Source organism: Microcoleus sp. Pol17C6, assembly GCF_036701145.1.
In the GTDB taxonomy this organism is placed as follows: domain Bacteria; phylum Cyanobacteriota; class Cyanobacteriia; order Cyanobacteriales; family Microcoleaceae; genus Microcoleus.
This window is the reverse complement of record NZ_JAUBQH010000028.1, coordinates 1-84,841: the sequence shown is the minus strand read 5'-3', so window position 1 is coordinate 84,841 and position 84,841 is coordinate 1. Positions and strand designations below refer to the sequence as shown.

Annotated in this window: 76 protein-coding genes and 2 pseudogenes; 42 read left to right on the top strand and 36 right to left on the bottom strand. The window is 45.6% G+C overall.

Translation table 11 applies throughout. The features are described from left to right. The first annotated feature begins 214 nt into the window (after positions 1–214). On the top strand, positions 215–1,240 hold the full coding sequence (locus QUA25_RS15835; RefSeq protein ID WP_333039414.1) for a hypothetical protein: 1,026 nt from the start codon (positions 215–217) through the stop codon (positions 1,238–1,240). Next, a complete protein-coding gene (locus QUA25_RS29505) occupies positions 1,218–1,583 on the top strand; it encodes a DUF4189 domain-containing protein (protein ID WP_445242220.1) in 366 nt (121 codons plus the stop codon). Before QUA25_RS15835 ends, QUA25_RS29505 begins: the two co-directional genes overlap by 23 nt. 131 nt (positions 1,584–1,714) lie before the next feature. Here QUA25_RS29505 and QUA25_RS15830 read toward each other — a convergent pair whose 3' ends face one another. Then, complete coding sequence (locus QUA25_RS15830; RefSeq protein ID WP_333039413.1) at positions 1,715–2,005, bottom strand: hypothetical protein; 291 nt, start codon at positions 2,003–2,005, stop codon at positions 1,715–1,717. A gap of 301 nt (positions 2,006–2,306) precedes the next feature. On the opposite strand from QUA25_RS15830, the gene QUA25_RS15825 reads away from it, so the two are divergent. Together QUA25_RS15825 and QUA25_RS15820 are read left to right on the top strand one after the other, a co-directional pair. After that, a complete protein-coding gene (locus tag QUA25_RS15825) occupies positions 2,307–3,197 on the top strand; it encodes an ABC transporter permease (protein ID WP_333039411.1) in 891 nt (296 codons plus the stop codon). Between the two features lie 356 nt (positions 3,198–3,553). Continuing rightward, positions 3,554–3,934 carry a hypothetical protein gene (locus QUA25_RS15820; protein ID WP_333039409.1) on the top strand — a complete coding sequence of 127 codons (381 nt, stop codon included), beginning with the start codon at positions 3,554–3,556 and terminating at the stop codon, positions 3,932–3,934. Between the two features lie 117 nt (positions 3,935–4,051). Here QUA25_RS15820 and QUA25_RS15815 read toward each other — a convergent pair whose 3' ends face one another. Together QUA25_RS15815 and QUA25_RS15810 are read right to left on the bottom strand one after the other, a co-directional pair. Beyond that, positions 4,052–5,410, bottom strand: a complete 1,359-nt coding sequence (locus tag QUA25_RS15815) for an FAD-binding oxidoreductase (protein ID WP_333039406.1) — start codon at positions 5,408–5,410, stop codon at positions 4,052–4,054. Between the two features lie 124 nt (positions 5,411–5,534). Then, positions 5,535–6,284, bottom strand: coding sequence for a class I SAM-dependent methyltransferase (locus QUA25_RS15810; protein ID WP_333039404.1), 750 nt, complete (start codon positions 6,282–6,284; stop codon positions 5,535–5,537). Between the two features lie 250 nt (positions 6,285–6,534). Here QUA25_RS15810 and QUA25_RS15805 point away from each other — a divergent pair. The 7 genes and pseudogenes from QUA25_RS15805 to QUA25_RS15775 form a co-directional block, all read left to right on the top strand. Beyond that, positions 6,535–7,203 (top strand): annotated as a pseudogene (locus QUA25_RS15805) (Tll0287-like domain-containing protein); the annotation flags it as partial. A gap of 135 nt (positions 7,204–7,338) precedes the next feature. Next, positions 7,339–8,058, top strand: a pseudogene (locus QUA25_RS15800) (adenylate/guanylate cyclase domain-containing protein); the annotation flags it as partial. Between the two features lie 251 nt (positions 8,059–8,309). Further along, positions 8,310–9,722, top strand: coding sequence for an adenylate/guanylate cyclase domain-containing protein (locus QUA25_RS15795; protein WP_333039402.1), 1,413 nt, complete (start codon positions 8,310–8,312; stop codon positions 9,720–9,722). A 215-nt stretch (positions 9,723–9,937) separates the two neighbouring features. Next, positions 9,938–11,242: an adenosylmethionine--8-amino-7-oxononanoate transaminase gene (gene bioA, locus QUA25_RS15790; protein WP_333039400.1), complete on the top strand. Its 1,305-nt coding sequence runs from the start codon at positions 9,938–9,940 to the stop codon at positions 11,240–11,242. Positions 11,243–11,259: 17 nt separating this feature from the next. Continuing rightward, positions 11,260–12,303, top strand: coding sequence for a biotin synthase BioB (gene bioB / locus QUA25_RS15785; protein WP_333039399.1), 1,044 nt, complete (start codon positions 11,260–11,262; stop codon positions 12,301–12,303). 333 nt (positions 12,304–12,636) lie between these two features. Next, on the top strand, positions 12,637–13,248 hold the full coding sequence (locus QUA25_RS15780; RefSeq protein WP_333039397.1) for a class I SAM-dependent methyltransferase: 612 nt from the start codon (positions 12,637–12,639) through the stop codon (positions 13,246–13,248). A gap of 174 nt (positions 13,249–13,422) precedes the next feature. Continuing rightward, positions 13,423–14,097: an SDR family oxidoreductase gene (locus QUA25_RS15775; protein ID WP_333039394.1), complete on the top strand. Its 675-nt coding sequence runs from the start codon at positions 13,423–13,425 to the stop codon at positions 14,095–14,097. A gap of 154 nt (positions 14,098–14,251) precedes the next feature. Here the strand turns inward: QUA25_RS15775 and QUA25_RS15770 are convergent, their stop codons facing one another. After that, on the bottom strand, positions 14,252–14,731 hold the full coding sequence (locus QUA25_RS15770) for a hypothetical protein (protein ID WP_333039392.1): 480 nt from the start codon (positions 14,729–14,731) through the stop codon (positions 14,252–14,254). A gap of 82 nt (positions 14,732–14,813) precedes the next feature. Between QUA25_RS15770 and petN the strand changes: the two genes are divergently transcribed. The 4 genes from petN to QUA25_RS15750 all read left to right on the top strand — a co-directional run bounded on the left by petN (position 14,814) and on the right by QUA25_RS15750 (position 16,108). Further along, entirely contained in the window at positions 14,814–14,903 is a 90-nt protein-coding gene (gene petN / locus QUA25_RS15765) for a cytochrome b6-f complex subunit PetN (RefSeq protein ID WP_071883976.1), read from the top strand. 92 nt (positions 14,904–14,995) lie between these two features. Further along, entirely contained in the window at positions 14,996–15,595 is a 600-nt protein-coding gene (locus QUA25_RS15760; protein WP_333039390.1) for a DJ-1/PfpI family protein, read from the top strand. After that, entirely contained in the window at positions 15,592–15,834 is a 243-nt protein-coding gene (locus QUA25_RS15755; RefSeq protein WP_333039387.1) for a DUF167 domain-containing protein, read from the top strand. The genes QUA25_RS15760 and QUA25_RS15755 overlap by 4 nt, the downstream gene beginning before the upstream one ends. A gap of 85 nt (positions 15,835–15,919) precedes the next feature. After that, positions 15,920–16,108, top strand: coding sequence for a CsbD family protein (locus tag QUA25_RS15750; RefSeq protein ID WP_333025464.1), 189 nt, complete (start codon positions 15,920–15,922; stop codon positions 16,106–16,108). Positions 16,109–16,461: 353 nt separating this feature from the next. On the opposite strand, the gene QUA25_RS15745 is transcribed toward QUA25_RS15750, so the two are convergent. From QUA25_RS15745 to QUA25_RS15730, 4 genes are all read right to left on the bottom strand, one after another. Beyond that, a complete protein-coding gene (locus QUA25_RS15745) occupies positions 16,462–16,608 on the bottom strand; it encodes a DUF4926 domain-containing protein (RefSeq protein WP_333039385.1) in 147 nt (48 codons plus the stop codon). A 605-nt stretch (positions 16,609–17,213) separates the two neighbouring features. Next, positions 17,214–19,199, bottom strand: a complete 1,986-nt coding sequence (locus QUA25_RS15740) for a calcium-binding protein (RefSeq protein ID WP_333039384.1) — start codon at positions 19,197–19,199, stop codon at positions 17,214–17,216. A 6-nt stretch (positions 19,200–19,205) separates the two neighbouring features. Continuing rightward, positions 19,206–19,382: a hypothetical protein gene (locus QUA25_RS15735; RefSeq protein WP_333039382.1), complete on the bottom strand. Its 177-nt coding sequence runs from the start codon at positions 19,380–19,382 to the stop codon at positions 19,206–19,208. 280 nt (positions 19,383–19,662) lie between these two features. Beyond that, complete coding sequence (locus QUA25_RS15730; protein ID WP_333039380.1) at positions 19,663–20,796, bottom strand: cob(I)yrinic acid a,c-diamide adenosyltransferase; 1,134 nt, start codon at positions 20,794–20,796, stop codon at positions 19,663–19,665. A gap of 227 nt (positions 20,797–21,023) precedes the next feature. On the opposite strand from QUA25_RS15730, the gene fraC reads away from it, so the two are divergent. From fraC to QUA25_RS15705, 5 genes are all read left to right on the top strand, one after another. Next, the gene (fraC, locus tag QUA25_RS15725) at positions 21,024–21,542 is read left to right on the top strand and encodes a filament integrity protein FraC (RefSeq protein ID WP_333039379.1); all 519 of its coding nucleotides are present in this window, start codon (positions 21,024–21,026) and stop codon (positions 21,540–21,542) included. A gap of 5 nt (positions 21,543–21,547) precedes the next feature. Continuing rightward, the gene (locus QUA25_RS15720; RefSeq protein WP_333039378.1) at positions 21,548–22,546 is read left to right on the top strand and encodes a DUF5357 family protein; all 999 of its coding nucleotides are present in this window, start codon (positions 21,548–21,550) and stop codon (positions 22,544–22,546) included. 254 nt (positions 22,547–22,800) lie between these two features. Next, positions 22,801–23,574: an ABC transporter permease gene (locus QUA25_RS15715; RefSeq protein ID WP_333039375.1), complete on the top strand. Its 774-nt coding sequence runs from the start codon at positions 22,801–22,803 to the stop codon at positions 23,572–23,574. A gap of 357 nt (positions 23,575–23,931) precedes the next feature. Then, positions 23,932–24,759, top strand: a complete 828-nt coding sequence (gene larE / locus QUA25_RS15710) for an ATP-dependent sacrificial sulfur transferase LarE (RefSeq protein WP_333039373.1) — start codon at positions 23,932–23,934, stop codon at positions 24,757–24,759. 369 nt (positions 24,760–25,128) lie between these two features. Next, positions 25,129–26,490, top strand: coding sequence for an IS4 family transposase (locus tag QUA25_RS15705; RefSeq protein WP_333039372.1), 1,362 nt, complete (start codon positions 25,129–25,131; stop codon positions 26,488–26,490). 299 nt (positions 26,491–26,789) lie between these two features. Here QUA25_RS15705 and QUA25_RS15700 read toward each other — a convergent pair whose 3' ends face one another. After that, positions 26,790–28,676, bottom strand: a complete 1,887-nt coding sequence (locus tag QUA25_RS15700) for a polysaccharide biosynthesis/export family protein (RefSeq protein ID WP_333039370.1) — start codon at positions 28,674–28,676, stop codon at positions 26,790–26,792. Between the two features lie 333 nt (positions 28,677–29,009). Here QUA25_RS15700 and QUA25_RS15695 point away from each other — a divergent pair, with 333 nt between their 5' ends. Further along, the gene (locus QUA25_RS15695) at positions 29,010–29,705 is read left to right on the top strand and encodes a class I SAM-dependent methyltransferase (protein ID WP_333039369.1); all 696 of its coding nucleotides are present in this window, start codon (positions 29,010–29,012) and stop codon (positions 29,703–29,705) included. A 13-nt stretch (positions 29,706–29,718) separates the two neighbouring features. Here the strand turns inward: QUA25_RS15695 and QUA25_RS15690 are convergent, their stop codons facing one another. The 3 genes from QUA25_RS15690 to QUA25_RS15680 form a co-directional block, all read right to left on the bottom strand. Further along, positions 29,719–30,075, bottom strand: coding sequence for a DUF4864 domain-containing protein (locus QUA25_RS15690; protein ID WP_333039367.1), 357 nt, complete (start codon positions 30,073–30,075; stop codon positions 29,719–29,721). Between the two features lie 46 nt (positions 30,076–30,121). Next, a complete protein-coding gene (locus QUA25_RS15685) occupies positions 30,122–30,490 on the bottom strand; it encodes a hypothetical protein (protein ID WP_333039366.1) in 369 nt (122 codons plus the stop codon). Positions 30,491–30,638: 148 nt separating this feature from the next. Next, positions 30,639–30,749 (bottom strand): BrnT family toxin, encoded by a 111-nt coding sequence (locus QUA25_RS15680; RefSeq protein WP_333039365.1) that lies wholly within the window; start codon positions 30,747–30,749, stop codon positions 30,639–30,641. Between the two features lie 66 nt (positions 30,750–30,815). Between QUA25_RS15680 and QUA25_RS15675 the strand changes: the two genes are divergently transcribed. Both QUA25_RS15675 and QUA25_RS15670 read left to right on the top strand, forming a co-directional pair. Beyond that, entirely contained in the window at positions 30,816–31,454 is a 639-nt protein-coding gene (locus QUA25_RS15675) for a histidine phosphatase family protein (protein ID WP_333039362.1), read from the top strand. A gap of 144 nt (positions 31,455–31,598) precedes the next feature. Next, positions 31,599–32,366 carry a YebC/PmpR family DNA-binding transcriptional regulator gene (locus tag QUA25_RS15670; protein ID WP_333039360.1) on the top strand — a complete coding sequence of 256 codons (768 nt, stop codon included), beginning with the start codon at positions 31,599–31,601 and terminating at the stop codon, positions 32,364–32,366. A 9-nt stretch (positions 32,367–32,375) separates the two neighbouring features. On the opposite strand, the gene QUA25_RS15665 is transcribed toward QUA25_RS15670, so the two are convergent. From QUA25_RS15665 to QUA25_RS15630, 8 genes are all read right to left on the bottom strand, one after another. Next, on the bottom strand, positions 32,376–32,978 hold the full coding sequence (locus QUA25_RS15665) for a Uma2 family endonuclease (protein WP_333039359.1): 603 nt from the start codon (positions 32,976–32,978) through the stop codon (positions 32,376–32,378). Positions 32,979–33,098: 120 nt separating this feature from the next. Beyond that, a complete protein-coding gene (locus QUA25_RS15660) occupies positions 33,099–34,973 on the bottom strand; it encodes an adenylate/guanylate cyclase domain-containing protein (protein ID WP_333039357.1) in 1,875 nt (624 codons plus the stop codon). A gap of 159 nt (positions 34,974–35,132) precedes the next feature. Continuing rightward, the gene (locus QUA25_RS15655) at positions 35,133–38,441 is read right to left on the bottom strand and encodes a PAS domain S-box protein (RefSeq protein ID WP_333039355.1); all 3,309 of its coding nucleotides are present in this window, start codon (positions 38,439–38,441) and stop codon (positions 35,133–35,135) included. A 377-nt stretch (positions 38,442–38,818) separates the two neighbouring features. After that, positions 38,819–41,938 (bottom strand): AAA family ATPase, encoded by a 3,120-nt coding sequence (locus tag QUA25_RS15650; RefSeq protein WP_333039353.1) that lies wholly within the window; start codon positions 41,936–41,938, stop codon positions 38,819–38,821. A gap of 64 nt (positions 41,939–42,002) precedes the next feature. Then, the gene (locus QUA25_RS15645) at positions 42,003–42,344 is read right to left on the bottom strand and encodes a type II toxin-antitoxin system PemK/MazF family toxin (RefSeq protein ID WP_190657517.1); all 342 of its coding nucleotides are present in this window, start codon (positions 42,342–42,344) and stop codon (positions 42,003–42,005) included. Beyond that, entirely contained in the window at positions 42,337–42,612 is a 276-nt protein-coding gene (locus tag QUA25_RS15640) for a hypothetical protein (protein WP_333039350.1), read from the bottom strand. Before QUA25_RS15640 ends, QUA25_RS15645 begins: the two co-directional genes overlap by 8 nt. 232 nt (positions 42,613–42,844) lie before the next feature. After that, positions 42,845–43,954 carry a hypothetical protein gene (locus QUA25_RS15635; RefSeq protein ID WP_333039348.1) on the bottom strand — a complete coding sequence of 370 codons (1,110 nt, stop codon included), beginning with the start codon at positions 43,952–43,954 and terminating at the stop codon, positions 42,845–42,847. A 213-nt stretch (positions 43,955–44,167) separates the two neighbouring features. Continuing rightward, on the bottom strand, positions 44,168–44,464 hold the full coding sequence (locus QUA25_RS15630; protein ID WP_333039345.1) for a hypothetical protein: 297 nt from the start codon (positions 44,462–44,464) through the stop codon (positions 44,168–44,170). Positions 44,465–44,612: 148 nt separating this feature from the next. On the opposite strand from QUA25_RS15630, the gene QUA25_RS15625 reads away from it, so the two are divergent. Continuing rightward, positions 44,613–45,152: a cyclic nucleotide-binding domain-containing protein gene (locus tag QUA25_RS15625; RefSeq protein ID WP_333039344.1), complete on the top strand. Its 540-nt coding sequence runs from the start codon at positions 44,613–44,615 to the stop codon at positions 45,150–45,152. 81 nt (positions 45,153–45,233) lie between these two features. Here the strand turns inward: QUA25_RS15625 and QUA25_RS15620 are convergent, their stop codons facing one another. Together QUA25_RS15620 and QUA25_RS15615 are read right to left on the bottom strand one after the other, a co-directional pair. Further along, positions 45,234–45,647 (bottom strand): hypothetical protein, encoded by a 414-nt coding sequence (locus tag QUA25_RS15620; protein WP_333039342.1) that lies wholly within the window; start codon positions 45,645–45,647, stop codon positions 45,234–45,236. A gap of 101 nt (positions 45,648–45,748) precedes the next feature. Further along, the gene (locus QUA25_RS15615) at positions 45,749–46,609 is read right to left on the bottom strand and encodes an FAD-binding domain-containing protein (protein WP_333039338.1); all 861 of its coding nucleotides are present in this window, start codon (positions 46,607–46,609) and stop codon (positions 45,749–45,751) included. 193 nt (positions 46,610–46,802) lie between these two features. On the opposite strand from QUA25_RS15615, the gene ribD reads away from it, so the two are divergent. Next, entirely contained in the window at positions 46,803–47,978 is a 1,176-nt protein-coding gene (gene ribD, locus QUA25_RS15610; protein WP_333039336.1) for a bifunctional diaminohydroxyphosphoribosylaminopyrimidine deaminase/5-amino-6-(5-phosphoribosylamino)uracil reductase RibD, read from the top strand. Between the two features lie 52 nt (positions 47,979–48,030). Continuing rightward, a complete protein-coding gene (locus QUA25_RS15605) occupies positions 48,031–48,642 on the top strand; it encodes a hypothetical protein (RefSeq protein WP_333039333.1) in 612 nt (203 codons plus the stop codon). 183 nt (positions 48,643–48,825) lie between these two features. On the opposite strand, the gene QUA25_RS15600 is transcribed toward QUA25_RS15605, so the two are convergent. Beyond that, positions 48,826–49,740: a PPC domain-containing protein gene (locus QUA25_RS15600; RefSeq protein ID WP_333039331.1), complete on the bottom strand. Its 915-nt coding sequence runs from the start codon at positions 49,738–49,740 to the stop codon at positions 48,826–48,828. 93 nt (positions 49,741–49,833) lie between these two features. On the opposite strand from QUA25_RS15600, the gene QUA25_RS15595 reads away from it, so the two are divergent. After that, entirely contained in the window at positions 49,834–51,537 is a 1,704-nt protein-coding gene (locus QUA25_RS15595; protein WP_333039330.1) for an NAD(P)/FAD-dependent oxidoreductase, read from the top strand. 615 nt (positions 51,538–52,152) lie between these two features. Further along, a complete protein-coding gene (locus QUA25_RS15590) occupies positions 52,153–53,862 on the top strand; it encodes an ABC transporter ATP-binding protein/permease (RefSeq protein WP_333039328.1) in 1,710 nt (569 codons plus the stop codon). 456 nt (positions 53,863–54,318) lie between these two features. Here QUA25_RS15590 and QUA25_RS15585 read toward each other — a convergent pair whose 3' ends face one another. Continuing rightward, positions 54,319–54,507 (bottom strand): tyrosine-type recombinase/integrase, encoded by a 189-nt coding sequence (locus tag QUA25_RS15585; protein WP_333039421.1) that lies wholly within the window; start codon positions 54,505–54,507, stop codon positions 54,319–54,321. A gap of 234 nt (positions 54,508–54,741) precedes the next feature. Here QUA25_RS15585 and QUA25_RS15580 point away from each other — a divergent pair, with 234 nt between their 5' ends. The 3 genes from QUA25_RS15580 to QUA25_RS15570 all read left to right on the top strand — a co-directional run bounded on the left by QUA25_RS15580 (position 54,742) and on the right by QUA25_RS15570 (position 58,089). Further along, positions 54,742–55,182, top strand: coding sequence for an FxLYD domain-containing protein (locus tag QUA25_RS15580; protein WP_333039324.1), 441 nt, complete (start codon positions 54,742–54,744; stop codon positions 55,180–55,182). Positions 55,183–55,488: 306 nt separating this feature from the next. Next, complete coding sequence (locus QUA25_RS15575; protein ID WP_333039322.1) at positions 55,489–57,216, top strand: ABC transporter ATP-binding protein; 1,728 nt, start codon at positions 55,489–55,491, stop codon at positions 57,214–57,216. Positions 57,217–57,471: 255 nt separating this feature from the next. Continuing rightward, entirely contained in the window at positions 57,472–58,089 is a 618-nt protein-coding gene (locus QUA25_RS15570; RefSeq protein WP_333039319.1) for a Uma2 family endonuclease, read from the top strand. A gap of 102 nt (positions 58,090–58,191) precedes the next feature. On the opposite strand, the gene QUA25_RS15565 is transcribed toward QUA25_RS15570, so the two are convergent. Beyond that, entirely contained in the window at positions 58,192–58,401 is a 210-nt protein-coding gene (locus QUA25_RS15565) for a hypothetical protein (RefSeq protein WP_333039316.1), read from the bottom strand. Positions 58,402–58,420: 19 nt separating this feature from the next. Further along, positions 58,421–62,881, bottom strand: coding sequence for a WD40 domain-containing protein (locus QUA25_RS15560; protein ID WP_333039314.1), 4,461 nt, complete (start codon positions 62,879–62,881; stop codon positions 58,421–58,423). Between the two features lie 454 nt (positions 62,882–63,335). On the opposite strand from QUA25_RS15560, the gene QUA25_RS15555 reads away from it, so the two are divergent. Further along, a complete protein-coding gene (locus tag QUA25_RS15555) occupies positions 63,336–63,692 on the top strand; it encodes a hypothetical protein (protein WP_006631047.1) in 357 nt (118 codons plus the stop codon). 43 nt (positions 63,693–63,735) lie between these two features. Here QUA25_RS15555 and QUA25_RS15550 read toward each other — a convergent pair whose 3' ends face one another. From QUA25_RS15550 to QUA25_RS15540, 3 genes are all read right to left on the bottom strand, one after another. Next, positions 63,736–64,713 (bottom strand): YegS/Rv2252/BmrU family lipid kinase, encoded by a 978-nt coding sequence (locus QUA25_RS15550; RefSeq protein ID WP_333039313.1) that lies wholly within the window; start codon positions 64,711–64,713, stop codon positions 63,736–63,738. 180 nt (positions 64,714–64,893) lie between these two features. After that, on the bottom strand, positions 64,894–65,622 hold the full coding sequence (locus QUA25_RS15545) for a DUF3891 family protein (RefSeq protein ID WP_333039311.1): 729 nt from the start codon (positions 65,620–65,622) through the stop codon (positions 64,894–64,896). Between the two features lie 145 nt (positions 65,623–65,767). Beyond that, positions 65,768–67,369 carry a metallophosphoesterase gene (locus QUA25_RS15540; protein WP_333039310.1) on the bottom strand — a complete coding sequence of 534 codons (1,602 nt, stop codon included), beginning with the start codon at positions 67,367–67,369 and terminating at the stop codon, positions 65,768–65,770. A gap of 624 nt (positions 67,370–67,993) precedes the next feature. Here QUA25_RS15540 and tnpB point away from each other — a divergent pair. Continuing rightward, on the top strand, positions 67,994–69,205 hold the full coding sequence (gene tnpB / locus QUA25_RS15535) for an IS200/IS605 family element RNA-guided endonuclease TnpB (RefSeq protein WP_333039308.1): 1,212 nt from the start codon (positions 67,994–67,996) through the stop codon (positions 69,203–69,205). A gap of 1 nt (position 69,206) precedes the next feature. Here tnpB and QUA25_RS15530 read toward each other — a convergent pair whose 3' ends face one another. Then, on the bottom strand, positions 69,207–70,262 hold the full coding sequence (locus tag QUA25_RS15530; protein WP_333039307.1) for an alpha/beta fold hydrolase: 1,056 nt from the start codon (positions 70,260–70,262) through the stop codon (positions 69,207–69,209). Positions 70,263–70,651: 389 nt separating this feature from the next. Here QUA25_RS15530 and QUA25_RS15525 point away from each other — a divergent pair, with 389 nt between their 5' ends. Then, positions 70,652–71,824, top strand: a complete 1,173-nt coding sequence (locus QUA25_RS15525) for a DNA cytosine methyltransferase (protein ID WP_333039305.1) — start codon at positions 70,652–70,654, stop codon at positions 71,822–71,824. Here the strand turns inward: QUA25_RS15525 and QUA25_RS15520 are convergent. Continuing rightward, a complete protein-coding gene (locus QUA25_RS15520; RefSeq protein WP_333039303.1) occupies positions 71,821–72,660 on the bottom strand; it encodes a PIN domain-containing protein in 840 nt (279 codons plus the stop codon). The genes QUA25_RS15525 and QUA25_RS15520 overlap by 4 nt on opposite strands. A 1-nt stretch (position 72,661) precedes the next feature. After that, entirely contained in the window at positions 72,662–73,132 is a 471-nt protein-coding gene (locus QUA25_RS15515; RefSeq protein WP_333039301.1) for a helix-turn-helix domain-containing protein, read from the bottom strand. A gap of 371 nt (positions 73,133–73,503) precedes the next feature. On the opposite strand from QUA25_RS15515, the gene purB reads away from it, so the two are divergent. Both purB and QUA25_RS15505 read left to right on the top strand, forming a co-directional pair. After that, on the top strand, positions 73,504–74,799 hold the full coding sequence (purB, locus tag QUA25_RS15510) for an adenylosuccinate lyase (protein WP_333039418.1): 1,296 nt from the start codon (positions 73,504–73,506) through the stop codon (positions 74,797–74,799). A 296-nt stretch (positions 74,800–75,095) separates the two neighbouring features. Continuing rightward, on the top strand, positions 75,096–75,821 hold the full coding sequence (locus tag QUA25_RS15505; RefSeq protein ID WP_333039299.1) for a M15 family metallopeptidase: 726 nt from the start codon (positions 75,096–75,098) through the stop codon (positions 75,819–75,821). Between the two features lie 73 nt (positions 75,822–75,894). Here QUA25_RS15505 and QUA25_RS15500 read toward each other — a convergent pair whose 3' ends face one another. Next, positions 75,895–76,737: an SH3 domain-containing protein gene (locus QUA25_RS15500; protein WP_333039297.1), complete on the bottom strand. Its 843-nt coding sequence runs from the start codon at positions 76,735–76,737 to the stop codon at positions 75,895–75,897. Positions 76,738–76,982: 245 nt separating this feature from the next. On the opposite strand from QUA25_RS15500, the gene QUA25_RS15495 reads away from it, so the two are divergent. The 5 genes from QUA25_RS15495 (at position 76,983) to QUA25_RS15475 (ending at position 82,669) form a co-directional block, all read left to right on the top strand. Beyond that, a complete protein-coding gene (locus QUA25_RS15495; protein ID WP_333039296.1) occupies positions 76,983–78,350 on the top strand; it encodes an NACHT domain-containing protein in 1,368 nt (455 codons plus the stop codon). A gap of 152 nt (positions 78,351–78,502) precedes the next feature. After that, positions 78,503–79,486 carry an alpha-ketoacid dehydrogenase subunit beta gene (locus QUA25_RS15490; RefSeq protein ID WP_006631063.1) on the top strand — a complete coding sequence of 328 codons (984 nt, stop codon included), beginning with the start codon at positions 78,503–78,505 and terminating at the stop codon, positions 79,484–79,486. Between the two features lie 184 nt (positions 79,487–79,670). Continuing rightward, positions 79,671–81,068, top strand: a complete 1,398-nt coding sequence (secD, locus tag QUA25_RS15485; RefSeq protein WP_333039294.1) for a protein translocase subunit SecD — start codon at positions 79,671–79,673, stop codon at positions 81,066–81,068. A 142-nt stretch (positions 81,069–81,210) separates the two neighbouring features. Then, the gene (gene secF, locus QUA25_RS15480; protein ID WP_333039293.1) at positions 81,211–82,179 is read left to right on the top strand and encodes a protein translocase subunit SecF; all 969 of its coding nucleotides are present in this window, start codon (positions 81,211–81,213) and stop codon (positions 82,177–82,179) included. Positions 82,180–82,288: 109 nt separating this feature from the next. After that, the gene (locus QUA25_RS15475) at positions 82,289–82,669 is read left to right on the top strand and encodes a hypothetical protein (RefSeq protein ID WP_333039291.1); all 381 of its coding nucleotides are present in this window, start codon (positions 82,289–82,291) and stop codon (positions 82,667–82,669) included. Positions 82,670–82,955: 286 nt separating this feature from the next. Here the strand turns inward: QUA25_RS15475 and QUA25_RS29500 are convergent, their stop codons facing one another. The 3 genes from QUA25_RS29500 to QUA25_RS29495 form a co-directional block, all read right to left on the bottom strand. Next, entirely contained in the window at positions 82,956–83,300 is a 345-nt protein-coding gene (locus QUA25_RS29500) for an ISAs1 family transposase (protein WP_445304870.1), read from the bottom strand. An 85-nt stretch (positions 83,301–83,385) separates the two neighbouring features. Then, the gene (locus tag QUA25_RS15470) at positions 83,386–83,592 is read right to left on the bottom strand and encodes an ISAs1 family transposase (RefSeq protein WP_333039416.1); all 207 of its coding nucleotides are present in this window, start codon (positions 83,590–83,592) and stop codon (positions 83,386–83,388) included. A 108-nt stretch (positions 83,593–83,700) separates the two neighbouring features. After that, a complete protein-coding gene (locus QUA25_RS29495) occupies positions 83,701–83,844 on the bottom strand; it encodes a hypothetical protein (protein WP_445242223.1) in 144 nt (47 codons plus the stop codon). A gap of 601 nt (positions 83,845–84,445) precedes the next feature. On the opposite strand from QUA25_RS29495, the gene QUA25_RS15465 reads away from it, so the two are divergent. After that, positions 84,446–84,574, top strand: coding sequence for a hypothetical protein (locus tag QUA25_RS15465; protein ID WP_333039289.1), 129 nt, complete (start codon positions 84,446–84,448; stop codon positions 84,572–84,574). Positions 84,575–84,841: the final 267 nt, after the last annotated feature.

The following is an 84,841-nucleotide window of genomic DNA, read 5'->3' as shown; positions in this document are numbered from 1 at the left end:
TTAATTAATCCGAAACATCTCAAAAACTGGTTTACTAATTGCTGCTACTGTACCTCATAACATCCGGAAGTGCTGTAGCATCAAGCTCCAGATCTAAAGTCTTTGCCCAGCAAGGAGTTCAGTGACCTGAATCCTTACTGGTAAACTACAGTATCCTGTAACGCACAATGACTATGGTGGGCCTAAAAATAAGGAGCAAAATGTTGTTGGAGAATTGCTAATTTTACCAGCAGAAATTGGCGTTTGGGATGGCAGTATCATAAAAACTATTTCAGGAGGCAATCAGATTGAACAAGCTTTAATATCTAAAGATGGTCGATGGAAACATGGTCGTTATGATGTTATTTTGTCTGGAGGTAGTTTTTCAAATAGAAGAAGTGAATCTCAAAAAGTAGGCGCATTTGATATTAATCTTTCCTTGTTGGCAATGGATATTTTTGCTGTGGCTGCTGGTTCCACTGGGAAAAAACCAATTGATGTAGCTCTTCTACTTAGTTCTGTTTCATTAGATTGCCAAAATGAATTAGCCTTGAATGCTAAAAACCCTATTTCTGCTTTTACTACTTTGAATTATTGCCTATCTAAAGCAGATAATTTAACTAAAATAGCGCAAGCAGTTGGTAAAGAAGATGAAGAAATAATTACCGAGGTTTTAAGCAAATTATTTCAATTTCAAGGTAAGGCTTGGGAACAATTCACCAAAAAAGTAGGTAAAGGAGGAGCCAGGGTTATCAATGTATTTGATAAAGGTGCTGCTATCAGTCGAATTGGAATATTCGGAAAATATTTAGATCATGAAAACTTGACTCAAAGATTTTATAGTGGTCAGTTTAATGTTATCGATCCTGCGAATGCAATTCAAGAAAAAATAGCATTATCTATTGATACAAATAGTGTGTTCTCTGGCAGATGGGTAGGATACCGCTCAGGCGATCAATTCGATAAAGCTTTTACTCTTCGCTTCACTAATTTTGATAAAATATCTGGAGAAATTATTGGTGAAATAACTGATCCTGATAGAAAAATGTATTTTCAAGGGAAAGTATTGGGAACACAACTGAATTTTACAATTACCAAATCAGATACTGGCATTGTGTGGGGAGATATGTTTCCAGATTACCTTAAGGGTACATTTTTCAGCCTTAGCCAAACGGCTACTCCAGGAGTGATGAAAGGAAGATTTAAACGTGATAATTCACTAAAATCCATAGAAGGAGATGTATATTTACGGTTGCCTTAATTCTCGTACAAAAATAAACTCAACTGAAAAATGGGGAGCAATCGCGTCTGCTTCTAGTCAAGAATTAGGGTGGTGTTGGGACTCTCTTACTCGTGAAGAAAGCGAGATAAGAGCCTTAGAGAATTGTCAAAAGCGTTTTGGCTCTTGTAGGAGTCTAGTGTCTTTCAATAATTGTGCAGCTTATGCAGTTGGTGAGCCTTTTGCAACTGCTAATTCAGCCGGATATTGGGCTACTAGCAATTCTCTTGAGACCACAAAAAACGGAGCTTTACAAGGATGTCAAACACAGGGAATTTGCAAAATTCTGACAGCTTTCTGCTCAGATGGTCGAGGTACTAATTAGAATAAATTTAATTTCAAAAAATAGCTCTCCAATTTCCCCTAGTATGCCATCAAAAATCATATAGTGTCACGATCACCCTGGCGATTTTTTTCATATTTTTAGTCAATTAAATCTCCTGCTTCTAATTCTTGTTATTCTCTATCTTCCTGGTAATGTTGCAACATTACCTCAGCTTGTTTTGCTAGAATATTTCGCCTCTCTTCTAGTGGCAATTGCATAAATTCTCTGCGACTGGGATAGTCGGCGAGTGTTGGTATTTCTCCAGCTATATCAATATCTAATGGCTGTGTTTTTCCTTCGGAAATTTCCTGTTGGGCGTGTTTTGCAGCCACAATCAGCGATTGTTGTGTGTTCTCACAATATAAATTCCACTGCTCTTCATCCCTTAAGTCTTCAAGATATTCTCGCAAATGTTCAACCACTTTGTCTTGAAGAGTTTATGGCAAAGATTCCATGATTTTGCCAAAAGTAGCGATCGCACTTGATGACATCAATTTATCCTCAAATATTGTTAAGAGTTCCGAAACTAAATTAATATGTAGCGTTTACCCATTTTACTACAATTTTCTCCTTTCATTCCAGCTACTCGATGAACAGCAATAGCAGCAGCTACCCCGCCCTCTCAACTCCAAATAGCCTATAATCAAAGCATCCTGCCAAAATCGCTTTCAACATATTTCCTGTAAACATAATCACAACAGTCAAAATCAACAACAAGCAATTATGAGCGGTACTGTTACATCCCCCAACAACCTCAACCAGCAGCGGCCACTCTCCACGGCATCCGCTGACACTTCCAGTTCCCTGCTGGCCGACTTCATCCAAGAAACACTCGCCTTAACCAAGCGCCTGTTTATTCAATTGCAGCGCCGCCCCTCGACGCTAGTTGCAGGCATTATTCAGCCGCTGATGTGGTTGGTTTTGTTCGGAGCTCTGTTTGAAAATGCTCCCGCAGGCTTGTTCGGCGAAAGCCAGAATTACGGGCAATTTCTCGGCGCTGGTGTAATCGTTTTTACTGCCTTTGCAGGGGCGCTGAATGCCGGTTTGCCGATTATGTTCGATCGCGAGTTCGGATTTCTCAACCGCTTGTTAGTCGCGCCGTTGGCTTCGAGATTTTCGATCGTCCTGGCTTCGGCTATTTTTATCGTCACCCTCAGCTTTATCCAAACCGGCACAATCGTTACAGCGGGAGCGTTTTTGGGCGCCGGATTCCCCGGAATTGCCGGACTGGGGGCGATCGCCCTAATTGTCCTGCTGTTAGTTTTGGGCGTCACCGGCTTGAGTCTGGGTTTAGCCTTCGCTCTTCCCGGCCACGTAGAATTAATTGCGGTAATTTTTGTTACTAACTTGCCGCTGTTATTTGCCAGCACAGCCCTCGCGCCACTGTCATTTATGCCAGAGTGGCTGCAAGTTGTGGTGACTCTCAATCCTCTGAGTTACGCGATCGAACCCATCCGCTATTTGTACCTGCACAGCGATTGGTCGCTAGCAAGTGTCGTGATGCACGCTCCTTGGGGTAATGTCACTTTTGGAGGAGCGCTGTTAGTATTGCTAGCCTTTGATGCGGTAGCGCTGCTGAGCATTCAACCGCTGCTGAGACGCAGGTTTGCGTGAGGAAGGGCGATCGTTTCACCTGCACCGTCAATTCTAGGACATGGCAATGCCCTGGATCGTGTCAACTTAACTTCAAACCTACTCAGAGACTGCTGTTTGGCGATTAGGCCCAGATCCCCCCTAACCCCCCTTAAAAAGGGGGGGACAAGAAGTGGTCAAAGTCCCCCTTCTTAAGGGGGATTTAGGGGGATCAGGTCTCCGATCAAAGCGAGATTTTTCAATGCTTCCAGGCTGGTTGTGGAAACGAGGAAGAGCAATGCCGTGCCCTTAGCCCCAGCGAAGTAATATAATATTTATTCGCAAGTCAGAATATTGTTTAGATAGAATTGTTTTTTTGAAAGTTCAACAAATAAATTATGAACACCAAAACTTCCAAATCGGGCAAATTAATGATGGGGATTGCTGCAAGCGCGATCGCATCCTGTGCTCTGTTATCGCCTCAAGCAAGCTTCGCTCAAGCCAGCGGTTTAAATAATGCCCAACCGCTGCAAGACTTTCAAACTCAAGACAATACCGACCCATTTTCCGGCCGCAGCAGCGGCAGCGGAATATTTGATTTAATTCACAGATCCAACTTGGGAGGCGGCCGCAGCATGGAAGAATTTAATAGCGAACAGCGCCAAAATTTGAACGATGCGGCCGCAGAATATCGGAACAAACAGCGCCTACTACTGGAAAAGCAAGCAGTACCTTCAGAAGGGGCGGCACCAGCAGAAATTACCGCCCCCGTCCCTTAAATTTACAACTGCTGTTTGCTCATTTCTCAGTCCGCGTGAGCGAAGCCAGCGCTTAGGCGGACTTCGTTTGTCTAGCAGCGATTTCAAGATCCGAATCTTATCTAAAAAGTATCGCCCTTAATCCCGTTCCAACCACGCGCGCATTTTACCCGGATTAAGCAAACCGTAAGGATCGACCAACTCTTTAAACTGCAACTGTTCCACATTAATACTTTTCATCCCTCCATCTTCCAATATATAAGTGTGAGGATTAGCAATCAGTGCGCCTTGCTCTTCGTGATAGCGAATAATTTCATTGAGCCGTGATTCCGTAGTGTAGCGAACTATTTGCAAAGCCGCCGCGATCGCCCTGCCATTCATCCGCAAAAACTCCAAGTGCATCATCACCTCATCCCCATAATAATTGTACAGTTCCTCAATCAATTTCAAACCTTTATCTGGGGGAAAAAGCGTCTGCAAATAAGTCAGAGACTGATCAGCGCTGCGAGCGTGCAGAGTTGTATGATTCCAAGTAAATTCAGCAATTGCTGCACCTTTGCTCGCTGCTTGCGCGTTTTTTTGATAGCAAATTGTGCCGCCATATTCGCGCACCAAATCTTGCAGCGGTTCCAGACAAGATTCAGCTACCATTAACAAAGCGCAGTGCTTACCTTCAGGAATCGCATCGCGGAAAGCACCAAAATAAGCCGGAATCGGCCAAGCACAAACACAAATTAGTTTTTTGATAATTCCGTCAGCATCGCCCAAAGCTTGACCGAAGTTAGCCGATGTCATAAAATCGTCAAAAGCGACGATGATTTCCGCCCAAGCATAAGCAGGGGCGAGGGGAATTTCTAACTCAGTAATAATCCCATTTGTGCCGTAAGCGTGATTGACTTTTTGCACTTCATCGCCGCGCAATTCGATGACGCGGGGCTCGTCTTCCATTGTAACTACTCGAACGGCATGAAGATTTCCCCGATCGCGCAATTGCCCGTAAGTTATCGAACCAATTCCCCCGCTACCGCCGCCGATAAATCCCCCAATCGTTGCGGTGCGATAGGTTGAGGGAACCATCCGCAATTCCCAACCAGTTTCTCGCGCTTGTTTGTCGAAAACCGACATTTTCACCCCCGGTTCTACGCAAGCTAAACCCGGTTTTATCCAGCGGATACTGTGCATTTTGGTGGTATCTAAAATGACGCCGCCCTTGAGGGGAATGCACTGCCCGTAATTGCCCGTTCCTGCACCTCTTACAGTTAGCGGAATTTTGGATTTGACGCAGGCTGCAGCAATCCGCAAAACTTCGGCTTCGCTGGCGGGACGAACTACTAAATCTCCTGTTTTATCACTTAAGAGAGGTTGCAAAACTGGACTGAAGTGATAATAGTCTTGAGACAGCTTGACAACTTGCGCGCGATCGCTAATTATTTCAATTCCCGATAGTTCCGAAGAAAAAGCATCCCAGTCAATACTTGGAATCGCATTTGCAGTCATTTTGTTTACTCCATACTCGCAGTATTATATATTTTCTCAAACATAACTTAGTAACATAAAATACTAACAGCAATGTTTCTGTAGCACCCTACATATAGAAGTTCTGCCTCTAGGACTACTTTTTTCAATTAACAAATCCCCCAAACACCGCCATACCGTAGTATTTCCAAGGCACTGCAACAGTGTCAAATCCCGATGATGCCAGCATTTCCAACTGTGCCGAAAGTGTAGCTAGGCGATCGGAATTAGAATAACCGTAAGAGACACTCGTCCCCACATTTGCGCGAATTTGTGCTAAGGTTTCCCCCTGATTTAGCGCCCAATCTTCTCGCGCCGCTTGATAAATATCTTTCATTGCTGCTGATTCTGCTAAAAGAGGATCGGCATTCCAAAAACAGCCACCAGCATTTAAACTTTCGCGAATGCGTTGAAACAATTTCAACTTCATCTCATCCTCAAGATGATGAATTGCCAGAGATGAAATGCAAGCATTGAATTTATCGCCCAAGCCAGAGAAATTTGGATTGTTTGCCCATTCTCCAAAATCCATTTCTATGCCAGTCCACCGGGCTGCGTATCCTGCCGACTCTATTTTGGCGCGGGCAAAATCAAGCATTCGCGGCGAGTAATCGACAGCAACTATTTCCGCAGATGGGTAGCGTTTGAGAACTTTTACAGTGAGTTCCCCGGTACCGCAGCCGAGTTCTAAAATGCGGTGGTTTGTGTTAGCAATGCAGCCTGCTAATACATCCAGCATTTCGTCATACTTAGGTAAAAGTCGCCGAATGCCGGTATCAAAATCAGCAGTATTGACGAAAACTTCTCCCGGAAAAATTTCGTTGTTAGTAGGTGAGACAGTAGAGTCAGAATTCACGATCGCCAACCATAGACTACAATTGCTATCCTAACCGAAATAGAACAAAAAATGCGTGAACTAGGGACACGGTAGTGCCGTGTCCTTACTCGATCATCTGTACTTCACTCAACAGAAAACCACTATCAAGTTATGCGTATTCTTACGGATAAGCGAAACACTCGCGGTAAACCATAATTAACCCTCGGTTGCACTCAAAGAGTCTTGCTTTACCCCGGAGGCCAGCAAAACACTCTGAACAAGCAGTGTTATGTTAGTAGTGCATAAATTCCAATCAAGATTAAACCTCTCGCTTGAGGATACCATGCGCCAGTTGATTTCTAGAATTCGGGCTGCCATCAGCCAATTAATTTACAAGCGAATTCTGCTTGCGGTAACAATTTTATTTTGTGTAGGTGTAGGAGTAGCGATGGCAAATATGTCTCGTCTTTCCTCAACCCTAATTGAATCGCAAGCCCTCCAAAATGCCACCCTCTATGCCCAAGCTGTTAAAGAAGCCCGCACCCTTTATAGTACGGATGTTGTCAATCCTCTCAACACTGCTAAAGCGATTAACTTTACCCACGACTACAACCCGACAAAAGTAGCAATTCCCGTACCGGCCACCTTCTTAATAGAACTGGGCAACCAGATTACCAACAAAAATCCCGAAGTATTACTTCGAGTCTACAGCGAGTACCCGTTTCCCTGGCGGCGAAAAGAAGGCGGAGTCCGAGACAACTTTGAACGGCAAGCTATTACCTATTTGACCAAAAATCCGAAAGAAAAATTTTTCAGAAGTGAAAATTTTCGCGGGAAGCCAGCGTTTCGATATGCCGAGGCCGATATTCTAACTCCTAGCTGCGTTAACTGTCACAATACTCACCGTGACAGTCCTAAAAATGATTGGAAAGTGGGAGATGTACGGGGGATATTAGAAATTATTCAACCTCTCGATACCATCACTAAAACTACTCAAAGTGAACTTAGGGGCCTGTTTTTACTGTTAGCAGGACTTTCAATTTTAGGCATCACAGGATTGACTTTATCGATCAGCAGGTTGCGCCAAAATGCTAAACAATTAGAACAGCGCGTCAGGGAACGCACGGCACAATTGCAAGAAACTAATGTAGAATTGCTGAAAGAACAGGAAAAGAGCGATCGCCTGCTGCTCAATATTTTACCCGAATCCATTGCTGCCAAGCTCAAAGACGGTCAAAGCAGTATTGCTGACGGCTTCGCAGAAGTCACGATTTTGTTTGCAGATATCGTGGGCTTTACGGTGCTTTCATCACAAATATCTCCCGAAGAATTGCTCAAGTTTCTCAACGAAATTTTTTCAGCCTTCGATGGTTTAACGGAAAAGTACGGCTTGGAAAAAATCAAAACAATTGGAGATGCTTACATGGTAGTGGGAGGTTTGCCCAATCCCAGCAGCAACCACGCGGAAAGCATTGCGGAAATGGCTTTAGATATGCAGGAGGAATTAGCAAAATTTAATGCCAAACATCATACAGGAATTAACATTCGCATCGGCATCAATACCGGGCCTGCAATTGCGGGGGTTATTGGCACTAAAAAATTTATTTACGACCTCTGGGGCGATGCCGTCAATACAGCAGCCCGCATGGAATCCCACGGGATTGCCGGCGCGATTCAAGTCACACAATCAACTTACGATATCTTGCAAAATAAGTATCTGTTTGAAGACAGAGGAATTATCCACATCAAAGGTAAGGGCGATATGAATACTTATCTGCTTGCAGGCAGGCTAGTCAGCGCAGTTTCGGTTTAATTTGTTTATTATATTATTAAGGGGTATGCTACTTAGTCCGAAGTCATCAGTCATTCGTTGTTAGTCGTCAGCCAAGAACTAACAGTTAATAACTGCTGGCTGTTGACTACTGACAATTACAGGAATTACACAGGAGATTTGAGAACCCGGTTTCTGCGCGGTTGCTTCGTTGACAAACCAAAAATTTATTACGAGAAACCGGGTTTATTTTTCTATGTCCTACATTAGCCATTTGCAAAATAGTAAGTTTTATGTTATTGCGGATTTTATCATTTTTGAAATTTTTCAAATCTCGCTTGTCTAGGCAAATAGCTTTGTGGGTATTTGCTAGCATTCTTGTCATAGAGGGAATTATTTTAGTTCCCTCTTATTTTCGGCGAGAAAATGAACTTTTAAGTCAATTGGAACAGGTATCTCGCGCGACTGTTGATTCCCTAGAGTTTGTGCTTCAACAAGATATTTCCGATCGCACTTTTTTGCAAGAAGAAGTAAAAAATATTACTAAAGATTCTCAAGTAGTGTTAGGACTATCTATTTACCAAGCTAACGGTGAGCTAATATATACACTTGGCGAACCGCCAGAAATCAGTTTAAAGCAACTAAAAAAAGCTCGTATAGTTCACAGTCACAAGTTTGATGGCAAGCGCTACGATATTGCTTGGACGGAGCGACATTTTGGAGGCGATTACATCTTAATTGTTCGCCACGATGCTTCCACCGTTCAACCGGAACTCTACGCATTTATCGGGCGGATTGCCGTTCTAGTCATCATTATATCAGCCTTTGTCACTTCTGTTACTATGTTTTTTTTAGGGGTGACAGTAATTTCACCTCTTTTGAGATTGCGCGATGACTTGATCGCTGCCGGAGATGCTTTGAGCAAAGATCGAGAACAACCTGATTTCTACTCTCTGTCTGTCAAACGGGATGACGAGTTAGGAGAACTCATGGTCGCATTTAATCAAATGTTTCACCGAGTTTACAAGGAAATTGCACAGCGGAAACAAGCTGAGGAAGTATTGCGCGCCGAACAAGAAAAGTCGGAACGTTTATTACTAAATATATTACCGGTAATGATTGCAGATCGCCTAAAACAAGGTCAGATAAATATTGCGGACGGATTTGCCGAGGTTACGGTTTTGTTTGCTGATATTGTGGGCTTTACCGAAATATCTTCGCGCACGTCTCCTGAAGAATTAGTAGAATTACTTAACAAAATATTTTCATCTTTCGATAGGTTGAGCGAACAATATGGCTTAGAAAAAATTAAGACGATAGGCGACAATTATATGGTAGCAGGCGGTTTGCCGCTTCCCTGTAAAAATCACGCCGAATCTATTGCCGAAATGGCGCTGGAAATGCAGCAAGAAATTATGAAATTCCGCGACGAATGCGGTAAACCTCTCAATATCCGCATTGGCATTAATACTGGGCCTGTTGTAGCAGGTGTCATCGGCACTAAAAAGTTTATTTACGATTTGTGGGGAGATGCTGTGAATACAGCAAGCCGCATGGAATCTCAGGGGCTTCCGGGTAAAATTCAAGTTAGCAAATCAACTTATGAGTTGCTGTGCGACAAGTATTTGTTGGAAAAGCGCGGTAAAATTAATGTTAAAGGCAAAGGATCTATGACGACTTATTTGCTCAAAGGCAGAAAATTGTAACTGACAATTTTAACCATCGCCCGCGAATACGTGGTATGGGGGCTGACGTTTCCAAGCAGCCCCCATCGACACCAAACTAGATTTTTTTTGAACGAACCGCGAAGACGCTAAGGGCACGAAGGAAGAGGAGAAGAAAGAATCAAAAATAAAAAGTTTATAAGTGATTTAAACTTGCTATATTAAAATACAAGTTAATATTAGTTTGATTGGTAAAAATGACTGCGAATCAGGAACATAATTATTCAAATTCACCGATTTGGCAGCCCTTCACCCAAATGAAAACTGCTGGCCCGCCGGTGAAGGTAATTCGCGGCAAAGGATCGGTGCTGGAATTAGCAGACGGACGGCAAATTCTCGACTGCATTTCTAGTTGGTGGGTGACTGTTCACGGGCACAGTCATCCGGTTCTCGCTGAGGCTCTTTACGAGCAAGCTCAAAAGTTAGAACACGTAATCTTTGCGGGGTTTACTCACGAACCTGCCGAGAAACTTGCGAGTCAATTGCTAACTCATACTCCTGCTTCTTTAACGCGGATTTTCTTTTCTGATAACGGATCGACTGCTGTTGAAGTTGCTCTGAAAATGGCTTTTCAATATTGGCATAATCTCGGAGAAACTAACCGTACTAGCTTTATTAGTTTTGAGGGAGGTTATCACGGCGATACTGTGGGCGCGATGTCTGCTGGCAGAAGTTCGCTGTGGTGGGAATCTTTTGCACCTTTAATGTTTGCTGGGGATGTTGTTCCTTTTCCTGCGACTTTTGACGGCGATGAGGAGGTGGAAAGCAAGGAGGCGGCGAGTTTAGAGAAATTGGAGTTTTTGTTAAAGCAGGGCGGCTATGCGGGTATTTTTATCGAACCTTTGGTGCAAGGTGCTGGGGGAATGCGAATGTGCCGCCCTGAGTTTTTACAGGATCTCGCACAACTTGCTCGCCAGTTTAATGTATTGTTGATTTACGATGAAGTAATGACGGGTTTTGGCCGCACAGGCGAACTGTTTGCCTCTGTTAAATCTGCAACTTCACCGGATATCCTGTGTTTGTCTAAAGGATTGTCTGGCGGCTGTTTGCCACTTGCTGTCACAATGGCATCGGAGGATATTTATCAAGCTTTCTGGCGAGATGAACCGGACAAAGCTTTTTTTCACAGTCATTCTTACACCGGAAATCCCTTAGCTTGTGCGGTGAGTGTAGCATCCTTGGAGCTTTTGGAGCAAAACCCAAATGTGTATCAAGGGATGGAAAAACTGCACCGCCAATACCTGAATCAATGGCTGAGAAATCATCCTAAACTCGAACGGATTCGGACTTGCGGCACCATCGCAGCAATGGATGTGAAAACCGAAAGCGTTTCCGGTTATTTTAATGACATCGGTTCTGTTTTGAAAGCCAGATTTCTCGAAGCGGGGTTTTTGCTCCGCCCCTTGGGAAATACGCTTTACTTGATGCCTCCCTACTGCATTTCTCCTGATGAATTAGAATCGATTTATCGGGTAATTCGTCAGGTTTTGGATACTCTGTAAACCCTTTAATTTTAGTAATGAATTTACCCAATTGGAACGATTTGGCTGACGACGCGCTGGCGGGCAAATGTATCTCTCGCGAGCAATCTTTAGCCGTATTGCGCGCGCCGGATGAGGTTTTGCTGGAACAACTAAACGCAGCATATCGGGTGCGCCGCCACTACTGGGGAAACCGAGTCAGGCTGCACTATTTGTTAAACGCTCAAAGCGGCCTTTGTCCTGAAGATTGCCATTATTGTTCTCAGTCAAAAATTTCGACTGCAGAAATTGAGAAATATCCGCTTTTAGCTAAGGAGAAAATTCTGGATGCCGCCCAACGCGCCGCCGATTTAAAAGCTGGTACGTTTTGTTTGGTGATTTCGGGCCGCCAACCCAGCGCATCTACTTTCGATCGCGTTTTGGATGCTGTCGAGACTGTGAAGGCAAATCATAACCTGAAAATCTGCGCTTGTTTGGGATTGTTGAGCGAGGAACAAACTCACCGTTTGGCAAAAGCTGGAGTCGATCGCGTAAATCACAATCTCAATACTTCCGAATCATATCACTCGGACATTTGCACGACTCACACTTTTGGCGATCGGGTTGAAACCGTCGAACACGTAAAAGCAGCGGGAATCACAACTTGTTCCGGCGGAATTTTGGGGATGGGCGAATCGGATGATGATGCGATCGATTTAGCGCTTTCGCTTCGCAAGTTGGGCGTTACCAGCGTGCCGGTCAACTTTTTCATTCCGATTCCCGGCACGCCATTTGCAGATGTGAACAGGTTAACTCCCCGCCAATGTTTGCGAATTCTCTGTTTGTTTCGATTTTTGCTTCCCAGTCAAGAAATTCGGATTGCTGGGGGACGGGAGGTGCATTTGCGATCGTTGCAACCTCTCGGACTCTACCCCGCTAATTCTATCTTTGTGGGCGATTATCTGACAACTCCCGGACAAGCTGCACACCAAGATTGGGACATGATTCGAGATGCGGGATTTGCGATCGAATCCCCCGAAGGTTCTCTCTTAGAAGTTGATTCAGCAGTTACCAAATCCGAACAAAAAACCCTGGTTGTTTAACTCTTATAGCAGTTTTCAATCGGATCAAATAGAGTAGGACACGGCAGTGCCCAAAGCGTGTCAACTTAACGTCAAACTTAGTACCATCCTGCTGTTTGACTATTAGGGTTCGATCCCCCCTAGCCCCCCTTAAGAAGGGGGGGACAAGAGTTTGATCAAAGTCCCCCTTCTTAAGGGGGATTTAGGGGGATCTAGACTAGGGTAAAACCGATATTTATCAAGGGTTTTAGCCTTAAGTAGACACCAATGGGCTTTTGGAGTGTCCCTACGGTTTACCTTCTAAAATCTCAAATCTCAAATCTCAAATCTCAAATAATACAAGAGGGGGAAATTGTGGACAAACGCGAAGAAATTACGATCGCAGAATACCAGCTAACTGCCGAATCTTTCCGAGAAGGAACTTGGCATCACGACGTATCCCAAAATCGCGAGGCACTGACCGCTGCTATGCCCCGCAATCCCGGTAAAATTCTCGATATAGGATGCGGGCCAGGACGAGATTTAGTAGCGTTCAAGAGCCAAGGACACACAGTTGTCGGCTTAGATGCAACTCCAGCTTTTGTAGAAATAGCTAAGAAGTTATCGGGATGCGAAGTTTGGCAGCAATCTTTTCTGAATCTCGACTTGCCAAAGACAGAATTTGACGGTATTTTTGCCAATGCTTCCCTGATTCACGTTCCCAGCGACGAGATGGTGAAAGTGCTGCAAGAGTTGCACAAAGCCTTAGTTGTTAACGGTGCAATTGTCATGTCAATGTGCCGGGGAAATTGGGAGGGATACGACGAGAGACCAACGGGAAAACGCTATACTGCCGGATGGGAATATCATACTTTAGCGCCTTGTTTAGAACAAGCGGGATTTGCAATTGTCAATCACTACTATCGCCCCCCCGGCTTACCCCGCGAAGCTCAATCTTGGGTAGTAATAGTGGGCAGAAAAATCTAGCGTAAATTGGAAATTGGGAATAGGTAATTACGAATCATTCCTCTCTCTTCCTCTGCGCCCTCTGCGCCCTCTGCGGTTAAATAAAAAAACTCATTCACCAATTGACCGAAGATAGTAGTATAATTATCCACAGTCAAATAAACCACTTTCTGCACCAATTAAATCCTACTTAATATGACAGAGAAATCCCACATTTTTTTAGCGGGTGCTAGTCGAGGAGTCGGCTTAGAAATCGCGAAATGTCTGATAGCACAAAATATGCAAGTAACTGCACTTTTGCGATCGCCCGCAACCAGCATCGAATTAGAAGCAATGGGCATCAAAGTCGTCACTGGCGATGCTTTGGATGCTGCCGCTATGGAAGCGGCGATGGCTGGCGGTGAGCCAATTCATGCCGTAATAAGCACAATTGGCGGCTTGCCAAAAGATGGAGAAAGATCCGATTACTTGGGCAACAAAAACTTAATTGATGCGGCTGTCAAAGCAGGTGTGCAAAAATTTATTTTAGTTTCATCCATCGGTAGCGGTAACAGTGCCGCTGCTTTGCAACCGCAAGTTTTGGAAACTTTGGGCCCGGTCTTAATTGAGAAAGAAAAAGCCGAAAATCATTTGATAGAAAGCGGGATGATTTATACAGTGATTCGTCCGGGCGGACTAAAATCGGAACCTGCCACAGGCAACGGCATTTTAACAGAAGATTGTCGAGTTGCTGGAACTATTCACCGGGCGGATGTAGCGCAGCTAGTTTGTCAGTGTTTAGTTTCTGATGCTGCTAACAATAAAGTTTTGTCGGCGGTAGACAGGCAAATGCTTTACGGCAATCCAGAATTTGAGGTATTAAATTTTTAGGGGCGGGTTTAGCGCAAAATAAGCTGTTTCGCATCTAAATTTTATTTTTTGGGCGGGCTAGAAGCCCACCCCACAATAAAATTCAATTCTTGTGGAAGAGGCATCTTGCCTCTTCCAAAAAAAGGTGCCTGATGTGAGTAAAACCCGATCGCACTCAAGAATCGAAAGGCTTAATCCACGATCGCCCGATCGCCCAATCCAATACCAAACCCGCGATCGCAAACAATATCACACTCTCAACACCGCGAACCGCAAACGGCAATAAATCCTGTAGGGCGGGCATCTTCCCGGGTTCAAAAAACAATCCAGCATCCAATTGTCCAAAAGCCCGCACCAACCCAAAAGCAAACACCGCACCAGATTTAAGCTGCGGGTTAACATCTAGGCGAATCGCATAGCGGTAAGTCACGCCGAACAAAAAACCGCCCAAAAGTGCGATCGCCCCTCTGAAGGCAAAATTTAGGTCAATTTCCCTTACCTGCAAACTCGCCAGAGAATCCCACCTATCCGCGAGAATTAAGCTATTACCAAGGGCGATCGCCCCAAAACCCAGCAAACAAGACAAAGCAGCAACACTCCCTGCCTTCAAAGATTCTACCCGTTCAGCCGCACTAAAATTTGAAGAGTCCTTCACAGCGCCCTCATTTCAAAAATGGCTCAAATTGACTTATCATAAGGTTTGGAGTCACTTTGTACAGTTTGTTCAATAAATAGCTATGGATATTTTGTCACTCGGTTGGGTTTCGGTGCTAGTTCTGTTCTCCTTCTCAATTTCAATGGTCATTTGGGGACGCAACGGTTTCTAGATTCCACAATAGCTTGCGGGGCAAGCTTTTTAACTGCCCCGCATTTTTTTGAAATCCTATTTAACACAATCAAAATAACAGGAGTTGGAAACATGACAGCAAAAAAAATCTTAATGTTAGTCGGCGACTTTGTAGAAGACTACGAAGTAATGGTTCCCTTCCAAGCACTGCAAATGGTAGGTCACACTGTCCACGCCATCTGCCCGGACAAAGCTGCAGGCCAAACAATTCGCACCGCAATTCACGACTTTGAAGGCGATCAAACCTACAGCGAAAAACCCGGTCACAACTTCACTTTAAACGCGACTTTTGACGAAATCAACCCGACAGACTACGACGCTTTGATTATCCCCGGAGGACGCGCCCCAGAATACATCCGTCTCAACGAACAAGTGCTGCAAATTACCCGCTACTTTGCCAACAGCAAAAAGCCGATCGCATCTATTTGTCACGGCTTACAGGTTCTAACTGCAGCAGGCGTACTCGAAGGCAAACGCTGCACCGCATACCCCGCTTGCAGCCCCGACGTACTCCGGGCTGGCGGCAAATATACAGAAGTTCCAGTTACCGAAGCCGTAGTCGATGGCAATTTAGTCACCGCCCCCGCGTGGCCAGCACATCCTAACTGGCTGGCTGAATTCCTGAAAGTTTTGGGAACGAAGATCGAACATTTAGAGAAAGTCGAAGTATGACTATTTTCACAGTCAAAGTTAAACCGAATTCCAAACAGCAAAGCATCGTAGCACAACCAGACGGCAGCCTCACAATACATCTCAAGTCACCGCCTGTGGATGGTAAAGCCAATCAAGAATTAATCATGCTGTTGGCGAAAAAGTTTAAAGTGCCGAAATCTGCCATCGGCGTTAAATCCGGTTTTTCTTCGAGAAATAAACTTGTGGAAATTCCCATCGAACCTTTAATAGAGAAATAAAGGTAATAACAAATCTATCTAAAGAGGGATATAGACTCAAATTTAAAAGTATATATTAATAGTTGTAGAGTTAGAATAAAAAATTATGAGCATTGAAAATAGAGTCGAAGCAACAGCGAAGAATATTGAAGGCAAAATCCAAGAAGCTGCTAGCGAAGTTACCGGCAATCAGAAAGATAAATTAGAAGGTCAAGCCAAGCAGGATGAAGCATCAGCTATTCACCTGAAAGAAGACCTGAAAGATAAAGCAAAAGAGATTGTAGACCGAGCTTAGTAACAGTATTCCCTACAAGTTTCCTGCCTACTAAATCCCGCCAACGATATGTTGGCGGGATTTTTTATAATGCTCATAAATTATTTGTACCAATATCTTGGGGTGGGTTTATCAACATTATATCATTTCCCGTTACATCGGAATGATGTTAACTGTTGACGCCGTGAACAGTCAACAGTCACCAGTGAACTCGAATTTACTATTCGGATGCTAACGGATTTGATATTATTGGTGCGTGGTAAAATTCATGGGCGAACCGCACCTACAGATTCTAGTAATTCATAATGCAAAAGCATTAATTTTGTGGCTGGAATTGTTTCCCTTGCATAAGTTCTGCCCTCTCGATGAGAAAATTATACCTCAAAAGCACTGCCATCAAATTCCATCACGACTGTTCCTACTTGTCCTTTATATAATTTAATGATTTGTTTTGTTTCAAAATGGGTTGCTTCTAAATCTTCCGTTAAAGCAACAATATCTAGGTCTTTAATTGTTTTCATTATTTTCACCTCACTTTTTGACTTGGCGGGGCGCGGGTTTATCAAGATTAGTCCTGGAGGCAGAAACCGGGTTTTTACCGAAATATTGCACCCCTGCCTTTAAGTAGCAGTGAAAAACCCGGTTTCTTTGGTTCTGATGCGTCAGTTCTAAAGATTATTGGCGCGTGGCAAAATTCGCCCGTGAACCCGCCCCATGCCTCATTAGATTGGCGATTTTCGATAAAAATTACTAATCATATCAAATCTGTTAGCATCGGAATTATTCCTATCTCTATTCTCGACCTCTGCGTGAATCAGCGTCAATTCCTTGTCATCTGCGTTAATACATTCTCTTTTTTTTACCGCAGATACAGGCAGATAAACACAGATTAACGCAGATGAATTAGATCGATTCCGGTTGCAGCCTCCGTAATTGGTGACTGTTGACTGGATTTTACAATTCCGATGCTACCGGAATTGATATCAATCTAAAATCTAAAATTGCCCCATGCTCATGCCAATAAAAAAGCCAGGGATGGATATCCCCAGCTCGAAACATAGCACAATTAGTTTTGAGAGTTGGTAGGGCGATGTTTCAGAATCGACCCCACCCACTTTTACCCAAATTAAATTAGGGTAATGTCAGCAGCCGTAATGCCCGGTCTGCTATTCAGAATTGCCAGCGTAACTACTCCGTCAGCAGTACCAACACCGTTAGAGTCATATCCTAGTCGTCCAGTTGAATTTTCATAAAAGACGAACGGATCTGATGCACCCGCCCCGGCTGGACCAAACTTGCTCTCGTACACCCCACTCTCAAGCGCCAAGAACGCCTGCGAAGAAAGTCGATTCGTATTTTGCACTCCCCTCAAGTTGGGGAAGCCGTTGGAGCCATTGATTTGGAAGATAAACTTGTCTTGGCCGATCGTAAAATCGCCGATTTGGTCTGGGTTAGTACCCACGGCGCCCTCGCCGAAGTTGTTGTAGTAGAAGTTGTCATTACCCGATCCGCCAATCAGGGTGTCAGCACCAGGCCCGCCGCCGAGAGAGTCGTTACCGTCGCCGCCGATCAAATAGTCGCTACCAAAGCCGCCCAGCAGCGTGTCGTTTCCGGCACCGGCATTTAAGGTATCGTCCCCGGCTCCTCCGGCGGCCTCGGTAGCATTGGATGAGTCGCCGAACAGGATGTCATCGCCGTTACCAGTAGTGACCACATCAGTGCCGTTGCCACCAATAATGAAGTTGCTGCCTAAGGTATCGGTAACCAAGTTGGCGGCTGTGCCGCTAAAGGTGACGCCGCTAGCGTAGGAGATGAAGTCGTTACCCGCAAAGTTGCCGATCACGCGATCGCGCTGGCTGCCAAAGATGATTGTGTCACTTCCCTCGCCACCGTTCATGAGGTTGGTGACGGTGAAGGTGCTGCCAGTAGTAGGATTGGTGTAGCCAATTAACAGATCGTTGCCCAGCGCGCCTTCGAGAGTAATCAAAGCAGTACCAGTTTGACCAACAAAAAAGGCCTTGCTAGCATCGATAGTATCGTTGCCATCTCCACCTGCTGCGTTAGTAAAGGTACCGCTCAGGCTGTCGTTGCCTTCACCGCCGATCATTGTATCCGTCACAAAAGCTGCAACGATCGTGTCATTGCCTACTCCGCCGTCGAGCAAGTTGCGACCCGCGAAGCCTGGGAATGAACTGGAGGCGCCTACGCTCGAAATTACATTCGGCACCGACGCGGACACGATGAAGTCGTCGCCTGCACCTCCCAACGCAGTATCCGAAGTGGCAAAAACGTTGAGCGTGTCGTTGCCGTCGCCGCCCTCAAAGAAGTTTCTGCCGCCGCCAAACTCGCCGATCGCCCCGGTGAGAGAATCGTTGCCGCCACCACCAATCAAGGTGGTTCTCTCAATTCCGATCGTGATGACGGAGGAAGTAAATGGGCTGCTTTGCGTACTGTTGGTAATCACTAAGATGTCGTCGTCAAGATCGCCCGACAGGTAGCTGTTGCTGGCCACACCTCTTAGGGTGTCGTTGCCTCTACCGCCAAAGAGAGTGTCTCTTACATTGATACCTACAACCAAGTCGTCGCCCAAATCACCCCGCAAGTAGTTGCTGCCTTCATTGCCCGCGAAGCCAATACCCAAGCCACCCTGTAAAGAAAGGTTGTTGCCACCGCCTGCAATGAAGAAGCCGATCGCGTCATTGTCCTTACCGCCGTAGAGGGAATCTCCTCTCTGCGCCCCTCCCAGAATCGTATCTGCGCCCTGATTACCAAACATCAGGTTAGCTTCGACAGTACCTTGGAGGATGTCTTCTCCCAAACCGCCGGCCACGGTAGCGCGGGCTTCAGCGACTATGGTGTCCGAGCCTGCGTCGCCAAACAGCAAAGCCGGAGTGCGCTGAGATCTGATTGAATCTTCGTCGTCGCCGCCGTATATGGTATCGTTCGGGCCAACTGAAATCAGAGTATCGTTATCGCCTTGGCCAAATATTAAGCTGCCGCCCAGGGTGGAAGTTCTAACGAAATCCGCCCCTGCTCCGGCGAATACTGTATCCGGGCCTAGTCCCGGAAGGTTTAAATCTAGTTGATTAGGATTGTCATCTAACGTTGTCATAAAGCTTCACTCCTCTACTTGTTGGTCATCGCTGGTGCGACTACAGACACTGCCTAGAACACCGAATGTTTGGATTCCGCTGTAGTTTAACCTGTTTGCCAGCCGCAAGTCTAGCCTACTGGCGTTAACCATGTCTAGACTTTCTCCCTCGCGGATTTTTTGCTTGTAAGCTTTTATTTTCAAAGTCTTCACCCTTTAATAATCCTGGTGCACTGTCTCAGGTGCTCACGCTCAATAAGACGCGGCTCATATTCTTAATGTTCCATTCTGGATTGGCGGTCGGGGATCGCCTCCGGAGGAGGAAATTAAAGATTAAAAAAGGCAGATCTGGGTGATCGGGAAGACAAGGGAAATTGGGAGATTTGTTACTTGGTAACAAGGCTTTGTGGTAATTTCCGGTTTTCCAGGCAGGGTCGTCATTTAATAATTCTGACCCGGATTGAACTGCGTACCGCTCCGGGCTTTAAAAATCTACGCCCCGCTTTAGTTCTACGCCCCGATCGCCGTAGTGTTTGTGACAGTATACCTCGGAGTGTACGCTTGCCAAGTCAAAGTAAGCGTGGGGTTTGTGGCAACGCCCGGTGATAATAATTTCTGTATCCCGCGGCTTGCGTAGCAGGGCTTCTACGATCGGCTCTACCGGCAGCAGTTCTAAGTCTACTGTGGGATTGAGTTCGTCGAGAATAATCGTTTTGTACCAGCCGCTGGCGATCGCACATTTGGCGATTTCCCAGCCGCGTTCTGCTTCTATGCAGTCTAGCTCTTGCTGTTGCCCCCGCCAAACTATAGCATCTCGGCCGCACCGCTGGTGGTCTACTAGCTGTGGATAGCTTTGGCGCAAAGCTGCGATCGCCGCATCTTCTGTATAACCGGTGCCACCTTTTAGCCACTGCACGATTAACACCCGGTGAGATTGGTCTTGACTGATACCCCTACCTATTGCCTGCAAAGCTTTGCCCAAAGCGCTCGTAGACTTACCTTTCCCCGCTCCGGTGTATATTTCGATACCGGAAATATGATGCTCTGCCGCTGCGGGGTGATAGTGGGGCTTCATTTCTGAGTGTAAGTCGGCAATCTCCAGCAAAGCTTCCGGGGCCGCTCGGCCTGTGGCGATGACTTCTAAATATTCTGGTTTGTTTTTGAGGGTTTGGACTACTTCGTCAACTGGGAGCAAACCCAAGTCCAATACGGGGTTGAGTTCGTCTAGTACCACGACGGAATAGAGCTCGCTGGCGATCGCTCCTTTGGCTATATCCCAGCCTCGCTGAGCTTCTGCCCGATCAAAGCGGGTGATTGCTTCGGCCCCAAAATATTCGGCTCTGCCGGTACGCACTTGGTCGATCAAGTGCGGAAATGCCCGTTGCAAGGCTTCTATTGCCCCGTCTTCGTCGTAGGAGCGGCCGGGGCCTTTAAGAAAGCGCAGCAACAAGACTCGCGTAGGCGAGTCAGAATTGATACCCAGCCCGATCGACCGCAACACTACTCCCAAAGCTGCCTGAGACTTGCCTTTACCCGCGCCGTCGTACACGTGAATCTGACCCGCGGCGCGTTCCGACCGGGATGAGGCTGTCCGAATACCAATGCCATTCCTTACCATAATCAGCAGTTGTTTGAGTCTGTATCGGGGTGGGTATTCGATCGCGCGCCTTGAATGTTTAATTTTTCCATTCTGTTGGCGGATCTCAACAGATTATACGATAACTTCTAACCCCCAATCTTTTAAGCAGCGATCTAACGCAATTAGGTGCTCAAACCTCCGGTTAAGATTATTGCGTTTGTGCTGTACAATTAAAATTTAACACGGACTGATATACCTAAAGGCTTATGATTGCGAGTGTTTTTCCATTTCGGACTGTTTTGGTGCAAATTTTAATTATGTTTTTGGCGATCGCGATCGAATCGTGGTTTTTGCAAAAACTACTTAAACTCGGCCCCAAAACCAGCATTGAATATACAGCCATCCTCAATCTATCTTGCACTTGCGTAGGCTGGTTAGTTTTCTTCGGCATTGAAAGCGTTCTTAGCAAAGAATTGCGGGAACAGCTTATCGGTTATATTTTATTAGGACGTGCGGATAATGTTTACGCTCCAATAACTATGATAGCACTCTCAGTATTAGCAGTAACATTTCTAGCTAAATGGCAGGGATTAGAATTCATAGAAAACATGGTTTCTGGCAATAAAAAAGCTTCCAAACCTCAGTTTTTAGGGCCCCCCACCCTCACCCGCCGTCCTCCCAAAAAAACTTTTCAAGTAACTACCCAGTTTGGGGGAATTTTAATCGCCCACACTGTTAGCAATATCGTTATTTTAACCGTGTTGTTTTTGCAAAGCGTCTATTGAAATTTATGATGAAGCAATTTTTTGATGTCACTCAGCAACTCACTAAGCTGACGAACAACCTTTGGGAAACCAATAAAAAAATCCAAAAGGCGATGATTCCGCCTAAAGTTGTTCACTGGAAGACTCCTTTACTACTCAGCATCTTTTTAGCTTTGCTGACAGTGGCGGCAGTCACTGACTGGCGGACGAGAACTCTACTTTTTGATATGAGCTGGTTATTTTTTACACTTTCAATGGGTTTGCTGACCAGCCAGCAACCTTTTGTGATTAAAGGAGTAAGTCTGAGTCCGTGGGTGACAAGCATTTTAATTGGGTTGTGGTTGCTGGTAAGATTGCCGTCGGATAGGAAGGAAATAGCATGGATATGCGGCCCAATTATAGCAGTAGTAGTTCTTGCTACAATAGAGGTTTGGAATAGCGAGTCAAAACGGGAAGGTATCAGGTCGTTGGTGCGCCCTCAGTTTTTGATCATTACTCTAGTTCACCTGCTGTTTTCCTGTTGGTTTGTTTTTCACTTTTTAATTCAAGGTTGGATACGACAGTACCCGAGCGTTTTATCCCAGGATTTGAGGCAAAGCGATTATGTGGTGACATTTCAACAGCCAACTATTAATCGCTCCCGAGGAGTTGTTATCCTCAATGCAATGGAGCGATACCTACAAAATGAAGCCCGCACAAAACCGTGGGCGCAGGTAGAGCAAATGTTAATAGATATGGACAACGAGCGGTTTTTTCTGCGGAATCAAGCCTTAAAAACAACTGGGGTAGTCGCAGAAGATGCGAAGTGGGATGTCAAAACTTCGATCGTCCAAGGAGATTCCCGCTATCAGTTAGAGATGGAGGCAATTTGGCTGGGGCTGGTTTTTAGACCGGAAACATATTCGTTTACCAAATCTTGCGAGGTGTTCGAGATAGGCAATAGGGCGACTGTAACCTGCGGTGCCATCAAACGCTCTCAACCCGGACAGAAAAAAGATGGAACGGCGGGCGACAGTCAAGTTTGAGCCTGTCTCACGCAGTTAGGAAAGTGTTTCAGAAGAAAGGGGAAAACGGGGAGATGGGGAGAGTATCCGAACCTGAGAGGCGCAGATGGGGAGAGTAGGAGATCGGGGAGAATCTTCCCTCGAACCTCGGACTTCTTCCTTCAAAATCCAATCCGTTAAATCCCTTAAATCCCCTACACTGCTTCCTTGCCGAACTTCCTTCTTCCTTATATTAAAGTATTGATTGCGAAAGTTTCCAGCGGGTTAATAATTAGATGAACTTGAGAAGAATCTTGACAGTCGCGACCAATGTATTTTGGGAAGTAATTCGCGATCGCATCCTTTACTTAATTATTATTTTTGCTCTGTTGATGGGTGCCTCGGTACGGTTGATACCGGAATTGGCGGCGACAACCGAGAAGAAAATTATCTTAGATGTCGGTTTGGCTGCTATGAGCCTTCTCGGTCTAATTGCCACAGTTTTTGTGGCTACCGGATTGGTCAACAAAGAAATAGAAAAGCGCACTGTTTACCTGTTAGTTGCTAAGCCGATAAGTCGGGCTGAATTAATTCTGGGCAAGCACTTAGGGCTGTCGGCGGTGCTGGCGGTGCTTGTAGCGGCAATGACTGTTATCTATCTGGCTATTCTGAGTTTGAGCCGCATTCCTTTCCCTTTGGGAAGCATTTTAATCGCTTCGCTGTTTATCTGGTTTGAGCTGTGTCTGATGGCTGGTGTCGGGATTTTATTTGGGGTTTTTAGCAGTTCCCTGCTGGCGACTTTACTAACATTTGGCGTTTATTTAATGGGACATTCGACGCGGGATTTAGTGGCTTTGGGCAAGTTAACTAAAAATCCTGGCCTTGAACAATTGATGATGGGACTTTATCTCGTTTTGCCGGATTTAGCCAGATTCAATTTGAGAAACGATGCTGTTTACGGACAAGTTCCTTACTTAGCAGGTTTGATTACAGATGCTGGCTACGGTTTGCTGTATGTGGTGCTGCTGCTGTCAATAGCGATCGCCATATTTTCCCGTAGGGAATTTTAAAACGCGCCTGCCCTACTTTCAAAAGTTTGAGTGTATCTATCAAATTATCACGCTAAAATATCAAGGAGGCGATCGCTCAGAAATCTCGACTAAAACTCAAACTTTTAATTGATCCCGAATAAGCTGTTCTGTATTTAAATAGTACCTTTGGGCGGGCTTTTCTGCCCTCCCCACAAGATCGGGACTTAGGCCTCGGGGCCCAGAAACCGGGTTTGTTACCGAATATGCGGTCTACAACGGGTCTTTTCGTAAAAAAACTCGGTTTCTAAACAATCGTGCGTAAGTCCTAAAGATGTTGAAGAGAAATCACCCTGTAAATTAGATTACGATAGCTTAGCAGTAAGAAAAATTGAAATTATGTTAGTGGAAAAACTCGAACAATTAAAAGATATTTTCGCACAAATGGAACGGGCTTTGATTGCCTACTCCGGTGGAATTGACAGCACTTTAATAGCCAAAATCGCTTTTGATGTATTGGGCGATCGCGCTTTGGCAGTGACGGCAGTTTCCCCGTCTTTACTGCCAGAAGATTTAGAAGATGCGCGGATTCAAGCTGCAGAAATTGGCATTGCCCACGACGAAGTAGAAACTCAGGAAATGGCAAATCCCAATTACACTTCTAACCCGGTTAACCGCTGCTATTTCTGCAAAAGCGAACTGCACGATACTTTGAAACCCCTAGCACTAGCAAAGGGTTATCCTTATGTGGTTGATGGGGTGAATGCTGACGATTTAAAGGATTATCGTCCCGGGATTCAGGCGGCAAAGGAACGCGGCGCGCGATCGCCTTTAGCCGAAGTAGGAATTACTAAGTTTGAAGTGCGGCAATTGGCAAAAGAATTGGGTTTGCCTTGGTGGGACAAACCGGCTCAACCTTGTTTGAGTTCGCGCTTTCCTTACGGCGAAGAAATCACCGTGGGAAAGTTGCAAAGAGTGGGGCGCGCTGAACGGTATTTGCGGCAGTTGGGACTGAAAAATTTGCGAGTGCGATCGGACGGAGATACGGCACGCATTGAGTTACCCGCAGAGGAGATTCAGGAGTTTGTGCTAAATACGGATTTGCCTGCATTGGTGGCGGTGTTTCAGGAGTTTGGTTTTGTGTACGCGACTTTGGATTTGGAGGGGTTTCGCAGCGGCAAATTAAATCAGGTTTTGCAGCCACAGTTGTTGCAGGCAGAAGGTTGATTAATTTTCACGAATACAAAAAATTCTCATGATTGATGTAGTTTGGGACATGGACAAAGGGGAACAATGTCAATCGAACCTTTACCTTTGATGTACCAACTTATACCTTTCAAGGCTCGAATTGTTAGGATTACAGGACTCACGCAAAAGTAACGTATTTCTGTCGCCCAACGAACTCAGTGAAGCAATCTCAAAGTGGCGTTGCTTAATCAGGGTATGAAGAAAATAGCTTTAAAATCCAAAAGCTTTGTTGATACTCATTTGTGACAAGTTAAGAAAAAGTGCAAATTGTCAAGGGGGTAAACCAAAAAAGGTAAAATAAGATGAAACCTTTACCGGGCAAGCAGTTGAGCCATAATTGAACCAGTTATGAGTCGCAAAAAACGAATCAACCGAGATCATGCAAAGAAAAAAAATCGTCCCCAAGTAGAAAATGAAGTGATCGCGAATCACCTGGAAGATTTATTAATTCCGGCAATGGCTGCCCAAAAAACTTTTTATCGGCAACTAAATCTAAGAGATAGAATTCTGACACTACCATTAATGATGGCAGCAATATTAAGTTTATTATGGCGAGACGTAGCAGGAGTAACAGAATTAACCAGATTATTAAATAGAGAGGGATTTTTATGGTGTGAGCCACAAGAGATTAGTCAACAAGCATTATCGCTGAGATTTTTAACTTTTCCAGCAATTTTGTTTGAAAAAGTATTTAAAGAATTACTACCTCATTTTCGACGAAAATGGTTAACAAGAAAATCAAGACCATTACCAGATAGCGTACAATTTGCCTTAAAAAACTTTGAAAATATTTGGATAGCTGACGGCTCAACATTAGAAGCATTGTTTCGTAAACTCGAAAGTTTATCAGATGTGCCAATTGGTCAATTAGCGGGAAAAATGGGAGTAATTATAGACCTAGTAACTCATCTTCCCGAAGAAATTTGGTTTGGGGAAAATCCGAAACAAGCAGATACTAATTGGGAGAAAGATTTACTAAAAACAGTTAAGCCAAAAACCTTGCTGTTATTGGATCGAGGCTTCTATCACTTCGTTTTCTGGTCAAAATTAATCGAGCAAGAAATTGGATTTATCACTCGAATCAAGAAAGGTGCATCTTATCAAGTCGAGCGGGTATTAACCAATACTTATGATGTCAAAGACCAGATAATTAAAATAGGTGCAGGCACAAAACAGACACCAGCTTTGACTATAAGATTAGTACAGATTCGCTCTAAGACTTCCTGGCGTTCTTATCTGACAAGTGTCCGAGAACCTGAAATATTGCCCCCTTATGTAGTAGCAGATTTATATCAAAGACGCTGGCGAATTGAAGACGCATTTTGTACAGTAAAGAGATTATTAAATCTCAGCTATTTATGGACAGGTTCATTAAACGGAATCAAGCTCCAAATCTGGGCTACTTGGCTATTTTATGCGGTTTTAGTAGATTTAGGAGATGCGGTTGCCGATGAATTAGGAGTACCAATTGAACGGATTTCATTAGAAATGATTTATCGGGGTATGTATCATTTCTCTGTTGCCTATCAAAAAGGATTAGCTTCGGACTTAGTTAAGTATTTTGCCGCCGATAAAAATCAAGATTTAGGGATTGTTAAGCGAGGGCGAAAACCTCATGTCAGGCTAATTATTTCTCCTTTCCCTGGAACTCAAAGAAGTCCCGAACAATTTTTTTTCAATAATAAAGGAACAAATGGAGTCATATTTTAATTGGGTCAACAGGTAAGACATGAGTAAAATTACTCATTGACAATAGTGCTTTTAGCTTAACTTGTGAGTAATGGTTGATACTGGTTTATATGACGGGCATATTTGGCGTTTAATACCGTAAATCAGCAAAGCCTAGGATGTTTGCCGTAGATTTGGGATGTGCCCTGTAATAGCAAATCCGGTTTTAATACCCCCTTTATTTCTTAGTCCCCCTTTGCTTGGACTTCGTTTGACTCTATGCAGCGGTTTCAACTGCCGATTCATAAAGAGGGTGGCTAACTTTCAACCCCCGAGTCTTATCAAGGAGTAGTTGGCTGAATTTGCTGTGGCTGCATTTGCTGTGGCTGCATTTGCTGCTGCTGATTCTCGAGCAGAAGTTGCTGCTCCTGGATTTGAATTTGCCGATTCTCAAGATCTATTTGCCGCTGTCTGTCTTCAAGCTGCAGTCTTCTGTCTTCAAGTTGCAGTCTTCTGTCTTCTGCTTGCTGCAATCTATCTTGACGTTGTTGCTCTCTTTCTAGCAACCGGTCTTCACGTTGCTCTTGTCTGTCTTGACGTTGTTCCCGAAGCTGTCTGAGCTGATTTCGCCGATCGAAATCCCCTCCCAAAAATAAGTTTTGAAAAGCGTTGATAGTTGCTTGAAACCCAGTAAAAACGCTGCTAACAGTGTTAACCCCAGTTGCTACTCCTGTTATTGGCTGCAAGAAACTGTTGATATTATCTGCTACCCTAGCATAGCCCGATCGCGCTACCAGAATCACATCGTTGTTGCGGAGAGTGGGGTTATTATTAGGATTCAACCCTTGAGCAAAATCCACCTCGATCGTGCGGCGAGAAACAGTACCGTTGGGGTTCAATCGCAATAGTTCTACCTTGTCTTTTTTGGCCCGCAATTGATTGAAACTGCCGGCCGTCAGTAAAGCTTGGTGCAGGGATGTACTAGGCCGCACCTGCAAAGCCCCAGGCCTAATTACTTCTCCTACAATATTGATGCTAATCGCGTTCGGAGAAAAACTGCTATTTGCCACTTGAGAAACTTCAGCTAAGTCTACAGTAGCTGCTGTCGGGATAATTACGCTATCTCCTTCTTGCAGCAAGATATCTTGAGTTGCGTCGCCTTTTTGCAGTAAATCCCACAGATTTACCATGATAGTTTGTTCATTGCCGCCTCTGACTCGGCGGCGGATTTGCACGCGGCGAATGTCAGCTTCTGTAGTGATACCACCAGCAATTTTCAGTGCTCTAGTTATTGTTGGTAAGCCCACAACTGCTCCTTGCTGTTGGTCGATAGATACAAAACTCAACTCTGTTTGTTGGTTGCTCGATCGCACATCCGAAGCAAATACAGTATATGGCCCCGGCCGGTTTACTTCCCCGACAATTACTACCCCAATTGGTTTAGTAATATCAGCGGAAAAATTAGCACTGGCTCTTTGACGGACTTCTTGAGTATTGAGAGCACTTGCTGTCGGTACAAAAATTGTATCTCCATCTCGAATGGTAACGTCTTGACGCAAATTTCCCGTGTCTAAAAAATCCTGCAAATCAACAGTAGTAACTTGAGCCGGCCCGCCTCTGCGGGGACGGCGAATTTGGACATTTCGCATATCTCCTGCTGATGTCACCCCTTGTGCAAGTTGCAGCATTTCCATCAAAGTCGGGAATTTTACTCCTCCTCCGGTTCCTTCTCTAGTGGGATTAATCTTGTAGGAACCCGGGCGAGTAACTTCACCGGCAAGACCTATATTTAGGGGGCGAGCGGCGACCAGAGTCACGGTAACAACGGGAACATTGATGAAGGGTTCGTATCGCTGGGTAATCACGTTAGCAGCTTGTTGCAGGGTCAACCCTTGAATTGAGACGCTGCGAATGATTGGCAAATTGAGCGTCCCGTCAACTAACACTTGATATTCTCTGCTGAATTCAGGGACGCCGAATATCTCTAAAGCAATGCGATCGCCCGGGCCTAAAGTATAAGCTGCTTCTTGTGTCAGCGAACCAAGATTGCCGCTCGGTGGCAAACTCAAACCCGGAGGTGGCGGCGGCGGTACTCTCGGTTGGTTTGGGTTCCTAGCGGGCGCAGGATTTCTGACGGCAGGCAACTGAGCTATAGTGGGTAGCGAACTCAATAGCACCAGGAGTGCTGACAAACTCAGACTTGTAGCGGTTTGAATGGTAAGTTTCATCTTTCTTCCCTGGTTGCAGCCTGCCATTGAACAAGAGCAATTTAGCTAGTTGATTTTAGTTTATTTTCCCTGCTGTCCAGTGTAGCCTCGCTTCGCTGCAAAATCCACAGGTGGAAGCATAAAAATTGTGCGATCGCACTTAACTATTTTGCCCCTTTTTTGTAAAGAAAGTGTAAAGCCCGACAACTGTTCTCAGGATTACGCTCTTGTTTGAGCAAAATTTTTCATACATAACTCGCGATACAAATCAACCCACCAAAGAAAGGGGATAGGAAAAAACCACCCTGATTTGAGGTAAAATGTTAAATAATTCTATCTGCAGGACAAAGACAAGTGTCACTAAAATTGGATAAAGTAATTCCCTGGGGACGCTGCTTGGATGAATACATAGGAATGTTTAGCTTGACATCAAGTGACCTCAAACTAGCAATTATTGATTGTGCGGCCGGCCCGGCGAGTTTCAATGCCGAAATGACTCGCCAAGGTAAAAAGGTAATTTCTTGCGATCCAGTGTATCAGTTTACTGCGGTAGAAATTGGCGATCGCATCCAAGAAACATATCAAACTGTGATTGACGGTGTTAAAGCCAATTTAGACGGCTACCTGTGGAACAATTTTGAATCGCCGTACCAGCTAGGCGAAGTGCGAATGAAGGCGATGCAGGAATTTTTAGAAGATTTTCCATCAGGCTTGCAGCAAGGCCGATATATTAATGCTGAGCTGCCAGTTTTGCCTTTCGAGAACCGTCAATTCGATTTAGCTTTGTGCAGCCATTTCTTATTTGCTTATTCTCACCTGCTTTCCGAAGAATTTCATCTGGAAGCTATTACAGAAATGTGTCGGGTTGCGAAGGAAGTCCGGGTATTCCCTCTATTGCAGAGTTTTAGCGGGGAGGAATCCGATCACTTAAATCCGACGATCGCAGAATTGAAAAAGAGAAGTTTTAGTGTAGAAATTCAAGAGGCTCCTTATGAGTTTCAAAAAGGCGGGAATAAGATGCTGCGAGTTAGCAAAAAAAGCTCTGCCTAAAAGTAAGCATAACTTATTGTGCTGTTATGGAAACCAAATAACAGCCGTTAATTCGCCAACTATTATCAAACTGTTTTTCCATGAGATAAATGGCTCGGATTGGAATGCCTTCCGAGTCCAGCAACAGCACCGGCTGAGCGGGAATTCCTTCAACAGTGGCGAGGTCTTCAAATAATACCGAGCGCGGACGGTAGACAGCTTCATAGGCAATTTTTACCATGTGCATAAAGTTTTCTGCTGTGCGAAACTGCTGCTGAATTCCGGGACTGGCGAAGGCAAAAGCCCCAGCAGCATCGTCTTTTTGAAATGCTTGCAGTTGCTGTTCTACGACTGAGCGAATGGTAGCGCGATCGCTATCAGTAATGTGCATAATTAATTTTGATAAGAAAGTGCTGTTAGGGCTGGGCGCGTCCAAATTACTCAGGGCATGGCAATTCGCGATCGAGCCCTAGACTATTTGCCCATTGCTTAACCCGATCGTGCCCAATGCCCGTCTTGTTTGTCTGGTAATCTTGCAAGGGTGCGAGACTTTGGGCGATCTTTTGTTCTTCGCTGAGGGGTTGAAACTCCTTGGCTGTGTCAATTTCTCCAGTAATTCTAATCAAAAACCGCAGAGCTTCATTTACTGCTTCAGAATCGGGAAACATCTCTGCAACATCCGGTTCTAAACGAATATTTACACCACCAAAGGTATTTCCTCCAGATCCTACCCTTCTTACACGCAACTTCCTCAAATTATATTCCGACCGAAGATCATCGTCCATCCCTGTTTCATGCTTTTTCATAAACTTCTCGCTCCACTCTTGTTACTTTTCTGGCGCTAATCATAGGAATAAAATCTGATGTTTCTGTATACGATACTATCAATAAATTACATTGCGAGGACTCTCGAACAATAATATAGCGAGCTTCTTCATCAGACCGATCCGGAGCTTAGAAATCGATGTAGAGGGGATCGTCAAAAACCGTTCTGGCTTCCTCAAATGAGATCCCATGCTTGGACAAATTTACCGCAGCCTTGTTTTCATCCCACTCGAATTTCATAAAGATCCCAAATCAGCATCTTTGATATAAGATTACAACATCAAGAAGCCAAATTCAAACCAACTCATGCCACAAACAGTCTGGATCGCACGACACGGAAACCGCATCGACTTCGTTAACCCCGACTGGTTTCTTACGGCAGAACGCCGCTACGATCCCCACCTTTCCGAAGACGGTCACATTCAAGCCCAACAACTCGCCAATCGCCTCAAAGGTGAAGGAATTTCTCATATTTTTGCTTCCCCTTTTCTGCGAACAGTCCAAACAGCAAATCATGCGGCCGAAGCTCTTGATTTGTCAATTAAACTAGAGTGGGGATTGTGCGAATGGCTGAATCCGGAATGGATGACAGAAATGCCGGAAACTGAGTCCGTCGAAGCTTTGTGCAGGCGTTTTCCCAGGATTGATGCTTCCTACAAAGGCGGTATTGCTAATTATCCCGAAACTGGGGAAGCTTGTCTTAAAAGGGCGGGGGAAACTGCTAAACGCCTCGCGGCAGAGTTTCCCGAAGATATGTTATTAGTAGGTCACGGTGCGTCGGTTTTAGGAACTGCGATCGGGCTGGCGGGCGGTGCGGAAACGGAAATTAATGCTTCTCTGTGCTGTTTGGTAAAAGTGGTACGGGGTGAGGGAGAATGGTCGATCGCACTTAATGGCGATACTTCTCACCTGACTGACTCTGAAACCGTGCTCCGGTTTAATTAAAGTTCAGATTGGTGCGAAAAATCGCATTTTATGCTATGTGTGTAAGGTGCGCCGAGGTGTACCCTAAGTTAATCAGATTTGTCGGAATCTGGTGTTATTGTTTAATCTCGATCGCACATTTTAAATCGAAAATCTCAAATCGGTATGGCTGGACACAGTAAGTGGGCGAATATTAAACGCCAAAAAGCTAGAGTTGATGCCGTTAAAGGCAAAGTTTTTGCTCGAATATCTCGCGAAATTATTGTCGCGGCCCGCAGCGGAGTTCCCGATCCCGCTGGGAATTTTCAACTGCGGACGGCTATAGAAAAAGCCAAGGCGGCGAGTATTCCTAATGAAAACATAGAAAGGGCGATCGCCAAAGGTGCCGGCTTGGCCGGGGGAAGTTCGGATTTAGAAGCTATTCGCTACGAAGGTTACGGCGTTGGCGGGGTTGCTATTCTGATTGAAGCGCTGACAGACAACCGCAACCGCACCGCGGCTGACTTGCGAGAAGCTTTTACTAAAAATGGCGGCAACTTGGGCGAAACAGGTTGTGTGGGCTGGATGTTCGACCACAAAGGAGTTTGTACTGTACGCGGCCCGATTGATGAGGAACAATTGTTTGAAGCGTCGCTAGAGGCGGCTGCGGAATCTTATGATTTGATATTAATTGATGAGGATACTGAAGGTGCAGAGGTATTTACAAGCGTGGCTAATTTGGAACAAATGTCTGATGTTTTGAAACAAAAAAACTTTGCAGTTTTACAGTCGGAAAATCGCTGGATTCCGAGCAATACAGTGGAAATAGATACTCCTGAAAAAGCTCGATCGCTCCTTAAGTTAATGGATGCACTGGAAGATTTGGACGACGTGCAAAGTGTGACGGCTAATTTTGAAATGACAGATGAATTGATGTCTTTGAGTATGGTGTAACGCTCTAAATCACCAGATTTTTGCCATTCGCAAGACAAATCCCGGTAACTCTGGATCTGCGCTGACTGTTTCAGGATTATCTAAGATTTCAGGTTCGCGATCGGGACGGTAGATGTAGACTTTTCTGTTTTTGCGATCGAGCAAAAAGCCGAGCGATACACCATTGTCAATATATTCTTGCATCTTGTTTTGCAATCCCTTGAGAGTGTCACTAGCAGACCGCAATTCAATCACAAAGTCTGGACAAATCGGTGCGAATGAGGCTTTTTGTTCTTCAGTTAAGGCATTCCAGCGCTCTAGTTTAATCCATGAGGCATCGGGGGATCGGGTTGCTCCATTCGGCAAGGTAAAGCCTGCACTGGAGTCAAACGCTTCACCTGTGCCATCTTCTTCTGCCCAGTTCGCAAGTTGCTGAGCAATTTTAATGTTGCGGTTCCCTGTATCTGAAAAGGCTGGTGACATAATGATAACTTCCCCACTGGCTGTACGCTCAATTCTCAAATCGCGATTAACTAGACAGAATTCATAAAACTGTTCAACAGTCATCGATTGGAGCGCAGGGAAATTGACCGTCAGTGGGACGCTTTCGGTTTGAATTAGCAGCGTCGTCATGGTTTTTCCTCAGTTGGTGCAGGGGTGATAGAATAGCTTGAGCTTACACTATTTTAGCTTGGCGATCGCAAGTCTTAGTCGATCGCGGATTCGGAGGCTTGTATCCGTTTTTGGGTTAGGTCAATAATCTTTTTTCCCAGTCAGCAAATAAGTAACCATGTATCCTTTGCCCTTAACTTGAATAGCGCCACGCTTCTGAAAAGTATATTTATCTTTTAATAACTCGTAGGTTTCGGCGGTGACTTGAATGCAGCCAGTAATCCCGTGGGATTCCATGCGCGAAGCAATATTTACTGTGTCGCCCCAGAGGTCGTAAATAAACTTTTTTAAGCCGATAACGCCGGCAACGACAGGGCCACTGCTAATCCCGATCCGAATGCTGAAAGGTTCCGAATGTTCTAAACTCAGGAGCCTAATTTCGTGCAGCATGTCGATCGCCATGTTCGCAACCGCCTCGGCGTGATCCTCTCTGGCTGTAGGCAAACCGCCGACAACCATGTAAGCGTCACCAATAGTCTTAATTTTCTCCAAACCGTGGCGATCGGCTAAGTGGTCAAAAGCCGAAAAAATATCGTTGAGCACTTCCACCACCGCCGTCGCTGAAATTCTCGACGAAAGTTCTGTAAACCCCACAATGTCGGCAAACATCACAGTTACTTCCGCAAAACTTTCGGCGATATTGTGTTCATTGTCCTTCAAACGCAGGGCGATCGCTGCCGGCAAAACGTTTAGCAGCAGTTGCTCGGATTTAGCTTGTTCGAGTTCCAACTGTAGGTAAGCAGCCTGCAACTGTTCGGCTTGGCGAATTCTTTCTCCGGCTAGCTTTTCGATTTGCGCGGTGCGACTCAAAGATGTCAGCATATATGTCACCGGAATCAGAGTCCACAGCATCCCCATCGTCAGAGTTCCCCAAGAGCGCCAGTGCTTGCGAAGCCTGCGAATTTCCGGCGTTGCCGACACGTACATAGACCACTGGCGGCCGCTAATTTTCAGCCGCCTTCTGCAAGCTGTATAGTTCGGGCCTGGATTGTCAAGAATCGGGCAGTTTTGCAGGAGAGAGGGTTTCGCAGTGGCTGATGCTGGAAGCACTTGTTGGCTGGCGGATTGGAACTGCACCGCAAATTGCTGAATTCGCCTCTCTGCAGGGAGATTTTTGAGAACCGGGTTCCCCGTTTGCGGTAACAGCGACCCTGCTTCTTGCTTGTCTGGAGCCTCGCTAACGAGATAAATATTGAGGTAGTCGGTATTGCGTCCTTTTAAAGAGGTTTGGAAAATATCTTTGCCTCGAAATACGCCCAGAACAAATCCTTGTAGCAGTTGGCGACGGGATTCCAGGGTAGTCGGTTTACTGCTGTTTTCGTAAATCGGAACTACAGCCAAAAGACCCTGTTCCGGGGAATTGCCCTGAGTTAAGCCGATGTAGTTGGTGACAATCATTTCTCCTGTATCGCGCCCTCGATCGAGCGCGAGGCGGATTTCTGGGTGGGAGGCGAGGTCAAAGCCTAATACTGTCTCGTTTCCGGCTGGTGGTTCGACGTAGAAAGCCGGGAAGTATTCGGAACGCTGGAGGGCCTTGCGGAGTTCTCCTCGCGGGCCGCGCTCTGTAATCTCGAAGCTGGGCTCTGTTTCGGTTCTAGCTTTGGTTTCGTAGTTGCGCCGCTCGGAATTGGGAACGCGGGGGGCCCAAGCCAGGAGTTGCAGGCTGGGGTGGACGGATAGGGGACGGGCGACAAACCGAGCAAAAGAGGAACGCTCGACGGCGCTGAAGGCTTTCATGTAGTCGCTGAGGGCGAGAACAGTATCTAAGTCGGAGTTGACCTGGCGTTCGATGCCGATCGAAATATCGTCAATGCGGCGGTGCATTTCGTAGTCGCGGCGCTTGTCTTCCCAGTCCCAAACCAAGGCGAATGTCAAAACCGACAGTCCGACACCCAAAGCCAGCGTCAACCCGGCTGGAATGTAGCGAGACCAGGATAAAGGTAGTTTTTTCAGCATAATTGCCTAGCGAATAAGGGCAGCAGATTAGCACACCGCTAAGTGCGATTTGTTCCGGCCTCTGAGTGCGGTTAATTCAAAACCCTGATAACTCAAGCACCGACGGCAATTGGGAATTAAAAGTTAGATATTTAAACTTTTAGATTAATGGACGATCGCTCAGCAGGGGATTTCAATCCAAAATTCCGCTCCCTGTCCGGGCGCTGAGATGCAACGCAGGCTTCCCTTATGTTTTTCTACCACAATCTGATGGCTGATGGATAATCCTAAGCCGGTTCCAGCCCCTACGGGCTTGGTGGTGAAGAACGGGTCAAATAGCCGCTTGCGAACCTCTTCGCTCATTCCCGGGCCACTGTCGGCGATGCAAATTACAATGCGATCGCAGTCACTGAGCTGGTTTTTACTGTGGCTTTTCAACCCAGCTTTTTTCATGAGGGTGCGAATCACGATCGTCCGAGGTTCCGGTTGGTTTTCTAGAGCGTCGATCGCATTGCTGATAATATTGAGAAATACCTGGTTTAACTGACCCGCACAACAGTAAATATTGGATATTTTTCCATATTCTTTAATAATTTCAATCCCGCTCTTTATACTTGCCTGATGAAATCTGTGCTGCAATATTAACAGTGTACTGTCAATTCCTTCATGAACGTCTACCAACTTCATTTCTGCTTCATCCAGTCGCGAAAAGTTCCGCAGCGATAACACAATATTACTGATTCTTTCTACTCCTACTCTCATGGAATTTAGCATTTTTGGCAAATCTTCCTTCAGAAAATCTAACTCTAAGTCCTTAACTTTTTCAGCAATCTGAGGCACTGGGGACGGGTAGCATTCCTGGTAGAGACTTAACAGTTCAATTAAATCGTGAAAATAATTGTAAGTATGAGCAATATTGCCGTTAATAAAAGTTGCCGGGTTGTTGATTTCGTGGGCAATCCCAGCCACCATCTGACCGAGACTCGACATTTTTTCGGATTGAACTAATTGGATTTGAGCGTTTTGTAGTTGTTCGTAGGCTTCTTGCAATTGGGCGGCTTGTTTTCTTAATTGAGATTCGGAAGCTTGGAGTGCGGCGGCGGAAATTTTGCGGTTCGTTATATTTTCAATCATCCCTAAGTTGTAAATAGGTTTTCCTTCGCCGTCTCGAATCAAAGTAGCTGTCACATTTACCCAAACAATTTTACCTGTAGCGGTAATCTGGCGGAGTTCGATTTGATAGTGAGTAATTTCTCCCCGCTCAAGAGAATCAGCAACTTGGAGATTTTTTGGATAATCGTCGGGATGCCCAAGTTCTATAAATGTTTTGCTCAGCAATTCTTCGGCGGTATATCCCAGCATTTCGTAGTAAGTTTTATTAACTCGCACTAACTTGTTATCATCTAAATTAGCTAAGTAGATAGCGATGGGTGCATCTTCAAAAATTGTGCGAAATAGTTCCTCGCTGGCCCGAACTTTAGCTGCTAGGGAAAGCCTATCGGTGATGTCTTCAAACGTAGACAAAATGCCGACTACATTGCCGGAATTGTCGTGTAAAGGTATTTTATTTGTATCCAGACAGCACTGGGTGCCGTCGGCTTGCATTTTGGATTCTATGATGTGATATTCTGGGGTGTTAGTTGCCATGATGCGGCGGTCGCAGGCTCGAAAAAATTCTGTTTCTTCCGGCTTCCAGGGCATATCGAAGTCGGTGAGACCGGCGATTTCACTCGGGTGATTGAAACCTGCGACTTTGGCAAAGTTTTTGTTGCCTCCCAAGTAAACTAAATCTCGATCTTTCCAGGCGATTAACTGAGGGATGTTATTGATTACCGACCACAGCATTTTTTTGGAGGTTTCCAAGGCTTCCGTGCGTTCTAGGACGCGCTTTTCAAGTTCTTGATTGGCTTGTTGCAGGGCCATTTTTGATTCGCTGAGGGCCATTTCTGCTAGCTTGCGATCGCTGATGTCGATTGTCACCCCTTCCCACAGTATATCGCCCCCCGGTTGCAGTTCGGGGCGGGCAATACCGCGAATCCATTTCAGTTTTCCAGATGCGGTTACGATCCGCCATTCATATATCCACGGTTTTAAAGTTTGGCCGGAAATGGCGAGAGATTCTAACAGAACTTTTAGGTCTTCTGGATGCACCGTTGACCATACTAAATCCGAGTTTTCTTGAACTTTTTCTGGATCTAATTCGTAGAGTTCCCAACAGCCTGAACTGACATAAATGAATTCATCGGAACCGTCGGGATGCAGCAAGTATTGATAAATCATTCCCGGCACGTTGGCGGCCATTTTTTGGAATCTGGCTTCGCTTTGCTGCAGTGCTGATTCTGCAAGTTTGCGATCGCTAATGTCAATCAACAACCCGTCCCAAATAATGTCACCTTTTTCGCCCGGTTCTGGCCGGGAAGCCCCGCTAACCCACTTAATCCGATCGCCCGGAAAAACAAATCTGCCTTCCCACCGCCAAGGCTCTAAAGTTTTAGCTGAGATAGCAACAGATTCCTGGAAGCTTGGCGCATCCTCTGGATGAATCATTTCGATCGCGGGAATAGCTGAGTTTTGCAGTACATCTGGTTCTAATTCCCAGAGTTCGCGGCAGCCGGAACTGACGTAGGGGAATGACATAGTGCCGTCTGCTGCTAACTGAAATTGATAAATCATTCCCGGAACGTTGGCAACGAGTTTTTGAAACCTCGCTTCGCTTTGCCGTAGTGCTGTTTCTGCTTCTAGGCGATCGGTAATATCATAAAATGCCGATAAAATTGCGGCTTCGCCATTAAAATTAATCGCTCGCATCGACATTTTTACCCAAAAAAAACTGCCATTTGCTTTCTTGAGGCAGATTTCTTCGCGGTCGCTAAAGCCATTTTGTTTGACTAATTCTATCAATTGACGGCGGTCATTGATATTGGCATAAAGTGCAATTTTTTTGCGTCCGATAAGTTGTTCGTAACTCAAACCTAAACTTTCACCTAGAGCAGGATTTGCATACAAAATAAGGCTGTCTTCTAGGCGTGTAATTAACATGGGAACGGGAGTCGTACTGGCAATCACGCGCAATCTTTCTTCGCTTTCTTCCCTGGCTGTTTCGGCTGCTACTCTTTTGCTAATATCGTTCTGAACTCCGATAAAATGAGTTAATTTTCCCTGATTGTCTAGGATGGGGGAAACCATTAATTCGTTCCAAAAAGGAGTTTTGTCTTTGCGATAATTTTTGAGAACTACCTGAATTTCCGTTCCCGCTTCCAAGCTGCGGCGGAGTTTATTTAATTGGGTCTGATCGGTATCGGGGCCCTGCAAAAATCGGCAGTTGCGTCCAATAACTTCTTCGGTACTGTAACCGGTCAGTTTCTCAAAAGCAGGATTGCAGTAGATAATAGGTGTGTCAGGCTTGCGAGCATCCGCGATGAGGATGCTGTTGCTCGACGCTGCGATCGCCCGCTCTAGGAGAGACAGGTTGAAAGAGTCTGTTGTCATCTGTGGCAATATCCAAATTCCCAGGGAGGGGACAGAACAATAAAAATTTATAAATAGCTTGAGCCATTCTTATTGTATAATTTTATTTTCAATTTAGCTTTTTTAACAAAGTCAGCAGCCCAAAAAAGCCGACGTGGGAGACGACTAATACCATTTTAGATTTTAGATTTTAGATTGGCAATGACTGATTCGATTATGGTTTGGGGCACGGGCATACAGTTGCCTCCTGGTTTAAAAGTAGTACCACCGAAGGAATTCGGTACTTATCCAGAAAACAGAAGGTGAAAATACCGAATGCGGCAAGAAAACAGAAGGTGAAAATACTGATATTTTCAACTTTTTTTCTTCTTTTCCTTCCATCCGGCCCGTCAACCCTTTTAAATTGACAAGCTGAGGGAAGAACCCTGAGCGGTTTTGCTTACTTCAATCCTGGCTTGAAAAGCTTCTTTCAGGTGGGGCATATGGGTAACGGTGAGGATGCAGGCGAAGTCGGAGGCGATCGCATTAATTGCAGCAATCAGCCGATCGCACCCTTCAGCATCCTGAGTCCCGAACCCCTCATCAATAATCAACATTTGCAAAGCCGTACCCGCCCGCTGAGACAGCAGTCTCGCCAGGGCCAGCCGAATCGCAAAATTAATCCGAAAAGCTTCACCGCCAGAGTAAGTTTCGTAGGCGCGAGTACCGCGAGCATCAGCAATTAAAATGTCTAAAGTGTCAATCAATTTAGTTGCTTTTTTAGAAGCAGCAGCCCGCTGAGTAATAAATTGAACGTGCAATTGATTCGCGCTCAATCTCGACAATATCTGATTTGTTTCAGCTTCAAGTTGAGGCAAAACATTTTCAATCATTAAAGCTTGAATGCCGTTTTTACCAAAGGCTTGACCCAACTCTTGATAAACTCGCTGCTGGCGTTTTGCAACTTGCATTTGCTCTTTTTGAGCTACTAGCTGAACTTGCAGATTTTCCAGATTTTGCTGCTGCTGCTGGAGGCGTCCGAGACTTCCCAAATGTTGATCTAGCTGCTGGCGGCGGCGACTGATTTGCTGTTCGATCGCACTTATGCGGGCTGTGGGATCGGGATGTTCTTGCAATTGCTGGTTCATCGCGGCAGTTTGAGCGCTGACAGCTTGCAAATCTCGATCGCGCACTGCGATGGAATTTGCTATTTCATTAACCCGCTGCTGCACTTGCGGGTACTGCACAGTTGCTGACCGCAATTTTTCGGCGCGGGCGATCCAAAACTGCGATCGGCGCATTTCGCTGCGGACGTGTTCGTGCTGTTCCAAATTATAGCCAACTTCCGCAATGTATCTATCTAAAGACAGAATTTGCTGCTGTATTTCAGAGCTATTTTTTTGCTGTTCTAACTGTTGCTGTACCGTGGCTAATTGAGTTTGCAAATCCGGGCGGCGAGCATTAATTTTATTCAGTTTCTGCTGAGCATCTTTGATTTGAGCTTGCTTAATTTCCGCCCACCGCAAGCGCTTTTCATCACTGCGGGCGAGGGAGTGGCTGCGATCGCTGTAATTGAGCTGTTGCAGTTGCTGTTCGATTTGCTGGAGTTCGCCCAAATCATCGGCTGCATACTCGCCGGTGCGTAGCAACCGCTCTATTTCTGCCGCGTCTTGACGCATACTTTGCAGTCGGTTTTCATCTTGGCTCAGGCTATCTAATTGTGCTTGCAAATGGCTGCGGCGTTCCCGTAATTCTTGGTAGGGCGCTAATTCCTCTTCTAGTTCGCGGTATTCATGTCTGAGGACTTGAATTTCGCGCTCGGAGACGGCCAACTGTTCGCGCACAACCCACAGTTGGTTCCAGATTTCCTGCTGTTGGGTGTGGTGTTTTGTGACTACCAAATTCCAGTAGTGTTCGTCTAAAGGTCGATCGCACAAAGGACAATTGCCAAAATTTGTATCTCGCACCATTAAAGGCGAATTCGATGGCTCGTTTTCCGCAAAATTAGAGGCTTTACCTTCGCCTGCGCTGGTTTCTCCTTCATGTTTCCGCAGCAGTTGCAGTTTTTGGTCGATCTCGGCGAGTCTGGTTTGATAGTCGCGGCTTTTGGCTTGCAGGTTTCCGAGAAAGTCGTGCCTTTCTTGACCTTTTTCGCGGACTCGCTGCTGATAAACTCGCTTGTTTTCCAACTGCAAAATTTGATTGGCGATAGCCGAGATTTCCTGCTGTAATTGCGGCTGTCGCTGCTGCTGCTGAACTTGCACCTGTCGGTTGATTTCGTCTAAGCGGGCGGTTAAACCGGCGCGGGCGCGATCGAGCTTTTGTTGCTTTTGCTGCTGCTGTTGTAGCAGCGGCGAAACTTGCAGTTGCAGTTGCTCTAGTTCGTTGAGGCGCGATCGAACTGCTTGCAACTGTGCGAGTCCTTTGTCAACCTCCGGCTGCTGTTTGAGAATTTCCAGAACATCTTTTTCATCTTGTTCTAAAACCTCTAATTGAGCTTGCAACTGCTGAATTTTGCTTTGCAAAAAGCTCAGTTCTTGCCGTTGCTGTTCTTGCAATTGCTGACGCTGATTTTGGGCTTGTTGGTTTGCCTTAAATTTGCCAGCCAGAGTTTCTTCTGTGGCTTGCAAGCTTTGGAAATACGCGATGCCTGCTGTTATTTCCTTTTCTTGTCCTAGGAGGGCTTGTAGCTCATTTTGCTGCTGTTTTGCTGCGCTGAGTTCTTGCTGCAAGCGGCGGCATTCTTGAGTGATATTGTAGTGCTGCTGCTGGTGGCCGGCGAGGAGTTTTTGCCAAGTTTGACGGTTGTGGTGCTGGAGTTGCAGTTGCCGTAACTCAGTTGTGTCGGCTTGCTGCTGCTGCTGAAGCAAATCGGTTGCTTGCTGCAATTGAGTTTGTTCGGAGGCGAGATTCTCTTTTTGTTGCAGTTGCTCTTGTACGGTTAGCAAACTCTGTTTGAGCACTTCGACTTGAGCTTTAAATTGTTTGGACGTATCTTTGGCTTGTTCGGATAAAGTATCGTAGGAGTCGAGTTTGAGCAGGTTGGCTAAAACTTGTTTGCGTTCGATCGGCTTTTTGAGCATAAATTCATCAGCTCGCCCCTGCCGCAAATACGCCGAGTTGATGAAGGTATCGTAATCTAGTTTGATGTGTTCGAGGATTTTTTGCTGAGTTGTTCTCAGACCTTTGTCTGTGAGCGTGCGAAAATTAAGTTTTTCCTCACTCTCGGCAGAATTCAAGCTGACTTGAAATTCCAAACTTCCCGATTGTCCGCGCCGGCGGTTCCGAATCACCCGGTAGATTTGGCCGCCGGTAGAGAAAGTGAAATCAACGCGCACATCTGTTTCGCCGATATGGATGATATCGTCTTCCGTATCGCTGCGGCAACAGCCCCAAAGTGCCCAGGATAGGGCTTCTAAGAGGGAGGATTTGCCAGCACCGTTAGGCCCGCAAATGCAAGCGGTGTGCAGGCCGCGAAAGTCTAAAGCAGCTTCGCGATAGCTGAGAAAATTTTTGAGTGTAAGTTGTATAGGAATCATTTAGGCCATCGCGCCATACAATCTATCTATAAATAACACTATTTGTACGCTGTTGCCTAGTTATTCAATCCAGATCCAGAACAATTGTCAGTGCTTCTGCAATTTCTTCCATAATTGTCTCGGACAGGGTTCCGAGTTGTCGGACAAATCTTTGTTGCGAGACGGAACGGACTTGAAAAGTATCGGCGGCGGAGAGTTTCGCCAAGCCATTTTCGCCGCTGGGTTCTAGTCGAACCATCCAATTTCTCTCGGTGTATCGCTCTTTCCAGTCAGTGATGGGAACAATAACTTCAAGCAGCAAAATTCCAACGGTTTCATCACTGACAATTACTACCGGACGGGTTTTGCCGATTTCGGCGCCCACAGTAGGTTCAAGCGCAACCAGCCAGATTTCGCCTCTACGCATTAGTTTTTATCCCTGCGTTCAGGTATTCTTCCTCGGATTCAAAATAGGGTTCGCTATCAGCCGACCACAAATCATGTAAAGCACCTCCCGGCATATAATCTTTGACTGCTGCTTCTGCTGCAGCTCTGAGTCTCCGCTTTCTCTCGGCTTTGCGCTGGGCTTTTTCTTCTATTTCTTCGCGCATCATCCGCGAAGCTGCTTCGATGATTTCTAGGCGTTCTTCTGCTGTCAGATTTTTGAGTGCTGCTAAGATTTCTGTTTTGGTCACGGTTTTTTCGGGTGGTGGGTGAGAAAGTGCGATCGCACCATCATTATATCTTTCACAAAAATCAATATCGCCGCTCTGTGTTGATGACGCACCCTACATTACCGGTCTGTGCTGATGGCCCACCCTACATGGATCGCATTAACAGATTTTCCATCATCAAAAAGGGTTGACTGTATTCCTACAGCCAACCCCGCACATATTTATTTGTCCTGCGTTTGCTCAAACAGCAACACTACCTAACAAGATTCGGGAACGTATAGCCGACACCGACTAACAATCCCACGTCAGCTCCGTCAACAAAACCAATATTCAATCCCGCTGTTGCTGTTAAATTTGTCGTCAGCGGCACATCTACACCCCCCGAAATCAGGAAGCCAAAATTACCGTCATCCCCGGTAGTAACTATCACGCCAGCACCTGCATAGGGAGCAGCACTAATCACAAAATCCTCGCTGACTTCGACGGTCTCTTGAGATACAAAATCGAAGGTAACGGGAACTAGAAGAGTTAAGTTGTCGCGCAACAAAACAGTCGGTCTCACCGACAAATTGTTCGTCAAACCGATTTTGCTAATAATCGCAAATGAACCGTCGCCTAAGGCTGAATCTCCGCCAAAACCTACATTGCCGCCAATGCCGATGTAGCTGGGCCCAGAACGGGTAGCTCGGCCTGGTCGGATTTGAGTTCCCTGAGCCACTTTTTCAGTTGCTTCGGAGACAGTTGCAGGTTTTTCAGCAACTTTCGGTTGGTTTGTCAAAGCTGAGGCGGAAGTGCTGACAGGATTGCTCAACAATTCTTGTGCTGTTTGGACTTCTTTTTCTTCCTTCGTTGCTGTTACTTCAAGATTATTGCTCTCGGCAACAATTGAGGTAGGTCGCTCGCTCTTTTTGGCAGTCTCGACTTTTGACTGCACTTTGACACCATTATCAGCAATTTTAGCGGTTTCTTCCGAATTTTCAGTCTCAGCAGCAATGGATGTATTTGGCGCTGTTTCTATCTCAGCAATTTCAGATGTTGCTGCTTCCGATTTTTCGGGTGCAGCAATAGATACTTGCAAGTTGGCGTCCGGTTCGGAGGCTGCTGGCTCTGCTGCTTCTGTTAGTTCGCTCCAACTGATAGAATCAATTTTTTTATTACTAGCCGTTGTTTCTGCGTCGGGTTTAACTGCGGAAGTTGCCGTCGGCTCAGAAATTTGGTCAATATTTTGAGCGGCTATTGTTGCAGTTGTAGCGACATCGGGCAAGTTGCCAGTTTCAGCTTTCGCTGACATGGTACTGCAACAAACAGCTAAAGCTGCAAGATTTATTAACGCAAAAGTAGACTTGGAAAATAGACTATTCATAGAAACTCCTCAATGAAGGGTGTGTTAAAAGTGTAAGTGTTTGAGGGCGACCGTCGAGAGCTTTGCTAAAAAAAGACACAAATATGAGTTGTGTTGTTCCTAGATTGGCATTTTACCGTTGAATAGTCAACTCTCAAGCTGATTAGATTCAAGAACGGACGGTTGGTTTAGAGGCTAATTTTAATTTACAGATCGATCAGCAAAAAATCAATCCTAGGGATGATTGCACCCTTGCTCCTGTTTAATTGAGGGGTCGATCGCGCGCCTCGCTTGCATTCTACAAGACTGTACTTGGGGGCGCTGCACTGGCAGCCACGCCGGAAAAACCCGGTTTTTGAGGGCGCACCAGCTCGAAACCAGAAGACAACAAGCTTTCAAAACAGTTTTGGCAGCCCCGCCGTCCACAGCAAGTGCAGTTAATACAACGCGATCGGCTGCTGCACAGTCCATGACAATTAATGTAGAATAATACCACCGATCCGAGAAATATTTGTGGGTCGATCGTGTCAAAATTACTGAATTTTATGAAAATTGTGTAAAATTTAGTGTTCTATTTGTAAAGTTTAGCCTTCGCTTTCGCTCAGGGTCTGACCATCTCACAACAGTACGCAACTAAACAAGTAAAAAAATACAAATTATCTCATCTCAACCTGACTTTATGAGCAAAGTTCTAGTCATATTAGGCGAATTGAGCGATCGCGACATCGATTGGATGCTCGCCAACGGCACCCGCACCCAAGTCCTCCCCGGCACAACTCTGATCACCGAAGGGAAGCCCTTAGACGCCTTGTACATAGTTCTGGAGGGAACTTTGAGCGTTGCTGTATCATCTTTAGGCGGCAAAGAAATTGGAAAAATTATTTCCGGCGAAGTGTTAGGCGAAATGTCTTTTGTAGACGGGAGGCTTCCTTCTGCTAGCGTCACGGCAATTGAAGAGTGCCTCATCCTGTCAATTCCCCGGCGGCTGCTAACTGAAAAACTAGAGCAAGACGTGCTTTTTTCCCTGCGGTTTTATCGGGCGATTACCAAATTTCTGTCGTCGAGACTGCGGGGTACAGTCAAACGCTTCGGCGATGATAGTGATGGTTTAATATATCAAGAGCCCGACGACGAGGACGCCATCCCGCAAAATGTCGAAAATCCAGATTTGGCTGAATCGAGATTTCAATGGCTGTTGGAGCGTTTGAAGGGGAGTTGAAGTTCGGCAACGAGCAGTGTACAGGATTTAATGGATTTAACACCAATTTCTAGTTACCCTTTCCCAATTCCCAATTTCCCATTAGAAAACATATTTTTCAGCGACGCGCCAATAGCGAGAAAAACGCTTCAAATCAATATAACCATCGTAGCGGACAAAGGCTTCCGGTGGCAAAACTTCTACTGGGTGCGATCGCTTAATTTCCCGGCAAATATCCTGAAACCGAGGACTGGGACTTTCCGCAGTCACCACTTGATTCGCGCCGGATTCGATCGCAAAAGCGATAATTTCCGCAGCCACATCGCCCCGCCGAATAACTACCGGCAACTCCAGCAAACATTCGTAAATAAACACCATTCGTTTGAGACTTAACTGCCATTCATCAATCAGCGCATCATCCCAAACCCAGATTGCCGGTGCCTCTGGATGCGCTTTAAAAGCCGGGCCTTCAGGACTCAAGCAGTCACCGTGCAGCCAAATAATCGGATTGTTCATAAATTGGGAATAAGGAATTGGGAATGGGGAATTGGGAATAGGTATTTGGTAACTAATTACAACAGTTAACCGTCAACAGACAACAGTCAACCAATGAATTTTTAAGTTGTGCGACCTTTTTTAGAGCCTTGCCAACTTTTAGAACCGCCGCTACGATCGACCTTTTCTCCATGAGGAAACAACTGCCCTTCCAAATATTCGTAAGTTCCCTCAAAATCGCATTGCCCATAAAAAGGACAATCGCGACAATAAACCGCCTTAGTGTAACGCTCCAAATTTTCCCGATTAAAAAAATAAGGTTTGTGACTAAAAGTGCTTGCTACCCACTGCCAAGAAAGATTATTGCTCGCCGGATCTCCATCTAGCAAATGTTGCAAAAACCAGCGAGCTCCGGCTTGCCAGCGCACGCGACGCCAGTGTACGAGATAAGCGGCAGTCCACATCCGCTGGTGATTGTGCAAATAACCAGTTTCTCGCAACTGGCGACTGAAACTGTCGATGCAAACCAAACCAGTCGTGCCTTCGACGACATCCTGTGGCAGAGTTTCGCTGTAATCTTTAGCAGTGTAACCAGTTTTGTAAGGTTCCCGGTCTTGCCAAATCCCGTTGCCCAATTCGACGTACAGTCGCTGCCAATAATCCCGCCAACCCAACTCGTTGACAAGTTTCACTGCCTCTTCTGGATGCCGCACCTTCTCCAGGACGGCATCCCGGACTTCGGCAAGACTCAAAACGCCGTAGCGCAAATAGGGCGACAAGCGCGTTACCGCACCGTTGAGGAAATTGCGGGTTGAGGCGTACTTGCCGGGGTCAATTTGTTGCAGGGCTGTCTCGGCTGCTTTGCGCCCGCCTAGGCTCGGGGGTACGCTGCTGTCCCGGGCGGCGGCTTCGGGGAACTGTTGACGCACGTAGGCTATTAATTCGTCGCGGCTGGCAAATTCCCGCTCCATGTCCTGACTCATTCTTTTCTCAAGCACCTGCTATTGTTTCTTAATGTTAAAGCTATTTGTTCGGGCCTGCGGGGTCGATCGCCCTAAATTGCCCGCTTGATCCTGGTAACGTACAGTTTGCCCCAGCAGCAATTGATCGTCGGTTCGCAGCCAAAATTAGCATCAAAGTCAGTACACTCAGGGATAGATATCATACCAAAATCTCATGGAAACTTTTCCGGCGGACGCTAAAGCGATCGCCAGCTTAGCTAACGGACAGCAGCAAGGTACAAAACAACTGGAAAACAGCGAAGTTCAAGAGTTCGATCGAGCCATGATGCGCCGCTGCATAGAATTGGCTCGCCGTGCTCTGGGCAAAACCGCACCCAACCCCCTTGTCGGGTCTGTAATTGTCCGAGACGGCAAGATTGTCGGCGAAGGGTTTCATCCCGGTGCCGGTCAACCTCACGCCGAAGTTTTTGCGCTCCGGGAAGCGGGGGAACTCGCCGCAGGAGCGACCGTCTACGTGAACCTGGAACCATGCAACCACTACGGCCGGACTCCCCCCTGTTCTGAAGCTTTAGTTAAGGCCAAGGTGGCAAAAGTAGTGGCTGGCATGGTCGATCCGAATCCTTTGGTAGCTGGAACTGGGCTAGCTCGGTTGCGAGAGGCTGGCATTGAAGTGGTGGCGGGAGTGGAAGGGGAAGCTTGCCAGAAACTCAACGAGGCTTTTGTGCACCGGATTTTGTACCGCCGGCCTTTTGGCATTTTGAAATATGCAATGACTTTGGACGGTAAAATTGCTACCAGTAGCGGCCACAGCGCTTGGGTGACAGGTGAGGAGGCTCGGAGCGAGGTACACCGGGTGCGCGTCGGCTGCGATGCTGTGATTGTTGGGGGAAATACGGTGCGTCTAGACAATCCCCTACTGACGAGTCACAAGCCTGATAGGAATAATCCCTTGCGGGTGGTGATGAGCCGCACTTTGGATTTGCCGAAGTCGGCTTGGTTGTGGGAAACCTCTGTGGCGGCTACTTTGGTGCTGACTGAGCCTGGGGTTAACCCGGAATTTCAGGAATTTTTGATTGCCAAAGGGGTGGAAGTTGTGGAACTCTCGCCTCTGACACCGACAAATGTTATGGCTTATTTGTACGATCGATCTTTTCTTTCTGTACTCTGGGAGTGCGGTGGCACTTTAGCCGCTCAGGCAATTGCTGAGGGTGCAGTTCAAAAAATTATGGCTTTTATTGCTCCTAAAATTGTCGGTGGTCAAGGTGCTCCAACTCCTGTAGGAGATTTGGGCTTTTCCGCAATGACTGATGCTTTGACTTTAGAGCGGGTTTCTTGGCGTACAGTGGGTGCAGATTGTGTGGTGGAAGGCTATTTAAAAATTAAAGATTGAAAGTTAAAAGCGAGTCTTTTGAGTTTTTGATTTTTAACTTTTAACTCCTTTTATGGTTGAAATTCTGATTTGGAGTTTGATGATTGGCAGTCTCGGCTTGGAGGCTGCGCTTGTGGGTCTTTTGGTGAGCCACGAGCAATTAGATGCGGGGCAAAAATGCGATGAGGAGGAGGAAGTTTTGACTCGGTACGAATCTCAAGAGGATAATTTTAATGCACCTGAAAATGCGCGCTCCAAGGGCAATCTTAAATCTGATCCCAATTCTGTTGATTTGACGGTTTGGGAGTACAAGATTGTGCGGGCTAGCAACGATTTGTTCCGCAATCCTGCGATTTTTCACAAGCTGTGCGGGGAAGAGGCGGAAGCTGGCTGGATTTTGCTCGAAAAACTCGACGACAGGCGGGTGCGGTTCAAACGTCCGATCGCGCTGCGGGATGCCCCGAGGCAGAATTTACCAACGTTTGACCCTTACCGCACTCATTACGGCCCGATCTCGAATACGATGACTTGGGCTGCGGGGATCGTGTTTCTGAGTGCGATCGTGCTTCCTGCTGTTTTGGGCTATGCTTTGGTGTCTACTACTCTCACCAGAAGTCGCTCTAATTGGCCTCCGACACCTGTTCAATCTTTGCCTTCTCCCAGCGGGCCAGCAACTAATAAGTGAAACCTGGGCAAATTGTCGCTCGCCCTTTTTGCAACCTGTTTTATAGCAAGTCTAAATCCTTTGTAAACCCGATGTTTTTTTACGAACCGCGAAGGCGCAAAGACCGCGAAGGGAGAGAGGAGAAGTGAGGAGAAGTCTGGGGTGGTTTGGGTAATTTAGGCTTGCTATATACGTTATTTTGATTTAAAATTGGGGCGGTATTACTGAGGGAGCGGCTAGCAATCTCAAGTCATAATTTGTATCGCCTTGAAATTGAGAAACGCGGACAAAATAAGTCCCCGCAGGTAAAGCCCCATTGCTGACAATTGTTTCTGAAGCCGTGCCTAAATTGTTAGACGAAGCAATAAGATCATCTAATCCAACTGCGCCGTTGCCGTTGAGATCTTGAATTAATTCAACATCAACATCTGCACTCAAACCGTCAACAGTTACACTGAAAAGGCTGGGAGTATTGAGGATGAAACTGTAAATGTCGGCTGGTTCCGCTGCTCCCACCAAATCGCTCGCCGTTTGAATTTCTGTGAGAATGCCCAGGCTTTTTGCTGCGTTCAAATTGTCGGCGGGATCGGGGAGAGTGCTCAACAGTCCTTCTTGTTGACCGAATTGAATGTAATGGTCGATCGCACTTTTAACTGCGCCACTATTGACTGCTGCTGCTACCAGCGGATATTTTTCTAGATAAAAGCTGGGATCGAAGAAAACGCTGGCTTTGCGGTTTTCTAATTGACCGGCTTTGAAGTAGTGTTCAAAAGGGGTAAATTGATTTGTTTGGACTGCTGTCTGAACATCTGGGTTGCTTGCTAAATAGAAACCAACATCGAAGAAAGGGTTGGGGTTGCGTCGTTCAAATTGACCGAATCTAATAAAGTGATCGGCTGCTGAAAAGCCATTGAGTTTGGCTGATACCGCTACATCTGTATTGGTGTCTAAATAATAGCTGGCGTCGAACAGGGCATTCGGGTCGCGATTTTCAAATTTGCCAATTTTTCGGTAGTGATCGAAGGGACTCGATACCGTGCCTCTGGCAACTGCTACGGCCACATCTGGGTTGTTTTCGAGATAAAATTTGCTGTCGAACAGTGTTCTGAGGGTTAGCATTATTAAAAAAATCTCTCTGGACTTTAGTCTGGAAATTGCACGATCGAGAATCCAGTTTACATCAAAGTTTTGTTTTGTGAGGATGTCTTAATTATGGCTAAATCTGGACTGATGGCAATGCTGCGCCGCGCTGCGAGTATTGCTCAGAAATCAAGGGAAACGGGCATTCCGGCTGATGAACTGCTGGGGATGCTGAGCGCTGGCATTCCCAATTCTCCCATATCTCGGCGCCGCTTGCTGCACGGAGGTTTAGCTGCTGCGGGGGCTGTGGCTGCTGCGACTTTTACCAGGGAGGGAGGGGGAGCTTTTGCTCAACAGGGCGGACGATCGCCGATTTTGGTTGTGGGTGCGGGGATTGCGGGTTTGACGGCGGCCTATCGCTTGCGCCAAGCGGGCGTGCGCGCCGATATAATCGAGGCAACTAACCGCGTGGGGGGGCGGATTCGCACTATTCCCAAGGTGGCTGGAACGCTGATTCCGGCGGATCTGGGGGGAGAATTTATTGACACCGGCCACACTAATTTAATCTCGCTGGCGACGGAATTGGGTTTGCGGGCGATCGACTTAGCCCAAGTGCAGAGTGGACTGGTGAAGGATACTTTTTTCTTTCAAGGGCGCCGCTTTTCTCTTGAGCAAATAATCGCAGATTTTGCGCCGCTAGCGAGTAAAATTACTGCTGATTTGGAGGCGGTTGGCGATGAAATTAGCTATCAAGATTTTACAGAAGCAGCGGAAAGATTGGACAATCTTTCGATCGCTGAATATGTAGATCAAGCTGAGACTAGCACGATTGTCCGGCAGCTACTCCGCATTGCTTATACGGGAGAATACGGTCGAGATCCTGAAGAACAGTCGGCGTTAAATCTGCTGTTTTTAATCGGTTCTGAACCGGGCAGTTTTGAATTGTACGGCAACAGCGATGAGCGTTATCAAATTGACGGGGGTAATAGTCAAATTATCAACCGTTTGGCGGGTCAATTGTCTGGTTCGATCGAGGCGGGGACGGTTTTGGAAGCGATTACTCTTTTGCCGGATGGCCGCTATCGGGTAAATTTGCGATCGGGACAAAGCGCCTTCGAGCGCACTTACGAGCGAGTTTTGTTAACTTTGCCGTTCAGCACTCTGCGAGACGTTAAAATTAACGTACCTTTGCCCCAACCGAAGCGTAGGGCGATCGAGCAATTGGGTTACGGTACTAATTCTAAGTTAATTACCGGCTACCGCAGCCGAATTTGGCGGGAACCTTATCGATCGACTGCTTCTGTTTATAGCGATTTAGGATTCCAGAGTACCTGGGAAGCTACGCCTTTTGTTGCTACTCCTAACGGTTTAGTTACTAATTTTACAGGAGGAAAGCAGGGTTTGTCGATCGGTGCCGGAACTCCCGAAGACCAAGCACAAAGATTTTTGAACCAATTTGAAAGAGTTTTTCCCGGAGTGAGAAATTTGCGATCGGGCAAAGCTGTGCGAGCTTATTGGCCGGGAGAACGCTTTTCTAAAGGTTCTTATTCCTGCTATTTAGTCGGACAGTGGACGCAAATGTACGGGGTTGAAGGCGAACGAGTTGGCAATTTATATTTTGCCGGGGAACACACTTCGCTGGAAAATCAAGGTTACATGGAAGGCGGTTGCGAAACTGGACAAAGGGCGGCTGTTGAAATTTTGCAAGACTTGGGTTTGATACCTTCTGCTGATGCTTTGAATGCTCGAACTGCGAGCAATTTGAACAATCGCCGTCCCAGCCGGAAAGTTCCCGGAGCGCAGAATCTTAGGAATAGGAAGCCGAGTATTAGATAATCTCCCAAGGTGCGTATTTAATGCTTGTTTGCCGTTGCTCCTAGCCCGTGCATCTAATTCTTGTGGGGTGGGCTTGTAGCCCGCCCAAAAATACAATTTAGATGCCCAACAGCTTAAAGCCATTTTACTGATTTTAAATCGGAACTTACCCCCTGCGGGGGTAGTTCTGTGGGCTGTATTCTTTGTCCCGTCTCGGTTTTAGCGACTTGACTGCCGACAAACCGTAGTCATGTATTTAAGATTTTCTCAATATTTAGGGCGAGAGTATTGTTCTATAGATGAATTTAAGCAAAAACCCAGCCACATAAGGGTTGTAAGAGATTGTAGTCATCTAAAAGACTTGGACGCTCCGGGCAAGTCTCACCTCGCAATGGTTTCACACGGAACTTACCCCGTGTGCGGGGTAAGTTCCGTTAAATCAGTAAAATTACTGATGTTTGAGATCTGTCATCTACCTTAAGATAGAAATCATGAAGTTATCCGAGCATCATTAGGGAAGTACCACGGGAGCATCACCCATACCAGGTGTCGCTGATGGACATGAATGATGAGAATTGCCCCATCCGCTACAGGTAGTTTCCACCAAAGCACAATTTTTCCTACCCATAAGAAAAGATGAATCAATTGAAGCAGTCGGTAAAGCAGTTTTGGTCGATCGCAAACCCCTACTTCTTTTCCAGAGAAAAATGGGGAGCTAGGGGGTTGTTCGCCCTCATAATGTTATTAATGCTAGGTTTCAATGCTGTGGGCATAGTCCAGAGCTATATTATGCGGGACTTGATGAATGCAGTCACGGGAAAGAATGTTTCAGACTTCTATAAGATGTGGCTGATGCTATTGGGTCTGTTTGCCATATTCACGCCCATTATGGTTTTCTTCTTATATTCGCAAAATGTACTGCAACTCTACTGGCGAAAGTGGCTAACGAATCACTTACTGAAGAAATATTTTAGCAATCAAGGTTTCTACAAAATTAAGTTCAATGATAAGGTTGATAATCCGGATCAGCGTTTAGCTGAAGACGTTAATTTGTTTGTTAAGCAAAATATTGATATTTGGGGATTATTATTCAACCAAGTTGTCACAATAATTTCTTTTCTCGGCGTTCTCTTTACAATTGACAAAGCACTGACTTTAGTTGTTTTTATACTGGCTGTTTTTAGAACTGTTTTCACTATTTTTATAGGTAAGAGATTAAGTAGATTAAAGTTCAATCAATTACAACGAGAAGCAAATTTTCGCTATAGTTTGGTTCATCTTCGAGACCACAGTGAATCCATTGCTTTTTACCGAGGTGAAGAGCGTGAATTTAGTGCAGTATCACAGCGATTTAATGAAGTATTGAATAATTTTAATAACCTGATTGTCTTGCAGCGTAACCTTGGTTTCTTTACCCAAGGAACAGGGATGATATTTACAAATTTACCTATAGTTTTTTTAGCTCATCGATACTTTGCGGGTCAGATAGATTTTGGGCAGGTAACGCAAGCTTCTGGAGCGTTTGTGTCTATTTTAAGTGCCCTGGGCTTTATTGCCGAGAATTTTGATATGCTAACTAACTTTACCACTCAGATTAATCGTTTAGGAACATTTGATCGGGTTCTGTCCGAGCAAATGGCAGCACCTCGAGCCGGCATGGCAACGATTGATGTTGTGGAACAGCACTATCTCGCTCTCCAACGAGTTACCTTAGAGACGCCTAACTATGAGCGAATCTTAGTTAGAGATTTATCTTTCAAGGTGGGGCAGGGTGAAAGCGTCTTGATTGTTGGACCTTCTGGCGCTGGCAAGAGTTCGTTAATGCGAGCGATCGCAGGATTGTGGAATGGGGGTACGGGTTGCATTGTCCGTCCTAAACCGGAGAAAACGCTGTTTTTGCCCCAACGGCCTTATATGCTGCTAGGGGACTTACGCAGCCAATTGCTATATCCCAACACCAGCGGTCAAGTTACTGATGAACAACTGCACGAAGTACTCGAACAAGTCAATCTTTCCCATTTGCCAGAACGGGTAGGTGGATTTGATGTGGAATTGGAATGGGCTGATGTTTTGTCACTAGGAGAACAACAACGGTTAGCATTTGCACGCCTACTGCTGACTAAACCTCGCTACGCTATTTTGGATGAATCAACGAGTGCATTGGATGTGGCTAACGAGAGACGGCTCTATCAGTTGCTCAAAGAAACAGGAACTGCCTTTATCAGTGTCGGTCACCGTCCGACTTTGGTACAGTATCACGAGCAGGTCTTAAGGCTAGTTGGTAATACCAATTGGCATCTGATATCGGCTAAAGATTACAGCCCCGATCTCGCCGAGTTTGCTTGAAAAATGCAATTGCCGAACTGCAAGTAATGGTCTTTACCGTATCCGACTCAAAATTCCAGGCGTGCGATCGGGTAGAACAGAGTAACTTTTGACCGTACCCGTCCATCACTTCCCTTTTAGGAGTTTTTCAATAGCGTGTTGCCATAGCATTGACATCACTTGAAAGCAGTTGATGAAGACTCCAACGCAGTATAGCAATCCTAAATCATTCAGATAAATTTGTAGGGGTAGTGCCCCCGTGCCTACCCCCTCTCTATCGGGGCAACCACGGGGGGATTGCCCCTACAATAATTACGCAAATCATTTAGGATTCCTATATACTGATAGCGATCGCCATGTTTGAAAAGATGTAGTGGAGAAAGCAGTTATAGTTCTGCTGCCCTAGTCCTACACCAGCAGATGCAACCCGCTACTATCAGCAGGGTTCGCGTGAAGATAGCGACCCGTCGTCTCAATTTAGCTGTGTCCCAATGTTGCTTGCACCAAGTTGATGGGCACACCCCTATTCAATGCCTGACTGGCGGGAGAATGCCTTAGCGAGTGCGGCGAAACTTTCCCCTCAACCTCGGCCCGCTTGCCGGCAGTCGCTACAATTTTGAGAACGTGGGATGAGGTCAAGTGCTCTCCTTTCCTGCTCAAGAACACCACAATCAGTTCTAACGTTTTTGTCCTGGGTTATCTTGAGTAACGACCATGACTTTACTTTACTTTATAAAGTTTGATGTCTTATCATAGCCCAATGCAGCATGAGAGTGACGCGCCATACATATAGATATGCTAGCCTAATTTTAGCTGCATTATATTGTAAAATTAATTTCCTAACTTGCCTAAAAAAGTATGATTTATTTACATTTAACAGTAGCTTTATCTAGTTTACTAATGTCCCCGATATCAGCTCGCCTTTTGATTGCAGACGCTACAAATACAATTGCCCAAAACTCCGAAATTGACGAGCCGTTTTGCTACATGAAAACCCCCGACGGCAAAACAATAGACTTAGGCAAGTTATGCGAGAAACAGCCATCTTTAGGAAATTCCCAAACTTGCATTCCCGGTTCCAACATTGCTGCGAAGGTGTCAATTGCAGCGACTAATTATGACGGCAACTTTTTTAGCGGTAAAGTCCTTAATCAAGGCTGCAAAATAATCAAGAATGTCAAAGTCAATTATGAAGTTTTGGACGAGTCAGGCAATTTAATTGACAACGGATTTATCTACGCTCAACCAGTTACTCTTGCGCCCGGAGAGTCAGCCGCCTTTCGGGGCGAAGTTGTCGCGGGGGCTAAAGTACAGGCTACTCATGCCGACGGTCAGGAATGATTTTAGATTTTAGATTTTAGATTTTAGATTGAAGAATTGGACAGTTAACCCACGGATGAATCCGGGGGCTTTGTATCCCGGATGCTTTCGGTGAAGAATGATTGTTGAGATTTGCCCGATCACTGTTATCATGTTTTGGCTCAGATATCTCTATGACTTACGCAGAGATCCCCCTAAATCCCCCTTCAAAAGGGGGACTTTGAATAATAATCTTGTCCCCCCCTTACTAAGGGGGGTTAGGGGGGATCGAAGTTTGAATATTCTTGCAGAGATCCCCAAAAACAGAATTTGCGAGGGCAAAATATCTTGAAAACTCGATCGACATACTGGCAAATCTTACCCTACCTCCGTCCCCAAAAACAAACCATCGGTAAAGCATTAGCTTGTACCGTAGTATTTACCGTATTTTGGCCGATTATAGCGTGGCTGGTTGGCGAAACAGCCAAATTTATAGGTAAAGGAGATTTACAAGGGTTCGCTCAAATTGCTGCACTCAGCGCCATTATATTTCTACTTCGCGGTACAGCCCAGTACGGTCAAGATACGCTGATGGCAAAAGCAGCTTTGACTATTGCTTTAGAAATCCGCAAAAAAGTCTACTCCCACCTGCAAAAACTCAATCTCGGCTACTTTGAAACTGCCAAAACCGGAGACTTATCCTACCGCCTCACCGAAGATATTGACCGCATTGGCGAAGTCGTAAATAAATTTTTTCATCAGTTTATTCCTTGTATTTTGCAGCTAATTGCCGTCCTGGGATATATGATTTATCTCAACTGGCAATTAACCTTGGGTGCATTAATTATTGCACCGCTGATGGCTATTTTAATTGGCTGGTTTGGCGAAAAACTGCTGAGTTACTCGCGTCAAAGTCAAAATCGCATCTCTGATTTATCCGCTTTGCTGACAGAAGTATTTAGTGGCATTCGTTTAATCAAAGCATTTGTGGCTGAAGACTACGAAATTGCCCGCTTTGCAGAAGAAGCAGAACAAAACCGCCGCGCTAAGTATTTGTCAGAACGAATAAAAGCACTTCAGTTCGTTGTAGTTGGTTTTCTGGAAGCGATGAGCGTGATTTTGCTCTTTTTCTTGGGAGGTTGGCAAATTTCTCAAGGAAATCTTACAGGTACTGAATTTATCAGTTATATTGCAGGGGTGGCACTTTTAATTGACCCCATTGCTATTACAACTGCTAATTACGGGGATTTTAAGCAGGGAGAAGCTTCTAGCGATCGCATTTTTGAATTATTAGCAATTGAACCCGCTGTAGTCGAAAAAGCGGGTGCCATTGAACTTCCCCACGTTACCGGAAAAGTCGAATACCGCAATATTAATTTTGCCTATAACTCAGAGACACCCATTCTGCAAAACATGAGTTTGTTGGTGCTTCCCGGAGAAATGATTGCTCTCGTGGGTGCATCCGGTGCGGGTAAAACTACTTTAGTAAACTTATTACCCAGATTCTACGATCCGCAAGCGGGACAGATTTTAATTGACGGTATTGATATTCAAGATGTCACGTTAAATACTCTGCGGAGGCAAATCGGAATTGTACCGCAGGAAACTATTCTTTTTTCGGGTACAATTGCTCAAAATATCGCTTTCGGTCAATCTTATTATGAACTGAAAGATGTTCAAAAAGCTGCGGAGATTGCTAACGCTCATCAATTTATTAGTCAGTTTCCCGAGGGCTATCAAACTTGGGTAGGAGAAAGGGGTGTAAATTTATCTGGGGGACAGAAACAAAGAATTGCGATCGCCCGTGCAGTTTTGCTCGATCCCAGAATATTGATTTTGGATGAAGCGACATCGGCGCTGGATTCGGAATCCGAAAGTTTAGTGCAGGAAGCGCTGGAAAGATTGATGCGCGATCGCACTGTGTTTATTATCGCGCACCGTTTGGCTACTGTGCGGAGAGCCGATCGCATTTTAGTTTTGGAAAAAGGCAGAATTGTCGAATCTGGGACGCACGAGGAGTTGCTGGAAAAGGGCGATCGATATGCTGGCTACTACGCTCAACAGTTTAGTCAGTAAGGTACGCTAGAAACAGGGTTTTTAGCCGTTTCTGCTGGCCTCAACGAAGTATTGTCGAAAAAACCCGGTTTCTGACTACTCGGGCGCACTTCGACAAGAAACCGGGTTTTTGGCCGAATCTGCTGGCCTCAACGAAGTAGTGTCGAAAAAACCCGGTTTCTGACTACCCGTGCGTAAGTCCTATGAAGAATGATACAATAAATTATCCAACTGGATATTTACTGATTCCAGTTAAAAAGAAGAGGCCGTGCCAACATGATTCAAACCACAGCCAAACTACTAACATTTGAAGAATTCCTAGAGTGGTATCCCGATGGCAAAGGACGTTTCGAGCTACGAAATGGAGTGATAGTTGAGATGAATCCAAACGGAGACCATGAGGAAGTTACAAGTTTTCTAATCCGCAAAATTAACGTAGAAATCGATCGCCTAAATCTTCCTTATATAACACCATCAACCTATTTCGTCAGACCTCCAGCCGCGACTACAGGGTTTCAGCCAGACATCATAATATTAGACAAGCCAGCCTTGATTTCGGAGCCACTTTGGAAAAAATCATCGATTATTACGCAAGGTGATTCTGTTAAACTTGCTGTGGAGGTAGTTAGCACCAACTGGCAAGATGATTACCTGGTTAAAGTGGCTGATTATGAAAGATTGGGTATCCCGGAATATTGGGTTGTGGATTATGCTGCTTTGGGCGGCAAACGTTTCATTGGTAATCCGAAACAACCGACTATCTCAGTTTACCAGTTGGTTGATGGGGAGTATCAGGTTAGCCTGTTCCGAGAGGGCGATCGAATTTTATCGTCTGCTTTTCCCGAACTAAATCTAACTGTTGAACAGGTTTTCGGTTCGATCCAAAGCGAATAGTAATTCGGGTTAGCTTCAACGGTGTAAATAATGACTTGTGTATCCAAGTAAATTGTAGCAGAGGATGGTAGCTTTAGTTGTCCCATGAGTTTCTTTCTGCTTCTAGTTCCGATCGATTTCTTCAACAGTTCTGGAAACATGACGGCTGCGGATTTCTGTAAGCAATTGCAACACTTTACGCCGCCCACCTTGAGGCTTTTCTGGTATAATCACAAAAACTTCAACCTCTTCGCCCACAGATCCCGGAGGCATTTGAATTTCAAGTTTATTTCCTGCAAGAACTTTGGTTGTAATCCGTATTGCTGACTGCATACTTCCTCTTTTGCGATGATTAATTTTCAACAGCCCCTAAAGCTTTGAGCGTGGCTTTTTCAACTTCCGTTAAACCCGTAACTCCTGCAATATTCATGTTTTCATAAGGTCTGTCACTTTTGAGTATTTTGAGGCACTCACCAGTCTCAATATCCCAAATCATAATTGTGCCATCCCGACTGCAACTAGCAATCAGTGTATCATCATAATTGAAGGCAAATGAGTTAATTCTACTGGGGTTATATTGGAAAATTTTTAGACACTCACCTGTACGGATATCCCATAATCTTACCGTGTGATCGACACTTCCACTAGCAACTAACTCACCCGAATAACTAAAGGCCACTGAACGTATCCAATCAGTATGGCCGTGAAAAATATTGAGGCATTCACCGCTATTGATATCCCATAGTCTTACTGTTTGATCGATACTTCCACTGGCAAGTATTTCACCGTTCTGGCTAAAGGCGATCGCGCGTGTCCAACCGGTATGCCCCTGCAAGATTTGGAGGCATTCACCAGTATGGATATCCCACAGCCTCACCGTTCCGTCATAACCTGTACTGGCAAATATCTCGCCCAAAGGACTGAAGGCAACCGAGTATAATGAACTGTTATGCCCTTGCCAGGTTTTGAGGCATTCACCACTGCGGATATCCCACAGCCTCACCGTTTGGTCAGAACTACCACTGGCAAGTATTTCACCCGAAGGGCTAAAGGCGATCGACCGTACTTCTTTTCCACTCTCTAGCAAAATATTGAGGCATTCCCCACTGCGGATATCCCACAACCTCACCGTTTGGTCATAACCTCCGCTAGCAAGTATTTCACCGTTTGGATGGAAGGCAACTAAATGTACCCGATCGAGATGACCCTGCAAGATTTGGAGGCATTCACCAGTGTTGACATCCCACAGCCTAATTGTTTGTTCGTCATCGCCGCTGGCAATAATTTCACCGTTTGGACTAAAGGCTACTGACCTTACTTGAGTGCTATGCCCTTGCAGCGTATTCAAGCATTCACCGCTGTTAATAGCCCACAGCCTCAACGTTTGGTCGTAACTACCGCTAACAAGTATTTCACCAGCAGGATGGAAAGCCACTGACCCTACTTGATTACAATGCGCGTGCAAAGTATTCAAGCATTCACCAGTCTTGATATCCCACAGTTTCGCTGTTTGATCGTAACTTCCACTTGCGAGTATTTCGCCGGAAGGACTAAAGGCGATAGACCGTACTTGATCGAAATGTCCCTCCAAGGTTTTGAGACATTCACCGCTACCGATATTCCACAGCCTCACTGTTTTGTCGGCACTTCCACTAGCAAGTATTTCACCAGCAGAATCGAAAGCAACTGAAAACACGTTTTTAGTATGACCTTGCAAAGTTTTGAGACATTCACCAGTACCGATATTCCATAGCCTCACGGTTCTGTCGCCGCTTCCACTGGCAAGCATCTCACCCGCAGGATGGAAAGCAACTGAAAATACAACTTTAGTATGGGCTTGCAAAATTTGGAGGCATTCACCCGTGCGGATATCCCATAATCTTATCGTGCGATCGAAACTCCCACTAGCAAGTATATTTCCATCAGGATTGAAGGTGACAGACATTACTGCTTCGGTATGTCCCTGCAACACTTTTAAACATTCACCAGTATTGACATCCCATAACTTGATTATTTTGTCATAACTGCCGCTAGCCAGTATCTCACCGTCAGGACTGAAGGCGACAGACTGCACCACGTTGGTATGTCCTTTACAGGTCAATATTTCTCTTCCACTACTAGCTTCCCACAAGCGAACTACGCTATCACTATCACCTGTAGCTAACAGTTTGCCATCAGGACTAAATATTACTGACCGAACACTGCCAAAGATTTTAGTAAAAGCAGAATTAGCCAAATTCGCTTCAGCAAAATTGACGTGGCGCAGCGTCGCATTTGTAAAATCAGCACCTAAAATAACGGCACTAGAGAGGTCTTTACCTTCTAAAGCAGTTTTGTCCTTTTTTAACAACAGCGTAGCCGCATTCCCTCCCACATAACCTACTTCACTTTCAGTTTGACCCCGCGTTGCTTCCAGAATTTCCAGAAGCGGCACAATCCCGGTTTCTGAAACCATCGGCAACAACAAATCCATGACTGCTTTCGTCAGTGGTGCTTGTCCGAAACTCTGACGAAGTTTACTTGAATTTTCAGCAACAAATCCCTGCAAGGGGGCGATAAGTTCGTTGTTATTTCTCTTCTGGGCCTGAAGCTGACAATAATTAGACCAAGTGTATAATTGAGCCTCAGTATTACGATTTACACAAGACTCTTCAGGCGCCACTAATTCGGTAAAATCTGCAGCCAAAACTCCCAATTCTGCTGCAAATTTATAAGCGACAAAAAACTCTAATAACGAACGGTGCGCGGGAGCATAATCGCCATCTGCATTGCGAATCAGCATCGTTTGACCCATCATGTCGTAGTGCCAGTGGTCTAAGTCTTTTTCCTCTTGGACGACGGAACCAAACAAGCTGCGAATGCGATCGGGAAAACCGCGATAATTCAGGCTCATTTGGTTGGTTGACAGCATTTCCCACGATAACTCGCACAAAAAGTAGAGCTTATCTGCCAAAGAAGTAAAAGTCCGTTCTGCTTTGATATCTCTCTCTATCTTCCGCCGCACCGCATACAGATAGATCCGCGACATATCGACTGGTTTTCCAGCTTCAATATCGGGCAATGCTTCCAAAATTAACTCGGTCATCACCGGGCGACGCGCTAAATCTAATAATTGCGGGTTTCCCATCACTTTTTCCACTGTCGCGGCTTCTGTTTGAAATGACAGCGCTTGCCCAATTTGCTCGTCGTTAAATTTCTCTAATTCTAAGACTTCAAATTGGGGAGTTTCGCCTGTTAAAATGGTTGTTGATGCTTGCAGTTCTGCATTGAACAATGCCCGTCCTTCCTTGCCTTCAGGAAAGTGTTCGGTACGGCAAGTGAGGATGACTTTTGCGCCGGGAACGACGGTTTTTGCTAGTTCCCAGAAGTTGTTGATGGTTTCTTGCCTATCGCATTTAGCGGCCATTTCATCAAAACCATCGAAAATCAACAGAAATTTGCCCATGCGATTCAGTTGTTCAAAAGCAGAATAACCCGCCAAAGGTATCTCGTGCTTGCGAAAGAAAAACTCAGAAAATAGCGACTCGACACTAACTGCTTTTGCGTAATCTCGCAAAGGAATTACTAACGGCAAACGCGGACGTTCTAAGCCGCGCTTTTGAGCATCTCGGTAGCGTTGCAGCGCCATCCAAGCATAGTGCATCGCAAACCAAGTTTTCCCGGTTCCAAATTCTCCTAAAACTGAAATATGTTCTTTTACTGGGTCATTCAACCACAGGTCAATATAACCTTCGATCCAGCCATCTCGCCCGTCATAATGACTCACGCCTATCTTGCGCTGAGTATCGGGGTCAATTTCTTCTTTCGTACAGGCTAGCGGCACATATTTGGTATCAATTTCTCGGCTACTAATTTCTGTTTCTAGCCAATCCAGATAGGCGGTGAAATCGGCATCTTGGTCGAGTAATTCATCGAAGGTATAACAAGCTAAATTGCGATTTTCATCTTTTTCTACTTCATCCCGCGCGGCGCGACTGATGCGGCGGGCGGTGACTAACCAGCCTTCATCGGTGCGCTGTTTTTCCACCGACTCGCGCAGGGCTGAGATGTCTCTGAGTCCGGCTTCTCCGGCAATGCCGCGCACTAAAATGCGATCGTACCGATTGCGTCTGACGGGAACATTGATAATCCATTCAAAATAGTTATCTTCCCAAATTTCATATTTCTCAAACCGATAACTTAATGTTTCAAACCAACCTCGAACTTGTTGCGATAAAATAAAAACTTTAGACTTTTGAATATTAGTTGATGCTGCAGCGGGAAGTGCGGGATAATCTTCAGCTTCCAGTCGTGCAAATTCGGTGCGAATTCCTTCGATAGTGGGGAGGCGTTCGATGCGATCCATTACCATAGATAGGCGTTTTTGCAAAGAGGCGAGCGCATTTCCCACCATCACATCTCCCAGCGTCCGCGTCCGCTTTGCTACTTCCATAAACACGGCGGCAAATGCCATGAATTCCCGTCGGGGGTCAATGCCTAAATCTCGAATTTCTTTGCCTAAAGCACTCTCATTCAGATATTCATCGCCTGCTTGAATTAAAATGGCTGGGCTATCGGACTCGAAAGCTTTGCGAAATGCTGATTCAATCTCTTTTTGGCGAAACAGTTCTAAAATCTGCTTCGGTTTACCAGCGCCGTATTCTACTAAAGTATAAACATAAACTCCGCTAAAATCTGCGGGCGGAGCATCCGGATCGAGGTTAAATCTTTTTAATAATTTGATGACAGCTTCGTTGCGCTGAAGCTTGTCTTTGATAGTGCCGAAGGGAATTGCCGTCAGGAGGCTGATAACTAAGTCGAGACTAATTAGCATGATTTAGGCTTTCCTATTTTTCCGTTGAAGTAATGCTCAAATCTAGAATCGGTAGGCTATGTCCCTGAACTGCGCTGCGGGCGATCGCAAACTGCTCTATTTTTATGTTAACCCATCATTTAGACACTCCGACCAAAAAACCGGGTTGTTACCAAAAGACGCACTGTAGCCCGAAGCTCCCGTAAAAACCTGGTTTTTGGGTTTCCATGCCCTCCGAGTCCTCGAAACCGGGTTGCTACCAAAAGACGCCTTGCAGCCTGCAGATTCGCTAAAAAACGCGGTTTCTGAGCCATCATGCTATTACCACAGATATTAGCATTTTTTACTAAATATGACCACTATAATACCGAGGAAAAACAGACAAATATTGTAGTAAGGATAGCTCTATATTAGTTGTCATATCTGATTTTTAAAAGTTAAAATATAGATAACTAACAAATAAAAGTTGCTATCTATGAAAATACAATCGTCCGTCTTAGTCCACCTGGGATTTGGCAAATATGTACGCTCCGATAGAGTAACAGCAGTCATACCAATTGAAGAAGAACGGGGGCCTGGTCGGCGCACTTTCGTGCACGTAGACGGCGAAGCAGACCCGATCGTTGCTTCGCGCGCCGAAGATACAATTGTTCGCGATTTGGTGCAGGAACCGCGCGAAATAACTCAAGCTCGGCAGCAACAAGAAATCCTCCAAGATTTGCTGGCAGATTTGAGCAATGTTAACGTCACCGTGCGCCGCATCAGCCGCGATGAAGGCGGACTTGATCTCGAACGTTTGGAGCGCCGCATTCGCCAAATCTTAGACGCCTAAAAATAAAAGACCGCCCGCGCGGTCTTTCTTATTGTTTGTATCGCTAAAAATTTTCATCTAAGGGTTTCAATGTAATTTCGATGTCCGCTAAACCGGTGAGTTTTTCTACCACGGGCTCTTCTTCAACTCGCGGTACAAAAATAGTTAAACCTCCCGGAACGCACTCAATAGAAACCGGAGTCATGCCGATGATTTCGCCGTCTACAACCACTTTTTGAGGCGGATCGGCACTAATTGTTACTTTTTTTGCCCGCAAATAACCGATGTCGTCGCGATCCGTAGCATTGCCGCTCAAAGCTGTTTGCAATAGGTGATAAGAAGCTGCGATCGCCCCAGCTTTATTCTGAGGCGCCACCAGCGTCACGTCCAGCAAGCCGTCATCAAAAATAATTCCTGCCGGGCCTTGAGCTAAAATGGAAGTAGGTGGCGCTGCATTCGCCACGGTGACGGCCACAGCAGTAAGGCTGATAATTCTATCTTCGGTTTCGATTTCCGCTTCAAATCTTTCTAAATTGTTTAACTGTTTAATTCCTGAAAGAATGTAAGCCAGCATTCCCCAGCGATTCTTCATTTCGCGATCGGCAAGTTCGACGGTTTCCGCCTCAAAACCCACTCCAGCTAACAAAACCATCGGCATTTCACCGTTGCAAATCGCCGCATCCACCACCCGCGTCAACCCTCCCAAAATATTTTCGCAGGCGGTTTCAATTGTATTCGGAATCTCTAAAGCATTAGCAAAAGCATTAGCCGTTCCCCGCGAAATAATTCCTAAAGGAATATTTGTGCCCACAATCGCCCCAGCAACTGCGGATAATGTGCCGTCGCCCCCGCAAGCAATAATTGCCTCAACACCTCTATCAACTGCTTCGCGGGCGATTTGATCTGCGTCTAATTCGGGGGTTGTCAGCCGAATGTCTAAGTCAATAAGAGGCTCTAAAAGTTCCTGAATTCTAGCTAAGTCTTGGTCAGGGTTGCTGTTACCGGCGACGGGATTGAAAATTAGGCAAGCTGAACGTTTCATCTTTGGTAATTGGTAAGGGGTAATTGATAATTGGTAATTGCTCATTGATAATATTATGTCCGGTCAATTGGCAACAATCAAATTGGTTTGTAGTGAGAGCTCCAGTCCTCATCAAACTCGCTGGGACTTAAGTTCTCGCTACAAACCTAGAACGGTACAGTATTTGTGCTAGAGGTTTAATTAAGACTTGACAAAAGTCCACTCTAAGACTTCGCGGGGAGCTTTGTGCAACGCTTCCTTGATTTCCTGGTTGCTGTCGAACTTGACTTTATCCAAAACGCACGCTTCGACGTTCACCGTAAACTTATCTTCTTCAAAAGGCCAAGGAGTTACAGTCACGAGTTCGTTGCTGTGCTGTACAATATCGTAGCGCTTTCCGTCCGGGCCGACACTAATTTCTAAAGCTCGTTCTCCGGCGGGTAACTCGCGGCTGCAAAGAATTAATGATAGCCGATCGCACCACTGGAAAAAAGCATAAGCTGCATTAGCATCTTCCTGAGAAATATTCAACTCTTTTTGCCATTTTTTTTGATTTTCCAGTTGTTCGTCCAAAAACTCGTCGAGTTCCTTCGACTCTCCCCGCTTTCCTTCATTGAGATAGCTCATGTGCATAGAAATCAGCATTGCTACCCACCTACCGCGATATAGGGAATTCTCCGTCATGGCTTTAATTTTCGGCAGAGAAGTTTCCGTCTGCAAGGTAAAATCAAAGGGCGCGCCCGCTTCAGTCAAAATATTTTCTTCCCATTCTTTCTCCAAATCATCGTGATGCGAAATCGCCGCTATGGTTTCGTAGAGGCGAACCGGAGATTTCGAGCGCTTCCAGTGTCCGCCAAGTTGCGCCGCGAGTAAAGCGTGGGCGCGGTGGTAAATAATTTCCCAGCCGGTGGCGGTTAAATTAGCAATCATGGAATTTTTGTCCTGAATTAAGTTGATACAAGTATTTTGTGCGAGAATTCGGCTCTCGATCCCCCGTAGCCTTAAAAAAGCGGGAACCGGAATCGGTCAAAGCCCAGGTTTTTAAAGGCGATCGAGACTTACAGAAAAACGAAAGTTAAATCACAAAAGGTTCGATCGAGATATCCTGCCATTTGCCCTCAAATCGTTCAACAACCAAAGGTCGGATGCGGAACTTCGGGGGACACCCATCGAGAACATCAATCCGCAAACACGAATAAGGACGGCGTTTGTGGGAACCTTGACCGCTGCGGCCGACAAATAGCAAAGATTCCGCTACCCGCCGACTAGCTGTTTCGGAACCAGACTGCCGCGCCAACCGATAAGCTTCTGGACTCAATGCTTCCTGCAAGATCGGCCCTTCCGGGCGCTGGCGGCGGAGACTGTGGCCGCTTCCCCCGCAGACAATCCAATTAATCCCAGAGTCGCCGTGTCCAGTATCCCCAGTCCGCAGGTATTCCAAACAGTGAGCGTGGCCAGTCAGCACCAAATCTACTAGCGGACGCCCCCGCGCCACCTCCCCAACTGCATCGGCCACCCCGTCGAGCACCTCGCGCAATCGCCACCTAACCGCCAAAGTTTGAGCTTGATTCCACTTTGTCGCCTCGGTCACGTAGGGGGGGTGGTGCAGGTAAATTACCCGCCCCCGCACGTCGGAATCGCGCCAAGAGTCAATCAGCCTTTTTTTGAGCCATTCGAGCTGTTCAACGTCCGTGGAGGCTGTTTTGTCGGGGGACAGTTGTTTGTCAATATCCATCAACATTTCGTCAACTTGCTCTAATTTGGCGGTCAAGTCGTCTAGCTGTTCGTCTTCCTCGGGAATTTGGGGGTTGAGCTGATCGCACATTTCGAGCATTACCAATTTTTCTTGTTCCAATTTCTGGCGATCGAGTTCCAAATTCTGGCGGCGAATGTCGCCCTGTTTGGTTTTCGGGATCGGTAAGGGCTCGTTGAAGGTGTTGGAGTCGAGGGCGAAGAAGTCTATGCCGCCGCTGCGGAAGGTGTAGTAGCGGTTGGGTAAGCGGGTAAAGCGTCCGGGTTGGTAGCGGAGGCAGCGGCCTGTGCTGGTGCTGGCGGTGTAGTGGGCGTCTAGGTGGCGATCGAGCTCTCCCGGCATTTTATGAGCTTGCAGGTAGTCGAGAAACGCTTTGGCGTAGGCATTTCCGCGATCGGAACCGTGCCAGCCGACATCGAGATCCAACTTGGAACCCAACAGGCGGCGCAGCGGCAAAGCTGTCGCCGACAGAATGCCGTAGACTATCGGCAAGTCGTAATAGTCGTGGTTTCCCGGTACGGGCAAAAACGGAAAGTTAAACACCATGCGATCGTAGGCAATCCGAGAGGGATGCTCGCCGCCGACGATAAATTCTCGGTAGGGGCGAATAAAGTTTTGCAAGTAATATTCGCTGGAACCTACGAGATAAACTACATCGCCCGTGTGGAGGACGAAACGGCTAGTTTCGCGCTCCGAAACCATCAGTTCGGCAATCTGCCGCTGGGGATTGTAGCCCCGGTGATTGCCCGTGCCGCTGTCGCCTACAACTAAAAACGAAAACTCTGGAGAGTCGGTGGTTTGAGATTCCAAAACCATCCGAGTTTGGTCGATTCCCCGATCGACGATCGAGTGTTCTTGCCACCGCACCCGCTCTTTCATTTTGCGGATTTTGACTGTTATTTGCGGGTCGGAAACGAATTTCAATTCACCTCTTCTCCAAAATTGCTGAGTTCCTAGTTAATCATAGTGCAGCGATCGGGGGACTTTTTACCTCTCTCTAAAAGCTGAAAATCGAGGCCGGGTGGTCAGAAACCGGGTTTTTTAGGAGAATACTGCGTTAAAACCGATCGTCACGGCCAAAAACCCGGTTTCTTTAGTTTCTTTGGTTTGACGCGCAGGCAGTCAGAAACCGGGTTTTTGACGAAAATACTTCGTTAAAACCGATCGCCACGGCCAAAAACCCGGTTTCTTTGGTTTTGATGCGATCGCCCCGTATCTAAACTCAAATCAGGGCTGTGCAAATTATGCACAATTAAGTCCCAGTAAGCCATTCAGCTTTTGCCCAAATGTCTAGTAATTTTGCGAAATAGTTTTAAACTTCTGGACTGGAGGGATTAAACCCCCTAATCTTTTCATCCTCGCAACTATAGGCGAGGAGTGTTAAGGTTTTATTTGATAATCTTAACTAATGTGAATGGGAAGTCCCGCGCTCTACCGAAGGTGAGCGTCGGGATGAAAATGAGCCAAAAAATAAATTGAGCGACAGCGAATCAATATCGTTTTTTTGTGCCCTATGATGATTTTATCGGTATTCTGCAACCTTGATAAATGTATAAAGCTTACAAGTACAGAATTTATCCCACAGATGAGCAAGAGGTCTTGTTTGCAAAGTCTTTTGGCTGTGCGAGATGGTTCTGGAACTATGCTTTGAATTTATGTCGAGAAACTTACAAGAATACTGGCAAAGGACTATCTAGGGCATACATTCAAGGCTTGCTACCTACACTTAAAAAAGAATACGAATGGTTAAAAGAACCCTATTCTCAATGCTTGCAGGTGGTTGCACTGAATTTGTCTACTGCCTACAAAAACTTCTTTGACAAGAGGGCGATGCTGCCCAAATTCAAAGCCAAGCACGGCAGGCAGTCGATCAGTTACCCTCAAAATGTCAAATTTGACGGCGACTATATCAACTTACCTAAAATTGGTTTAGTTCTCTGTCGGCGACATCGTGACTTTGAGGGCGACATCAAGACCGTTACCGTGTCTCGCAACCCGGACGGCAAACACTTTGTTTCTGTTTTAATTGACGATGGGAAAGAACAGCCTGAGTTAGTCCCAGTAGATAAAGCTATTGGCATTGATGTCGGGTTAACTCATTTTGCTATCACCAGTGATGGTTCTAAGTTTGGCAATCCCAAACATTTTGTCAAACGCCAAAGAAACTTAAAGCGCAAGCAACAAAAGCTTTCTCGCAAAAAGAAAGGCAGTCAAAACAGGAAAAAGGCAAGACGGGCGGTGGCAAAAGTTCACTCCAAGATTGCCCGATGCCGCGAAGATTTTCTACACAAGCTATCCCGCAAGATAGTTAACGAAAACCAAGTTATTGCAGTAGAAAATCTCAATATCAAAGGCATGGTAAAGAATCATAATTTAGCCAAAGCCATTAGTGATGTTGGCTGGGGTATGTTCTGCACAATGCTTAAGTACAAGGCTGAAAGTGAAGGTAAACAATACATTGAGATTGATCGATGGTTTCCTAGCTCAAAAACTTGTCATGCCTGCCTAAATCAAGTTGAGCATCTCACTCTTGATGTTAGGGCATGGACTTGTAAACATTGTGGTACTCATCATGACCGTGATGTAAATGCAGCCCTCAACATTAGAAATGAAGCCTTGCGGATTTTGGCGTTAGGAACTAGCGCTTCTGCCTGTGGAGGGGATGTAAGTCGATCTGGCAAATCTTCGGTTTTGTTGGACGCTATTCCCGTTGAATCAGGAAGCCAGCGCTGTACCAATGAAGTGGTCAGCGTCTGGTAGTTCACTCCACACTCAAGGCATCGAACCACTGTAAAATCCGATTCCATGCCCACCACCGATCGCTATCGGCAAATTGATGCTGACAACGTTTACTACTGATATGCCCAACATGACCGCCGTAGGCTGTCACCACTAATTCTAAGGCAGGATTGTTCGCGCTAATGGCTTGCAACTCAGGGACAAGCACCGGGTCAAACATCGGATCGTCGGCTGCATAAAGGATGTAAGTGGGTTTTTTGAGGTGAGGTAAAATGTTTAGAGCGCTGCTAGCGTCATAGTATTCTTCGACAGAGGAGAAACCTAACGGGCCAATTACCAGTTCGTGGTCAAAGCCCCAAATGCTGTTGGCGCGTTCAATGGCTGCAGGATCGATCGCCCCTGGATGCGATGCGGCGATGTTTTTTGCTAGTTTTTTTAACTGTCGCGCGATCGCTTTTTCTAAAAATTTCCCCCACTCATCTTTAACTAGATAAGACAGAGAACGGTTCGAGTCCAAGCTGGGGCAAATCACCGCCGCGCCTGCTAGTTCTGACTCTTCGATCCCTAAGTCAGGCCCCCAATCTGCGATCGTCTGAGCTGATTTTACGGCCCACAAGGCTAATTGTCCGCCCAGGGAATAACCCGTGAACCAAAAAGGGGCGGGACATCCCATTTCTTTAGCAGCGGCAGCAATCCGAACGAAATCTTCGCCTTCGTATAGGCCATCAGAAGTCAGGGTGGGAGAGAGTTGGGCAGTTTTGCCGTGAGCTCGCCAGTCAAATAATACCACTGCACAGCCTTGGGCATAGGCTTTACGGCCTAGTAGCTTGAGATACCATTGATTATCCAGATCGCCAGTAATGCCGTAAGTGCCGACAATGGTATATCGGGGATTTTCGGGGATTGCCACCCAGCCGAAAATCGGGACTCCACAGGCACCAGTAAAGACGTGTTCTCGGTAAGGGGGCTCTGGGTAAGGGATCGTCTTTTCCCAACGGCGACTAGCCCTTAATGCGGTGTACAACGTCATTAATAGGCCGTTGTTCAGCAGCCAAGGTGGAGTATAGGCAAGGGTCATAAGCGAATGTCGGAAATGTCTGTCTCGTGAGTGGGATTTTTTTACTTGAGAGGTTGGCTATTCTAGCGAATAACCCTGAAAATCGCAATACTTATACTTTTTGAGTAAATGCACTCAAGGGCGAAGTCAAGCCAATATATTAATGGCTATTCATTTGGAACCATTTATTGGCGAATAGAGAAGAATGCCAGCTAACGAGGTTTAGCATATTGTAGCGGATCGCCCAAACTACAAAAACCTGGTTGCTTTCAGAAACAGGGTTTCTGAGTCTTGCATCCCCGCGCAGATGTACAATAGGACGATCGCACTCCCCGACTCTAAGCGCGATCGAGCCCTACACCCTGCCCGAAATGGGCAACATCAGATAGAACGCAGTAAAAAAATATAAAATGCAAGCAATACAACTGTCTTTATTCTCAAATGAGTCAGAACCAATTCCTGCCAAAAAGCAGAAGAAAGCAAAATTAGGGCGTTACGAACGCATTCAACGCGAACTAGAAGCAAATGACTGCGACCCCTACAAGATATTCATTGATCTTGAATCTCAGTCACTGCCAAAATCAGACTATACATTTGTCGATCTTTTTTGCGGTGCTGGCGGCATGACCCAAGGTTTATTGCAAGCAGGTTTTCGACCAGTAGCAAGTGTTGAAATTAATCCCATCGCCTCGGCAACTCATACAAAAAACTTTCCCGATTGCCATCACTTGTGCGACGATATAAAAAACTTAAATCCCCAAAAGTTGCTCGCTGAAATTGGTTCGCCCGAAGTTCATGTTGTTGTAGGCGGGCCACCGTGTCAAGGCTTCTCAGTTGCAGGAAAACGCGACCCCAACGATCCTCGAAATCGCTTATTTAGAGAGTTTGTCCGCGTTGTCTCTGAAATACGTCCTTGGTATGTTGTCATGGAAAACGTACCCGGAATATTGACCATACAAAAAGGAGCTGTTAAGCAAGCCATTTGCGAGGCTTTTGAGGAAATTGGCTATCCCCATATGTCCGTTGCTGTTCTGGAATCAGCCGCCTATGGAGTCCCGCAAATCCGGCCGCGAGCCATTTTTATTGCCAATAGATGTGGGATGCAAAATCCCTATCCGAAGCCGCAATTGTTACCCGAACAATACAAAGCGATTGAGTCAGCAATTGATGATTTACCAGAGTATAGTCCCATACCGGAAATTAACCACCAATGGACTCGTCATTCTGTTGAGTACATGGAAAGACTTGCTAAAGTTCCACCAGGCGGTTCTTTGTATGAAAGCTACGCCGATGCTTTCAAGCGACAGTATCCGGGAAAACCCAGTATGACTGTTAAAGAAAATCACGGCGGTACTCATATTCATCCTTATCTCAATCGCGTGATTTATGCTCGCGAAATGGCTAGATTGCAAAGTTTCCCGGATTCATTTATTTTTGAAGGTTCGATGAAAAAGGCTATGTGGCAAATTGGAAATGCCGTGCCACCCCGTTTAGCGGAGTGTATCGGCTTGGCACTTGTTCCATATTTGGCCGATATTACTTTGAACAAAGCTAGCAAAGTTACTATGAAATTAGCCTTTTAATTAGCTTGTTGCTCATCAATCTGATTGATTGTTAATTCTTCGTCCAATCGTTGAGCAAATATTTGGAATAATTTGATATCTTCCGCTGAAATATCACCCTCAATTTCCTCATTTTGAACTAACATAATTTCTCCTCTACCGTCTTTAGCAGTAATTCTTATAATTTGCCCTTTCATCCAGAGCCGATATTTTTCTCCTTCATAACATCGACCGCCTTCTGGTGAAGGTTCTCCTATTTTCCGCACGGCTTTTTTCGCAGTTTCTATTATAAAATCACAGTATTCATAGAAACGAACTTTACTAGCGAATTCGTGTACCCTATTATTTTTCTCTAATCTTTCAATAATTTCGGCAACATTATGAGGAGGGTTTTTTAGATCCTCAACCTGCTGCCGAATTACTTCGATCATCGACTCGGGATCGTTATCGAAAAGCTCAGTTAGAAATACATCCGGGTGCTGTGCCTCAATGTCATAAGGTTCCAAAGCCTCCTTTGGGAAATGTTTGAGGTTATCTGTAACGATGACCTTAGCATTTGCTACAATCGCAGCAGCTACAACATGGCGATCGCCCGGATGATTTGTCATTGCTTCCACCAAACTTGCAGGCACTTCGATAATCGCTTCAGGAAAGGTGTTCTTTATCACCTCCTGAAAACGTGCTGCTTTGACCTCTGTCATTCTTCCTTTTTTTACCAGATTGCGGGTAGCACCATCTAAAATTTCTTGTGAAAAGTGAACCTCGTATAACTCAGCCTCAGCAGCACGTAGTAGTGTATCGCATAAAGGCATAGGGAAGATGACACAGGAGTCGAGAATAACGGATACGACTTCCATTCTACTCCTGAGTTATTGGGTCAACACCAGCTTCGTAAAACCCCTCATCCTGAAGAAATTGGGTTAAGTCCTTTAGTCCTTGGCGACGTTTCACTTGACGCTGTTCTTTGTAGTTAATTACATCTTGAAAAAGGACACGCCGATGTTTTCCTACTTTACTACAAGGAATTTCTCCCCGATCTAGTAACTTGACGAGAAATGGTCGCGATACATTAAGGATATTAGCTGCCTCCTGCGTTGTCAATTCGCAATTGTGAGGCATCAGAGAAATAGCTTGACCTGATGCCATTGCACCTACAATCTGACGCAAAAAGTTGTAGACTGATTCGGGAAGCAGGATCTCTTCTCCGTTACTTCCGACTAATTTTGGCTGTACAGACTCTCTGCTCAGTATTAGCTCTAACTGAGCTATTGATTCCTTTTCTTCTTCTTGAACCAAAACTGACTCAAGTGATGTTTTTTGGTTCAACATAATTAATCTCTTTTGTGATGTGATTGTTTTTGAAGCACAGAGTAAATATGGTGGTATAAGTTGGTATAATCAGCGGTTTAAACCGCTGATTATACCAGCCAGACCCCGTTTTATTGGTCAGCAGACACAGGCCGCGATCGAGGAAAACCTGTGCAGCCATTGCTGGAAGGGGTATGTAAGTATTTGGCCGGCATATACTTGGTTGTTTCCTTCACGATAACACTTACTGTGCTATAAACGCAATATCCGAAACAAACGAAATATTCAAACTCAGAAGAGGGAGAGTTCGATCGCCCGAAATTCCCCATCCCGACTGAAGACGGATGCCTCGCAGAGGTACAATAGGACGATCGCATTCCCCAACTCCCACCGTGATAGAGCGCTACACTTTGCCCGAAATGGGCAACATCTGGACTGAAACCGCCAAACTGAAAAGCTGGCTGCAAGTAGAAATCGCTGTCTGCGAAGCTCAAGCCGAACTCGGCTACATCCCCGCCGCCGCAGTCGAAGAAATCAAAGCTAAGGCTAATTTTGACCCGAAACGAGTCCTCGAAATTGAGGCGGAAGTCCGCCACGACATGATCGCTTTCTTGACAAATGTCAACGAATATGTTGGCGATGCCGGACGCTACATTCACCTCGGCTTAACCAGTTCCGATGTGCTCGATACTGCTTTGGCGCTGCAATTAGTCGCTAGCGTCAATATCTTGTTAGAACGTGTCGAAGAATTGAGTCAAGCTATTCGCTATCAGGCTCAACAGCATCGCAATACCGTCATGGTTGGCCGATCGCACGGAATTCACGCCGAACCCATCACCTTTGGCTTTAAACTAGCAGGATGGCTGGCAGAAGTCTTTCGCAACCGCGCCCGATTGGTGAATTTGCGATCGTCGATTGCAGTCGGCAAAATCTCCGGCGCAGTCGGAACCTATGCTAATATTGACCCGCGAATTGAAGCGATCGCCTGTCAAAACCTGGGACTCGAACCCGATACCGCATCCACTCAAGTCATTTCGCGCGATCGACACGCCGAATATGTCCAAACCTTAGCACTCTTAGCAGCATCGATCGAGCGTTTTGCAGTAGAAATCCGCAACCTGCAACGCACCGACGTTCTCGAAGTCGAAGAATTCTTTTCCAAAGGGCAAAAAGGCTCATCCGCCATGCCCCACAAACGCAACCCGATTCGATCGGAAAGACTCACAGGAATGGCGAGAATTGTCCGCGCCAATGCCGTCGCAGCCTTAGAAAACGTAGCGCTTTGGCACGAAAGAGACATCTCTCACAGTTCCGTAGAACGGATGATTTTGCCCGACAGTTCTACAGTAACTCACTTCATGTTAGTAGAAACCACAGACTTAGTAAAACACCTGCTAGTCTATCCCGAAAACATGAAGCAAAACATGAACCTTTACGGCGGAGTCATCTTCAGCCAGCGGGTGATGTTAGCCTTAGTAGAAAAAGGCACGAGTCGCGAAGACGCCTACAAAATTGTGCAATCTTGTGCTCACGAAGCCTGGAACAAACCGGGCGGCAATTTCTACAATTTAATTGCTAAGGACGATCGGGTAACAGCTAAGATGACTACCAAAGAAATTGATGATTGTTTCGATCCGCAGTATCAATTGAGGCACTTAGATTTAGTGTATCAGCGCTTGGGAATTTGAGGACAATTAACAATTAAAAATGACTCATAGAGAGAAGAGAGCGTTCTCGTGCTTGTCCCACAGTCCGCCGGGGGTTTAAACCCCCGTCTCATAGCTAAAGTCGGTTAAAACCGACTGAAAGACTCATAAAATAAAAGTTTTAGAGAAATATTTCAGTCCTCTTCAGAGGACTTTAGCTATGAGACATGGGTTTCAACCCCTGTCGGTCTGGCGGGCTGGCAGACAAGACGAAAAGGGCGAAAATTCCCCAAGATATGAAATGTAAAAACTCTATTAAATATCCACTTAACAGAGCTATGAAATTAAACCGATTGACAAAATATTTAATTGTATTCTCTCTAATATTACTATCTACAACCACACTGAATTATACAACATCGATTCGCGCCCAGGAGCCGCCACAAGTGCAAATTACCCAACCAGAACCAAACCCAGTAGTACCTGAAAGTATTTTCATGAGTCAACTTCCCAGTTCGGCGCGACTGGTTGACATCCGCACCGTAAATCCCAACATTCGCCTCGATATCCGATACGCCACTACTAACAATTTCTTGAAACGAAAACTTTACCCTATATCGAAATGCGCCTTGAGAAGTTCTGTTGCTCAACAGTTAGGGCTAGTTCAAACTGATTTGGAAAAAATCGGATTGGGTTTGAAAGTTTACGATTGCTACAGGCCTTTCTCTGTGACTAAGCAAATGTGGCAAGCTTGGCCAGATCCGCGCTATGTTGCTAATCCTGCTAGGGGTTCGCGGCACAATCGCGGTGCTGCTATTGATTTGACTTTAGTCGATCGCACCGGCAAAGAATTAGAAATGCCTACACCTTACGATGATTTTACCGAAAAAGCTCACGGAGATTATCAAGGCGGCAGCGCGGAATCTCGGAAAAATCGTCAAGTGCTTAAGGATGCGATGAAAAAACACGGATTTATGAGTATCACAACCGAATGGTGGCACTTTGATTCGGAAGATTGGCAGAAATTTGCGATTCTTGATATATTGCTTTCCGAGATTCCTTAATTCCACTATTTATTAAAAGTCGCAGATTTGAGGAAGACAAGGTACTGCTGTATCCCCACAGATGTCAGGAAAATTATCGCAATTTTACCGAAAATTCGTATTCGTATCCCCGGAAATTCGAGTCTAATTGTAATGTGTAATTGCCTGTTACTGGGACTTTTCCAGTCCACTCTGTTTCATTGCCTTGATAAGGATCTCCAGCTAAAACTTTGCCACGAGGAGTTATAATTTGCGGGAAAACTTCTTGCCGATTCCTAACAGTCATTGTTTGACCTTTTCGGGCGCGAATCCGGTAAGAGTGGCTGCCGCCGCCGATAATTCGACCTTTGACGATCGCCTCATCTCCTCCTGGCAGAAAATTAATCTGCTGGTTGACATTAGAACAACTGCTTTCGGTGCGTCTTTTCGCAACCCAACCGGGAACGGGATCGGTAATTCGCAGCCAACCGTTTTGTTCTTCGGCGACTGAAACAAAGGTATTATTTTTGAGTTTTCCTACTATTTGGCTGCCCCTTACTTGCGGGATCGATCGCACATTTAGCGGTGGATTCGGATCGCTGACTACAGCTTGACTGATTTTGCAACCCGAATCTGGGGGTGTGACAACTACTGCCTCAACTTTTCGTGGAGGGACTCCTGCAACTAGCGAGGATTGAACAGCCGGGGTTTTTGCAGGTTGGGGTGGGGATTTCGGAGATTCTGCAGCCGGGGTTTGTGCTTGCAGAGATTTTGGTTGCCCAGATTCAGGGTTGTTCGTCGGCCCTGCAATCTGGTTTCTGGTGGATGCCGGGGATTCTGCAAGGGGAAGATCGGATTGTTTCATCGCACCCGACTGTATAGTTGCAACAGCCACTCCCACCGCTGTTGCCAGTCCTGCTAAGCTTACTGTGATGATTTGAGCCTTCGTAAATGACATAAAAAACCCTCTCTGTATCTATACTAATAATTTTTGTTTGGGAGTTGGGGCGATCGCCAGTTAATTTATAGTGGAAATACCTAGTGCGGGCCACAGGGTCAGGATTTTTAGATAAAATTTCAGATCCATAATTGTCGTAATAATTTGAGTCAATATATACTGGACGCCTATACTGATGGTAATCTTGCTCTGGGTTATTGGCGCGCAAATTTGCGAAAGTAAGCGTTCAGCGCGGGGTACATAAAATGTCAAAATTGATTCCTCTGAGATTACAACCGCCTCGCGATCGATTGTTGGAGGAGGTGAAGCAGGAAGTCCAAGCAGGACGATCGCAGTCTTTGCACGCCGCTGTGCTGGCTAACCTCAGTCAAGACTCGCAGCCTCTTGGTGTTAACCGGTGTTGGGATGTGGAAGTGAAAGCGGGCAACCGTCCGAGTTTTCGGCTTCCTCCCAAAGCAAGCATTGCTAAAGTGTTCGATCGCGCCGGCGGTAAATTGGTAATTTTGGGAGCGACGGGTGCAGGCAAAACTACGACGCTGCTAGAATTAGCTCGCGTGTTAGTTTCCCGCGCCCAAAAAGATGCTAGTTTGCCCGTACCAGTGCTGTTTGAACTCGGATCGTGGAAAGCAGAATCCGGGGCGATCGCCGATTGGTTAATTGCTCAACTTCAGTTCAAATACGGTATCTCTCCTGCTGTCGGCAAAAAATGGCTTGCCGAACAAAAATTGCTGCCTCTCCTCGACGGATTGGATGAAGTAGAAACCCACCGCCAAAATATCTGCATTCAAGCAATCAATCAATTTGTTGAAAGCGAATTTAAACCCAAACATTTAGTAGCTTGCAGCAGTTTTGAAGCTTACAAAAACTGCGAGACTAGATTTCGCCTACAAGCAGCGGTTTTATTGAAACCTTTAACAGAAACTAAAATCCAAAATTATCTGCTAGAAGCCAGAAGCCGCGAACTTTGGTACAGCATTGAGCATGAGCCGGAGTTGTTGAAATTGGCAAAAGTTCCCTTGCTTCTGAGCATGATGGCTCTGGCTTACGACGATATTTTAATTGAAGCTTGGAAGCGCATCACTTCCGCAGAAGAACAGCGCAAATATCTGTTAACTGCCTATATCCGCCACCAAATCACTGGGGAAGTCAAGCAGTATCCCAGAGGAAAGGAACTGCGGCCGGAACAAATTCGCCACTGGCTGGGATGGTTGGCCAGAAGGATGGAACAGCAAGGAATTCAAGAATTTTACCTCGATCGCATACCGTCTAGCTGGCTGCAAACAAAGGAGGAACGGCGCAAGTATCAGTTTGGAGTTAAGCTGGTTGGCGGGCTGATGTGGCTGATTTTGGGATTAATTGCCAGCCTAGTCTCCGGGTCAATTTGGGGATTAATTGTGGGTGCTGTTGCTGCGGTAATTAGTGCTTTGTTGCCGGGAATTCCGGGGATTGAAAGTTTTATATTGCGCCTGGTGCTGTGGTCGAACGGCTACATTCCTTGGGATTACAAGCGTTTCCTCGATGCTGCGACCGATCGCCTGCTGCTGCAAAAAACTGGCGATCGGCGTTATCGATTTATTCACGATTTATTGCAGAAACATTTTTCAGAGATATAAATGCCGACACTTGACAAAATTAAATAATTATGATATGTGTCTTGCCAACCGTCCACGGTTCAATTGCCGAATTTGCGATCGACTCCTAGATCGACACCCCCAAAAGGTTAAGATTCTAATCTGACCCTCCTGCAATCATTGCTTCACCTCCTATGGCAGAAACCTTATTGTTCAACGCCCTCCGCGAGGCGTTAGACGAAGAAATGGCCCGCGACTCCGCCGTATTCGTACTCGGCGAAGACGTAGGTCAATATGGCGGTTCCTATAAAGTCACCAAAGACCTCTATAACAAATACGGCGAACTTAGAGTGCTCGACACCCCGATCGCCGAAAATAGCTTTACAGGCCTAGCAGTAGGCGCAGCAATGACGGGACTGCGGCCGGTCATCGAAGGCATGAACATGGGCTTTTTGCTGCTGGCCTTCAACCAAATTTCCAACAACGCCGGAATGCTGCGCTACACATCCGGCGGCAACTTCAAAATGCCAATGGTAATTCGCGGGCCTGGCGGCGTGGGCCGGCAACTCGGCGCGGAACACTCCCAGCGCTTAGAAGCATATTTCCAAGCAGTACCCGGTTTGAAAATAGTCGCCTGTTCGACTCCCTACAACGCCAAAGGACTCTTAAAATCAGCCATCCGCGACGATAACCCGGTTCTGTTTTTCGAGCACGTCCTTCTTTACAACCTCAAAGAAAATTTGCCAGAAACAGAATATTTAGTGCCGCTGGACAAAGCAGAAATTGTGCGATCGGGCAAAGATGTCACAATCGTGACATATTCGAGGATGCGACACCACGTCATGCAAGCCGTGCCCGCCCTGGTAAAAGAAGGTTACGATCCAGAAGTAATCGACCTGATTTCTCTCAAACCCCTGGACATGGAGACCATCGGCGCATCCATTCGCAAAACTCACAAAGTAATTATTGTAGAGGAGTGCATGAAAACTGGAGGCATCGGTGCCGAACTAATTGCTTCGATTAGCGATCGATTTTTTGACGAACTCGACGCACCGGTTTTGCGCCTGTCTTCACAAGATATTCCCACACCTTACAACGGCAATTTGGAAAGACTGACAATTGTCCAGCCCACTCAAATTGTCGAAGCCGTCCAAAAAATGGTAGCATTGCGAGTATAAATAGTCATCAGTCATTAGCCATTAGTCATTAGTTATCACTCTTTGGTTGTTCGCTAAAACTAACGATATCTGCCAGCCGGAAATTGATGCTAAAACACGGATGCACAAATTGATTATTCCTTCCACCTAACTAATGACAATGACTAATGACTAATGATGAATGACTAATGACTAATAATTAAATATGCAAAAACAACGTTCCATATTAGCCCTAATTTTTGTTTTAATCATCGCCGCCATTACTGTAATAGTAACAATTCCGACGCGGCTGGGATTAGACTTGCAAGGAGGGTCGCAACTCACAATTCAAGTAAAAACTACCCCCACAATTCCCAAAATTGACCAGGGAATGTTAGAAGCAGTGCGGCGGATTGTCGAAAACCGCGTCAACGGTTTGGGCGTTTCCGAAGCATTAGTCCAAACAGTAGGAGAAGACCAAATTCTCGTGCAGTTGCCCGGAGTAAATGACCCACAGCAAGCAGAACGAGTCTTGGGCGGCACTGCCAAGCTAGAATTTCTGGAACAACTGCCCGGAACAGAAGCACAATTAGCCATTGAAAGGCAGTTGCAGCAGGAATTGCTGGTCAAACAAGCAGAATTGAAAACTAGCCCGAATGAAGCGGCTATTAAAGAAAATCAGGCTGCTTTGAAAAGAAGCAATGAGGCGATCGCCAAACTCTTTAAAAGCACCGGCCTCGGTGGCGAAAACCTCAAAGACGCTCAACCTCAACCCTTGGCGGCTGGGAACAACTGGAACGTTGCTCTTGTTTTCGATACCAAAGGAGGCGAACTCTTTGCCCAACTCACTAAAAATTTAGCAGGCACCGGACGCAGTATCGGTATTTTCCTAGACGACATAATGATCAGTTCTCCCGTCGTCGGCGTTGAATTTGCCCAGACAGGAATTACTGGTGGGAGTGCCGTAATTCAAGGCAACTTTACAACGCAAGAAGCAAACGATTTAGCAGTGCAATTGCGTGGCGGTGCTTTGCCGGTGCCGGTCGAAATTGTAGAAAACCGTACGATCGGCGCTAGCCTGGGTAAAGACAGCATTCAAAGCAGTATTAACGCAGGTATAGGTGGCTTAGTTTTAGTCTTGATTTTCATGGTTGTCTACTATCGGCTCCCCGGCGTAATTGCCAATATTGCGCTGTTAATTTATGCTCTGTTAACTTGGGCAGCTTTCGTGCTTTTGGGAGTGACATTAACGCTGCCGGGAATTGCTGGTTTTGTGCTCAGCATCGGGATGGCCGTGGATGCTAACGTGCTGATTTTTGAGCGCACGCGGGAAGAGTTGCGGGCAGGGAAATCGCTTTATCGATCGGTCGAATCTGGTTTTTACCGCGCTTTTTCCAGCATTTTAGATGGCAACGTCACAACGGTTATTGCTTGTGTTGCTTTGTTCTGGTTGGGCGCTGGTTTAGTTAAAGGGTTTGCTGTAACTCTGGGATTGGGCGTAGTAGTGAGTATGTTTTCTGCTATTACTTGCAGCCGCACTCTACTTTTGGTAGTGTTAAGCTTTCCCGCGCTGCGAAAACCTCAGTGGTTCTGTCCCAATTTGTCGAAAACTGCTAATAGTTAAGTGTTGTTATTAGTTATTAGTTATTAGCTATGTGTTAGTTAGCTGCTACTAATAACCAATAACCAATAACTACTGACTTCTTCCTTCAATCCGTTACATCCGTTACACAATCCGTTGCCGAACTTCCGTCTTCCTTCAAATTATGAAATTCAGTGTTATCAAACAGCGATCGCTCTGGTGGAGTATTTCCGCCGCTATAATCCTTGCAGGTATAGTGTCGATGGCGATTTCTTGGACTCGTCCCGACATCCGCGCACCGCTGCGCCCCAGTTTGGACTTTATCGGCGGCACTCGCCTGCAATTTGAACTCGACTGCACGAAACCGGAAAATTGTAAACCCATCGATATTGCTGCTGTCCGCGAAGTCCTGGACGCCCAAGGTTTGGCAGGCAGCAGCATTCAAGTTATCGGCCAAGAACAGCGAGGTTTATCGCTGCGAACGAAAACTTTGGATGTCGAACAGCGGACGAATTTGCAAACAGCTTTGAGCGAAAAGATAGGCGCTTTTGCTCCTCAATCTACTCAAATTGATACGGTTGGGCCTACCCTCGGTAAACAATTATTTACTTCGGGATTGTTGGCTTTATTTCTTTCGTTTGCTGGAATTACGGTTTATCTAACGTTCCGCTTTCAGTTGGATTACGCCTTTTTTGCTTTCGTTGCTCTGTTCCATGACGTGTTGGTTACTCTTGGTGTTTTCTCGTTTTTGGGTTTAGTTCAAGGAGTGGAAGTTGACAGTTTATTTGTGGTCGCGCTCTTGACAATCATCGGTTTTTCTGTTAACGATACAGTGGTAATTTACGATCGCGTGCGAGAAATAATCAAGCTAAATCCGGGACAGTCGATCAATCAAATTGTCGATGATGCTGTTATGCAGACCATGGGAAGGTCAATTAACACGACTTTTGCTACTCTCCTGACACTGTTTTCCATCTTTTTGTTTGGCGGCGAAACCCTCAAATACTTTGCTTTAGCTTTGATTGTCGGTTTTATTGCGGGTGCGTATTCGAGTATTTTCATTGCCAGTACGCTGCTAGCTTGGTGGCGCAGTCGTCCGGGCCAGTCTATCCCCGTCCCCGCAGAAGGAATCAACCAGTCAGAGGAAGTTTAATTGACTGTTGACGGTTAACTGTTGACGGTTAACTGTTGACGGTTAACTGTTGACTGACTAATAATAAATCATCAATAATCAATCACCAATGATAAATGACAAATAACAAATGACTACTGACCAAACTTTTCAAATTGAAGTCCAAAGGCTTCACAAACTAACAGTTTACGGTCGCTGGTTAACTGTGATATTGCTGTGGACTAGCATCGGTTCTTTGAGCATTTGGAGTTTGCGCCGCGAAATCGCTTTGTGGTTAGAACACTTCACTTGGGCGGCGGTGCGCTACGGTTTATCTTTTCATCGCTGGCCGACTCTGGGTTTGGGTTTGTGCTTGGGAATGACTTTAGCTGTGCTAACTTGGCAAAGTCGCAATATGGTGCAAGGATTGCCCCTGCGGGAAAAACAGGGTTTGGAACAACAAGTTCGCCGCATTCGCCAACAGGGGCCGAGTCATCCTTTGTGGAAATGGGTTTGCAAAGGTTCGCGGTAGCCGACGGGCTTTATTCTTTAGTCTCAAGCCAGAGGAACGAAAGTTTGACCAGAAGCGGTTTCAACCAGGGTAAACGCATCTAAATTAATTTGACAAAAACGTGAATTTGTGCATTCATAACTAACTAAAAAAACCTTCTTAAAATTCTTAATTTTAACCCGACTTGAGCAGATTAAATCACAACCTTAAGATTTTCTGAACTTCTTAAAGCCGGATAATTTTCCTTCTTAGATTGCTATTATATTTCGAGTATTAACTGGCCGAGTTTAAAATTTTCACTAAATAATTATTGTCCATTGCAGCTCGATACCGTTTCATTTTTAGACTTTGTTTTGAAGTTTTTTCTTGTTTCAGTAAGTTTATAGCACTCGCGACGTAGAAGTGCAAAATTTTCTGGAGAGTTCTGTTTCCGAATTCGGCTTTCATCTTCACAAAATGTAACGTCTAGCGTCCAATATAAGCTATTTTCAATGCCCCAGTGACTGCGGAGCGCCCCAGCAATTGTCTCAGCATTACTACTTAAACTACTCAAATAAAAACGAGCTTCTGTCGTGGTTTTATTCCACACCCGTCGTTCACTAACTATCATGACAACCGTTTTTAATCCCGTCCCTAATTCTTGATTATGCAGAGATGGTAACTCGGATACATCAATAGTCCAGACTTGTCTTTTTTTTCAATCGATGATCTCCCGCTTCTACTCGCTCATAATAATTTTAATTATTGCATAAATAATCTTCTTTGTTCGCTACCTCAAACCACTCTTTCACAGCTTTGTAGAGGATTTTTTGATTGCCTTTTAAAGCTAAAACATAGTCCCATTTTTTCTGGACAATCAAAGAGGCTATGTCTTTTTGGCATACCATAGCATCTATGGTTATTACACGACCCACCAGTTCTAACATTTCTATTAATGCCGAAATTGCTGTTAGCTCATTAGATTGTATATGGGCTTGTTTTGTCCTAAAACTAATTGATGAGATGAATACCAGGCAGTAACTATATGTAGCGCTTTTTGCTGGTCATTTCGGTCATAAGATCGTTTTGCCATCAATGGCAATCACGTTTAGTTCTAATTCCCCGACTATCGCATTTACCCAACTCAAAAAAATTTCTTGAAACTGCTGCTTTTCAATTCTGGCAAACACTCGACTAAACCTGTCATGAGATGATATACGATTGGGTAATTCTAGAAAGCTTTTTAATCATTCATATTTAGCCTTACCATAGGCTTCTATTCCGGACCTACCCCTCTGCACCGCTGATGATAGCTAGAATCGCAATTGATCTAATATCTTTGAGCAAATGTTCTTTACTTCTTTCTATTATTTGGTCTTTCAAATTGGCCAAGTATTCTCAAAAACTGGCATTTAAAATATTCAGGGAAGGCAATGAATCTATTTGTTTTTGTTGGGGAGTTACAGCTTTACTAAAACCTCTTGCCATTGATAGCACCACCACACTACAAGAAAATATATAGAAAATTAGTCGGCTATAACTGTAGTATATTTTGGGTTAAAGTTAAGATGCGTTTACCTTGCGGTTTCAACAGTAGGATATCGGATTGATCGTCGGTAATTGGCCGTTTGCCGGAAGTAAGGGAAAACACGCAGAATATAAATTCCGTGCGATCGCGGATGGCAGTGCTGCAAAAATAGGGCAAACTGATAGATAGGTTAAATAAGAATGAGCTAAATAAATAAGGTCGCTGGCAGTTTCAGAAGCTCTAAATCCAAGGCTGTATCTACCGCTAAACTCACTTTTGGAGGACGCAATATGTTGACTTCTTTAAGGGAAACGACTCGCGCCTCGGAAGACGCAAATTCCCCATCCCAAAGCTTTGGATTCAAGGACTCCAGCATCAATGAATGTGGATATTTTGTTCCCATAATTTTGGCGGGGTAATCTGAGTGCATCGAAAAAATTACCTCGGCACTTCAAAAATATGCCTCTATTCTTAGAGAAATTGATAAAGTTCGCATAACTTCTAACGGTCGCTCAAACCAACTGCAATTAGGCTCTGTTATCCTCCGTTCAGATTAGCTCGATCCATACAAAAGTCAATTGCCAAAATTGCATATTTATCAAATACGCTTGATGAGATAACTCCGGGGTGTATCTACTAATAATGCCCTTAATGGAGTATCCAATATGAGTTCTACATTCGCTCAA

Coding starts and splice junctions, on each gene's coding strand:
- QUA25_RS15520 (WP_333039303.1), bottom strand. CDS start 72,660: ATGGAAGTCGTATCCGTTATTCTCGACTCCTGTGTCATCTTCCCTATG.
- QUA25_RS15700 (WP_333039370.1), bottom strand. CDS start 28,676: ATGAAACTTACCATTCAAACCGCTACAAGTCTGAGTTTGTCAGCACTC.
- QUA25_RS15495 (WP_333039296.1), top strand. CDS start 76,983: ATGTCAAAATTGATTCCTCTGAGATTACAACCGCCTCGCGATCGATTG.
- ribD (WP_333039336.1), top strand. CDS start 46,803: ATGGAAACTTTTCCGGCGGACGCTAAAGCGATCGCCAGCTTAGCTAAC.
- QUA25_RS15730 (WP_333039380.1), bottom strand. CDS start 20,796: ATGGTAAGGAATGGCATTGGTATTCGGACAGCCTCATCCCGGTCGGAA.
- QUA25_RS15795 (WP_333039402.1), top strand. CDS start 8,310: ATGTTATTGCGGATTTTATCATTTTTGAAATTTTTCAAATCTCGCTTG.
- larE (WP_333039373.1), top strand. CDS start 23,932: ATGTTAGTGGAAAAACTCGAACAATTAAAAGATATTTTCGCACAAATG.
- bioB (WP_333039399.1), top strand. CDS start 11,260: ATGAATTTACCCAATTGGAACGATTTGGCTGACGACGCGCTGGCGGGC.
- QUA25_RS15550 (WP_333039313.1), bottom strand. CDS start 64,713: ATGAAACGTTCAGCTTGCCTAATTTTCAATCCCGTCGCCGGTAACAGC.
- QUA25_RS15600 (WP_333039331.1), bottom strand. CDS start 49,740: ATGCTAACCCTCAGAACACTGTTCGACAGCAAATTTTATCTCGAAAAC.
- QUA25_RS15590 (WP_333039328.1), top strand. CDS start 52,153: ATGAATCAATTGAAGCAGTCGGTAAAGCAGTTTTGGTCGATCGCAAAC.
- QUA25_RS15680 (WP_333039365.1), bottom strand. CDS start 30,749: ATGAAATTCGAGTGGGATGAAAACAAGGCTGCGGTAAATTTGTCCAAG.
- QUA25_RS15705 (WP_333039372.1), top strand. CDS start 25,129: ATGAGTCGCAAAAAACGAATCAACCGAGATCATGCAAAGAAAAAAAAT.
- QUA25_RS15500 (WP_333039297.1), bottom strand. CDS start 76,737: ATGTCATTTACGAAGGCTCAAATCATCACAGTAAGCTTAGCAGGACTG.
- QUA25_RS15515 (WP_333039301.1), bottom strand. CDS start 73,132: ATGTTGAACCAAAAAACATCACTTGAGTCAGTTTTGGTTCAAGAAGAA.
- QUA25_RS15560 (WP_333039314.1), bottom strand. CDS start 62,881: ATGCTAATTAGTCTCGACTTAGTTATCAGCCTCCTGACGGCAATTCCC.
- secF (WP_333039293.1), top strand. CDS start 81,211: ATGAAATTCAGTGTTATCAAACAGCGATCGCTCTGGTGGAGTATTTCC.
- QUA25_RS15760 (WP_333039390.1), top strand. CDS start 14,996: ATGACAGCAAAAAAAATCTTAATGTTAGTCGGCGACTTTGTAGAAGAC.
- QUA25_RS15750 (WP_333025464.1), top strand. CDS start 15,920: ATGAGCATTGAAAATAGAGTCGAAGCAACAGCGAAGAATATTGAAGGC.
- QUA25_RS15660 (WP_333039357.1), bottom strand. CDS start 34,973: ATGCTGAAAAAACTACCTTTATCCTGGTCTCGCTACATTCCAGCCGGG.
- petN (WP_071883976.1), top strand. CDS start 14,814: ATGGATATTTTGTCACTCGGTTGGGTTTCGGTGCTAGTTCTGTTCTCC.
- QUA25_RS15650 (WP_333039353.1), bottom strand. CDS start 41,938: ATGATTCCTATACAACTTACACTCAAAAATTTTCTCAGCTATCGCGAA.
- QUA25_RS15490 (WP_006631063.1), top strand. CDS start 78,503: ATGGCAGAAACCTTATTGTTCAACGCCCTCCGCGAGGCGTTAGACGAA.
- QUA25_RS15665 (WP_333039359.1), bottom strand. CDS start 32,978: ATGACGACGCTGCTAATTCAAACCGAAAGCGTCCCACTGACGGTCAAT.
- QUA25_RS15465 (WP_333039289.1), top strand. CDS start 84,446: ATGTTGACTTCTTTAAGGGAAACGACTCGCGCCTCGGAAGACGCAAAT.
- QUA25_RS15715 (WP_333039375.1), top strand. CDS start 22,801: ATGAACTTGAGAAGAATCTTGACAGTCGCGACCAATGTATTTTGGGAA.
- fraC (WP_333039379.1), top strand. CDS start 21,024: ATGATTGCGAGTGTTTTTCCATTTCGGACTGTTTTGGTGCAAATTTTA.
- QUA25_RS15615 (WP_333039338.1), bottom strand. CDS start 46,609: ATGAGTCAGGACATGGAGCGGGAATTTGCCAGCCGCGACGAATTAATA.
- QUA25_RS15525 (WP_333039305.1), top strand. CDS start 70,652: ATGCAAGCAATACAACTGTCTTTATTCTCAAATGAGTCAGAACCAATT.
- QUA25_RS15580 (WP_333039324.1), top strand. CDS start 54,742: ATGTCCCCGATATCAGCTCGCCTTTTGATTGCAGACGCTACAAATACA.
- QUA25_RS15545 (WP_333039311.1), bottom strand. CDS start 65,622: ATGATTGCTAATTTAACCGCCACCGGCTGGGAAATTATTTACCACCGC.
- QUA25_RS15595 (WP_333039330.1), top strand. CDS start 49,834: ATGGCTAAATCTGGACTGATGGCAATGCTGCGCCGCGCTGCGAGTATT.
- QUA25_RS15570 (WP_333039319.1), top strand. CDS start 57,472: ATGATTCAAACCACAGCCAAACTACTAACATTTGAAGAATTCCTAGAG.
- QUA25_RS15605 (WP_333039333.1), top strand. CDS start 48,031: ATGGTTGAAATTCTGATTTGGAGTTTGATGATTGGCAGTCTCGGCTTG.
- QUA25_RS15740 (WP_333039384.1), bottom strand. CDS start 19,199: ATGACAACGTTAGATGACAATCCTAATCAACTAGATTTAAACCTTCCG.
- QUA25_RS15620 (WP_333039342.1), bottom strand. CDS start 45,647: ATGAACAATCCGATTATTTGGCTGCACGGTGACTGCTTGAGTCCTGAA.
- QUA25_RS15635 (WP_333039348.1), bottom strand. CDS start 43,954: ATGAATAGTCTATTTTCCAAGTCTACTTTTGCGTTAATAAATCTTGCA.
- QUA25_RS15720 (WP_333039378.1), top strand. CDS start 21,548: ATGATGAAGCAATTTTTTGATGTCACTCAGCAACTCACTAAGCTGACG.
- QUA25_RS15690 (WP_333039367.1), bottom strand. CDS start 30,075: ATGCACATTACTGATAGCGATCGCGCTACCATTCGCTCAGTCGTAGAA.
- QUA25_RS15655 (WP_333039355.1), bottom strand. CDS start 38,441: ATGACAACAGACTCTTTCAACCTGTCTCTCCTAGAGCGGGCGATCGCA.
- QUA25_RS15625 (WP_333039344.1), top strand. CDS start 44,613: ATGAGCAAAGTTCTAGTCATATTAGGCGAATTGAGCGATCGCGACATC.
- QUA25_RS15645 (WP_190657517.1), bottom strand. CDS start 42,344: ATGCGTAGAGGCGAAATCTGGCTGGTTGCGCTTGAACCTACTGTGGGC.
- QUA25_RS15745 (WP_333039385.1), bottom strand. CDS start 16,608: ATGAAAACAATTAAAGACCTAGATATTGTTGCTTTAACGGAAGATTTA.
- QUA25_RS15530 (WP_333039307.1), bottom strand. CDS start 70,262: ATGACCCTTGCCTATACTCCACCTTGGCTGCTGAACAACGGCCTATTA.
- QUA25_RS15670 (WP_333039360.1), top strand. CDS start 31,599: ATGGCTGGACACAGTAAGTGGGCGAATATTAAACGCCAAAAAGCTAGA.
- QUA25_RS15815 (WP_333039406.1), bottom strand. CDS start 5,410: ATGACTGCAAATGCGATTCCAAGTATTGACTGGGATGCTTTTTCTTCG.
- secD (WP_333039294.1), top strand. CDS start 79,671: ATGCAAAAACAACGTTCCATATTAGCCCTAATTTTTGTTTTAATCATC.
- QUA25_RS15505 (WP_333039299.1), top strand. CDS start 75,096: ATGAAATTAAACCGATTGACAAAATATTTAATTGTATTCTCTCTAATA.
- QUA25_RS15565 (WP_333039316.1), bottom strand. CDS start 58,401: ATGCAGTCAGCAATACGGATTACAACCAAAGTTCTTGCAGGAAATAAA.
- QUA25_RS15825 (WP_333039411.1), top strand. CDS start 2,307: ATGAGCGGTACTGTTACATCCCCCAACAACCTCAACCAGCAGCGGCCA.
- QUA25_RS29505 (WP_445242220.1), top strand. CDS start 1,218: ATGTATATTTACGGTTGCCTTAATTCTCGTACAAAAATAAACTCAACT.
- QUA25_RS15475 (WP_333039291.1), top strand. CDS start 82,289: ATGACTACTGACCAAACTTTTCAAATTGAAGTCCAAAGGCTTCACAAA.
- tnpB (WP_333039308.1), top strand. CDS start 67,994: ATGTATAAAGCTTACAAGTACAGAATTTATCCCACAGATGAGCAAGAG.
- QUA25_RS15685 (WP_333039366.1), bottom strand. CDS start 30,490: ATGAAAAAGCATGAAACAGGGATGGACGATGATCTTCGGTCGGAATAT.
- bioA (WP_333039400.1), top strand. CDS start 9,938: ATGACTGCGAATCAGGAACATAATTATTCAAATTCACCGATTTGGCAG.
- QUA25_RS15820 (WP_333039409.1), top strand. CDS start 3,554: ATGAACACCAAAACTTCCAAATCGGGCAAATTAATGATGGGGATTGCT.
- QUA25_RS15755 (WP_333039387.1), top strand. CDS start 15,592: ATGACTATTTTCACAGTCAAAGTTAAACCGAATTCCAAACAGCAAAGC.
- QUA25_RS15555 (WP_006631047.1), top strand. CDS start 63,336: ATGAAAATACAATCGTCCGTCTTAGTCCACCTGGGATTTGGCAAATAT.
- QUA25_RS15775 (WP_333039394.1), top strand. CDS start 13,423: ATGACAGAGAAATCCCACATTTTTTTAGCGGGTGCTAGTCGAGGAGTC.
- QUA25_RS15675 (WP_333039362.1), top strand. CDS start 30,816: ATGCCACAAACAGTCTGGATCGCACGACACGGAAACCGCATCGACTTC.